Here is a 115,343-nt window from a genome sequence, read left to right as displayed (position 1 = left end):
TGTGGACAAGTTCTCACCTGCACATCAGCGCACCATTCAGAGAGTCTCCGCCGCCTTATGTGCTGCACTTTCTTTAGCGATCGCGTGGTCATGCATCGAGTTATGTAAAGACCAATGGGATGAAAAAATGGCAACGATTGATATCAGTGTGGCCTACTTTTTTGTCGCAGTCGGACTAGGCATGCTGTGCACGGGTTTGCATATGGTACGCATCACAATCACTGGTGAAATGCACAAACAATCAGGTGACGCTGAATGAGTACCTTAGTCGTTGTCGGCTTTATGCTCATCGCTTTAATGGGTCTCCCCATCGCTTTTGCAATGGGTTTGAGCGCAATCGTCGCGATCTGGCTGTCTGGGATCGATATTTCCATTATTCCGCAGCGCATGATGTATTCGGTCAACTCATTTCCTTTAATGGCGATTCCATTTTTTATGTTGTCGGGCGAGTTGATGATCAAAGCCGGGATCATTGAGCGTCTTATTTCTTTTGCAAACGCTTTAGTGGGACGTGTTCGTGGCGGTTTAGCCCATGTCACGATGTTGTCGGGTGCAGGCCTGGCGACTGTGTCAGGCACCGCAGTCTCAGATGCCAGCGCCTTGTCGGCTATTTTGGTGCCCTCGCTTTCTAAAATCTATGACAAAGGCTTTGCAACAGCCATCGTCGCGGCAGCCGCCAACCTCGGCCCCATCATTCCACCCTCGGCAGCCATGATTGTCTATGCCTTTATGGCAGGCCCCTCTGTTTCGGTCGGTGGCATGTTTATGGCAGGAGTCGTGCCAGGTATTCTGATCACGATCGGCTTTATGCTGCTGTGTTCTTGGATTGCCAAAAAACGCGGCTGGGAAACCACTGGCGAACCGTTTCAGTTCAAAAGACTCTTTATAGAACTACGCCGCTCTGCAATCGTATTGCTCATGCCTCTCATCATTATTGGCGGCATCATCGGAGGCGCCTTTACTGCAACCGAGGGGTCGGCTATTTCAGTGATCTATGCGTTGATTCTTGGCTTCTTCATCACACGCACCCTCAAAATTTCTGACTTACCGCGCATTTTAGTAAGAGCCGCCATCACAACAGCAGTTGTGGGTGCCCTCATCGCGTTTGCCTCTGTCATTACTTATCTAATGACTGTGGATTTGATGCCTCAAAAACTTTCAGCGCTGCTGTTTGCGCTCACAAAGGATCCGCTTGTTTACCTGATTCTTGTCGCCCTGCTGCTGTTTGTGGTTGGCATGTTCCTAGAGTCCAACTCCGCCTACATTATGCTGGTGCCATTACTTCATCCAATCGCACTTCAATACGGTATTGATCCTCTTCACTTTGGATTTTTATTCGTGTTGAATCTTGTCATCGGAATGTTAACGCCGCCAGTCGGCGTAGTGCTGTTTGTTGTCTGTGGGGTCACGGGTATCCGTATGCGTGAACTCGTTGCCAATATCTGGCCCTTTGTCGCATTGATGTATGCAGTCCTATTTCTTTGTATGTTTTTCCCCGCCATTGTCACAACCCTTCCTCGATCCATGGGTTACTGACAATCATTTCTATTCTCTCCGGAGCACATGATGTCTTTAATTAAGCGCTATCTCGCCCCTTATCTTGCACCTTTGGCACTCGGTGCCCTGATGCTATCCGCACCTGTCGTCCAGGCGCAAAACATTACGCTTAAAGTGATTGGCCAGCCTTTAGCAACAGGCAATATTCAAAAGAATCGTGAACAACCTTTTTTTGAACAACTTGCAGCTAAAACAGGTCTGCCGATTACTATTGAATACAAACCTCTCGACACACTTGGCATCAAAGACACTGAACAACTGCGCATCATGAAAGCCGGTTTGTTCGATATGGTTTCTCTGCGTTTTTCACAAAACTCACGCGACGAGCCCGCCCTGATCGGCATGGACTTGGTAGGTGGCAGTCCTGACTACGAAAAGAGTCGTAAAGTGGTCGAGGCTTGGTTACCTACGCTGGATGCCCGTCTGCAAAAACAGTTTGGCATCAAGTTGCTTGGTCATTGGCCCTTTGGCCCGCAAATGATTTTCTGCAAAAAGCCCATTACTCAATTGTCCGATGTAAAAGGGATGAAAATCCGAGTCGCTGATCAAAGCATGGCCAAGTTTTTAGAATTAGTCGGCGCGACTCCCGTTCCAATGGCGTTTAGCGAAGTGCATCAGGCCTTGTCGCTTGGCGTTCTGGACTGCGCAGTGACCGGACCGAGTTCGGCCAACTCTGCCGCTTGGACAGAGATCGTGACACATCAGTTGCCACTTGGCTTTCAGATGAGCATGAACGGCTATGCGATTTCACTCAAGACCTGGAATCGCATGACACCTGACCAGCAAGTCAAACTTCAAGCGGCCTTTACAGAGCTGACCAATGACATCTGGAAATACTCCAAAGAACTATCCGATGACGCCTTGCGTTGTAACGAAGGCTCAGATCCCTGCACCACTGGCAAGAAATTCAAAGTCAAAACCGTACCAGTCTCCGAAGCCGACTTGAAACTTGTCGCAACAGCCATCGACAAAGTGTCCTTTCCTGCTTGGGCACCAGTATGCGACAAAACCAATCCAACCTGCTCTGCTGATTGGAAAAAAACAGTTGGACCGATTGTCGGTGTGAAATAAGTTAAGGCATCATGATGAAAACACGGTTTGAAAATATTCTGGGCATTTTGTTCGGAACCATCTTTATGACACTCGTTGCGCTTGTCACCGTCGAGACAATCGCACGAAAGTTATTTAATGTTTCTCTACAGGGCGTAGATGAACTAGGAGGCTATGCGTTGGCCATCGGGTCAACCATCTCTTTTAGTCTAGCCGTGCTTGGACGCAATCACATCCGCGTGGATGTGTTGCATCAACATTATCCAGACTGGCTGAAAGCCTTGATGAACTGGCTTTCAGCCTTCAGTCTGGCTGCGTTTGCTGTATTTCTATGTTGGGTCACCATACAAGTTTTGCTCGACTCCGTGACCTATGGTAGTACGGCTCAAACCCCTTGGGCCACACCACTTATTTATCCACAATCGCTTTGGTATGCCGGCTTAGTCATTTTCGCCATTGTTTCTTCTTGCTTTGCGGCATGGGCAACTTATCTGTTGTTTACAGGAAAACAACAAGAACTCATTCTTGAGTTTCAACCAAAAAGTGCAAAAGAGGAGCTCAAAGAAGAGCTCGATGACTTAGCGCAACGTTCTAACCTTGACGAGATCGTGAAAAAAGCATGAATCCCACCCTCATCATCATCGCGTTTTTAGTCATGGTTTTCATGATGATTGCTGGCATTCCCATTGCAGTTTCAATGGCACTTGTCGGCATTATCGGCGGTATTGCCGTGTACGGCATGCCTTTTATGAATTCGATCGCCCCAGTTCTTTGGGGCGTCCAGAATGAAAATCTACTGACATCCATTCCTCTTTTTGTCCTCCTAGGCGAGTTACTCCTGCGCTCCGGTATCGCTGACCGCATGTATCTCGCACTCTCTGCATGGTTTGGTCGCCTGCCCGGTGGTCTGCTGCATACCAATATTGGGAGTTGTGCATTGTTTGCGGCAACATCCGGCTCATCGGTCGCGACGGCCGCGACGATTTCTACCGTCGCACTCCCCTCCTTGATGAAACGTGGCTATCCGATTCGCCCCTCACTAGGGTCGATTGCCGCAGGTGGCACACTCGGCATTTTGATTCCACCGAGCGTCAACATGATTATCTATGGCTCGTTGACCAACAACTCCATCGGTAAACTTTTTGTTGCAGGCATTATCCCTGGACTGTTATTGACAGCGTCCTTCATGCTGTACATCGCGATCACGAGCATTCTGAGTGGTAACACCCTGCGCGAAGAAAAAGTCAGCTTTAAAGATAAACTCATCATTTCTCAACATCTCATTGCACCACTGATCGTCTTTGGTGTCGTGATGGGTAGCTTGTACTTTGGTATTGCGACAGCCACCGAAAGCGCCGCACTTGGCGTGACGACTGTTCTCTTTTTTGTTTTGAAATCTGGTCGCTTTAGTTGGACTCTTTTACGTAGCTGCTTTATTTCCACAGCCCGTGTCTCCGGCATGATCCTGTTGATCATCGCTGCGGCTTTTATCTTAAATCTCACTATCAGTTTGACCGGTGTCGCTGAAGTCATGACAAAGTGGGTCACTAGCCTCGGCCTTTCATCTACTGGACTGATTCTTGGTTTAATTTTGTTTTATTTACTTCTGGGCATGTTCATGGATGTGTTATCCATGATGGTGGCAACTATTCCTGTGACGTATCCAATTGCGATCGCACTAGGGATTGATCCAATCTGGTTTGGAATATTTATTATCCTGATGTGCGAGCTTGGGCTCATCACACCTCCTGTCGGCATGAATTTATTTGTTGTTCACGGGATTCGTTCAGACTCAGGCACGATCAGCGATGTCATGTGGGGGGCATTGCCTTATGCCATCATCATTATTCTGTTCACCCTCTTATTGATGGTGTTTCCCCAACTCGTGACTTGGTTACCTGGAAAAATGTAGAACAGGTACAGGATGAAAATATTATTTTGTTAGGGTTACGAAGCGCGCGTCACATCAACGGCACCTGCCTCAGCCAGAGCAAGTCGCGCGTCTTCTCCACTAAATAAAAGCTCTATTTGCATGCCCTCGGGATCTCTAATAAAAATCTGATGCAACTCGCGATCAGGGACACTAAACTCTTTAAACGCGACGCCACACTGCTTGAGATGCGCGCGCGTCGAGAGCAAGTCATTCGCTTTAAAGGCAATATGATCGAAGGCATCGCTACTTTGACTGGTAGGCGTTCGTCCGGTTGAAATATGAACCATCGCGCGATCACCCAAATACATCCATGCACCGGGGCGGCTAAACGGCGGGCGAACCCCCTCTCTCATCCCAAGCACTTCTGTATAGAATCGTCTCGTTTTCTCAAGATCACTAGTCGTAACATTGATATGCTCAACTTCCAAGATTGCCATTCCGATCCCCTCGTAAAAACACCTAGTTGTTTGGGTGCTTGGTCTAGTATAAGATCGACAGGAGTTCGTGAATAGACACCCCTTCAACGCTGCATCGCAACAATAAAATGGCCACAGACAACCCTATACTTGACAAACCACTTCCCTACGGACGTCCGATCACTCTCGCTCAAGCGAAAAAAATGATGCAAGCGGCAGAAATGGAGGCCAACGCAAACCATTGGCCTGTGGCAATCGTCATTGCTGATTCAAGCGGTAGCCTTGTGCTCGCCCAAAGGCTCGATCACACGCAACATTCCAGTATGTCGATTGCGACTGGCAAAGCAATGACCGCTGTTAATTTCCGGCGCCCAACAAAAATGTTTCAAGATGGTATTGCCGCTGGCGGCGAAGGCTTGCGCTTCATGGCCGTACCAGGAGTCACACCTCTTGAGGGTGGTTTCCCCATTATTGAAAACGGCGAAGTCATCGGTGGGATCGGCGTATCAGGCGTGATGTCACATCAAGATGCACAGGTCGCTCAGGCAGGGATGGCTGCGATACGTTAAAAATACTACAGAAGGGTCGGAAACATCGACGGGACGAATCAGTTGCAATCGTTGTGCTTATGTAAAACCATAACAATCAGGAGACCATAATCATGCTTTCAACAGTCATAAAAACCGTAGGTATCGCAGTATTAGGATCAGTCCTTGCGGGAGGGGCCGTCGCTCAGACTAACTTTCCAACGAAACCAGTCAAAATCATCGTGCCCTTCACGGCCGGCAGCCAGGTTGATATCGTTGCCCGCGAACTCGGACGTGGCCTGCAAGAAAAATGGGGCCAACCCGTGATTGTGGACAACCGTCCCGGCGCTGGCGGTACGATCGGTAGCCGCATGGTCGCGGCAGCTGAACCCGACGGTACAACGCTCATGTTTACCTCGGCCTCACATGCCATTAACCCCACTCTTTACAAATCCTTACCTTACGACACACTCAAAGACTTCACCGGTGTGACCTTTGGCACAAGCGTACCAAACGTTCTCGTGGTCTCGCCCTCTCTTGGTGTCAAGAGTGTTCAAGACCTGATCAAACTCATTAATGCGCAGCCCGGGAAATTAAACTTTGCCTCTGCAGGGGTTGGCAGCGGCACGCACTTTAATGGCGAGATGTTCAAAGGAATGGGCAAGCTCGACATCGTGCATGTGCCCTACAAAGGAACGGGCGAAGCGCTGGTGGACACAACTGCAGGGCGCGCTGCATTTTACTGGTCACCCTTGGGTCTGACACTTCCCTTTATTAAAGATGGCAAGCTGATACCTTTGGCCGTCAGTACAGACAAGCGCGCAGCGCTAATGCCCGATATTCCCGCTGTCTCAGAAATCATCCCTGGCATGATCTACGACCACTGGTATGGTTTGATGGCACCCAGTAAAACGCCATCGGCCGTTGTCGCCAAAATATCCAAAGATGCAGGCGAGGTGCTGAACTCTCCGGCTGTCGTGAAGTCGCTCAATGCTCAAGGTGTCATTCCAGCCCCAACGACACCAGAGCAATTCAATGCCTTCATTGCTGCGGAAATTAAGCGACTCGGTGATGTGGTGATTAGCGCCAATATTCCTCGCCAATAAATCTAAACACTTTTTCAACATCAGCTTCTCGACAGGATTCGTATGAGTGAGTCTAATCACAAAACAAACAAGACCGCCTTTACGCGTCACATTGTCGAAGTGCTTTGGCAGGAATTTCCCGGTCACCACGGGGGTGCCCTGTCCAAAGCACTGGTTTCAGAGGAAAACTCGGGTAGCAAGCGCATTGACTACCGGATTTCCTCTTATGAGCCTATGGCTTTTGTTGAGGATCATGTTCATCAGGTTCAAGAGCAGATCTATCATGTCCTTAAGGGTGAGGGAATCTTGACTCTGAACGATGAGAGAAAACTGATGCGTGAGCATGACTATGTCTACATTCCTCCAGGGGTTAGACATAGTTTTTCTAATACGGGTCTCGATACCCTGGTGTTTCTCGTGATCACGACCCCCGCCCACGACAGCGAAACGCCTGTTTGATTTTTTTGTTTCAACCCCCACCCAGCGGATAATAAAATGGCGATGATGAAGGGCGGTCAGCTGATCGCCGAGACCTTGGTGCAAGAGCGTGTGCCTTACATCTTTGGTATTTGTGGACACGGCAACGTCGGTATTTTGGATGCTTTGTACGATGTCCGAGACAAAATTCAGCTGATCTCGCCTCGGCATGAGCAATGTGCCGGACATATGGCAGATGCATACTACCGCGTCAAACACCGCCCAGTCGCGACACTCACCTCCACAGGTCCTGGCTCAGCCAATATGGTGATGTCCTTAGCGACCGCGCTTTCAGACTCATCGGCGTTTATGGCGATTACCGCCAACGTACCCACCTCACAACACAATCGCGCACCTTTTCAAGAGCTCTACAAACACAATCAGGCTGACTTTGCGCAGGTCTTGCGCCCTGTGGTCAAGCGCGCATTCCAACCCACGCGCGTCGATATGTTGCCACTGGCCTTGCGTCAAGCCATGGACACGATGGTCACAGGCCGTCCAGGTCCGGTCAATCTTGATATTCCGTACAACGTTTTTCAAGAAGAGGCGGACGTAGAGTTACCCGCACTCTCGCAACTCGATCGCCCTCACCGTCCAGGCGCCAGTGACTACGATATCAAAGCTGTGTTAGATATGCTTGAGCAAGCCCGACAACCGGTATTGTTTATCGGTCATGGTGCAACGCTTGCCGAGGCCGGACCTGAGATCACTGAGTTCGTCAACCATTACGGTATCCCCGTCATCACCTCGCCTAATGGTATGGGCTGTATCGATGGTAACAACCCCCTTGCCCTTGGCTTTATCGGTCGCAATGGCGCATATCCCGCCAATCAAGCTGGCCGCTTTGCCGATCTGGTACTGACGATTGGGACACGCTTTGACGATCGCTCCTCCTCGACGTGGATTCCTGGGTATTCCTGGAATTTCCCAACGACTAAGCTGATCCATATTGATATCGACCCGCAAGAACTGGGTCGTAACTATCCCCCCACACTCGGCATCATTGCTGACGCCAAAACGTTCATGGGTCAGTTGCTGGCAGGCGCCTCGAGCAGAACCAGTATTAATGAAAAAAATTGGGCACCCTGGCGCGAACAAGTCCAAGGCTGGCAAAGTGAATGGAATACGTTTGTCGCACCGCACTTTACCGACTCGACCAGCCCCTTGCGGCCTGAGTTTGTAGTCAGTGCTGTTCAGCAAATGCTTCCCGACGATGCCATCCTATGTCTCGACTCAGGTGTACATCACAACTGGTTTATGCAATTTTGGCGTGCCAAGCGACCACAAAGCATGCTCAATAGCTGGGGCTACTCTTCGATGGGCTTTGGTGTGTGTGGCGTCCTGGGCGCGCAGCTTGCTGCGCCTGACCGGCCCTGCGTGGCCGTGGTCGGAGATGGCGGTTTCACCATGGCGCCTTATGTCCTCTGTACAGCTGTTGAATACAACCTGCCTGTTGTCTGGATCGTTTGGAATAACTTTGCCTGGGGCGCGATTCGCGATCTCCAATATGGTTTGTTCGATGGTCGCGAAATCGGCACTGCGTTTTACAAAGGCCAAACCGGTGAACAGTACAACCCTGACTTCGCTGCGTGGGCGAGAGCCTGTGGCGCAGATGGCATGACCGTCACCAAGCCCCAAGATCTTAAAGGTGCGATAGAACGCGCAATCAAGAACAAACGGCCTTGTTTGATCGATGTCCATGTTGATGCGAATATACGTCCACCCTCAACAGGAACGTGGCAGTTGCCACCGATTCCTTACAAGGAGCCGATTTACGGCAAGCCACACGCCCGCTAACGCTAGACGAGCCTTAGTTTATAAGCGTCGCGCAGCATGTTTTGCAGCGATATAGGCAAACGTCAATGCGGGGCCGAGCGTAATGCCCGGTCCCGGATAGGCACCATTCATCACTGATGCCATATCATTGCCGCACGCATACAGTCCCGTGATCGGTCTGTTGTCAGCGCCAAGAACACGTGCATGCACGTCTGTTTGCATTCCTGCGGACATGCCGAGATCAGAGGGAATCACTTCGACGGCATAAAACGGTGCACGGGCAATGACCGCCACACAGGGGTTAGGCTGCTGATCGGCGTCACCCAAATGGCGCTGATACGCATTCGCACCGCGACCAAACTCGGGATCTTCACCCGAGGCTGCATATTGATTAAATGTATTGACCGTACTGGCTAAGGCATTAATCGGCAACCCGAGTTTTCCACCCAAATCCTCCAGAGTCTCGGCGCGTTTTAAGTAGCCCGAGGCAATATCTGCATCAAGACGATAGGTAAAAGGCTTAATTTTGCCGAGACCATATTTCCAGAGAAAGCGACTGTCACAAATCAGGTATGCAGGCACGGCATGGTTTTGAGGATCTACCTGCGCTTTGACAAATTCATGATAAGAAACGGCTTCGTTTACAAAACGCCGCCCCTGTTGATTGACTGCAATCAGGCCAGGCTTGGCTCGATCTGTCACGGTGTGTGGATAGACACCAAGAGAGTGGTCTGCGCGTTGAAAAACGGAGGCGGGCACCCAGAATCCACCCTGCTGAGTCGGCGCGGACAACAGCACATCCGTGGCATCCAGCGCCAACTCCGCACCTCGATTGAGCGACTCAGACTCTGCACAAGCTGTGACATCACTCACCCCCTCAGGGATGTAATGACGTCTGAGAGCCGTGCTGTGAGACAGACCTCCCGTTGCAAGAATCACCGCCTTATTAGCAAAGAATTGACGTAGCTGACCATTATCACGCACCTCTACACCCGTCACGCTACAGCGGTCGCTCGTACTCAACAACCTCACAACAGAGGTATCAACCCGCACTTCGACACCCAAGTCTAAAACAGATTTATATAGTCGTCCTGCTAATGCATTACCAAGGTAAAGCGTGGTGCCGCGCAGATGCCTCATGCGTTGTTTGGCATATTGTGCGACTAATTTAAACGTATGCATCGTTGACTGAAGTGACTGACCCACACGACGCAGGTGAGGAATATCCTCACGGCTAATCATCATTGCGCCAAACAACATAAACTCAGGCAAAGGCCAGCGTAGATGAGCAAAATGCGCCCCAAGTTCACTGCCATCAAAGGGCACGGGTTCTAAGACACGCCCACCCAAGGTTGCTCCCGGGAGGTCGGGATAGTAATCAGGATATCGTTTAACAGGCCGCAGTTTGAGTGAAGTGTGTTGCTCGAGATAACGAATAGCCTCGTCCGAGGTCGCTAAAAACGCTTCCATTTTCTCGTCAGAACCCGTCACCGTATGCTGCAGATAACGCTTGGTGTTCTCGAGGCTGTCATCAAGCCCGATCTCTTGCATTTTGTGATTGGCCGGCACCCAGACCATCCCACCAGAAATGGCGGTCGTGCCGCCGATCAGAGAGGCAGACTCGAGGAGCAACACGGTTTGACTTTGCTTGGCTGCAACAGCGGCGGCACACAGTCCAGCTGCGCCGCTGCCAACAACAATCACATCGTATTGATCGCGCATAAGCGTCTGACTTAGATCAAGCCACCGTTTGGCTGAATAATCTGACCATGAATCCAGGATGCGCGATTCGAGGCAAGATAAGCAACCACATCCGCGACTTCGTTAGGCTTGCCGATCCGGTTGAAGGGGCTCATAGAGGCAGCGCGCTGTTTGGCTTCGTCTGTTTTTCCAGCATTAAACAAATCCGTATCGACTGCGCCTGGCGCCACGCCATTCACACGCACTCCACGCGGACCCAGTTCCTTGCCCATCGAGCGGAGCAAAGACTCGACTGCAGCTTTTGTTGCTGTATAGGGCCCGCCACCTGGTACGGCATTACGCACCATAGAGGTCGTGATACCAATGATCGAACCACCATCCAATACCTCTTTTGCAGCCTCCGTCAATACGTTGAACGCACCAAAAACATTGACCTCCATCAGTCTGCGGAAGTTGTCGTGCGTAAACTGTCCCATTGGGATGTAAGGTTGATTGATCCCGGCATTGACCACGACCACCTGAGGACGTGTACCAAAATCTTTAATCGCGTGAGCAAAAGCGCTCTGCACTGCTGCAGCGTCACAGACATCTGCGGCATACGCTTTAATCTGTCCCGCTTTCTCTAAGGCCTTAGCTTCGTCAGGCTTACTCACATAAGTAAATGCCACACGGAAACCGTCTTGTGCCAAAGCTTGCACGCAGGCTGCGCCAATTCCGCGCGAGCCACCAAAAACCAAAGCTAAAGGCTGAGTCATTTCTTGTCCCTTGTTATGTTGCTATTCGTAGTAATGCTATGAATCTAGATTATCAACGAATTCACAGCAACAACAAGAGTTTTTAGACGTTTTTAGGGTTTTTCAGGGTGAGCTCTAGAGCGTTCTTGACTCCAAACCCACTTTCGAATAAATGTCATTGACATGCTTTTTCACATCCTCCGGCATGTCATCATCAACAGGTTTGTGAGCCCAACCAACTTTAGCCCGCGCATATTGAGCCATCACTTCGTCTTGGTCAGAGGTGCCACCGCTGATTCCATACGCACCAACCATCTCGTTACCCTTAAAAATAGGTGCACAGCCTCCTGACACAACGATTTTTCCCCCTGTAAATACCGAAGCATTCATCAGCATTTGTGGATTCCTTTCTTTAAACCATTGTTGAATGATCAAACCGTCTTGAAAGCGTGGACTCATGGAGCGAAAAGCGGCAACCGTAAAGGCTTTACTTTTTGCTGTCTCAGGAGTGATGAATCCAGCATTATCCATACGCTCAAGCGCGAGCAGATTACCCTCAGGACTCACAATTGCAGTTGAAATTGGCACGCCCATTTCGAGTGCTTTTTCCTCAACAACCTTCATAAATTCGCGGCACTCAGCCAGAGTAAGTTTTGTCATGATTTTTTCCGTAAATTCCTAATAAATTAAATTGAATATCTATAAATCAAATTCAAAATTGAACTGAAAATCTTAAAGAAACTCACATCTGAACGTTTGCTTCCTTAATCACAGCAGTCCATTTTTTAGTTTCTGTTTGTATAAAGCCTGCGAACACTTTAGGGTCTCCTTCAATCGGCACCACACCTTGTTTTGCAAGCTGATCCTGAACTTGAGCATTCGCAAGCGCGCGACTAACCCCGCTAGATAGAGCCGAAATAGCGTTCAGCGGAGTGCCTGCCGGTGCGACTAACCCGAACCACACCGAGCTTTCAAAATCTTTTAACCCGGACTCAGAAAGCGTTGGCAAATCAGGGGCAGAGGGAATACGGCTTGGACTTGCCACACCTAGACCATACAATTTCCCGGACTTGGTATGAGGCAAGACTGTCGAAGCAGGAGCAAACATAATATTGACCCTTCCAGCCAGTAAATCTGTCACAGCCTGGGAGCTACCCTTGTATGGCACATGCAAAATATCAACTCCTGCTACTTTCGCAAATAACTCACCGGATAAATGAGGTGCCGTACCATTTCCTGAAGACGCATAAGAAATCGCTTTAGGTTTGGCCTTGGCAGCAGTGACTAAATCTTTTACAGATCTCAAATTAAGTTCTGCATTCGCGACCAACATGATTGGGACACTACCAATCATCGCAACAGGAGAAAAACTTTTTTCTATATTTGCGAAGTCTGACTTACCAGAACTTGCATTGATGACGTTGGCAATGGTGAGAACAAACAGGGTATAACCATCCGCAGGAGAGCCAGCGACGGCTTTGGCAGCAATATCGCTACTCGCACCAGGTCTATTCTCCACAATGAACGACTGCCCCATTTCCTGACTCAATTGGTTCGCCACGATACGGGTCGCTACGTCGGTAGCGCTACCTGCCGGAAATCCAACGACCACACGCACCTGTTTAGCGGGAAACTTATCTTGCGCCTGCGTGGTGATATGAGGGCTAGTCAACAACATCGCCACGCTCAGGACTTTTAATAGCAAGCTCAATTTTTTCATTTTTTATCACGCATACTTAAAGATGCGCGTCTCCTTCAAAAGCTGTTAACAGACCGGACATAGACCACGTCTTCTGAACGCTTTGATATTAGGATCCGAAGACTTACAATTCAAACAAATATTTCTAATTGATTAATTAATATTTCTTATGAATATAACAATTAGGCAATTGCAAGCTTTTTCCCTCACCGCAAAGCTTGAAAGCTTTACTAAGGCAGCTAAAGCAATGCATTTGACACAATCTGCTCTCAGTCAGCTTGTCCGTGAACTTGAGAAATCTATGGGGGTCAAACTGTTCGATCGAACAACGCGTCAACTTGCGCTGACACAAGTCGGGATAGAGTTTCTCGCAAGCTCCAACCGAATATTGACCGATCTGGATCATGCGCGCACCAATGTAAACAAATGGCTTGCCCACAGAACTGGCAAGGTTGTTATTGCTGCCCCGCTCGTTTTATCGAGTACATACCTTGCAAAAGTCATTGCTGGCTTTAAAAGAGAATTTCCCGATATCGAACTCGTCCTAAAAGACTCTCTCCCCGATGAAGTGATCAATCAAATCCGCAATGGAACTGCAGACCTCGGAGTGGGCACGCTGAGGCGGACAGAGTCTGGTCTTCATACGCAAGATCTATTCGATGAGTCGATGGTCGCAATTTTTTCTTCTGATCATGCACTGAGCCGTATTAAAAAACTGGATTGGAAACACCTAGAAGGAGAAAGCTTGTTATTGCCGAAATTTGGCAGTGTTTTTAGAGAACTTTCAGAGAAAGGATTTGCGAAGGCAGGTATTTCACCTGAACCCTTTTTTGAAGCAAACTATGTGGGAACACTCATAGGCCTCGCAGCAGAAGGTTTGGGTATCGCGATTGTTCCCAAATATGCCACATCTCTTGCGGACGCCACCAAAACAAAGTGGCGTCAACTTAACAAACCACTCATTAAGAGAAGAGTCTGCTTGATGCGCAGACTCGACACAACCATGTCCCCCGCAGTTGAAGCATTCGCCAACTTTCTATTGAAGTACAAATGATCTTGCACTATCACTAACTCCGAGCAAACTCGATGAGATCCCTGTACTCAGATTGATCTGCTGCGCGAAGAGCAGCTAAATACCTCGCCCTCGTAGAGCCAATGGTTTCGAGTGACGCTGAACCCCATGACAATCTAGGTCGACCCAATCGAATAATCAAGTGATCTGCCATCATTCGCGCATGCCGACCATTTCCATTGGGAAAAGGATGGATCCAGACCAACTGATGATGAAACCTAACAACCGTTTCATCCGTTTCGTAGACGTGGTGATCAATCCAGTAACGCGTGTTGTCGAGTAAAATGCGGAGTTTGACTGAAATTTGAGTCCAATCCACACCAATGTTTTTATTACTCTGACGAAATGTTCCCGCCCATTGCCATGTTCGATCAAACATCTTTCGATGAAGGTCGCGAACGAACCCCTCTTGCAATAAATCTCTCTTTTTTTGGCGAGAGGCCCACTCCTCACCCTGACTAATATTTGTTTTTTCCCAACCGTTCAAATCAACTTGTAATGAAATATGCGAAGGTAATAAACCTGCAGCCTCATCAGGGTCTAGGGGCGTTACCCCATTTGGATAAATAAACAGCATGCTTAACTTTCTCACCATAATTCACGACGTGAACCCTCAATCAAATCCTTGACTGACGACTCGAACTGGAATTTGTTTACTGAACTCTGAACCGCCTGATCTTCGAGAGCCATTGTGTGCAGTATCGGACGCATTCGCTCCGTAACCACCACTTCAGCTCGCGCCTGAAGTTGCTGCGCCAAACTTGTTCTGGGTATGAGCGCATAGTGCAGCTCGCAATCCAATGCCTCCGCCATCTTGCGCAAACTGGCGAGGCTAATAGCATCATTCGCCTCTGCTAACTCCAGTTTGCGAACACCCGCATGCGACATACCAAGACGACGGGCAAAAGCTGAGGCGGACATACCAAGCGCTTCACGTATGCTTTTCACCCAGCCTGACCTTGGACGCGGACTCATGCACAAAGAAGTCATTCGAGCAAGAAGTTCATCTGTCTGGTGAAGTTGCAAATCTCTAAATTGATTTTTCATATAACTTAAAGGTTTCATTTTAATGAACTAAATATAACCTATAAGATTCAATAAATCAATAAATATGAAACCTATGGAAATCAAAAATTAAAAAACTCCCTTCCAGATCACCAGAAGGGAGTTTGCCAAAATTCCATAAGGAATTGTGCCTGTTAAGCGTCTTTTTAGTAACGGAATTGTTACCGTTTAAACCTCACGCAAATGGCACGCCACCATTCGCCCAGAAGGCAGAATGGTTTGCTTAGGCTCTTGGGTCTTGCAGATATCTATCGCCTCGGGGCAGCGCGTATGAAAGTGGCAGCCCGTGGGACGTTTGACGGGGCTCGGCACATCGCCTTGCAACACAGTACGGACGGTCTTTTTTTCAGGATCGGGAACTGGAACGGCCGAGAGCAAGGCCGACGTATATGGATGCTTGGGATCAGAAAACAGCTCCGTGCGCGTCGCGAGCTCGACTATGCGGCCGAGATACATCACCGCCACACGATGCGTCATGTGTTCGACGATAGCCAAGTCATGGCTAATAAAGAGCAAAGCCAGACCGAGTTCTTTTTGTAGATCCTGCAACAGGTTGACGATCTGGGCTTTGACTGACACGTCGAGCGCCGAGACGGCCTCGTCGCAAATAATCAGATCAGGCTCGGCCGCCAATGCGCGCGCGATACAAATACGCTGACGCTGGCCACCTGAAAACTCGTGCGGCCAACGCTCACCGGCATCTTTGGACAAACGCACTTTATCTAATAAATACGCCACGCGCTCTTTGATTTTGGCTTCGTCAGTCTCAAGACCAAAGTTACGGATCGGCTCGGCGATGATGTCGTACACACGCATGCGTGGGTTCAGGCTGGAAAACGGATCCTGAAAAATCACCGCGATACGCTTGCGCAATGGGCGCAAAGCGCTGGCAGACAAATTATCGATGCGGGTCCCGTCGAGAATCACTTCTCCAGACGTCAGATCGAACAAACGCAAGATCGAGCGACCGACCGTGGACTTGCCACACCCGGACTCACCCACCAACGCAAGTGTCTCGCCCTTTTCGATTGAAAAAGATACACCATCGACGGCGTGCACGTGACCCGTGACCCTGCTAAACAAACCGGTTTTAATCGGAAAGAATTTTTGAATCTGACGGACTTCGAGCAAGGGCACTATAGCGGACTTAGACATTCGGATAACCTAATTCGTGTGAGTCATGAGCAAACTTAGTCATTGGCAAACGCCACTTCGCCAGCAAAATGGCAGGCGACTTGATGCCCGCCTTCTCTAATTTGCATGGCGGGCGCAATCTCATGACAAGGCCCTTTTGCCAAGGGGCATCGTGAAGCGAACACGCAACCTTGAATCTTATTTTTTAAGCTCGGAACCAAACCGGGGATTTCTTTTAATCGGGTCGAATGACCTTCGATCGAAGCGCCCAGCTTAGGCACCGCACCGAGCAAACCTTGGGTATACGGATGCAAAGGATTGGCGAACAATTCTTTGACTGGCGCTTCTTCGACTTTGCGACCGGCGTACATCACCATGACGCGTTCGGCGACTTCAGCCACCACGCCCAGATCGTGCGTGATCAGGACAATCGCAGCACCGATCTTGTGTTTAAGATCGGCCATCAGATCCAAAATCTGCGCCTGAATCGTCACGTCCAAGGCGGTTGTGGGCTCATCAGCGATTAAGAGCTTGGGATCACAAGCAAGCGCCATTGCAATCATCACGCGCTGACGCATCCCACCAGAGAGTTGGTGCGGATATTCGTCCAGACGACGCTCGGGCTCGGCAATCCCGACGAGATTCATCAACTCCAACGAACGCGCACTCGCCTGTTCCTTGGTGATGTTCTGATGCAAACGCAAGGTCTCGCTAAGCTGACGACGAATCTTTAAAACAGGATTCAAACTGGTCATCGGCTCCTGGAAAATCATCGAAATCGCATCGCCACGGATGGCGCGCATTTCTTTATCCGACATGTTGAGCAATTCCTTGCCCATAAATTTAATCGAACCAGCAATTTTTCCTGGAGGCTCGGGAATCAAACGCAAAATCGACATGGCGGTCACGGACTTGCCGCAACCGGATTCACCCACAATGGCGAGCGTCTCGCCTTCGTTTACAACAAAGCTCACGCCATCTACAGCGCGGTTAATACCGTCTGGTGTACGAAAGTGCGTCTGAAGGTTTTCAACTTCTAATAAGGCCAAGAGAATTCTCCAATCAGCTTGTTTTCGACTTGCGAGGATCGAGCACGTCACGGAAACCGTCACCCATCAGGTTGACAGCCAGCACGGTGAACGACAAGAAAACCGCTGGGAAAAAGATGATGTAAGGCAGGATCTGGAACAGTGTTCGACCATCGGCCATGATGTTGCCCCACGAAGGAATGATCGGAGGTACACCCGCGCCGATAAACGACAGAATGGACTCGGTGATCATCGCAGAAGCGCAAATATAGGTCGCCTGCACGGTCAGTGGCGCCAAGGTATTGGGCAAAATGTGCCGCCAGATCAGCATCGGCATACGGCAACCGCAAGAAATCGCGGCATCGACATATGCTTGCTCTCTGAGGGACAACACCACCCCTCGCACCAGTCGCGATACCCTTGGAATCTCTGCGATCGTAATCGCGATCACCACGTTTTCCACACTCGCACGGGTCAAGGCCATTAAGGCAATCGCCAAGAGGATCGGAGGAATAGACATCAAGCCATCCATCACGCGCATGATGATGGCGTCGGCGCGGCGGAAAGTCCCTGAGATCAAACCGATCACCAGACCAATCGTAGAGGCCAAAATGGCGACAGCAAAACCAATCGTCAGAGACACCCTTGCGCCATACATCACGCGCGAATAAATATCTCGTCCAAAGGCATCGGTTCCAAACCAGTTTTTAGCGGAAGGCGCGAGGTTGCGATTACGCGGAGCCAGCTCGGTCGGATCAACCGTACCAAGCCAAGGCGCGAACACTGCGATAAAGAGCATCGCAAGCAACAGGCCTGCACCGAAAGCGATCGTCGGATTATTGAGCAGGAAACCAAAGAAGCCTTTGCGTTGGCGACGTGGTTTGAGCAAATCCGGTAATGGGGGGGCAGCAGCAAATTGAGTCATTAGTAACGAATCCTGGGATCAACGATGGTGTAGATCACGTCAACGGCGAGGTTGACCAACACGTAAACAAAGCTGAACACGACAACCAGTCCCTGAATCAGCGGATAGTCGCGGCGCACAATCGCATCGATAGTCAAACGTCCCAAACCGGGAATCGCAAACACACTTTCTGTCACCACCGCACCGCCAATCAGCAAAGCAACACCAATACCAATCACCGTGACAACAGGAACAGCCGCATTTTTCAGCGCATGAATAAACAAGATACCCGCCTGCCCCATGCCCTTGGCCTTGGCAGTACGGATGTAATCTTGTGACAACACTTCGAGCATCGTGGCACGCGTGATACGCGCAATCAGCGCGATATACACAAAGCCTAAGGCAATCGCGGGCAGAATCAAGTGTTCAAACCAAACACCGAAGCCCTTTTTATAGGACACATAGCCTTGCACAGGCAGCCAATCAAGCTCTAGCGAAAAGAAAAAGCTCAGCAAATAGCCAACCACGAACACCGGAACGGAAAAGCCAACGACCGAAATCGCCATCACGCCACGATCGATCCATGTCCCGGCCTTCCAAGCGGCCAAGACACCGATCGGCACAGCGATACCGATTGCGAGTACAAGGGTCAACGCCATCAACGACAAAGTGGGCTCGATCCGTTGACCGATCAACTCGCTGACAGGAATATTGGTGAACATGGAGACACCAAGGTCACCACGTAAAAGATTAAAAAACCATTCAGAGAAGCGGACGAGGAAAGGCCTATCCAAACCTAAACCTGCTCTGATTTTTTCGACGTCTGCCGGACTAGCTTGGTCGCCCGCAATCACGACAGCCGGATCGCCCGGTGCGATATAGAGCAAGCTGAACACAAACAGGGCGACGATCAGCATGACCGGTATGGTCGCAAATACCCTGCGAACAATGTAACTAAACATAATGTTGGAGTTTCCGTGCGACTAGGTTGAATCCGAAACTACAGCAGATCAGGTGAAAGGTTGCGCGCACCAAAAGATGCGCGCAACCTAAACTTAAAACCTCATCGACTCAAACCAGCGTTAGGTTTTCTTTACACCGTTGAACCAAGGCAATGGACCACCGACGATGCCGGTGATGTTCTTGCGCCAAGCTTGATAGGTATAAAAGAAGCCAGTAGGAATATAGACCACTTCTTCCATCGCAGACTTATTGATTTTGGCGAAAGCTGCTTTCTCAGCATCTAGATTAGATGCATCGAACCATTCGTCAATACCCTTTTCAACCGCAGGCACGTTCGGCCAGCCAAACCAGGCCTTGTCGCCATTCGCACGCACGCCGACGTTTCCGGCGATGGTGGCAGTATCTGCACCAGCATGCCAAGTGTGGAACATGCCCCAACCGCCTTTGCCTGGCTCATTTTTAGAAGCGCGCCGCTGACCCACAGTACCCCAGTCAGTGGCGACGAAGTCGACGTTCATACCCAGACGCTTGAGCAAGTCGGCTGTGATTTCGCCTTGAGCTTTAGTAATGGCATTGTCTTGAGCAACCAGACACACCACGGGCTCGCCTTTGTAGCCTGACTCGGCCAACATTTTTTTCGCGAGCTCCATTTTTGGGCCACTCTTGAGCACGTCACCACCGTTCTCTGAATAGAGAGCTGTGCCTGGAGTAAAGAAGCTGGCAGAATTTTTCCAAAGTTTGGTGTCCGAACCCACCACTGCACGCATGTAATCTTCTTGGCTCACTGCCATCTGAACAGCGCGACGCACTTTTGGATTGTTGAAAGGCGCATGCATATGGTTCATGCGGAACGAGCCGATGTTACCTAACGGATCGGCGATATCAACAGAAATATTGCGATTGCGACGCAGCAATGGTACCAAATCTGGCAGAGGTGTTTCCCACCAATCCACTTCACCACTCTGCAAAGCCGCAGACGCTGTAGCAGGGTCAGGCATGATGATCCATTCGATACGGTCGAAATTGATCTGTTTACCGCCAGCCATCCAGTTGCCTGGCTCTTTACGTGAGTTGTAGCCATCAAAGCGCTCGAACACAGCCAAGGCGCCGGGCTTGAACTCTTTGCGCGAGAACTTCATTGGGCCCGAACCGATGTAATCCTCAATCTGCTTGAAAGGATCGGTCTTAGCAAAGCGCTCAGGCATGATGAAGCAAATCGGCGTACCGACCTTGCCCAGTGCCAATAGCATTTTTGGATACGGTTTTGACAGGACCCACTTAAAGGTCGAGTCGTTGACGACGGACAGTTCTTTTTGAACCGCGCGAATCATCAGACCCATAGGATCGCGTTGCGACCAACGGTTGATACTGGCGACCGCGTCGACGGCGCGAACGGGCTCACCATCGTGGAACTTCATACCGGGACGCAACTTGAAGGTCCAGGTCAACCCATCGCTGGAGACCTCTTCGCTCTCAATCATCTGACGCTTAGGAACCAGCTTGTCGTCCATACCGTAGAGTGTGTCCCAAACCAGCTGGGCGCCGTTACGCACCACGTACTGCGTGCCCCAAATTGGGTCAAAGTTCGCCAAGTTGGACTGGGGAACAAATTTCAGAATGCGGGAGGAGGATTGCGAAAAAGCGGGAGCACCAACCATGCCAGTTGCCGCCAAACCCAAACCAGCTGCGCCCTTCAGTAAATCACGTCGATTTAATTTCATAAAAGACTCCAGATAAATAGGAACGTGCAATATTTATGAAAGCAATTACCGTGCCACAGTGGGTAATTAGCTTTAGACCAAATTTGGAACAACAAAAAAGAATGTTTTTCCACGAAGAACTTAATGAATAACAGCCGAAGTTGTACCATAATGGTGCGACTTACAACACTCAAGTTATCCCTATGAAATGTGATCTCCTTCTCAAAAACGGCGTCGTCATTGATGGTTCGGGTAATCCCCGATACCGCGCGGATGTGGCCATTAGCAACGGCAAGATCAGCGCGGTCGGACCGAACCTCCAAACTGAGGCCGCAACCACCGTGGACGTGGGCGGTTTCACCATTTCACCGGGATTTATTGACGTCCACACTCACGACGATCGTTTGGTGCTGGCCGACCCCTCGATGAAACCCAAGATCAGTCAGGGAGCGACAACTGTCATTACCGGCAACTGTGGCATCAGTTTGGCGCCACTTGGACGCACCAATCCGGTGCCTCCATTAAATCTGGTGGCCGATGAGTCCGAGCAACGCTATGGATCTTTCAAGGAATATTTCGAAGCTCTGGAGAAAACACCCTCGGCGATCAACGTCGCCTCCTTAGCGGGTCACACCACCTTGCGCGCGGTGACCATGCAGGACTTAGAGCGCCCGGCCAACAATGCCGAAATCGCAAAAATGCAACAACTCGTACAAGAGGCGCTCGATGCAGGCGTCGTAGGTGTCTCGACCGGGTTGTATTACATCCCCGCACAAGCCGCGACCGCTCAGGAAATTCAGGCCGTGTTCGAACCCTTACGCGGCACCAATGCCCTGATCGCCTCGCACATCCGCAACGAAGCGGAGCATGTGCTCGAAGCCATGACCGAAGCCATGTCGATCGCCAATGCACTCGGTGTGCGTCAGGTCATCTCTCATCACAAGGTCAATGGGCGCGCCAACCACGGCCGCTCGACTGAAACACTGGCACTCATCGACAATGCTCTCGCAAATAGCGACGTGTGCATGGATTGCTATCCCTATATCGCCTCTTCCACCGTCTTGCGCCAAGATGCCGTCGAGCAAGCCGCACGCACCTTGATCGCCTGGTCAAAAGCCAAACCAGAAACTGCCGGTTGTTATGTGGATGAGTTGATGAAAGAGCAGAGCCTGGAGCTCACCGAGTTTCTCGCGACGCTACAGCCCGCAGGCGCGATTTATTTTTCCATGGATGAAGGCGATGTCGAGCGCATCATGGCACACCCCGAGACCATGATCGGCTCGGACGGCTTGCCGCATGACACGTTCCCGCATCCCCGTCTGTGGGGCGCCTTTCCTCGCGTGCTGGGTCACTACTCACGCGATCGCAAGATCTTTTCTCTAGAGACTGCGATCTACAAAATGACGGGCATGCCTGCCGCGAAATTTGGCCTCAAAGACCGCGGACTGATCGCGCCAGGCTTCGCAGCGGACCTCGTCGTTTTTGATCCACAAGAGATCCGCGACCTTGCAACGTTTTCAGACCCCATGCGCCCCGCCGCCGGTATCCAGCGCGTCTACGTGAACGGCGTGGCAAGCTGGAGAAATGGGGCATCGACAGGCGCTCGTGCGGGTCAGGTGTTACGTCGCGCCACGCCATAAAAAAACCCGTGTTCGTCTGACTGAACACGGGCATTGATATCACCCTAGCGATAGAGTGGGACTCAGGCCAGTAAAACTTCCTGTGTCATGCGCTCGCGCAGACGATCCATAAAGCCCAGACATTCTTCGAGTTGACTGATCTCAATAAATTCGTTGGGCTTGTGGGCGACATCGATGTCACCAGGACCAATCACCACACATGGTATGCCGGCGCGGTTTAACCAGCCTGCATCGGTGGCAAACGACACACGACCCAGCATATTGTTGCGAGCGAGGCTTGTCCCTAAATACGTAATCGCCGCGTCCTGATCAGTTGCCAAAGGCGCTGAGTTGGAAATCGTCTCAAACGTAATATCCGCCTCGGCTGAAATCTTGCGCATTTCGACTTTGAGGGTTTCGGCATACTCCTGCACCTGACGAATCAACTCGTCTGAGTTTCCTTGTGGCAAGGTACGACAATCGAAAATGAACTCGCAATCCTTGGCCACGATGTTGGGAGCCGTACCGCCGTGGATCACGCCAGTCTGCATCGTGCCGTGCGGAGTCTTAAACATGGGGTCAAAAGGGCCTTCTTTCTGAATCTGCAGCGCCATACCGCGGATTTTTTCTACTAGACGGGCCGCATATTCGATGGCGCTCACGGCATCCGGGGCCATCGAGGAATGCGCCTCTAGACCACGCACGCGGCAACGCGTCACACGCATCCCCTTGTGTCCTGTCATCACCTGCATCCGTGTGGGTTCGCCCACAAAACAACCGGCAGGATGGATACCCGCCGCGGCTAAATCTTTAATCAATGTCTGCACACCGATACAGCCGACTTCTTCATCGTAGGTCAAGCCAATATGCAAGGGTTGTTTTAAGTCACTATTCATAAAGGCAGGCAACATCGCGACGGAGGCCGCAATATAGCCCTTCATGTCCACCGCGCCGCGACCGTAGATCTTGCCATCAGCGATGTGGGCTTTAAAAGGGTTGGTATTCCATGCCTGACCATCCACGGGCACCACATCAGTATGGCCGCAGAGCACGATACCGCGTGCTTTTGGATCGCCGAACGTGGCAAACAAGTTGGCCTTGCGCTTGTCAGCGTCGTAGGACAGTCGTACCGCCAGACCCAGTGATTGCAAATGATCGCGTACGTATTCGATCAACCCCAGGTTGGACTCGCGGCTCGTCGTATCGAAACCGACGAGGGTTTCTAACAAGCTAATGGTTTTCTGGACAGTAGGTGCGTAGGTCATAAGAGGCTCAGTGTGAGTGATCGGCTACAAAGTGTTCGGAGGCAATGCTTAAAAATATAAGGCTTTTTATACCATTGTCTGGGTCATGACCGAGATACTGCTCTGCACAATAAATAAAAGTCGTCAGATCGACTATCCTAAACACATTGAATGCCACAATATTGGCGAGCTTTTAAAGGTTTTTTACAGGTTTTTTATGAATCCCCAGATTTTGCAAGGTTATGGCGTCGCGCTCTATACCAACCCCGTTGCGAGCGCTGCCGACGACGATTATGGGCAATTCAGAGCGACCATCCTCCATACTTTAGGGTTTGACGCTGCTGAAAAAGAAATCTCGGGCTGGCCAGGTTATGCCAGTACCGCACTTCATGCCCTGCCTCAGTTGGCAAAAAAACTCGGCATTGCGGCCCTTTATTACAAAGACGAGAGCACGCGCTTTGGTTTGAAAAGCTTCAAAGCGCTCGGCGGCGCCTACGCAGTCTTTCGCCTGATTCAGAAAAACATCGCAGCGCAACACGAAGGTCACCTGGCTACCCCGGAGGAAATTCTCTCCGGCAAGTATGCCGATATCATCTCCAACATGACCGTGACCTGTGCGACGGATGGCAATCATGGCCGCTCAGTCGCCTGGGGCGCCCAGCTGTTTGGCTGTCGCTGTGTCATTTACATTCACGCGACTGTCAGTGAAGGTCGTCGCGCCGCCATCGCGTTTTATGGTGCGGAGGTCCTTCGCATACAAGGCAACTACGACGACTCCGTACATCATGCGGCACAACAAGCTGCAGAGCACGGCTGGACTGTGGTCTCCGATACGACATACGAAGGCTATCGTGATATTCCGATCGACGTCATGCACGGTTATGGCGTGATGTCGCGGGAAATCGTGAACGAACTCTATAGCAACCCACCCACCCATGTGTTGGTTCAAGCCGGTGTCGGCGCGCTCGCAGCCTCGGTCTGTGCCACATTTTGGCAAGCCTGGGGGGCCAAACGCCCTCAGTTCGTCATCATCGAACCCGAACGTGCGGATTGTTTTTTTCAAAGTGGTCAGGTGGGTCATCCTGTTGTAGTGACCGGCGATCTTGATACCGTCATGGCAGGCTTGGCTTGTGGTGAGGTCTCACCTGTCGCGTGGGATATTTTGAAAAACGGTATTAATTGCTATGCCACGATCGCGGACGAGTTCGCACTCGAAGGCATGCGCGTCTTTGCCAATCCACATGCAGACGATCCCAAAATTGTCTCGGGTGAAACAGGTAGCACAGGCCTGGGATTATTGATGGCAGCCCAAGGTCATCCCTTGCTCTGGAACACCCTCGGGCTCAATGCCAATTCTCGCGTCTTATTAATTGGTAGCGAAGGCGATACCGATCCTACGATTTACAAAGAAGTCGTCGGCAAGACCGCGCAAGAAGTACTGGCTTAGTGGCGGGCACACAATATGCACACCTTGCAAATTAATGGCCCACGCCTATTGGCTCAACTTCAAACACTTGCGGATATCGGTCGCACCGAAACCAATGCCTGTTGCCGGCTCGCTCTCACCGACGAAGACAAGGCAGGACGAGATCTCGTCGTAGGCTGGATGAAAGAGCTCGGCATGTCAATTTCTGTCGATCCCATTGGTAATGTTTTTGGCGTGCGTGCGGGTACGCGTCCCGAGCTCGCACCCATCATGACAGGCTCTCACACCGATACCGTACGTACCGGTGGTGCTTACGATGGTAACTACGGCGTACTTGCAGGACTTGAAGTCGTTGCAACGCTTAACGAAGCCAAGCTCAATACCGACCGCTCCATCGTCGTCGGGATTTTTACCAACGAAGAAGGCGCGCGCTTTGCGCCCGACATGCTGGGCTCGCTCGTCTACGTGGGCGGCATGCCACTCGACGAAGCCTTGGCCGTCAAAGCGTTTGATGGTGCAGTCTTGGGTGATGAACTCAAACGCATCGGTTATCAAGGATCCGCGCCACTTGGCGTGCACAAGCCTCATGCATTTGTCGAGCTGCATATCGAACAAGGTCCTCTGCTTGATGCAGATGGCATCAAAATCGGCGCTGTTGAAAATCTGCAAGGGATCTCCTGGCAAGAACTCACCATCGTCGGTCAGTCCAACCATGCTGGCACCACACCCATGCGTCTGCGCCATGATGCAGGCTACGCCGCAAGTGCCGTGTCCACCTTTGTGCGTGAGCTCACACGCAAGATGGGCGGCAATCAGGTCGGTACCGTCGGTCATGTCGTGCTCACCCCCAACCTCATCAACGTGATCGCCGCGCGTGCCACCATCACCGTTGATTTACGCAATACCGATGAGCTGTTGTTGCAACAAGCCGAACAAGCATTCAAGGACTTCCTGAAGTCACTCTCTGAGTCTGAGGGCGTCACCATCACCTCGAGACGCCTCGCACGTTTTGAACCAGTTGTCTTTGATGCAGCACTGACCGACCGAATTGCACATCACGCACAGGCCCTAGGGCTCTCGCATCAACGGATGACCTCAGGCGCTGGACACGATGCGCAAATGATGGCGCGTATTTGTCCAACCTCTATGATTTTTGTGCCAAGCGTTGGCGGCATCAGCCACAACCCCGCCGAGCATACCGAACCTAACGATCTCATCGCTGGCGCCAATGTCCTGCTCGCCACACTGACCGAACTTGCCACTCAGGAGTCCACCCCATGACCCGTATCATCACCGTAGGCGCTGCTCAACTCGGCCCCATCCAACGCGCCCACTCACGCAAAGACGTCGTCGCGCGCCTAATCACCCTGCTCGAACAAGGTGCGCACCACGGCTGCGATCTCGTGGTGTTTCCAGAACTCGCACTGACGACATTTTTCCCGCGCTGGTATATGGAATCGCAAGCCGAGCTTGATGCGTTCTTTGAAGCGCAGATGCCCGGTCCCGAAACACAGGCTCTGTTCGATGTCGCGCGCAAACTTAAGGTCGGCTTTTATCTCGGCTATGCGGAACTCACCGTGGAGGATGGTCGCACAAGACGTTTCAATACTTCGATCCTGGTCGACCAAACGGGCAGCATCGTCGGCAAATACCGCAAAATCCATTTGCCTGGTCACGCCGAACACGAACCCTGGCGACAGTTTCAACACCTCGAAAAACGCTATTTCGAAACAGGCAATCTCGGCTTTCCAGTATTTCGCGCTTTTGGCGGCATTATTGGTATGGCGATCTGCAACGATCGCCGCTGGCCCGAAACATACCGCGTGATGGGTCTGCAAGGTGTCGAGATAATTTTGATCGGCTACAACACACCTGTCCATAATCCTCCTGCCCCGGAACACGACAACCTCTCGCATTTTCACAATGAGCTTGTGATGCAGGCGGGCGCCTATCAAAACGCCTCATGGATTATTGGTGTGGGCAAAGGCGGCTGCGAAGAGGGGGTGGATCAAATCTGTAACTCCATCATCGTCGCCCCCTCTGGCGAGATTGTCGGTGCCTGCAGCACGCTGGGTGACGAGTTGGCGATTGCCCGCTGCGATCTAGACCTGACTTTGTCGTATAAAAACTCGGTGTTTAATTTTGCCAAGCACAGAGAACCTCACGCGTACGGCATGATCGTTGAACGCAAAGGCGCGATCATTGAAGTGTAAAGAAACACAAGGTTAAATTTTTTAATGTTCAACACTGGCGCCCTGCGCCATCGCAATTTTCGGATGCTCTGGATCGCGACGTTGCTGTCTTCGACAGCACGTTGGGCCGATCTTGTCGTCGTGGGTTGGCTCACGCTTGTGTTGACGGACTCTGCCTTGATGGTCGGTATCGTCACAGGCTGCAAGATGGCGGGCTATCTGCTCGCCCCCATGATGGGCGTGCTGGCCGACCGTATGGATCGACGCAAGCTCTTGATCATGGCCTCGCTCATCAGCAGTTGCGTGACGTTCACCATGCTTGTGCTCTTACTGACCGATACTTTAAAGATCGGTCATCTCATTATTCTGTCACTGATCAGCAGTCTCACGTGGGCACTCGACCATCCGACACGCCAAGCTTTTACCCCCGATCTTGTCGGCAAAGATGATCTCACAAACGCCGTGGCGATGAATGCCGTCGCCACTGAAATGACCGTGGTGATCGGCCCCGCCTTTGGGGGTCTACTCATCCCCGCTTTTGGGATGAGCGGTGCCTATGCCCTGATCGCTCTGATCTATCTCTTTGATCTCGGTGCGCTGCTACGTCTTAAAAATGCCAAATATCCGATCGAGCAAGCACCGCCCCGCAAACACGAACCTCCTCTCAAAAGTCTGGTCGCTGGGTTTCATTACGCCTGGAGCCATCAAACTGTCTTTGTGCTGCTGCTGATTGCGTTCATACTCAACTTTTTTGTCGCACCCTATCGCTATTCGTTTTTACCGCTCTTTTCACGCTACGTCTTGGATGTAGGCCCCACCGGCTATGGCATGCTCACTGCCACCGCTGGGCTCGGTGCCTTAACGGCGGGCTTATTGGTCGTCTCACTGGGCAACTTTAAACGCCGAGGCTTGTTTGTCGTGGTGGGTGGCTTACTCTGGCCCGCCACGCTGTTTATGTTTTCACTCTCAGATTCCTACTACCTGTCGCTTGGCATTGTCTTTTTTGCGGGTCTCGCCCAAGCCATCACCTGGACGTTGATCGCAACTCTAATTTTGAGCAACACCGCTCCGGAGATGCGCGGTCGCGTCATGGGGCTAAGAACAGGTGTCGTCATTAGCCTCCCCTTTGGTAATTTGTTTGCAGGTGCGGTCGCTGAAAGCTTCGGCGTCCAGATTGCACTCGGTGCCTACGGTATCTGCGCCGCTGCGCTGATGCTGCTTATTATTGTGAAAGTGCCCACGTTAAGGAAGTTGCAGTAGCTTAAGGGTTATAACATTTGTTATAATTTCTGCTTGCAAAGGAATGATGATGGCAAACACCCTCAAACTGACCAATATTGGCAATTCCGTTGGAGTCATCCTACCCAAAGAAATACTCAATAAATTAAGGGTAGAAAAAGGCGATAGCTTATACGTCGTTGAAACGCCCACAGGTATTGAGCTGACCTCCTATCGTCCGGATTTTGCCACGCAGATGGATATGGCCGAGCAAATCATGCGCGACAACCGCGATGTATTGAGAAAGCTCGCTAAATAATGATCGCCCCAATTTGGATTTTGCCTGAGGTCGTTCAAGCCATACATAAAAGACAATTAGCCGAACACGGTGGTTCTGAGGGAATCAGAGACCTGGGACTGTTGGATTCGGCTTTAGCGCGTCCGCAAAACCTATTCTTTTACTCAAGTGACGAGATGCGCTTATCTCGATTCGCGGCGGCTTATGCATTTGGCATTGCTCGAAACCACCCCTTCGTTGACGGTAACAAACGAACCGCTTTTGTTGTCTGCATGCTGTTTTTGAAGCTCAATGGTTGCGTTGTTCATGCATCGCAAGAGAAACTGTACGATGTATTTAACGCACTCGCCGACGGCAGCCTTTCTGAGGAAAGTCTATGGCATTGGTTAGAGAGCGTAGTCACACACATAAACAAGTTCGTTCTCCATGAACCAAATGGATGAAATGTAGTTGTATGCTTCTGTTCAATTAAAACAATTAAGGTCACAAAAATGAAGTCATATTGGATGCAAACCGTTGGTAACAAGACTGTGCTCGAGATGCGTGACATTGAGCGCCCCACACCGGCCCCAACACAGGTGCTCGTACGTCTACACGCAGCCAGCCTGAATCGCGGCGAGTTCGTCATCGGTCATGGCCTGCACAAAGGTGGTCAAGCAAGTGCCATCGGCATGGAAGGCGCTGGCGTCATCGAGGCGCTCGGCTCTGAGGTCAAAAACCTCAAAGTAGGTGATCAGGTCATGGGCCGATGCCGCGGCGCCTTTGCTGAGTATGCCCTCATGGATTCGGTCGAAGCCATGCACGTCCCTGCGACACTTAGTTTTGAACAAGCCGCAAGCGTTCCACTGACGTTTCTCGTCGTTCACGATATGGTGTCTCTACAAGGCAAACTGCAGCCCAACGAATGGCTCCTGATTCACGGTGTGTCCTCGGGTGTCGGTGTCGCCGCGTTGCAAACTGCCAAGGCCATGGGTGCCAAGGTGATCGGCACCTCAGGCTCACCAGAAAAACTCGCACGACTCAAAGAGTTTGGTCTGGATGTACCCCTCTGTCTGCGCGGCTCGGGTTTCGAAGAAACCGTCATGAAGGTCACCGACGGCAAAGGAGCGAATCTTGTCATCGACACAGTCGGTGGCTCAGTCTTTGCCGAGAGCATTCGCTGCATGGCCTTTGAGGGTCGTTTCGCCATGGTGGGCTATGTCGATGGCGTGCTCTCTGCCGAGCTTGATTTGCTTGCGCTCCATTCCAAACGTTTAAGACTGTTTGGTGTGTCAAACAAACTTCGCTCAGCGACTCAGCGCGCGGAGTTTCTGCCTGAATTTAAAGCTGAAGTCATTCCTGCTATTGCAGACGGCCGTATCAAGCCACTCATCGATCAAGTGTTTGCCTTTGAACAGCTTGAGCAAGCCAAAGAAATGATGGAAACAAACAAGCATGTTGGCAAAATCGTGCTTCGCATGCCTGTTTAATGCTCGATAAAAGTCTCCACGCTCGTTGACTTAAGTGCAGTAAAGGCTTACAACGAGCGTGACACCATCGGCATTAGACCGAGGGGCAACATATCCAAGTTGGAGACATCATGCATTTTCAATTTATCTATCAAATTCCTCGATTTTTGGCCGGCACTCTGTGTGGCTTAGCACTTCTCATCATTTCTGGCTGTGCGACACACGAAGGATCCTACGGTCCGAAAATCTCTGTCGCAGCAAACGAACAAATCATCACTGAAGAATTTATGGTCCCGAGCGGGGATCCTGGCATCAATCTATACGTCCGCAATAAACGATTGAAATCCACGACACAATTCAACAAAGATAACGTCGTACTCTTCGTTCATGGCGCAACCTACCCTTCTGAAACTGGCTTCGATCTTCGTCTTGATGGTCTATCTTGGATGGATGTGATGGCCCAGCAAGGGTATGACGTATACATGGTCGATATCCGCGGCTATGGTAAGTCCACCCGCCCAGCGATCATGGATCTGCCTGCCTCGCAAAATAAACCTTTTGCAGACTCAGATACAGCCGCGCGGGATTACGCCGCGGCAGCAGATTGGATTCGCAATCGGCGCTCAATCGAGAAACTCAATGTCATCGGTCACTCATGGGGAACAGTCATCACAGCCCTTTATACGACTCGTCATGCCGACAAAGTTGAACGATTAGTTCTCTTTGCACCAGTGTGGATTCGCAAAACAGCTTCATTGACGGATTCAGGAGGTGCTTTAGGTGCTTACCGCACAGTCACCATCGATGCCGCCCGCAAACGTAAAGCGACAGGACTCAAGCCTGGTCAAAATCCTCAGCCACAAGCATGGTTTGAAGCGTGGGCAAAAGAAACATTTGAAAGTGATCCGGTTGGCAAAAATGCTAATCCGAAATTTGTGAGAGCGCCTAACGGAAGCGTTCAAGATAGTCGTTTATTCTGGAGTGCTGGAAAGGCCGTATACGATCCTGAACGCATCACTGTCCCAACCTTACTTATTCTTGCCGAATGGGATGCAGACACGCCACCTTACATGGCACAAACTCTGTTTCCTCTGCTCACAAAATCAAAGAATAAAAAACTCGTGATTTTAGGGGAAGGCACGCATGGAATCATGAACGAAATCGAACGCTTCAGTTTGTTCAATGAAGTAGATCGTTTTTACAAAGACAGCCGTTCTTCAAAGTGAGGAAAAAATGACAATCTGCTTACGGAAAATTTCACTTAGCTTGAGTTTAGGATTGGTTTTAGCCGGAGCTTCCTTGACTGCGGCTGCACAAACCACCACCAACTATCCAACAAAGACTGTTCGACTGATCGTCCCCTTCCCTGCAGGTCAAGCAACAGACATTATTGCGCGATTACTCGCTGAACGACTCACCCAAAAATGGGGACAACCAGTATTTGTTGATAATCGAGGCGGTGGCGCCAGTATCCCCGGCATGACTGCAGGAAAAGATGCTGCGCCGGATGGTTACACCATTACCTTTGCAAGCAGCACCACTACAGCCGTCAACGAGGCACTCTATCCAAAACTCCCCTACAACATGAAACGGGATTTTGTGCCAGTTGGAGGAGTTTTTACTCAACCATGGCTGATCTTAGCTAACCCTGCGGCGCCTTATAACAATCTTAAAGAGCTCGTCGATGCTGCGAAACAAGCCCCGGGTAAGCTGACATGGGGCTATGGCGCCAACGCGCTTGAACTCGCAGCAGAGCTTTTTAAGCAGCGTGCGCAAATAGACATTAATGGCGTAGCCTACAAAGGAAGTGGCCCAGCCATGAACGATTTAATTGGCGGTCACATCATGTTAGCGGTCGATACGATGGCATCGTCACTTCCACATATCCAATCAGGTAAGCTCAAGGCCATCGCTTCCTTATCAAGCGAGCGTGCGCCGCAACTTCCTGACGTCCCGACAATTGCCGAGCAAGGTTATCCTGGTTTTGTTGGTGTGGGCTGGGCCGGACTCTTCATGCCTGCAGGTACTCCACCCGCGATCGTCAAAAAAGTTTCGGATGATGTGCATGCAATTATGAAAGAGCCTGCGATGCAAAACGTGCTTGTTCAGCGAGGCTCAACACCTGACCTGCGCGCTTTTCCTGAGTGGTCCGCGTTTGTGGCTGCTGAAACACAAAAATGGGCCGATGTTATTAAGAAAGGAAATATAAAGATCGCTCAATAACATCGGAAATTGTGACAGTTTTTTAACGCAACCTTACTCCAATACTATCTTTGCATCAGCAATCACTTTGGCCCAGGCCGCGGTATCTTCAGCCATAAGTTTCACAAAATCGGCTGGCGTACCGCCTATTGCGTCAATGCCCATCCCTGCAAGTTGATCGCGGATCTTAGGATTCTTGACCGCGGCGTTAAAAGCTGCATTGAGCTTATCAACGATCGGCGCGGGCAATCCTGCAGGTCCGAGCACGCCAAACCATGTCAGGGATACAAACCCTGGCAGCTGCTCTGAAATCGCAGGCAGATCGGGAACGAGTGGTGAACGCTCCGCTGACGAAACGCCCAAGGCGCGTACCTTACCGTCACGCACGTGTGGATAGCCTGCTGAGAAGCTATCGAAAAGAACGTCAAGACGACCAGCCATCAAGTCAGGCATCGCCAAGGCGGTTCCTTTGTAAGGAACATGCGTCATTTTCGTACCAGACAATGCCTGGAAACGCTCACCGGACAAATGAGGAATACCGCCAATGCCCGCAGAACCAAAGTTCAGCTTGCCTGGATTGGCCTTGGCTATTGCGATGAACTCCGAGACTGTTTTTGCCTTGGATGTCAACGGCACAACCATGATGGATGGCGATTGCACGAGATAAATAATTGGGGTGAAGCTCTTCACGGGTGAATAAGGCGTCTTAGGATTGAGCAAGGGTCCGATGACATGCGTACTATTTGTCGTCATCAACAGCGTATAGCCGTCCGGCTCAGCTTTTGAGGCCAGGTCAGCACCAATCATGCCGGCGGCACCCGAACGGTTTTCAATCACAATCGGCTGACCAAGTTGCTGAGAAACTTCCTGAACAAAAACCCGTGCCACGTTGTCTGTTCCTCCAGCCGCAGGAAAAGGAACAATCAATTTAATAGGACGGTTAGGATAGCCTTGCGCAAAGGACACGGAAGTCAAAGCCGAAAGTGCCGCAAGAATAGAAATTAAAAGGTGTTTCATGAGCATCTCTTTAAAGTTTAGGATTCGAAGGGAGCGCCCAAATGGAATAAACAATCTCCACGCTCTGTCAGGCACATCATTCGCTTGCATAAAACGATACCAGAGCGTTTAAAAAAGGCTTGGATCGGCTCACGCCATGGAGTATCGTGAAAATGAATCAAACCTGCAAGTTGTCCCGCCTCAACGGTCTCACCTAGTTCAACAGTCGGTTCAAATAATCCTGAATCAGGGGCATACACAAAATAATCAGGCCCTCGAACTTGCAAAATCTGAGTAGGATTAGGCTCAGAAATATTCACAGAGTCTTTCAAGATACCGAGATGCTTAAGAGCTCTCCGCATGCCATCAATCACCACTCGTAACGCCGACGGAGTTAGGGTACCACCGCCTCCAAGTTCCGCACCATAGTGGATCACCCCTTGTCTTGCCGCAGCGGCAGCGAGAGTACATGAGTCACTAGACTGAGAATCTAAAACATAAGCAGCAGGCGCACCAAACAGACGCATCATCTCGAGTGCGTCATTCATTTTTTTTGGATCTTCGCTACGTCTACATCCTGCACTAGGTATGTACATGAGCGAGCTTCCACCAGAGTGCAAATCAAAGACATAATCAGACATTTCAAGCAAGACATGCTCTATGTACCATGCCATTTGTTCCGTTACTGAACCATTAACATTTCCAGGAAATAGACGATTTAAATTACCTTCGTCAATAGGCGATGTTCGGGTACCAGCCATCGCCGCAGGAAAATTTGCAGAAGGCAAAAAAATGATGCGGCCTTGCACATCACTGACATCAATCATACGAATCAAAGCACTGAGTCCGATTTGTCCTTCATACTCATCGCCGTGATTACCGGCCATGAGCAAAACAGTAGGACCAGCGCCATTTTTTATGCAAGCAATTGGAATGGGAATCCAACCGTAGGCCGAACGATGCACTGAATGAGGCAATCGCAAAAATCCAAGCTGCTTACCATTTTGATCAAATGAAATTTCCGAACTTATGCGACTTGTGGGCTTAGACATAACAATCCCTATTGAATATTTACTCAGATTTTATTTTTGCTTCTTTAATGATCGCGGCATTTGAAGCATATTCTTTCTGAATCATCTTAGTAAAATCTTCAGGCGTTCCAGTCACTACTAAATTCTGACCTGCGCGAATTCTTTCTTTTATTTCGGGCTCAGCTAAAATTTTGTTTAGCTCTGAATTCAAGCGCGCAATCACACTTGTCGGGGTTCCAGCCGGAGCAAAGAAACCGAAAAATGATGTTTGATTTGCCTCTGGGTAACCCAGTTCAGCTAAAGTTGGGATATCTGGAAAGCTGTCAACACGCGTAGGGGCTCCTACCGCAACGACTCTCAACTTCCCTTCCGAAATCAAACCGTTTAGGCTACCGAAAGGATTTGAAAACATCAGATCAAATTGCCCACCTACAGCGTCGGTGACAACCTGTCCACCACCTTTGTAGGGAACATGAGTAATATCCACCCCTGCTTTTTTACGCAATTGCTCAAGCATAATGTGTCCCACGGTACCGTAGCCGTTAGTTGCTACGGAAACAGAACCAGGCTTAGCCTTTGATGCAGTAATGATCTCAGCAAATGATTTACCTGCGAACTTCGGTGTTGCGACAAGATATATTGGAGAGTACATGGCAGTTCCGATAGGTGCCACGTCTTTAATCGGATCATACGACACCTTCATCACATGAGGGCCGAGCGTCATTGCGCTGGCACCTGCAAGTCCTATCGTATAGCCGTCAGCAGGCGACTGGAGGACGGCAGCGGTTCCAAGAGTCCCTCCAGCACCAGCTCTATTTTCTACAAGTACCGGTTGTCCCAGTACCTTGGTTAACCGCTCCGCAACTAAACGGGCAACGTTATCGCTAATCCCGCCTGTTGGATAGGGCACAATGAGTTTTACAGCTTTTCGTGGCCATTGATTTGTATCGCTCGATTGAGCATTTGCTGTTGGCACAGCTAAAAAATTTAATGCTACCAATAGCAATGAAGCCATTAAAGTCTGGGAGTATCTTAAATTTGTTTGACATCTAATCATATGTCCTCCAATAATCGTTTAATTTTTTATTTTGGAAAATGTCTTTCAACATGAACAAGACTTTTGTTAACACACAGTTTATTCAAACCCGCGCCAAATCGCCTTCTCCCAATATTACACGCCAATCGATTTTAAATAATCCGGGATTTGGTAAATACTATTCGGATCACATGGTGGCAATTGATTGGGATACGCACCAAGGGTGGTATGACCAAAGGGTGATTCCCTATGCCCCTCTGACGCTAGACCCCGCCTCGCTCGTTTTGCATTATGCCCAAGCCGTCTTCGAGGGCTTAAAAGCCTACCGCCACCCTGACGGCTCGATCTGTACCTTCAGGCCCGAGGTCAATGCCCAACGATTTATCAATAGTGCCGAGCGACTGGGACTACCAGAACTACCGCTTGAATTGTTTGTTCAGTCCTTAAAAGAACTCGTACAACTCGATCATGACTGGGTCCCAAGTACACCTGAAAGTAGCCTTTACTTGCGTCCCTTCATGATCGCCAACGAAAGTTTTCTCGGCGTGAGGGGCGCGGACAAAGTCGCGTATTACGTCATCGGTAGCCCCGCAGGTCCTTACTTCTCCACAGGTGTCACTCCAGTACCGATTTGGGTCTCTACGCAGCGGACTCGTGCAGCAAGAGGCGGTACGGGCTATGCAAAATGTGCCGGCAATTATGCTGGCTCACTGGCTCCTTTGAACGAAGCACGCCGCAATGGCTGTCCTCAGGTTCTTTTTCTGGACTCCGAGCACGGCGAATACCTCGAGGAGCTCGGTGGCATGAACATCTTTGTCGTGCAAAAGAACGGGACGCTTGTGACCCCTGCGCTTTCCGACAGCATCTTGCCTGGCGTGACCAGGGCAAGCGTGATTGAACTCGCAAGATCAGCCGGCCGTCTCGTCGAAGAACGTCCGATCAGCATTAACGAAGTGCGCGATGGACTCGCGTCAGGACAGATCACAGAAATCTTCGCTTGCGGTACTGCCGCGCTTATTTTTCCGATCAGCGTGTTGAAATGCGAACACTTCGCCTATGGCAACGAAAGTCAGGCTGCAGGCCCCGTGACCTTGAGTCTGCGCAAACAACTCACCGACATCCAGTATGGATTGGCGCCCGACCTAAACAAATGGATGGTCAGGCTCGCTTAGACCACACTATTCTTGAGAAAATGCTGCAATGCAATGTTCATAGGCAGGATCGCTTGAAATAAAGCCACCATTTCTCATGCTGAGTTTGAGGCGATCAAAACCTACCCGCGTGACGGTTTTCTTGCAAAACCAAAGTCCCGCTTTTTTATAACGATCCATCGCCTGAATCAAAATCTCTTGTGCGACATGGGGATAAAAAGGTGCGATCAGCGCCGCGAGTTCTTGCCCGCTATGCGCGGCGACCCAAGGCCCCATCTTTTCAATGGCACGAATCATCGCTTCAAAGGCTTGCTGCTTTTGAGCAATGATTTTTCGTGTCGAAATAAAAGTCGTATACGCAGTCGGCCCACGACTGTTGGCCGCATGCAGCACTTGACCAGCTCCCGACGCAATTGTCTGAGAAACAAACGGCTCAAAAAATTGTGCGTAATCAAGCTCGCCCGCTTTAAGGGCTTCAAGATTTTGACCCATCGAATTTTTCTCGTTCACAATGAGAGCACCGATTGAAATACCCTCATCGCGCAAGTCCTGCTGTAAGCACAGCCAAGGTGTTGGAACCTCAGTCACGACTCCAATTTTTTTACCCACGAGATCACTCAGTCGAAATGCCGACGCCCCCTGACGACCAACGATAAAGAATGGGTCCTTGCCGACAACCTCGCAAAAAGCAAGAAGAGCATTTTCTGAATCGGGCTCTTGATCACGCTGCTTGATGACCCGTAACGGACCGCCCCACACCACATCGATGTTGCCTGCGAGCATGTCTGCGATCCCGCTTCCCGGTGACGGAGAGTCGATCAACTCGATTTCTATACCTTCCTGCTTAAAGAGCCCCAAAGCATACGTTGCATAAAAAGGGGCATAAAAAACAGCCCTGAAATTTTCAGCTAATTTGATTTTCATGGATATTCCGTAAGATTTGAGGATATTATCAATCGGATTACATCACTTTTTAGTGTTCTTGGGAGACTTGCTCAGATGTTGAAATCTCATAATCGTTACGAATACTCCGCGATCACGGACAGGCCTGACTATAGCTGGCCAGGCGGCAAACGACTCGCCATTCACTTTAGTTTAAATGTCGAGCATTTTGCCTTTGGCGAAGGTCTTGGTAATGATTATGCCGTCCCCCATCCACAACCCAACTCGCGTAGCTTTGCTTGGCGTGATTACGGCAACAGAGTGGGAGCCTGGCGCCTCCTAGAACTCGCCAACGATCTTAACTTTCCTTATGCATTGTTGGTCAACACTGAGCTCTACGACTATTGCCCGAAGATGATCGAGGCCTTTAGCAAGCGTGGCGATGAAATTGTGGGTCACGGTCGTACGAATGCGGAACGACAAGTCGACATGAACGTGGAGCAAGAACGCGCCTGTATCCGCGAAGCGGCTCAAACGATCCTAAAATATGAGGGCGTTTCACCCAAAGGTTGGCTTGCACCTTATATTTCCCAAACCTACGATTCACCAGATTTACTAAAGGAGCAAGGCTTTAAATACATGATGGACTGGCCGCTCGATGATCAGCCTGTCTGGTTTCGCACCAAGCATGGTCGTATCTTAGCGATCCCCTATTCGCATGATCTGAATGATTCGATCGAATGTATCTCTAGGCGCACACCCGCACAAACATTTTGCGATAATTTGATTGATCAGTTTGATGAAATGCTCGAAGAATCGACCAAACGGCCCCTAGTCATGAGCGTCGTTCTGCATAGCTTTATCTTGGGCCAGCCTTATCGCCTCAGACAGTTTCGTCGCGTCATGCAACATATTTTGTCGCACCGTGATCAGATCTGGCTCGCTCGCCCTGGCGATATCTATGAGCACATCAATAGCTTGCCTGATGGGGTTGTCCCAGGTAGCGCGGTCTAGTAATCTTTTCACATGTTCATATTTCACAGGGTTTTCATGATGCACAATCGCTCAATTTTCAAGACAGTCGCAGGCATTGCTTGCGCGGCGATCGTACCTTTCGCCTCTTTTTCTGCGCATGCGCAATCCAACTTTCCTGACAAACCGATCAATTATGTGGTGACTGTCCCTCCCGGTGGCGCTGCTGACTTTGCGGGTCGTGTGATGGCCGAAGCCTTATCCAAGCAAATCGGTCAACCCGTCGTCATTGAAAACAAGGCTGGCGCAAGCGGCACAATCGCGACCGCCTATGTCGCCAAAGCACCCGCAGATGGCTACACCTTGCTGCAGGGCGCCATTTCAACCCATGGCATCGGACCTCATTTCTATACCAAAACACCCTACGATCCTTTTAAAGACTTTATGTCATTAGGTGTCGTGGCTGAGTTTCCGCTGGTGCTTGCTGTCAATGCCAACCTTCCCGTTAAAAATCTCGAGGAACTGATTGCCTTAGCTAAAAAACAAAATGGCAAAATGAGTTTTGCTTCGGCGGGTCCAGGAAGCGCACCGCACTTGACCGGTGAACTCTTCATGACCGAAGCCGGTATCAAAATGCTGCATGTCCCTTATAAGGGCTCTGCTCCCGCCGTCGTGGACGTCGCGAGTGGTCAAGTAGACATCATGTTCGACGGTTTTCCTTCAATGATGCCGCATATCAAGAGTGGCAAGCTTCGCGCGATCGCTGCGGTCAGCCCAAAGCGTAACGCGTTGGCACCCGACCTACCTACATTCGCAGAACTTGGCTACCCAAAAATGATTTCTTCACTTTGGTATATGCCCATGGTGCCAGCCAAAACGCCGCAGGCTGTCATTGACCGTTTAAGCCAAGCGTTGACCAAAGGCTTAAACGGCACCGATGCTCAGAAAAGACTTGAAAATGGTGGCGCAAACTTAGTGTTCGGAAGTCCGACTGACACGCAAACCTATGTCAAAAATGAATATGATCGCTGGGGTGTAGTGATCAAAAACGCTGGTATCTCAACAGCGCAATAACCAAGTCTACAGACCGAACACTAAATATGAAAATCAAATTCCCCTTCCTCATTCTGTGTTCCGTCTGGTTGCTGGCATTTTTTATTTTTCCAACTGCGCAAGCCCAATCGGGCAATTGCGGTTTTATTCAAAATCCCGATCAGCAAGCCTATTGCCGCGCCATCAACGGTGGTGGTTCTGGGCAATGCGGCTTTATTCGCGATAATGACCTTCAAGCCCGCTGTCGCGCAGAAACAGGTGGCGGCTCCGGACAATGCGGCTTTATTAGAAATCCCGATATGCAAGCTGCCTGTCGCGCCAGTACACAACAACGCAGTAGTTCGTCATCAAGTGGCGCCTCGGGACAATGCGGGTTTATTCAGGATCCTGATAGACAGGCTTACTGTCGGGCCACGACAGGTGGAGGGCAAGGCCAGTGCGGCTTTATCCGCAACGATGACCTTCAGGCGATGTGTCGCGCAGAAACGGGCGGCGGCAGAGGCCAATGCGGCTTTATTCGAGACCCGGACATGCAGGCTGCTTGCCGTGCTAAAACAAGATAAAAAGATCATTGAATATTCGTTTTAAATCGGAGACAAAAAGTTGAAACACCTTTTCAAACAAATACCAATTCTTACCGCACTTGCGATGGCAACGTGTATGCCTCTCACCTCAGTCGCGCAGTCGAGCACCTACCCGAATAAACCTATAAAGATTATTGTTGGTTTCACCCCAGGCGGGAGCACTGATTCGGTCGGTCGGCAAATCGCGAACTCTTTCAGTAAGATCCTCGGCCAATCCGTCATCGTAGAAAACAAGCCTGGCGCAAATGCGAACTTGGCCACGGACTTCGTTCGTCGTTCTGCTCCGGACGGCTATACGCTGTTCTACACGTCCATCGGACATGTGACGAATCCTCTGATTTACAAAGACGCGAAATACGATCCAGTCAAAGATTTCACACCGATTGGACAAGTGTTAGCAGGTCCGAATGTATTGGTGGTTCCCGCTAACTCGAAATTTAAAACACTCCAAGATTTGATCGATTATGGAAAAGCTAATCCCGGAAAAATCAACTTTGCATCGTCAGGGGTTGGTTCATCGCTGCATCTCTCTGGAGAGCTTTTTAAACAACTCTCCGGTATAGACATGGTGCATATTCCTTATAAAGGAGCAGGTGCTTTAATGCCACACCTGATGTCTGGCACCGTTGATTTGGCTTACCCTAATCTGCCAACGGCCATCCCGCTGATCGAGCAAGGACAACTCAGAGCGCTTGGCGTCACCACCAGCACGCGTTCTAACGCTGCACCTAATATCCCGACGATTGCCGAAGCAGGTTTACCAAATTACGACATGTCAACCTGGTATGGCCTTGTTGCACCTGCAAACCTACCCCCCGACATACAAAAGAAACTCAGCGATGCCTTGATGACCACCCTAAAGGATCCAGAATTCAGGGGACGTCTGATAGCCTTGGGCATGGACCCAAGGCCCTCTTCACCTCAAGACTTCGCTAAGTTTATCGAGGGTGAGTCAAACAAATGGAGCACGATTTTAAAAGACATGAAATTTAGCGCTAATTAATTCTTTTTTAATTAAGCTTTACACCAGACTCTTTAATAATGCGGCCCCAATTGGCGTAGTCTTTTGCCACGAAAGAGGCAAACTCCGCCGAAGTACCACCACCTGGATCAACGCCGCCCGCCTTCATCCTCGCAATCACATCAGGTGAAGCCAGTACACGATTGAGCTCTTTGTTCAACAAAGCAATCGTGGCTGGTGGTGTGCCAACTGGCGCAAACAAACCTGTCCAAATACTAAAGTCCATCCCTTTAGCCACGGTCTCGTCGAGTGTGGGCACATTTGGAAACTCGGAAGAACGCTTCGCAGAAGAGACCGCTACGGCGACGAGCTTGCCACTCTTAGCGTGGGGTGCAAGAGATGCGAGCGTACCAATATAAATGTCAACTTGACCGCCCATCACATCGATGATGGCTGGGCCTGCGCCTTTATAAGGCACTTGTAGCAAGTTGATATTGGCGCGTTTCTTGAAGTCTTCGCCAATGATGTGGCCCAGCGTACCTAAGCCCGCCGTCCCCCAACGCAAGCCCTCGGTCGTTTTGCCTTTTGTGACGAGATCTTGGGGAGTTTTGATGCCTGAATTCGGTGCAGTGCCGATACCAGCAGGGGTCACTGAGACCTGAATAATCGGTGCAAAACTTTTGACACTGTCATAGGTCAGCGTGTTGTAGAGCCAAGGGCCCAACATCATGTTATCGGTCTGACCCATCACCAAGGTATACCCATCAGCGGGCGCTTTCGAAGCCGCCTCAATCGCCAAGTTTCCACCTGCGCCAGGTCTGTTTTCAACCACAACCTGCCACCCCGTCAACTCGCCCAATTTGGTACCTACAATTCGGGAAACAAAGTCGGTGCCACCGCCAGGAGGAAAAGGCACAAGAATTCTGATCGGTTTATCGGGAAACTTTTGAGCCGAAGCCACAAAAGGAATCGCTGATAAGGACAGTGCCACCACAAGAGCCGATTTGATTAATCGATTCATTACTTTCATCGTCTTCTCCGAATGTTTTATAAGCTCACTTTTTAAAGCAAGTGGCTTAGATCAACCATAGGGCAGACCCTTAGATGCGTCAAGTTTTATAGGCTGTATAGACTTAAAACGTCCTGACTTATGAACAAAAAGGGAGCGCATTGTTGAACAAGTCATTACCTACAATCGGTGTGATTAGCGCTGGGGGCGAATATCGTTCCAATACAGTTCGACACACTCCCCTCCACAGCCGTTTCTTTTCCTCATTGGAAAAAACTCGTGCTGATGATTGAAGCGTTTTTAGCCAAGACGCCACAACCCTGTGGCATTGTGATTTTGCACGGCAAAGCCACAATCGAAGAAACCGCATACGCCTTAAGCCTGCGCCTGCATACTGATTGCCAGTCGTGATAACGGGTGCTCAACGTCCAGCAAGTGCATGATCCTCCGATGCCGGGATGAATATCTACAATGACGTCCGACTCTGCAAGTATGATATCGTCAAGGTCGATTTATTTAAGAGATCGGCCTCTAAGTGATCGACCTCAGCCACCTGAACTTTCCTCAAATAAAAACAAATGAAATATAACCTTCGCCTGACATTCCATTACGGTTTGACCATTTTCCTGAGCGCTTTTCTTTTATTTCAAGTTCAACCCCTCATTGGCAAAATGATTCTGCCTTGGTTTGGCGGCTCGGCGTCCGTCTGGACGACTTGCATGTTGTTTTTTCAAGCAATCTTGCTGTTTGGTTATGTCTATTCGCACTGGATCGTCAAAGCCTTAAGCCCCTTCAAGCAAAGCATTCTTCACATTACCTTGCTCATTATTAGCTTGTCGCTTCTCCCGCTGGCAGCGAGTGAGCAATGGAAACCTGACGGCAGCGAAGATCCTACGCTTCAGATTCTAGGCTTATTGCTCGTTTCAATTGGCCTGCCTTATTTTGTTTTGTCGACAACAGGCCCCCTCATTCAAGCTTGGTTTGCGCGCGAAAGAACCGGCGGCATTCCTTATCGATTATTCGCACTCTCCAATTTTGGTTCGATGCTCGCCTTGCTGGCCTATCCGATTGCCTTTGAGCCTGCGCTTCCCACCAAATGGCAGTCGTATAGTTGGTCGGGTTTGTATCTGATTTTCGTCATCGCTTGCGGTGTCTTAGCTTGGCGCAATCGCAACAGCGAGGCCTTGGTTCAATCCGAATCAGACCCTTCACGTCCTCCCAAAGCATCACAATTACTCATCTGGATCTTGCTCGCGGCATGCCCCTCTATCTTGATGGTCGCGGATACGAGTTTTCTAACGGAAAACATCGCACCTATCCCGATGATCTGGGTCGCCCCCCTTGCCTTGTATCTTTTGTCATTCATCATTTGCTTTGAAAATAGTAGCTGGTATCAACGCAAAATCTTTCTACCCCTGTTTGTCGTCTCGCTGTTTGTGCTGACATATTTACCCACGATGGGCTTAAATGAATTGCCAGTGCTTGTGTCAATGGGCATTAACCTCTTTTCATTCTTTATCATTTGCATGGTGTGTCATGGCGAACTCGCTCGGCAACAACCAAACTCAAGATACCTAACCACCTATTACCTGATGCTGGCGGTGGGCGGCGTGATGGGAGGGTTCTTTGTCGGTATTATTGCGCCCTCTTTGTTCACCGAAAACTACGAACTATCGATCGGTATCATCTTGTCCGGTCTGATAGTCGCCTTTATATTTTTACCAAAAAGCAACTTTAAAACGTCGGGTTTAAGAACCTTGACTGCGGTGGGTATGCTCGGATTTTTTGTGCTGATCAGTGCGATCCGTATCAATGATCATACGCGGGACTCGACCGGTCTCGAATTCACCGACAGAAACTTTTATGGCACCTTAAAAGTCTATACCGACGAAAAGATTGGATACAAGACTATGCAGCACGGCCAAATCAGCCATGGCAGCCAGTTCATCGACCCCAAGAAAGCACTCGAACCCACGACCTATTATGTGCGTGAGAGTGGTGTTGGCAAAGCCATTCTGATTAAGTCAGACTCACCCTCTCCCATTAAAGTGGGCGTGGTGGGCTTAGGTGTCGGGACACTCGCGGGCTACGGTAAAAAAGACGATATTTATCGTTTTTATGAAATCAATCCTACCGTCATTGATGTCGCCAAAAAACACTTCACTTTCCTATCAAAGAGTCCTTCGATCATGGAGTATGTGCTCGGTGACGCACGTCTCAGGCTCGAACAAGAGCCAGATCAAAAATTTGACGTCTTGGTGATCGACGCCTTCTCAGGTGATTCAGTACCCGTTCACTTGTTGACCAAGGAGGCCTTCAGCCATTATTTCAGACACCTCAAGCCTGATGGTGTTCTGGCTCTCCACATTACGAATCGATTTTTGAATTTGAAACCCGTGGTGAAATCCGCCGCGGATGCGTTTGGTCAAGATGTCAAAGTGATCACCCACGAAGGCACGGCAGGCAACGACGGTTATCGCTCTGAATGGGCCTTAATTAGCAAGGATAAAAACTTCTTTAAGCACGTTCAACTCGTCAATGCCAAAGATATCGAAGCACCTAAAAACTTCAAACTATGGAAAGACGACTACAGCAGTTTAATTTCGATTTTGAATTAAGTCGTTCACCAAATCGTTTACGTGTATCTTCCTCGAAATGCTGTCCAACAGTGTTAGACCACATCTGAATGCGATAGTGCTGCGACATAACATATTTTAATGCTGCATTGCAGCGTATTTATTTATGAAAGAGCAGGATCAACGCCAGCATGTTTGGGGCTCGATAGCTATTTTAATTTACTAAATTCTTTCCTGAAGAACTAAGTTTTTTTATGTTGCTGAAATTACTACAAAATTAAAAATTAATTCTCAGGAAGTGTTGCCTTCAAAGTAAATAACGGTGTATGTTTCACAAGCGAATATCGTTTCGTTATCCAGAAATCTAATTAGAAGGCTCATTATGAAAATAAATTCAATTTGGTCTCGTGGGAAAGCAACCTTGGCCAGCAGTGTGTTGTTAGGGTTGATAAGCACTCCAACTTGGGCTTCTTCATCAGTATTGAAGCAAGACGATTTTGTTGGTATTTCGTTTTGGCTCATCTCGATGGCGTTGATCGCGTCTACTGCGTTTTTCTTTTTAGAAAGAGACCGCGTCTCTGCTAAATGGAAAACCTCATTGACAGTGTCAGGCTTGGTGACTTTGATCGCCGCTGTGCATTACTTCTACATGCGCGACGTGTGGGTTGAAACAGGTTCAACGCCAACGGTATTTCGTTATATCGACTGGTTGATCACTGTGCCGCTGTTGATGATCGAGTTTTACCTGATTTTGGCAGCAATCGCCAAAGTACCAGGCGGTGTGTTCTGGCGCCTAATGATCGGTACGCTGGTCATGTTGGTTGGCGGTTATGTTGGCGAAGCTGGATATGCACCTGTATGGCCAGCTTTTATTGTTGGTATGATCGGTTGGGGTTACATTCTGTATGAAATTTTTGCTGGTGAAGCAAGTAAAATTAATGCTGCCAGCGCTCCACCATCAGTTCAATCAGCGTTTAGCTTGATGCGCTGGATCGTAACAATTGGTTGGGCAATTTACCCTGTTGGTTATTTCTTTGGTTACTTAACTGGTTCAAGTCCTTCCGACAGCGCTGCAGCATTAAACATCATCTATAACCTGGCTGACGTTCTAAATAAGATTGCTTTCGGACTTATAATCTGGAAAGTTGCAGTCACTGAATCTGAATATTCAAAGCACTAAGATAGTTGCGTTTGCTAGAAGAAAAATCCCGGCTGCTGCCGGGGTTTTTTTTAAAAATAATATAAAAAGTTTGATGAGGCGTAAATGGGCATGGGGACGGCTCTTTCAGCAAAGCACGCACACCCGCGTTATTTAGTTAGCGAACCTACCGTCTTGCTGAAGCAAGTTGAAACATACATGCGCGCGGAGTTACAAATCGCACCGCAAACATCTGTTTCAAACTCTACCAGAATACAAGAGGCTGTATCGCACCATTTGCAGTCTGGGGGGCAGCGCTTGCGCGCGCGCTTAGCTCTCAGCGCTGGCAAAGCGGTTGGCCTGAAAGAAAACGACTGCATCATCATTGCTGCAGTGGTTGAGCTTTTACACAACGCGTCATTAATCCACGACGACCTGCAAGACCGGGATGAGTTTCGCCGCGGACACCAAGCGGTCTGGAGCAAGTTTGGCAGTGATATCGCTATTTGTTGCGGCGATCTTTTTTTATCAGCGTCTTATGCCGCACTTGCAAATGTCAGCAAAGTAAGCGCCTTAGGCAAAATGTATCAGACGATGCACCGTCGTTCTAGTGAAGCAATCTTTGGCCAGTGCGCCGATTTATCGATCACCGCTGAGCAGATGCATCTAGGCGCCTACATCGCCATTGTTATGCAGAAATCAGGTGCTTTACTTAGCCTACCCTTAGAGCTTGTATTTCTGCTCAGTGGTCAAAATAGCACTCTGCCTTGCGCCGAACAGGCCTGCAAGGATTTTGCTGTAGGCTTTCAAATTTATGATGACCTTCTAGATATTGACGCAGATCAGCCTCAAGTAAATGGTTCAGGCAAAGAGCGTAATGCGCTGAACATCGTTTCAGTATTCGAACACATGTATGTAGGCCTCAACACTGCCTTTGATCCCAAGCGCTTAGCCAAAGACACGGCGAGCGAATACTTACTTAGGGCTGAGAAGGCACTGACGCAATTACCTTTTCAATCTGGCGCAATGTTGAGTGAATGCTCTCAAAATATTCGCCGTCTTTTAAATAGCTTTTCCTATTAACAAGCCCAAACTATGCATACTCTGATCATCGGTGGTGGATTCGGAGGCATCGCGGCTGCGCTGCGCGCGCGCAAAAAAGGATATGAGGTCACCCTAGTCGACCGCTGCCCTCGCTTAGGTGGTCGTGCACAAGTTTTTGAACGCGCAGGATTCAGGCACGATGCTGGACCAACGGTATTAACGGCACCGTTTCTCTTTGAAGAACTCTTTGAGCTTTTTGGTCAGTCACTGCATGACCACGTCAAACTCGTTCCACTCAAACCTTGGTATCGGTTCGAGTTCTCTGACGGCAATCATTTTGATTATGGCGGCTCGCTCGAAGACACGTTAGCGGAAATCAGGCGACTGAGTCCTGAGGATGTCGACGGTTACAAACGTCTTTTAGAGCAATCTCAAAAGCTGTACGACATTGGCTTCACCAAGCTATCGGATCGTCCCTTTCACAGCATGGCTTTCATGTTTGCCCAAATTCCCCATCTTGCGAGACTGGGAGCCTGGCGCACCGTCTACCAAATGGTCTGTCGATATCTTAAAAGTGATTATTTACGCCAAGCGTTTTCAATCCAGCCTTTGCTCGTCGGGGGCAATCCCTTTGACACCACATCCATCTACGGTTTGATTCATTTTCTAGAACAGGCACATGGTGTGCACTTTGCGATGGGTGGTACCGGTGCCTTAGTCGATGCACTAGAGAAACTGATGATCGAGCAAGGCATCGAGATCAAGTTAAACACGACTGTGACTGCATTAAAAAGTCAGCATAAAAAGATCGAAAGTGTCGAAATTGAATACGCAGACGGCCAGCGGGAAAGCCTTGCGAGTGACTATGTCATCTCCAATACGGATCCCGCCCACCTCTACAAAGACCTCTTACCCAAAAAGAATGTCTCTTGGTTGGCACAATTCAAAACAAAGCATTGGCGCAAATCAATGGGTTTGTTTGTACTGTTTTTTGGTACTAAAACCCAGTATCCCACGGTTGCGCACCATACGATCTGGATGGGGCCGCGCTATAAAGAATTGCTTGATGATATTTTCAATCGCAAAGTGTTATCGGATGATTTTTCAATCTATCTTCATCGTCCTACCGCGACCGATCCAAGCTTTGCGCCTGCAGGAGGAGATAGTTTTTATGCTTTAGTCCCTGTGCCAAACCTACAGGCAAACATTGATTGGGAAAAAGTAGGTCCTGATCTTGCAAATCGCGTGATCGATGCTCTCGGACAACGTACCTTACCTGGCCTGAGAGAAAACATCGTTGATCAGTTTTTCATGACGCCCGTTGACTTTAAGGATCGCTACTTGTCGCCTGATGGTGCAGGATTTTCCATCTCTCCGATTTTTAGCCAGTCCGCATGGTTTCGGTTTCATAATCGCGGTGAAGGAGCCAGCAATTTATTTTTAGTCGGTGCCGGTACGCACCCTGGCGCAGGCCTCCCCGGCGTTGTCTCCTCCGCAAAGGTGGTGGACAGACTGCTGCCTGACGCTGAACTTGGCCATCACTGATGTCAGCGGCCCGGGATCAAGCTTTCGCTATTCTTAAATCGCATGGGCGTAGCTTTTACTTTGGCAGTCATTTATTAGCACCAACCTATCGCAGCCGTGCCGCCCGTCTCTACGCCTTTTGTCGTTACGTCGATGATATCGCCGACGAGTCCAGCGATCAGACCCAAGCCAATCACGATCTAGAGCAAATTAAAACGGCCTTGAAACACGGTCACTCTCCCCAGTCTTGCGTCGCGGACATGATTGCTTTAATGCAGGAAACCAACATGCCGATTGCGCCTGTTTGCTCGCTGATCGATGGCATGCAGTCTGATTTGAGCCATGTTCGTATTGAAGATGAAGCCGCACTCCTGCACTATGCCTATCAAGTCGCAGGAACGGTTGGTCTAATGATGTGCTTTGTTTTAGATGTCCGCGATCAACATGCGTGGCCCTTCGCGATCGACCTAGGCATTGGGATGCAGCTCACCAACATCGCCCGAGATGTGGGTCAAGATGCAAAAAACGAGAGAGTTTACCTGCCAGCGACATGGCAAAACCAACTCAGCGCATCGGATATCGTTCATCCTAGCGAAGAACAAAAAAAATATTTGCAAACTGCAACTGAAAGAATACTTGCTCTTGCAGAGCTCTATTATCGTAGCGGACTGCGTGGTGTGACCTACCTCCCTCCCGCCGCCCGCTACGGCATTATTGTCGCAGCGCGTGTCTATCGTGAGATTGGCCAGAAAGTCGCCCAAGCAGATTATCAGTCTTGGGATCGGCGCGCGGTTGTTTCGCAGCCGCGCAAAGTCTTCTGTGCAGCCTCCGCACTCTTGCGTTACGCTATGATGCCTCGTCTGCGCCACTCTCATCCACATCATGAGCGCTCCTTACATCGACATTTACAAGACTGCTTTGGTTGCGACCAAGCGCCTTGACCTTGCCATTATCGGAGGTGGATGCGCTGGCCTTTCGCTTGCGCGTGAGCTGGCTGAGAGACAGACCTCTCACTCTGTCATGATCCTTGAACCCCGCACGCATTACCAAGATGATCGAAGCTGGTGTTTCTGGGCACCACAACAACACGCGCTATCGCATCTCGTCAGCCACACTTGGACAGCTTGGCTTTTTGGTCAACAAGACCAGCCAAATGAAAAAAGAGCGAGCTCAAACAATCCTTATCAATACATTCGTTCCTCTGATTTTTACCAAGACTGTTGGGAAAAAATCGGACAATGTCCATCGATCGAGGCTCGCCTTGGAACCTCCGTCCTAAAGCTTGAGCGTCTCCTTGAGGGCTGGAGTATTGAAACCAATAGTGAATGTCTGTTTGCCAAGCAAGTCATTGACACGCGACCCCCTAGCCCTCAGCAGTTTGCACAAGCTACTTTATATCAATGCTTTTTAGGCGTTGAAATTGAACTGAGCAATGAATCAACAATAGATCCCTCTACCCTCGAACTCATGACCGACATGCGTGTCATGAACAATGACTTTTACTTTACCTATCTATTGCCGCTGTCTCACGATCGCTTGCTGATCGAATTGACTGTTTTTTCAACCAAACCTCAAGCTGCTGAACATCTCCAGAGTGCCTTTGATCAATTGCTCAAAGAGAGAGGCTATTCCAGCTCAACGACCCTAAGGACAGAATACGGCATTCTTCCTATGGGATTACCTTTGGATAAGACTGACTTTCCCCGCGCAGGTATGAGCGCAGGGGCCTTGCGTCCCTCTTCTGGCTATGGCTTTATGAGGATTCAGCGCTGGGCTAAGCAGTGTGCAGACCATTACTACGCGCATGATGCCGTACTTGAGCAAACAACCTCCCATTTTCTTTTACAACAGATGGATCAGCTGTTTTTAAAAGTCCTCCACGATCAACCCTTACTCGCGCCCACACTCTTTCAACAACTCCTTAATCGAACTGACGCTGAACGTTTTATCCGTTTTATGAACGATCGCGCTAAAGGACTAGACTATCTCCACATTGTGGCCAGTTTGCCCAAACCCCCCTTCATCAAGGCACTCTTATCGAGCATCTTTCAAAGAGCATGATATTGCAGAGACCATCATCCCCCCTGATTTTTCTCTTAAAAGGTGCAAGACTGTTTTTTCCTCTCGCAGTGCTGCTGAGTCTTGTATTGACCCAACAATTTCCAGACTTGCTGACACCGATTGCACAAATCGCCGTCTTGGGCATTATCATTACCTTGTTTGGTTTGCCCCACGGCGCTCTGGATCCCTTGATTGCTCAGCAAATTGGGCTCAGCCATACGCGCACTGAAGCTTTTATCTTTACCACTGTCTACCTTGCGATCTCGGTATTTGTTGTGCTTATTTGGCTCTGGCTTCCCGCGCTAAGCTTAGGTGTATTTTTATTCATCAGTGCCTGGCACTTTGCCGGTGATTGGTCTAAATCGCTCAACACTCCGCTGTGCCTGTCTGCAGGGGCACTATTGCTATTAATGCCTATCGGCTTTCAGACAGAAGCTGTTTACAGCATTTTCGAACAGCTCTCGGGACAGACGGGAGGTTCACTCGCCGCCTCACTCGCGCTGCCAACATGGTTTCTAACGATCGCGATGATCATCCTTGTGGGCGGCGCGCTTTGGAAACAACAATGGCAGAGCGCCCTAGAGTTCATATCGCTCTTTTTATTGGCTTACTTTACCCCTCCCCTGCTCTATTTCACCCTTTACTTTTGCCTCTTGCATAGCCCACGCCACTTATCACAGTTATTTATCGCGGCGCCAACTACAGAACATTCACGTATGTTACGGATGATGTTGATCTACACCCTTGCCACCTTGGTACTCTTGGGAGGACTTGGGTGGTATTGGGCGACCTTGCCAACCAGCACACTCATCCTAAGGTTAATTTTTATTGGTTTGGCTGCTGTCACCGTCCCCCATATGCTGTTGATTGGTGCGGCTTATCTTAAAAATCGCACAAAACTGTCATCATTTTGAAATGCAATCTCCCTATTCTTCGTGAATGAAACAAACAATTTCCCAATGTTTTCAATCGACGGAGAATAGATATGATGAAACGTTTAGCAACCCTTGCCGCAGCGCTGGCAATGACAATGGGGCCTCAATTTGCAGTTCAAGCCCAAGCCAAGAATGAAATCATCTGGTGGCACGCGATGTCGGGCGCACTCAATGACTGGGTCAATGACGTTGCAGCAGACTTCAACAAAAGGCAATCAGAGTATGTCGTCGTGCCTGTTTTCAAAGGGACCTATCCCGAGGCGCTGACCGCGGCCATTGCAGCCTTTAGAGCCGGACAAGCGCCCCACATTCTCCAAGTATTTGAAGTTGGCACCGCCACCATGATGGCGTCCAAAGGCGTGGTTATTCCTGTTTCAAAGGTCATGACCGACAACGGCTATAAATTTAATCCTGACTCTTATATCCCCGCGGTGTCTGGCTACTACACTGCGCCAACGGGTGAAATGATGTCATTTCCCTTCAACAGCTCAACGACGGTCACTTGGTTGAACTTAGATGCGCTGAAAGCTGCGGGTGTATCGACAGAGAAATTGCCTACAACATGGCCAGAAATCCAAGCCATCGCTCAGAAACTTAAAGATTCAGGACACAAATGCCCGATGACGACGGCCTGGCAAGGTTGGACGCAACTCGAGAGCTTCTCCACATGGCACAACACCGAGCTCGCGACACAAGGTAACGGTATGTCGGGTCCTAACGCCCGCTTGGTTGCAAACTCCCCCTTACATGTGCGTCACATCGACAATCTGGCCAAGATGGCAAAAGATGGGCTTTTTGTCTATAAAGGCCGAGGTGCTGCACCCTCACCCTCCTTTGAGTCTGGTGAGTGCGCAATCTCCTTTAACTCCTCAGCCGCCTATGCAGGCATTGCAAAGAACGCAAAATTCAAGTTTGCGGTCTCAACATTACCTTACTATCCCGATGTCGCGGGTGCACCACAAAACACCATCATTGGTGGCGCGAGCCTTTGGGTGATGTCTGGTAAGCCTGCTGCTGAATACAAAGGTGTAGGAGCCTTTTTCAACTATTTGTCTGATGCAAAAGTTCAGTCGGATAACCATATGCGCACAGGTTATCTGCCCGTCACCCTCGAATCGTTCAAGATGACCGAAGACTCTGGTTTTTACAAGAATAATCCTGGTACGGATGTATCGGTCAATCAAATGATCCGCAAGACAACCGACAAGTCACGCGGCATTCGTCTCGGTAACTATGTTCAGATTCGCGGCATTATCGACGAAGAACTTGAGCAAGTTTGGGCTGGAAAGAAAACAGCTCAGCAAGCACTAGACGATGTCACCAAGCGCGGTAACGCCTTGCTTGAAAAATTTGATGCGGCTAACAAGTAAAGTTCAATATGTGCCCGTTTGCATGACTCAATATCACTCAAACAGGCACATTTAATATGTCTCAGAAAACAGAAATATTTTTCAAGTCTCGATGGTTGCCTTGGGCGCTTGTTGCGCCTCAAGGCTTAATCGTATTAATTTTCTTTTTTTGGCCTGCGGGTCAGGCGTTGATTAATTCGTTTCAAGAATCCGATCCCTTTGGTATGTCAGTGCAGTGGGTAGGATTTAAAAACTTTACCGCGCTATTCGCAGACCCCGCTTATTGGTATTCTTTCAAAATTACCGGAATCTTTTCAGTGTTGGTGGCCGTCATTGGTCTGGGCCTTGCTCTGCTTCTTGCCGTATTTGCCGACCGCGTTGTCAGGGCGACGCTCATTTATCGCAGCTTGATCATTTGGCCCTATGCAGTCGCTCCGGCAGTCGCCGGGATTCTTTGGTTATTTCTATTTTCTCCCAGCGTAGGGGTTGTCGCAAGATCGCTTGAAGCGATCGGCGTGCAATGGAACTCACTTCTGAACAGCGATCATGCGATGGCTTTGATTGTGATCGCCTCGGTATGGAAACAGATTTCATACAATTTTTTATTTTTTCTAGCAGGTTTACAAAGCATCCCAAAATCACTCATCGAAGCTTCCATGCTCGATGGCGCAGGCCCATGGCGGCGATTTTGGTCAATTCAAATACCTCTGCTCTCACCCGTCTTTTTCTTTTTACTTGTCATTAATATTGTGTATGCCTTTTTTGACACGTTTGGCATTATCGATGCCACCACGCAGGGCGGCCCTGGAAAAGAGACTGAAATCCTCGTCTATAAAGTATATTTTGATGGCTTCAAAGCCCTGGATCTGGGGAGTTCCGCAGCACAATCTGTAATCCTCATGACGATCGTCATCCTTTTAACAGCTTTGCAATTTAAGTTCATCGATAAAAAGGTGAACTACTGATGTCTATTGAAAAAAGACCTTGGGTTGATGCGATCGCTCATACAACGCTCATCATCGGTGTGATGGTGATCGCGTTTCCCATTTACATGGCTTGGGTCGCCTCCACGCACACTGCGCAAGCCATGGCTCAATGGCCGATCCCGCTCTTGCCGGGCGATCAGATGTTTGAAAATTACGCAGCGGCTCTTTCGGGCTCTGAAAACTCGGGGACACGTGGCATGAGCGTATACCGTATGTTGTTGGTCAGTCTCATTTCCGCACTGACGATCGCATTCGGAAAAATCATCATTTCCCTCATCTCAGCCTTCGCCCTTGTTTACTTTAGATTTCCTTTTAGAGGTTTAGTTTTCTGGTGCATCTTCATCACGTTGATGCTACCTGTCGAGGTCCGTATCGTACCGACCTTCAAAGTGATCGCTGACCTAGGTATGCTTAACTCTTATGCTGGGCTGACAATTCCACTGATTGCCTCAGCAACAGCCACATTTCTATTTAGGCAGTTTTTTAAATCGGTCCCCAATGAATTAGTCGAAGCAGCAAAAGTCGACGGCGCGGGTCCCATGCGCTTCTTTATCGACATACTCCTACCTCTTTCAGCGACGAGTATCGCCGCGCTCTTCGTCATACAGTTTATATATGGATGGAACCAATACTTATGGCCTTTGCTGATTAGCACCAAGGAGGACATGTATCCAATCGTTGTAGGAATTCGGAGAATGATTCCCGCCGGTGATGCACAAACAGAATGGAACGTGATTATGGCTACGGCTGTATTAGCAATGGCTCCCCCACTCATGGTGGTCCTACTGATGCAAAAGTGGTTCGTTAAAGGTTTGGTTGAAACCGAGAAGTAATCAAGAGTCGAGATGCATAATGACTACGCTTCACTTTAAAAATATTCAAAAATATTATGGTCGCGATGCTTCCAGATATCACGCCGTAAGGGGTTTCGATGCCGAAATTTCCTCAGGCGAATTTGTCGTGATCGTCGGGCCTTCAGGATGCGGAAAATCGACGCTTTTACGCATGGTGGCAGGTCTTGAAGAAATCAGCGATGGACAAATTGTCATTGGCGACAGAGTCGTCAACGAGATTGATCCTGCGCGTCGTGATATTGCGATGGTTTTCCAAAACTATGCACTTTATCCCCATATGACGGTTAGAGCAAATATGGCTTATGCGCTCAAAATCGCTGGGCTTCGATCTGAGGAAATCAATACTCGAGTAGAAAATGCGGCACAAATTTTAGGTATCACTGAGCTTTTATCCCGTAAACCCCGTGAGTTGTCCGGAGGTCAACGACAGCGTGTGGCCATGGGTCGCGCCATCGTTCGACAACCAAAGGTATTTTTATTTGACGAACCCCTCTCAAATCTTGATGCAAAACTGAGGGTGCACACACGTCTTGAAATTCAAAAACTCCATCGCAGACTGGGTGTCACTACGTTGTTTGTGACACATGATCAAGTTGAAGCAATGACGTTAGCGCATCGTGTCATTGTGATGAATGCAGGTGAAATCGAGCAATTTGATACCCCCGAAAATATTTATAACAAACCCGCCTCAATATTTGTTGCAGGCTTCATTGGTTCTCCACCGATGAACTTATTTAAGTTTGCTCCAAATGTCTCGAATGGCAATATTCTTGGTGTCAGGCCAGAACACTTTGAAATACACTCGGAGGGTTGGCCGGTTTCTGTCGATACGGTAGAGCTTCTGGGTGCAGAACGACTCATCCATGGCAGCCTGGGACAAGAATCTATTGTGATTCGAATTGATTCGCAAGAGGCTGTGCCTGAGATCGGTCAAACGATCCATGTCAAACCGCTCGCAAACCGTCTACATTGGTTCGACGCGCATTCAACGAAACGTGTGGAGTGATCGATGCAAAACTTAGACTGGCCCTATCACCGCCTTGTCGCGCATCGGGGAGCCGGCCTATCCGCACCTGAAAACACCTTAGCCGCATTTCATCATGGCTATGATATGGGCTATCGGATGTTTGAGTGCGATGCAAAAGTGAGTGCAGACGGTATTGTTTATCTACTTCATGACACCACGCTAGATCGAACAACTAACTCTCAAGGGTTGGCGCACCACTATGTCTGGGATGAAATCAGTCAGTTAGATGCAGGAAGTTGGCATAGTGAATGGTTTGCAGGGGCAGGAATTCCAAGCTTAGAGCAGGTTGCAACATTCTGCATCGAGCGAAATTGCCTTTTAAATATTGAAATTAAACCCTCTCCAGGGTTTGAATCACTCACGGGGACATGTGTAGCGCAAAAGGCTAAGGAATACTGGTCTGGTAAAAATGAACCGGCTTTACTCACATCCTTTAAGCGAGAGGCACTGCAGAGTGCACTGATTGCAGCACCCGAGCTTCCAAGAGGCTTGCTGATGCATGAGCTCTCAACGGACTGGCGTGATGCCGTTCAGACTTTGCAATGTAGGGCGATCGCATGTCATTATCCAATTTATACCCAATCACTCATTCAAGAGTGCCATGGTCTGGGCCTGCGGTGCATGGCCTATACGGTCAATGATCTAGACAAAGCGATAGACTTATTAGAAATGGGTCTAGATACCATCATTACAGATGATATGACTTTCATTCGTACACTCTCAACGCCTACCTAGTGGCGAGATCAGCGAAACACCAAAGATCTGGTCTTTATCTTTAGATAGATCTACCTTGACGTTGACAGCACGCACATCAGAAGCTCCAGGAACCTCAAGCCGAGTGATATTCGACATCACTTGGCCTTTGAGCTTAAAGGGTTGATCGAAATGAAACTGATGACCATCACCGTGAATGATTAAAATAGGTTTGTTCCATTCCTTTGCTAAGGGCAAAAGTGTCTGACCAATGCTATTTCTGAATCCAGACCAGGCAGGAAAATCCTCCCACATTGAACGACTAATGAATACATTCGCCTGAAAGGCGAAAACAATCGCCCGATATTGATTCTTTTCAGCTAGCTTGAATGCCTCGCGGACCCAGGCAATATTGGCAGCATCACGCGCAAAAAACTCATTTGTAGCCTGTGTATCGCGTGTTTCAAAATTGTTATTACTACCCACGATGTGCAGCGTTACAAATAACACCTCGTCTACGACCCAACGTTGATTTTCAACATACAACGCATTTTTTTGATCTACTTCTGGTTGACTGACTAGAGGGAATGGTTTTGCGCCTAGTGATTCCTTGGGCTTAAAAAAATCTTGTCTCAATTTTGCTAAACGCTCTTGCGGGTCATACGAACCATTACTTCGGCGGTAACAGTCTGTCCAGTCGTTATCTCCGGGAGTAAAAACAACACCCGCCTCAAACATTGCGAAATGCTTGAGTTGTTCCGCAAATTCCTGATCGGAACATTCGGTAGCGCCACTTTTAAAATCACCTACATGGATTGAAAAGAGCGGCTTAGATTGATTGACCGCAGCGATCAATCCCCGGTAGGGAGGATACGATGTATCTGGCTTGCCATAAGGCATGTCACCTAAAGCGATGAATGAAAAGCCCTGAGCGATAGATGCATTCATCGCAAATGACAATGACAATGACAACAAAACAATGACGTTCAATATTTTTTGAAAAAATAAGGCTATACAGTTCAACATCTTTATTACTCTTCGAAATTTATGTCAGTTTCATTTTTAATCATTAAGGCCCACTCATTTGGGGCGAGACGTTTTACCTATAAACATAGGTCAATCATACCGAATCGGTCTACACCCTCATAGTAAAGAATGAGATTTTGGATGAATAATCCGATCTAATGCCTCGACCACTTCGAAGACAGCACGATTATGCGTCGCTGCAACATGGGCCTTGAAAACAGATAACTCCGCAATCATTTTCTCAACCGCTCCGGGTAACTCTCGCATCGTGGAAATCACAAGCCCATATTGATGATCAATCACCCATTGTGTATTGAAACGCTCCTGCGGCATCGTTGAAGCATTTTTAAAGGTAATAACAGGTAGCCCCATATGGATCGACTCACTCAAACTCCCCGGCCCAGGCTTGCCAATAAAATAATCACTGAGTTGCATGAGGAGACTGATCTCTGAGGTAAAGCCGTACACAACATGCTTGACTGACGGTTTAAGTGCTTTTATTTTTTGAGCCAACAACTCGTTATGACCACATACAAAGATCATCTGTCTATGGCTGAGATCTTTGGCAATCTTGACCATTTGAGTTGATCCATGTCCTCCAAACATGACTAAACCTGTGGGAAGATGCGGAGCTAAACCTAACTCTTCATATCGTGCCTTTCGATCAATCTTTTCAGTCTGATAAAAGGAGGGCCGCATAATCATGCCTGATACTTGCGTGATCTGAGTTTCTCGATAGCCCGCTTCAACGGCTTGAAATGCGGCACGATCCGTTCCGCAGATCAAGGACTGTTCTTGATTGGGCTCAATCCAAAAATTAGGGGGGTAGTCAGCCAAATCCGTCAATACAGTGACGTAAGGCACTCCAGGACAAGCGTCTCTGAGTGACTCGTACATCACTTTATTAAAATTTGGTATTAAGGAAACAACCAAATCTGGTTGACGCTCTTTCCAGTATTTTTCAATTTTATTTTTTAGTTTGACATGCGTCAGACGAATCATGGCCTGAAAAATCTTAAGCTCTGTCGCAAGCCCTCGGGTCCAGCCCTTTTTGAGTCGGAGGTTATATAAATCCTCCGGAGCAAATCCCGTCAGCTTCTGAAAATATCTTTCAGAATCAATCACCTCAAAAAGATTGACGAGTGAAACATCCCATTTAGGATGTTTCTGCTCAATGACTTCCCGAAGGGCAAGCGCGGCAGCGCGATGTCCGCCGCCCGCGTTGAAATAGACAAGCTCGATGTTCTTTCTCATAGCTTGTCAACATGACAGAGAAATATTGCAAAAAGATGAAACCGAGTATTTATTGCCCATAAAACTTCTTAACAGTATCCCAAGCCACTTGTTGCAACAACAAGCGAGTTTTAGGATCAACCTCACCGAAGGCGTCAAAGGTATTACCGACAGGTGAGCGACCATACACCGCCGCATAGACTGTTGCAGCAGCTAAGTAGGTTCCTGCCCTTGAAGGGTGGCTGCCATCATAAGATTTATGCAGCTTGAGTTGAGGGTCTCTTTTATAAGCCTCTGCAAAAGCCATCCCAACAGGAATCACGAGCGCATTGAGTTCATTACCTAGCTTGACGTAATAATCACGATTTTTTTGATCATTTTCAGGTGCGGTCTGCTTGTGAGGTGCGACATAGGAATGCGGCATATACAGGGCCACCTTGCCACCACGCTCAGTAATAAGCGTAGCCGCTTTTTTAGCGGCCTCAATATGCACCGCACCCTGATTATCATTAATCGCTGCTTCGCTATGGCCTTGTAAGATCACCAATTCGAATGGTTCTTTGACACCGATCTGTCCGGGCTTTGTGAGCCAGTCAATGTTGTGGTGGTCAAGACTCGCGCCACCAATCGTGGCGGATTTATATTGAAGAGCCTTGGTGATCGCAGGGTTGTCGGCGATCACGATGTTTCGCAGCACATTGTGAAGACTGTCGCCATAGTAAAGATAACTATTTCCAATGAGTAATAGTCTCTTGGGTGTGTCGACCTGTGGAGTTTTCACTACGGGTTCTATCGCCCATGCCATAGAGCTCACTAATATTGCGCTCAATAACAGCAAAGATTTCCGAAGGAAATTTAAGTTTTTATACATTTTTATATCTCCAAGTTACTTTTAAAAGCCAGGTTGATAATTAGATTAACATTGATAGAAAAATCACATAAAAAACAGGAGATAAGCCATGATTTCAAGACATCACCTTACTAAACTAACTTTGAGTGTCAGCTTATCAATTGCTGCTTTTTTCTATACGTTCGGCATTCATTCAGCATACGCACAAGAGTATCCGACACGACCCATTACTTTACTTGTGGGCTTTTCTGCTGGTGGACCCACTGATAGCGCCGCAAGAGCTGTCGCCGAACAAATGAGCAAACAGCTCGGGCAGCAAGTCGTCATTTCCAACAAACCAGGCGTGGGAGGATTGCTCGCCGCTCGGGAAATGATGGCTTCCAAGCCTGATGGTTACACGCTCTTTTTAGCTTCAAATTCATTTTTTAGTCATGGCCCAGCTCGCTACGAATCCGTCAGCTATGACTACGATAGGGACTTTACACCTGTAGGAGGTGTTTCAGGTTATCCGCACGTCCTCATCGTCGCTGCCGATAGCAAGTTCAATAACGCCCAAGAGCTGTTCGCATATGCAAAAAATAATCCTGGAAAACTGAATGCTGCAAGCGTTGGATTTGGTAACGAAATTGCTTTGACCTGGATGAGTAGCTTGGGAAAAATGAACTTGACGCAAATCCCCTATAAAGGTGCGGCAGCAGTGATTAATGATTTGAGCGCAGGCAGAGTCGATCTCGCTTTAGTCGCGCCCTCTGTCGCCTATCCTTTGATCGATAGCGGTCGAGCGAAGGGGTTGGCGACGACGCGTAAAACACCCATCACCGAAGCACGTAAGCTTGTCAGTGTCAACGAGGCAGGTCTCACTGGCTTTGATTTTTACGTTTGGAACGGTATTGTTGCGCCCGCCAATACGCCAAAACCTATCTTGGAAAAATTAGGGTCAGCCTTGCAAGTTGCCTTAAAACAAGAGCCGCTTCTTCGTCAGTTTGCAACAGCTTTTCTGAATGCAGAACCCATGACAGACAAACAACTCACAGAAGCCTTTCGCACTGAACTGGCGACATCAAAAAAAGTTCTCAAAGACGCCAATATTCCTATGCTTAAACAACCATAAAGAATGATCCATTCAAACACTCTTGCACAATCAGCGTAATCGCCATGCTTGAGTTTTTCGACGCAACTGATACGTCAGCAGACTATGTATGACTTTCACCGCAGCTGAGGTGGCTACGATGACGACCGCCATTGCAGCTGCAGCTGCGTCGAAACCCGCTTCATCCATATGTACGATAGAGACTGCAGCCAACTTTGTATGAGAACCATACAAAAAGATCACCGCTGAAACAGTTGTCATCGCATTCACAAAAAAATAAATACTGATATCCAAGATCGCAGGCAAGCAAACCGGTACTGTGACGCGTTTGAACATGCGACCGACAGAGATTTTGAGTGACGCTGACACTGATTCAAACTCACTATCTAATTGCTTGAGCGCTGTCGTCGCCGTAATGTGGCTGACAGTGTAGAAATGCGCGACCGAGTTCAGTACCAATATCGCCATCGTGCCGTAAATGAAACCCAGTGGATGGCCAGGCGCATTAAAAAAGAATATGTAGGACAAACCTAGTACCAACCCTGGCACTGCCATAGAAAGCATTGCCATCAACTGCGTAGCGTGGCGAATCAAAACAAACCCACGTGTTTTTTCCAATACAAAAGCACCTGTAAATACGACCAAAGTACCTACCACCGCTGTCCAAGCGGCCATACGTAAAGAATTGAAATAAGCATTCCAACCCTCACTATCAAAGTTTTCAAATTGATAATTTGCCCAGGTTAAATTGAGGTTATAAGGCCAACGCGTGACGAAGGAAGCCCAAACCGCCATGCCCATCATCACCAAAAGAGCACCTGCAACGAGTGCACAAAAAATCAACAAACTGAGATCGCGCGGTATGTGTCGGGAAGGAATTAACGGCACCGAGCGACCACTCAGCAAAGCGACTTGACGGTGCTGCACCCAGCGATCTGCGACGAAAGCTAATACGGCAGGCAAAAGCAGTACGAAACCAACGACTGCACCCATTGAAAAGTTTTGTTGACCAATCACCTGCTTAAAAATATCGGTGGCCAACACATTGAACATCCCGCCAATAACCTTGGGAATCCCAAAATCGGTAATGGCCAACGTAAACACCACAAAGCCCGCACTTATCAGGCCGTATTTACTGCCCGGCAAAGTCACTGTCATGAAGGTACGAAAAGACGAGGCACCCAGCACTCGGGCAGCTTCGTAATGTCTGGCATCGGCCATGCTCAGCGCGACTACCAAGATCATTAAGGCGTGTGGGAAACAATAAAATACCTGAGAAATCACGATACCCAGCGGTCCATAAATCGACGCGCCAGCAAGCAAATCTTTTAAAAGCCCTTGATTTCCGAACAAATATATCAATGAGATCGCTGGTAATAAAGAAGGAGCCAGAATTGGGATTAAGGCCAAGGCCTTAAAAACCCCTTTGCCTGGCATAGCGCTGCGCGTTAAGGCGAATGCATAGACGTAAGCTAAGGTGAGCGTAATGACCGCCACCAACGTTGAGACCCACACACTGTTCCACAAGGAGTGCGTCAATGAAGGGGTCTCAAAATAGCGGACATAGTTGTTGAGTCCCACCCAAGTGCTATTTGCGTCTTCGAAACTCTTGCCCAGCAAAGTACCCAAGGGTAAGACTAAAGTCACTAACAGCCATAGACCAAGCAGTAACACGCCCACACGCATCCAAGCACTGTCGGAGTCAAGTTGTCGCCAATAGGTCAACATCACGCCACGCTAGCGTTCGGGCCAAAGACCTGCATACGCTCGGCAGACAGGTCAACAAAAACTTGACGGGAGTGCTTCAAACCCATGTGTGACGCCTGTGCACTGGGCACATCGGCCACCAAACTTTGACCATTGATGGGAAGATGCACTCGAACCCGACAAAAGGCGCCTAAAAATTCTAGGTCTTGTACTTGTGCTGCGTAACAGTTACTTGTCTGTAGATGAGGACGGTCGTGATCGTGTAACACGATGTCCTCTGGCCTTAAAGCCAAAGTAAACATTTCACCCATAGACTGTGGTGAAGTGTGTTCGCAGCTTAATTCGACCCCGTGCCAGTTGAAACGTCCAGGCGAGAGACACTGTACTTGCAGGGGATTTGTTTTACCGACAAAATCTGCGACAAAGGCACTGCGGGGTTGTTGGTAAATTTCTTGAGGTGTACCGACTTGTTCGATGCAGCCCTGGTTTATCACCACGATCCGATCAGCCAAACTCAGTGCCTCTTCTTGGTCGTGCGTGACCATGATCGTCGTCACCCCAAGACGTTGATGCAATTGTCGTAACTCGGTGCGTAAATGTGCACGCACTCTGGCATCCAAGGCACTCAGTGGTTCATCGAGTAATAACAAACCAGGAGATGTCGCGAGGGCACGCGCTAACGCGACTCGCTGCTGCATGCCTCCCGATAATTGTGCAGGATATTGGCTCGCTGAGGCGGATAAACCGACCAAGCTTAATAATTCATCCACGCGCACTTGGCGTTTTTCACGAGACCATGCCTTACCTTGTAAGCCATAGCCGACGTTGTCGCGCACATTTAAATTGGGAAACAAAGCGTAAGACTGAAATACGATGCCAAAATCACGTTGCGAAGGGGGTAAGCCCGAGATGTCGCGTCCCATTTGCAAAATTGAGCCACTGTCTTGCTTCTCTAAGCCGGCAATGATGCGCAGCAACGTTGTCTTGCCGCAGCCAGAGGGTCCTAAAAAACAAACAAACTCTCCGGGGCTGATGTGAAGTGACACATCACGTAGTGCCCAGAAATGACCGAAGCGTTTGTTGAGATTGTTCACATCAAGGTAGGGGACGGTCATCGCGCTCACACAAACACATTAAATAAGACAAGGGCGCATGCAGCGCCCCTGTAACTCACACTGGATGGCGCGAGACGCTACCCGATATCTATAGATTTACTTGGCTGCTGGCTTGGGTGCTGACTTAGCGTCGTAACGCTTGGTCCACTCGGCCAAAATACGGGCACGCTCTTCACCCATTTTGACTAAATCGATCTTAACCATGGAGCTTTCAGCATTGGCAGGATAGTTTGGGGGTGCAGGGTTTAAACCTGGGTAACCCACAATGGCGTAGAACTTACCGTACAGCTCATAGGCGTTCTTCGTCACCGCGAAATCTGCCAATTTTTGTGCAGCGGCTAAATTTTTCGTGCCTTTGACAATGGCAGTCGCTTCCATATCCCAAGGTGAACCTTCCTTGGCCAAAATCACGTCAAGCGGTGCGCCTGCTGTTTTCTCTCTCGCACCGCGCATGTCGGCACCAATACCGACCACACGCTCACCCTTAGCGGCTTGTACACAGGGTGCGGAGCCAGAGTGCGTATAGACAGCGACGTTTTGATGCAGCTTATCCATAAACTCCCAGCCACCTTTTTCGCCCATCAACTGCAACCAGGCGTAAACAGCCTGATAACCCGTGCCTGAGGAGGCTGGGTTAGGCATCACGATGGAGTCTTTGTAAATTGGCTTGGTCAAGTCGGCCCATGACTCAGGCTTTGGCATGGACTTTTTACCACCTTCAATGGTGTTGAAACACATGACGGCCAGCCAGGCATCCAGGCCAGTCCAGGTGGTAGGGCTCTTGGCGCTGCGAAACACGGGTTTAAGCTGATCAACACCCTTTGGGCTATAAGGCAACAACAAACCCATGCTATCAAACAGCGCGACACTCGATGCACCCAGACCCCAAATCACGTCTGCGCGAGGGTTATCTTTTTCGGCCAAGATGCGGGCAGTGATGATGCCCGTAGAGTCACGTACCCACGCGATTTCGATGTCAGGATGGGCTGCCTCAAAGGCTTTTTTGTAGGGACCAAGTTGATCGTTTTCAAGGGCGGAATAAACCGATAAGACGGTCTTTTGCGCAACAGCAGGCATCGCCAACAGTGCAACGAAAGCACCTGACAAAGCAGTTTTAACCAAGTAGCTCAGTTTCATAGGAATACTCCGCAAAATGTGACGATGTAGTGGTCAATAAAAATGAGCAGATTGATAAAAGCTGTTCAATTTTTATTACATATTATTTGCGGTGTATTGCAATTTAATGACAGGTGATTTTGCGTTGAGTCGCACCGACTAGTGCCCCCAAACCAAGACAATAGGACTGTTTTGTCATATTGCACCTCTCGCATCTCAACATGCAGAATTTGAGCTAAGCCAGTATTAATAGGCTGACACACTATATTTAATGGGGGTACAATAAATAAGTGGAAATTCAATTTGACAGAGAAAAGAGAGAGAATACTTTTCTGGAGCGTGGTTTAGATTTTGCGCGAGCCATTGAGATATTTAGGGCTTACATTTCACGGCTCAAGATATGAGATTTGCATACAAAGAAGTCCGATTCATCACAGTAGGTTTATTAGATTGCCGATTAGTGGTGTTGGTCTGGACACCTCGCGGCGAGGCCCTCCGTATTATTAGCATGAGGAGAGGAAATGACCGCGAAAAAGCGCTCTACAACCGCCACCTGGAAAGATCCTGACGATGCACCCGAGTTGACAGAGGTATTTTTCAAGTCAGCCGACCTGTACAAAGGCACCAAGTTAAAAGCGCGTGGCAGACCTAAGTCCGCCGCACCTAAAGAATCCGTAAAACTTCGCTTGGATGCGGACGTACTTGCAGCACTTCGCGACAGTGGCGAGGGATGGCAAACACGTATCAATGACGCATTGCGAGCATCACTAAAATTAGCGGGGCAGCTAAAGGCAAACTAAACAAATAGACTTCCCAAAAAAAAAGCAGCCAATGGCTGCTATTTTCATATCGCACGCATCTATCCCGCCTTACTTAGGCGCCCTGACCATCGCGCAGATTTTGTTCCCAATCGGGTCGCGCAAATAAGCCAGATACATTTTTCCAGCAGGACCTTCACGATAGCCTGGAGGATCTTCACAGGTAACGCCACCATTGGCAACGCCGGCCGCATGAAAAGCGTCAACTTGCTCAATCGATTTTGTCATAAAGCCGATCGTGCCGCCATTGGCAGGTGTAGCAGGCTTGTTATCCAAAGGCAAAGTAAACGCAAAGACACCAGTAGGACTTCTGTAAAAATAACGAATATCGCGATTCAGCACACCTGGGCTGATACCCAAGGCACCCAGAGCCGCATCATAAAACTTTCTTGATGCTTCGAGATCATTTGCACCAACCATCACATGACTAAACATAATATCTCCAGAGTCATTATTTGAATAAAACTTGTCATCCTTTCTACTAGGATATTACCGCCGAAACGCGAAAACATGCGTCTAAACTAAACGCTTAATCAACCATTTAATTCCTTACTCTCAAAGTGATCAGTCTGATATGCAGTAGCAGTGAACATTAAGTTTTAAAGCTCTTTTTCTTAAAGTTAAACTTACCCATTCAAAACGTTTAAAATAAGATATATTTATTTGGGATAAATTTATGGGACAAGATATTCGCTGGAAACAGCGATTTTCTAACTATACAAGAGCGTTTCAGTCACTGACTGAGGCTGTGGAGCTTTCACAACAGAGAGCGCTCTCTTCGCTTGAACAACAGGGTCTCATACAAAGTTTTGAATTTACCCACGAATTAGCGTGGAAAATGCTCAAAGACTATCTCGAATACCAAGGCCTCACAAACCTTGTCGGGTCTCGTGATGCTAGTCGCTTCGCCTTCCAAAATGAACTCATCCAAGATGGTGAGGTGTGGATGCAAATGATCGCAGCACGGAATCAAACATCTCACACCTACAATATCAAGGTTGCTCAAGCCGTTGTTGAAAGTATTTTGATGCAGTTTTATCCTGCATTTAATCAACTCGCCAATAAATTCGGCGATTTAGCCCGCTAGCTTTAGATGATGGATACCGGTCTAAATATTGATACCACCTCAAAGATCTGTTCGATTTTTAAAAACTTTCCACAAGTTGAACAAGCAATCTTGTATGGTTCACGTGCCATGGGCACATTCAAGCCGGGCTCTGATATCGACATCACTTTGTTAGGCCAAGAGCTGACTCAAGACTTGATCTGGAAAATCGCGCAAGCGCTTGAAGATACTCTGTTACCTTATGTGATCGACCTGTCGCTGTTTGACACCTTAGACAATACCGAGCTCATTGAACATATTTCACGAGTAGGCATCGTTTTTTATCGAGCTGACTTTGAATAACTATAGCGGATCAGACGTTTTTAGCAGTATAGTGAAAGACGTGAAAGAAACTGCAACAAAAGAAATAAAGATTGGGATATTTTTTGGAAATTTCATGACTTCCTTTTTAAAAGTTATTTCGACTGCGTTGCTTGCAACTTGTTTAGTGAGCGCTCCCTTTGCACAAGGAATTTCAGCGAGCGTTGGTGCCGCTGAAAAAGAAAAGTCAGCAAACGCAGCGCCTTCCAAAGCGCCTCTCGACACGCAGGAAATTGCCAAGCAGCTCGCCAATCCGATCGCGAATATGGTTTCAGTTCCGATCCAGGTTCAATTCAATCGTGGTATTGGAGCGAATGAAAAAGGCAAAGATCAGACTTTTTTGCTGCAGCCTGTGGCGCCTATTAATTTGAGCGGTGGTGATCTATTTATCGTTCGACCCATTCTTTCGGCTGTTAATTTGAACGGTGTGAATGGCCAGAACGGCTTCGGCATATCCAATATTACGATTGAATCATTTTATGCACCCAAGACTGGATCTTCCTGGATCTGGGGTATTGGCCCTTACCTCTCTGCACCTTTGAACAACAACGGTTTTTACGGCTCGCAGCAAACGGGAGTGGGTGTGACAGGTGTTGTCTTGAACAGAGATGGACCTTGGACTTATGGTCTGTTAGGTTATCAGTCCTGGAGCGTGGGAGGAGATCCTTCTTATGGAACACAGAACAATCTGTATGGCCAACCTTTTCTCGCCTACACCAACAAAAATTCCTGGACTTTCTCTGCCAATATGCAGGCTCAGTACAACTATGATGCGCGTCGCACCTCAAACCCGCTCTATGCTGGCGTATCAAAGTTAGAAGTCTTCGGCGGATTGCCAGTGCAATTCAGTGCTGGCGGAATTTACTACTTGAGCTCAATACCAGGTGGCGCGACAGGTTGGGGAGCTCGTGCGACTGTCACTTTTGTGTTTCCTAAGTAATTAAAACTACCACTTCTCCACCCCTGGTCGCAGATCCAACTCAAAGGTCCAGGCATCAGGGGTTTGTTCGTGCAGCCAAAGGTACGCGCGGGCAATGCTGTCTGGTTCAAGCAAGCTCCGAGGTCCCAAGGCCGCAACACGCTCTGGTTGCGTGCTGCGAACACGCTCTGAATCAATCACACCATCCACCACGATATGGGCAATATGCAAGCCCTGTGGACCAAACTCTCGTGCCATGCTCTGCGCTAAAGCCCGCAACGCCGCTTTACCACCCGCAAAGGCACTGAAACCTATCCCGCCCCTTAAGCTGGCCGTTGCTCCTGTAAACAAAATCGTGCCACGCCCTTTAGGTAACAACAACCGCGCGGCTTCGCGTCCGACCAAGAAGCCGGCCAGCGCGCACATTTCCCAAGTTTTAAAATATTTTTCTGTGGTCATTTCGAGCAGCGGAAAGCGCACATTCCCACCCACATTAAAGACCACGACCTCCAGGGATCCCACTTCGCTTTCAATTTTTTTAAAGAGTGCAATGACCTCGTCCTCGCGGCGCGCATCGAGTTGATAGGCCAACGCACGACCACCCGCTGCTTGAATACTTTGCACCAATGTTGCGCTAGCCTCGGGTGTACGACGTGTCACACAAACCGTAAAGCCTGCTTGTGCAAAGCGTTTTGCTATGGCACTCCCCGTTGCATCCCCCGCCCCTACGATCAAGCAAACCTTTTGTTGCGTTGTGACCGCAGTGGAAGTGTTCATTGCTATGCCCTCGCGGTCGGACGTGCCACCACAGAGGTGTACCAGCGATTGAGTTCTTTGAGCTCAGGTGGGATACGTGTACCGGTCGCCTTGCCGACTAGAAAGCCGCATTGGGCAACAATATCTGCAATCGTGTAGTGATCCGCGGCGATAAACTCGCGACCGGCGAGTTCACGATCGAGCCAAGCAAATGCATCAAATGCCCGATTACGCGCATACTCGCCACAGACGGGCTCTTGCGTGAGGCGACCAATCCAGTATTCGCCTGTGTGCTGAAAGTGGCTGACAATCGGAGCAACGATTTCAAACTCGATCCGTCGGGTCCACATATCGACTTGGGCTTTTTCTAAATCAGTACGACCAAAAAGTGGTTTGTCTGGATGGAGTGCCTCAAGATAGCGACAGATCGCGACGGACTCGGTCAATAACGTACCGTCATCCAACTCAAGCACTGGAACCTTTCCCAGAGAGTTCATCGCGCGAAATTCTGGGGTGAGGTTTTCACGCTTGACGCCATCGACCTGACGCGTCGGAATCATAAGCCCCTTTTCGGCTAAAAAAATACGCACGCGGCGCGGGTTCATCCCTACAGTCATGTCATAAAGCAGCATATTCGTTCCGCCTACAAAAATAGTAAATTTTCTTAAGATTCAACAAGTGTATAAACAGTAAACTGAGTCAGGGTACTGTTTTGAATTCTACTTCCACCCGCCTCAAGGATTCCCCATGAAACAACAAATGATCAAAAAAATAGTTGCAGCATTCGTTGCAACGACCTTCGCTTTTACCCCCTTGATAGGCAATGCTTGTACAGCCGTGAATGTCGTCGCAAAAGATGGTGCTGTTGTTGCAGGTAGGACCATGGAGTGGGCGTTTGACATGAAGTGGGAGCTTGTTGCAAACCCAAAGGGAACAAACATTCCGATGACTGCACCAGCCTCGATGAAACTCCCTTCAACAAACCTCTCTAGCAAGTATGCGTTCGTTGGGATTGCCCCTGGGGTGTTAGAGGGTTCGCCTGCATTTTTAGAGGGGCAAAATGAAGCAGGCCTCGCCATGAGCGGTAATTTTTTACCTGGCTTTACTGAGTACCAAACCGTTACACCCCAAGATAAAAACTATGTTTCTGTGATTAACTTTGGCGGCTTTATCTTAGGAATGTTTGGCTCGGTCAAAGAACTACGCTCTGAAATTCCAAAATATAAAGTCTGGTATGACGCAAGCGAGGTCAAAGGTATTCCAACGCCGCCTTGGTTGCATTATGTATTAACCGATCGAACCGGTGACAGCATCATCGTAGAGTTTGTGAAAGGTCAAATGGTGATTCATGACAATGTAGCGGGCGTATTGACCAACGCACCAACCTATGAATGGCATCTCAATAATGTTAGAAACTATTTATCGCTTACTTCTACAGCAACACCCTCTATCTCAGTAAACGGTACAAACGTGACAGAGCTTGGACAGGGTGGCGGTTTGATGGGACTGTCTGCAGATTACACCCCACCTTCCCGTTTTGTCAGACAAGCGTATCTCAAGCAATTTGCTTATCAAGCATCAAATAGTACTGAAGCGGTTCAATTGGCTGGGCATTTCTTGAATAACGTGGACATGCCTGCTGGCGTTGCTCGGTCTACAGATGGTAAACGAGTTTTTTCCGACTACACACAATGGGTCAATCTGAAAGATTTGAACAATAACCGCATGAAGATTACAAACTATGCAAATCGTACAAACTTTATCGAGATTGATCTCAATCAGGTGTTTAAATCTGGAAAATCAAGAACCTGGGTGATTGATCAGTTACCGTTCCCGAAAAATGATTTAACCGCAGAAATATTGAAGTAACTTTTCCAAAAAAAGGCCTTAGGACGTTTTCGTCTTAAGGTCACAGCATTCGAAGACGAAAGTACAACGAGATAGAGACATGGCTAAACGTTCATGCATGAAAGTACTGTGCAGATTATGATTTAGTACAATTACATCTTGTTTATGCTTTATTGGAAAATCGATGTTTGGTGTAAATAAATTAGATATAAATAACCACCGCCAACTTGCTTTCATCACTCAGGCATATATCGCTTTTCATAGCATTCTATGGTTTGTTATTGCAGTTGTGAGTCAAACAGCTCCGCATAAAGACAGCATCGAAGAACTCAACTGGCTGCAATATTTTGACTGGGGATATCCAAAGTTCGGTCCTATTGGTACCTGGTGGGTACATTTATTTGTTGAATTATTTGAGCGTGCGATGTGGGTCACCTACCTTGCTGGTATGGTCAATGTTGCACTGATGCTCTTGATTGTTTGGCGAATTGCTCTATTGATTTCAACACCTGCACGTGCGCTCATGGCTGTCGTTTTAACGAGCTTGGTTGTGTATCACAGCATAAACGGACTGCAAGTCAGTTCTAATCTGATCCAACTTTTTCCGACTGCTCTGTTTTTGTTGGCTGTTTTATTGGCTGTTCAACAACAACAATGGTGGAGATGGGTGTTACTAGGATTAGTAGGCGCAGTCTGTTTATTGACGAAATACGCTGCAGGCATTTGGATTGCTGTCATGGGCATTTGGCTGTTATGTGATCAACGCGCACATAACAAACGCGTACTCACTGGAGTGGGTATTGCCCTTATCGCTGGTGCACTCGCCATAGTCCCACACATAGAATGGTTGATACGAACAGACGCACCACCCATCCGCTATATGCAACATCAATTTCAAGCAGATACGAATCATTTTTTTGAAGTCGGAAAATTTATTCTGAGTCAACTAGGTAAACTTTCACCTCTCATCGTGGCTATATGTGTCGTAAATCTCTTATTTAAACGCGACAAGGATTCCAATTTCTCCTTCGGGTATCACACCGACAATACAGCTGAGAGCCGCTATGTTTCTTTTACAGCATACGGACCGATGCTTGTCACTTGTGTACTAGGTGCTTTTTGGATTAATTTGAATGCAAACTGGGCGACCGCATATTTTGTATTGATCGGTTTATATGCGCTGCGTTTCCTACCTAAACTCGACTCTTCACTCTTATTGCAGCGTGTCGTCCGTATCGGCCTCACGATCAATATCGCGATTGCCTGTGGATACGGCCTGTATTATGGCATCCTCATTGACGTATTTAATAAGGTCGGTCGAGCAAATTATCCGGCTGCTGCGCAAGGAGTGTTAACAGATCAAGTTTGGAATGCTAACAAGCGTGGGCCACTCAAGGTGGTCATTGGTGAAACATGGGTCGCAGGGATTTCTTCAGTGATGTCTCGCGATCAACCATTGGTGATGCCTTACGGCGTTTCCAGTCTAGCGCCTGCCATTACTCCAGACTTAATAAAAAAATGTGGTGCGTTGATTCTTCTTGACCTATCACAAGCACAATATCAGCTCACAGATCATCTCAATCAATACATACAGCAAGCAACCGAAACTGGAACGATTGATTTGTACTGGAACAGATATAAACAAGTCAGGCCATTTCAAATTCAGTGGTCAATTATCGAACCCGAGTCGCCTGGCGCTTGTCGATAATGACTGTCATCGATCCTATCCTCAGCGACCATCGCGCTGTTGAAGATGAACTACGTCATGTGCGTGCACTGATGCAACTTGAGCAAAGGGAAGACCAAGCTCAATTCAAACTCAGAAATGCCAGCGCCAGTATTAAGGAGCGTCGGCGACGCGGCTTTACTTGGTACCCCGTCACCATTACCAAAGAGGACATTGGTTTTGGTGGCAAAATGATCTTGGAGATCGTGCGTCCTGCTAGCCGACAGGAACTCCACTTGTTTCAGGTGGGTAAAAATGCGTCTCTGTTCAGTGATGTGCCAGCCCATTCTTCATCCGAGCGGCCTACACTCAACGGCGTCATTACGAGTGTTCGGCGCAATAATTTGTTGCTGGCAACCACCAAAGAAGAACTTCCAGACTGGGTCTATGACGCAGGAAAACTGGGCATTGACCTCACCTTCGATGAGGTGAGTTACCGCGAAATGAACAACGCCCTAGGTGAAGTCTTGGGCGCATATGGAAATCGCTTAGCCGAATTACGCGACATATTGCTAGGAGCCCGACAAGCTCGCTTTCGCGCTCAAAAAGCCGACGACCTTTTGTACCCCAACCTGCTCAACGACTCGCAGCTTAAAGCCCTTCGCCATGTGATCACGGCTCAGGACGTTGCCATCATCCATGGACCGCCCGGCACGGGCAAAACCACAACACTGGTGCATGCCATCCTAGAAACCATTCGGCGCGAGCGACGTGTGCTGGTGTGCGCGCCTTCGAATACGGCAGTAGATCTGCTCACCGAAAAATTAGCGGAACGTGGCGTCAACGTCATCCGAATGGGCAACCCAAGCCGCGTGTCTGACTTGCTGCTTGAGCACACGCTAGATGCCCGCTTGGTAGCACATCCAAGCTACAGTAAGATGCGTGCGATGCGCCTAACCGCGGACCAGTATCGTGAAACCGCCACTCAGCGAACTCGGCGTTTTGGCTATGAGGAGCAGCAGCAGCGCCAGCTGCTTAAGGAAGAAGCGCGAATGCTGTTTCAAGCAGCCGACGATTTAGAGCGCGTGATGACCGAGGACATCATCGAATCGGTGCAGATCGTCACCTGCACGCTAGTGGGTGCCAGCAACCGCAACCTTCGACACCTTAGCTTTGAAACCGTTTTTATCGACGAAGCCGCGCAAGCCTTGGAGCCGGGTTGTTGGATTCCGATTGCCAAAGGCCAGCGGATTATTCTGACAGGTGATCACCACCAGCTGCCACCTACAGTGAAAAGCGAACAAGCTGCCCGCGAAGGCCTACGCGAAACCCTGTTCGAAAAGTGTATCAAACGCCAGCCTGATACGGCTCGCATGCTGACTGTGCAGTACCGCATGCACGAGCAAATCATGGGTTTCAGTTCGGAGAGGTTCTACAAAGGCCAATTGGTAGCACACCAAAGTGTCCGTCACGCCGGCTTGGATGCTTATGATCCGCGTTTTGTGCCCGATCTACCCGTGGAGTTTGTCGACACGGCCGGTTGCGACTTTCTTGAAGTGACTCTTTCTGAGGGCCGTTCAACGGCAAACCCCGAAGAAGCGAACTTACTGCTCGTGCGTCTCACTCAACTCCTTGCGCCCTATGACCCAACTGAGCACGATCACGAACAACTCACTATTGGCGTGATTGCACCCTATCGCGCCCAAATTAACTATTTGATGGATGCCATCGAGGAAAACGACAAGCTCAACGCGTTGCTCCTGTCCCGTATGCTGAGCGTGGGTACCGTTGATTCGTTTCAGGGTCAGGAGCGCGACATTATTGCTATGTCATTAACGCGTAGTAACTCACATGGTGACATCGGCTTTCTCTCCGACATCCGCCGCATGAACGTTGGTATGACTCGCGCCCGCCGCAAGTTGTTACTTGTCGGCGACGTCTCTACGCTCAGTTTCAATCCTTTTTTCGTGGATTTGCTGAACTATATCAAGCGTATTGGTGGCTACCGCAAAGCTCAGGAAATCACTGACTCATCGAGCAAATTGTCACGATTGCGGACTGTCATGCAGAAATAGACATACCCAAGGACCATGAAGGATAGGAAAATACCAAAGATCAAGGGGTTGTAATAAATCATGGTGACTAAGCAGACAAAGGCGGCCACCAAGGCAAACGCAGGAAAGTAAGGGTAGATCGGCGCCCGAAACGGGCGGATCATTGAGGGTTCGGTACGGCGCAATTTGAACAGGCTTAACATGCTGATGATGTACATCAGGATCGCGCCAAAAACAGACATGGTCACAATATTGGCGGTCAAGGGCAAGCCACCAATCTGGATCCACTCATCGCTAAAGATCGCTGCGATACCGATTACGCCACCGGCCAAAATGGCGCGATGCGGAGTCTTGAAACGTGGGTGTACCTTGGCAAAGTAGGCGGGCAGGTAGGCTTCTCGGGACAAGGCGAAAATTTGACGCGAATAACCCATGATGATGCCGTGAAACGACGCCACCAAACCGAACAGGCCAAGCCAGACCAACATGTGCAGCCAACCGCTGCTCTCACCGACAATCATCTTCATGGCCTGAGGCAACGGGTCGTTGATATTGGCGAGCTGCGTCCAGTCCCCCGAGCCGCCAGCAAAAAACATCACGCCCATGGCCAATACCACCAAGGTCAGGATGCCCGCTATGTAAGCAGTCGGGATCGAACGCTTGGGATCTTTGGCCTCTTCAGCGGCCATGGCCACGCCTTCGATCGCCAGGAAAAACCAGATGGCAAACGGTATGGCGGCAAACATCCCGGGGATCGTTGCCAGGCTGAAGCTGTCCTGGCCAGACCAGCCCCCTTTGACAAAATTTTCCATCAAGAATCCAGGCGCAACCACCCCCATGAATACCAACAATTCGAAAATAGCCACTAACGTGATGACCAACCCGAAAGTGGCTGCAATCTGAACGCCAAGGATATTGAGGGTCATGAAAATGATATAAGCACCCAACGCCGCCATCTTGGGATCGAGCCCAGAAAACTGTACGTTCAGGTATGCACCAATGGCCAGCGCAATAGCTGGAGGCGCAAATACAAATTCAATCAGTGTGGCGGCACCAGCTAAATAACCACCGGTCGGTCCAAAAGCGCGTTTGCTATATGCAAAGGGTCCGCCAGCTTGTGGGATGGCAGTGGTCAACTCTGTGAAGCTAAAGATAAAGGTGGTGTACATGGCGGCGATGAACAGCGCCGTGATCGTGAAACCTAGTGTCCCGGCCGTAGCCCAGCCAAAGCTCCAACCAAAATAGATCCCGGAAATAACCAAGCCCACAGCCATGCCCCAGAGCTGCAAGGTATTCAATACCGGCTTGAGGACGTCTGGTTTTTCTATTGGATGTGAGATGTTCATCTTTGTTGAGCTTTATTTATTTTATGAACTAACCTTAAGCAACTAGAACCTATAACCTAACCCAAACAAAAAGTTATACGCATTGACGTTTGGACTTGAGGAAACCGTTCCCCCGGGACCATCCGAATAGTTCGATGATAAATTAGGACGTCCATAAGCGTAGTAGTTTGCTTCTACAAATCCATACAATGCTTTAGTTAAGAACTGCTTGTAGCCTAGCCCAACAACATAGCCACTCACTTGAGCTTGATTCGATGGAGAGGAGCAACAATTGGTCTGGCTATATTGCACAGATTGCATTGAATAGCCCAACTTAGCGTAAACCAATTTATCCTGATCTATGGCATACCCAGGTGCAATGAATGCATTAAAACGATTTGAGATTGAAAATTTATAATTATAGGTATTGCTACGATCTCCAAAATAGTAAAAACCACCTGACTGAGTATTTTGGGTGAACGCAGAATAGTCGACCCCTATACCCATTGTGAAATTATTTTTCAAATTGAATGTGTAGCCCAACCCTAAGACAAGAGGTGCTGACGCTGAAGTTGTCGACAGAGTATTCGTCTTGTTAGGCACATCACCATAATCAGTCCCAGTCAATTGGGCTGAGCTCACGGTATTGTTTTCATAACCAGTTGAAATCTGACCATACGCTCCGACAAATTGATTTTGAGCAAAGGCCGAACAGCTCAGGACAAAGACAAAAGAGCCAACTAAGAAATTAATTTTCATTGCTGTTCCTATATATATGGGCTAATTTGATATGTTGTAGCTTATTTAATCTTCTTTGTGGTGGATTTTTTTAGTGGGCAATTGATTTATAAAATCAGCAAACACTGTCCGATCAGCAAAAGCCTCCGCCCCGCAAACACAACACACCTGTCGAGTTAAGCAAAGTTCCGCTTTATTAAATCCGTTGTACTGCTTTTGGAGGGGCACTCATGGTTTCTTACAAAAAAGCTGGTGTCAGCCTTGCTTTGTTTACAGCGGCAACTATTGCAAATAGTCAAACAACACCTTCCATTTTCTACACCCCAGAATACTTCGCAAACTGGGGGCTTCAATACACATATGCCGCTGATGCTTGGGCACTAGGCTTTACCGGTAAAGGCGTACGAATCGGAATCGCAGACGACCAGGCTCAATTGAGTCATCCAGAGTTTGTGGGTCGTATTTTGGGGTCATCACAGCAGGCCCCCTTTCCGAATCCAGAATTTCCTAATTTCCCAGAACATGGTACCCATGTCATGGGAGTTGCTGCGGCTGCACGCGATGGCCTAGGAATGGTGGGTGTAGCACATGACGCTTCGATTGCTCACGTAGTGGTAGTTGCTAAAACAGGTTATCCCTTGACGAATAACTGGACACAACAATTAATAGATGCAAAGGTTTCTGTCATGAACGGAAGCTTTGGACCGCCCGCAACACCTTGGCCTTTAACTCCCCTTGGGAGTAGTGATGGTAGTCTTAATCCAAACTACCAAATTGTTAATTTTCAGTTCTTGTCTGGGAGCCAAGTAGGTAGTTACGTATCAGAAATAAAAAAACTCGCTGATGCTGACGTAGTCATGGTCTTTTCAGCGGGTAATCAACGTAGCTCTTTTTTACAGCCATTGGCTGCAAAAGTACCCGCGGGTCATTCCATCATCCCCCTTATTAAACCTGCCAACACCGCGCTTGGCTATACGAGTAATCCGGCAGATGCTGTTTATCGTATTTATACAGATGCAGCTGATCGTAATAATCCCTCTACTTGGGACAGTAACCAGCTTCCATTCAGTGATATTGATGCAACGGATTTCTCAAGCGCCGCCGGTACGCTGATTGCGGTGACCGCTGCGGATATCGATCCAAATACCGGTGCGGTCATACTCGCTAATTTTAGTAATCAGTGCGGTCTTGCTGCAGACTGGTGTATCACTGCACCAGGTGTAGCGATCTATTCGACAGTCCCGATGGATACATATGCTGGCGGAGAAAAATGGAGCGGCACATCGATGGCAGCCCCCTTTGTTGCGGGTGCAGCGGCTGTGTTACGACAGGCCTTTCCATACATGACAGCAAGGCAAATCATTGAAGTGCTTTTAACAACGGCTACAGAAATTAATAACCAAAATTCTGAGTCCATTCGGGATTTTGGTCACGGGTTGATCAATATCGGTCGCGCTGTAAAAGGGCCGATCGAATTCGGGCATCCATCTCTGATCCCAGGAAATTCATCGATATTTGCACCGATCTTTGCTGTGGACACCAAGGGATATGACTCGGTGTGGAGCAATGACATTTCCGGAATTGGCGGATTTAGCAAGGCTGGCAAGGGGATCCTTGTATTAACGGGTCTCAATACCTACACAGGAGATACGACGATCACGGGTGGTGTGTTGCGAGTAGATGGCTCGATTGCGAGCTCTAATCTGTCAGTGACCTCTGGCGCTACTTTGCAGGGGATTGGTACCGTTGGCAATACCTCAATGGCTGGCATCTTGTCGCCAGGAAATTCAGTCGGTACGCTCACGGTCAGCGGTGATCTTGATCTCTTAGCGGGCTCGGTCTATCAATATGAAATTGACGCAAACCAAAAAAGTGACTTCGTCAGCGTCACGGGTCGCGCTGTGATTGACAGCGGTGCTATTTTCAAACTATCCGCCGAAGACGGTGTGTATTTAAATAGGCTGTATCCTGTCCTGCAAGCGAACTCGCTCATAGGTACGAAATTTCTGACCAACTATACATTTATTAATCTGGACTTTATGCCAAGCAGTGACAATCTCGGCTTGGTGGTGCAGAGAAATAGCGTACCCATGGCTAGCTTTGCTCAGACGAACAATCAGCGGGCAGTCGCCAAAGCGATTGATGCGCAAAGCTCAGGCGATGAGCCTTTTAACGATGTGCTGTTAAACGATAACCCAAGCCAATTACCTAATTTGTATCAAGGCTGGTCAGGCGAAATCTACAGTGCCAACCAAGCCGCGCTCATTTATAACAGCCGTTTATTGGCGCAGGTGATGAACTGGAGGTTGCAAGACAGTTGGCTGAGTAATAGTTCGACGACGCGACTGCAGCGAGTGGGTCAGACCAATGCAGACACGACTGTCTGGGCGCAGGCCTACGGCAACTGGGACACCTTCAGTGCTAATGCTGATGCTAAGAAAGCGACCTCAAATAGTGGTGGACTAATTCTAGGGGTAGATCATGCTCTGACGACAAATTTTCGTCTTGGCGGTGGATTCTCAGCTAGTACAACCAATACCTCAGTGGCCTCTAGCAGCGCCAATACCAACGGCTATCACGTGATGCTTTATAGCACCTATGATAAAAATAGGCTGCGTCTTAACAGTGGCGTAGTGCAGTCATGGTACTCGGCCAATATGAGACGTACTCTGCCCCTCGATGACCGAGGCAATGCCAAAGGAACAGTGGACTCAAGATCCACACAACTCTTTGCAGATCTTAGCAGCCCGATCACACTCAGCCAGCTGCAAGATCATCACACCACGATTGCACCCTTTGGTCAGGTCAGCCAAATCTGGCTGCAGACCTCGAAGTTTAGCGAGTCAGGGGCAGAAGCCGGGTTGACGGGATTTGTGACCAACGCAAATACGGGATTTGGCACGCTAGGCGCCAGACTCAGCCACCAATGGAAGACTGACAAAAACAATTGGCAAGTGGGCCTATCAGCAGGCTGGCAACGGGCGTGGGGAGACTTGTCTCCAACAACGACTCTCGCGTTTGCGACAGGACCTGGCTTCACTGTAAATGCGGCACCCATTGCGAGAAACTCAGCTGTCGTTGAAGTAGGTATCGGAGCCAGTCTGGGTCAGTCGAGTCGTTTTAATTTGGTTTACTCAGCTACCTTGTCAGGTCAATCCAGAGGACAGTTGCTGCAGGCACAATTGCAGCAGTCATTTTGATGCGTTGAAGCACGGTTGCGCGACCCGTCGCTTTGTTGCAAAAAATAATCGTTGGCGAGCTTTAGGCCGTCGGTCTTCGTTGCTCCAGCAGATCATGCAGGGCCTGAGCAGCGAACGACAACTCACGTCCAATAGGCCGAACAATGTATATACGTCGTTCGAGCCCTCGAAATGCCAGCTCGCGCCGAACAAGGTCGTCGTGGTGGAAGTCATACAAATTGAACTGCGGAATCGCCGCAATCCCGATGCCAGCCCGCACCATGCCAATGACCGTCGCCAACTGTTCCACCTCCATAAAACGCTGCAGGTCTTGCCGGGGCACGACATCGGTCAAATAGCGCCCGACGATGCCGTGCCGCACTTGGTAGATGAGGCGCTCACCTACTAGGTCCTTCACTCCCACGCGTTTAACATTTGCCAGCCGATGATCATGCCGACAAACCAGCTCGAACCGGTCGGTGCACAGTGGGGTAACGCTCAGCGAAGGGTCGTCGGAGGTAGTCGCCACAATGGCAAAGTCAGCCCGGCCACTGCGCACCTGATCGATGCTGCGTTCGGACAGCATGTCGGCCACCTGTACCTCCACCCCGGGGTACTGCTCGCAATAATCAGCCAGCAACGGGGGCAACCAGCCAGCGGCTAGCGAAGGCAGCAGCGCGATTGAGACCTTGCCGCGCCGCCGCTCGATCAGATCACGCACGCCCCCGATCGCGCCCTCGATTTCACCGATGGCGCGGCGCGCAGCCCCCTCAAAAATCAAACCCTCTGTCGTGAGTTCGACATTTCGGGTGTCACGATGGAATAGCCGCGCACCCACAGCATCCTCCAGACCCTGGATCATGGCGCTAAAGGCCGGCTGTGACAGGTGGATGGTTTTGGCCGCACGAGTGAAATTGCGGATCTGCGCAAGAACCAGGAAGGCGCGCATTTGTCTGACCGTGATATTCATTTGTTTTTCCGATCATATTATCTGATAAAAGAATTTTACAGATTAATAGTCGACCTCTAAACTAAATTGCGAATCCCGCCGAAAGCACGCTCTGCGTCTCACAGGAGATTTGGGTGACTGATCACAGGCCCTTGGTTCCCCCCCTGCCACATCCAGCTTCGCCTGCGGGCCCGCTTGCTGGGCTACGGGTAGTAGAAATCTGCAACACCATCGCAGGGCCTGCTTGCGCCCGCTACCTCGCGGACTTTGGCGCTGAAGTCATCAAGATTGAGCCGCTAGAGGGTGACGGCGTGCGACAGATGGGCAAGCATTTTCAGGATGTATCGCTATACGCAGCCACAATCCTGCGCAACAAGCAGTCGGTGGCGCTGGATCTGAAGAACCCCCAGGGTCGCGACATCGCCCTCGAGTTGATCCGTCGGGCCGATATTCTGGTCGAGAACAACCGCCCGGGCGTGATGGAACGCCTCGGCCTCGGCTACGAAGCACTGTCGGCAACGAACCCGGGGCTGGTGATGGTGCGTATCAGCGGCTACGGTCAGGATGGACCCTATGCAGAACGCCCAGGCTATGGCGCGATCTGCGAGGCCTTTGGCGGCGTTCGCCACATGACAGGCGATCCTGATCGCCCCCCCGCCCGTGTGGCCCTGGCCACTACCGACTATCTCACCGCGGTGTATGGCGCCTTCGGTGCCATGACGGCGATCCACGAACGGGCGCGCAGCGGGCGAGGTCAGGTGGTGGATGTTGCCTTGTACGAGACGGCCTTCACACAGATGGAATCTTACGTACCCACGTTCGAGAAGACAGGATTCATTCCGACCCGGGTGGGTCCGAACTTGCCGACCATGGCGCCTAACAGCCTGTACCCTGCGGCGGGCGGCGCCTGGATCCTCATCGCAGCCAACAGCAACGCTATCTATAAGCGGCTGGTCACTCTCATGGAACAGCCCAGCCTGTTCACCGACCCCCGCTTTGCCACGATCAAAGCCCGCGGCCTACCTGAGAACATGCAGGCCCTGAATGTCCTGATCGGTCAATGGACATCGCGCTTCGAGGCCACGGAGCTCGAGCGAATGCTGCGCGACGCTGAGGTGCCAAATTCGCGCGTCTACACGATCGCCGACATCTATCAGGATCCGCACTATGCTGCCCGCGACATGATAGTGAAAGTGCCACACCCGCAACTTGGGCATACGCTGCAAGTGGGCGTGGTGCCCAAATTTTCCCGCACGCCAGGGCATATCCACCACACTGGCCCCGACTTGGGCTCTGATACCCACCAGGTGCTGCTTAACCTGGGATTCGACAAACAACAGATCGCCACATTACGTGCCGCCGGCATCGTGATGGAAGCAAAGGCCAGCACATGAACGAAGAAACAAAGTTGACACACGGACAAAATGACGGCGAATGGGCTCAAGAGCTGGACGAACTGTCTCGCCGACGCGAGCAGGCCGCGGCCATGGGCGGTCCCGAGTCTCTGGCCAAAATGAAGGGACTGGGCCGGCTCAATGCCCGCGAGCGCATTTCGATGCTGCTCGACCCCGGCAGTTTTCGAGAACTGGGCCGCATCGCTGGCAAGGGCCGCTACAGTGCACAGGGACAGTTTATTGACCAGAGCCCAGTCAACGCGATCATCGGCACCGGCCTGATAGAGGGACGCAAGCTCGTGGTCTCTGCCGATGATTATTCGCTGCGCGCCGGTTCGTCAGAGGCCACCATCTCCGACAAATGGGTGTACTCCGACCGCATGGCGTTGACTCTGAAGATGCCCCTGGTTCGCTTGGTAGACACTGCAGGTGGAAGCGTGAAGCTGCTTGAGCAGCAAGGCAGCAGCAAGATACCGGGTTACCCCAACTGGCCGGTGGTAGAACTTCTGCGCAATGTGCCCGTAGTGGGCGTAGCGCTAGGCTCATGCGCGGGCCTGGGTGCAATCAAGGTACTGATGTCGCACTTTTCGGTGATGGTGCGTGACCAGGCCCAGGTCTTTGCAGCCGGGCCGCCTGTAGTCAAGCAGGCTTATGGCATCGACATCGACAAGAATGCTCTCGGTGGTTACAAGGTGCATCGCCGCAGCGCCATGGTGCATAACGAGGCGACCTCCGAGGCCGATGCATTCGAGCAAGTACGGCGGTTCCTTTCCTACCTGCCCAGGAATTCGGCCAACCTGCCAACACGCACTTCCTGTAGCGACGCGCCAGATCGCGCCGACGACTGGTTAAAGAACGCGATCCCGAAAGACCGGCGCAAGATCTATGACCCCCGCAAGATTATCACCTCGGTCTTCGACGAAGGCTCGGTGTTCGAGATTGGCCGATATCAAGGTGGCTCAATCATCACCGCGCTGGCCCGGCTTAATGGCTACCCGGTTGGGGTGTTGTCCGGCGACCCAAAGGTGGCAGGCGGTGCCATGACCGTTCCCGCGGCCTGGAAGACCGAGCGCCATGCCAAGCTATGCGACACCTTCGGTCTGCCGATGGTGAACCTGGTCGACCAGCCTGGCAACGCCACCGGTCTCGAGGCTGAGCTAGCCGGTACGCTGTTAGGCGCTGTGCGGGTGATGAGCACCATCGAGACTGTGCGCATTCCCTGGGTATCGATCATCATGCGGCGCGCCTTCGGCTTGGCCGGAGGGCTGCATGCGCCCAAGTATTTTCCGCAGCTCAACCACCGCTTCGCATGGCCCTCGGCGCGCTGGGGTTCAATCCCCATTGAAGGCGGCGTCGCCGCCGCCTACCGACGTGATATCGCCGAGTCTGAGGACCCACAAGCCAGACAGGCCGAACTCGAAGCCTATTACCACCATTTGGGCTCGCCCTTCCGCACAGCAGAACGATTTGGCATCCTAGATGTGATCGACCCGCGCGAGACCAGAGCCATCCTGTGTGATTGGGTGGAGGACGCTTACGAGGTGCTCTATGCCAACCGACCCACCAACCGTCCTACCCAGACCTAAAAGGAACACCCCATGACATTAATCATGAGACGAATTCTGACTTTGGCCACGTGGTGCTTGGTCCTGTCTGCTCCCGCCCATTCACAGGAAAGGCCGATCGAAATCATTGTGCCCTTTCCACCAGGTGGTAGCGTGGATCCGATCGCGCGCGCACTGCAGGCAAACATGAGGGACAGCCTCGGCGTACCGCTGGTGATCGTTAACCAAGCGGGGGCAGGTGGCACGCTTGGTACTGCCCGCGTGGCGCGGGCACCTGCCGATGGTCGCTTGATTGGCCTGACGACCGTAGGGCCGTTGACCACGCAGCCTCACATGGCCACGCTGGCCTACGGCATAGACAGCTTCGAGTACGTGTGCCGTACCCACGTGACGCCGCAGATCCTGGCAGTACCAGAAAATTCGCCCTTCAAGACACTGGGCGAGTTTGTCGACTATGCGCGCAAGAACCCTGGCAAGGTCTCCCTGTCTTCCACCGGTATCGGCTCACTTCCCCATCTGGCTGCAGTCGAGTTCGGGCAGATGGCCGGGTTCGATTGGCTGCATGTCCCCTCCAAGGGTGACTCTGACGCCGCTCGGCTAGCGCTCGGCGGCGAGATCACAGGCTGGGTGGCCGGAGTGCAGACGTACGTGCAACTCGCACCGCGTCTGCGCGCTCTTGGTCTCTTGGAGGCGGTACGCAACCCGACGCTTTCGGACGTGCCAACCTTCACTGAGCAGGGTTTTGCCCTAGTCTCGACGGGATGGGGTGGCATCGTAGTCCCCAAGGGAACATCGGCTGACGCAGTGACAAGGCTATCGAAGGCCTGTGCCCAAGCCACGCAGAGCTCTGAGTTCCAACAAATTCTCGCCAATATGAGGGTGCCGCAAGGATACTTGCCGGCTGATTCTTTTACAGACTTCGTACGCAGCGAGTACCAACGCTACGGTCGGCTGATCAAATCGATCGGCGTCACCAAGGCAAACTGAACATGCTTGACGCAACTCCCGTCGTTGTCCGTCAGGCTGGTGCCTGTGATGCCCACGTGCACCTGTTCGGGCCGTTAACGCAATATCCCATTCACGGTTCTACACCCTATGCAGTGCCCGATGCAACCCCAGCGCAATTGATCGCGCAAATGGATGCGGCCGGCGTGGCGCATGCCGTGGTGGTGCATGCTGCCGTTAGTGGCCGCGACAACCGTCGTACACTGGATGCGCTGCGTGCGCACCCGGATCGGTTTCGCGGCGTGCTGACACCACCCCTCACTCTACCTGATGATGGCCAGCTGGCCGATTGGCATGACCTTGGCGTGCGCGGCATCCGATTCTCATACACCCGCACCGCACAGCCCGGGATGGCCATTGACCCCGCACTGGTCAGCCGCCTAGCTGAACGGGGTTGGCACGCACAGGTTCACCTCGAACCCGAGCATCTGCTCGAACTCGAGGGCACGCTGAGCTCGCTGCCCTGCACCGTAGTGATCGACCATATGGCCAGAATCCCGGGCTCGGCAGGCCCAAACAACCCCGCCCTTTCGGCGCTGCGTCGGCTACTCGACCGTGGCCATGTGTGGGTCAAGCTCTCGGCGCCAATGCGGATGTCGGACCACCAGCAACCGCCATATGACGACGTCACTCCGATCGCTCGAATACTGGTTGAGCAAGCGCCAAATCGCTTGGTGTGGGGTTCAGACTGGCCCAACGTCAACCTGGCGACACCAGCCCCGGCCTACCCTGTACTTCTTGACCTATTGAGTCACTGGGTACCGGATGCCAACCAGCATAGGCAGATTCTGGTTGACAACCCACGCGCCTTGTACGACCTAGCAGCGCGACCAGAACGCACGATGAGCTCGCCTTCTACTCAACCCTAAGATGAAGATTCCAGTGAACGCTCATTGCGCCGGGCGGGTTGTGTCGATTCTAGTTGCCGAAGGTGATGACGTGACCGAGGGTCAGGAAGTGGTCACAGTAGAGATCTGAAACGTGAAACGCAGATCGCTCACTTTGTTCCAAAGATTCGATCACCTGCATCGCCTAGACCAGGCAGAATATATGCGTTGTCGTCCAAATGACGATCAACGGCAGCGGTATAAATGACGACATCAGGAAATCGATCATGTACCGTCTGAATTCCCTGATGACAACTCACTAAGCATACAAATTTTAAAGAGCGCGGGTTGAGCTGTTTGATTCGTGCAATCGCGGCAACAGCAGTATGACCTGTCGCAAGCATCGGATCAACGAGAATCACATCGCGATGACTGAGATCTTCTGGAAGCTTAAAGTAATACTCGACCGCCGCTAAGGTATTTGGATCTCTGTATAAACCTATGTGACCAACACGCGCGCTAGGAACCACGTTGAGCATGCCTTGTAATATGCCGTTTCCCGCGCGCAAAATACTGACAAAAACAAGTTTTTTTCCATCGATCATCTTGCTTGTCATTTTTTCCAGAGGCGTTTCAATTTCAACCTCTTGTGTCACAAGGTCGGCAGTCACTTCATAAGCCATGAGCGTTGAAATTTCATTGAGTAACGCACGGAAAGAGCTTGTCGAAGTATTCTTGTCACGCATTAAAGTGAGCTTGTGTTGCACCATAGGGTGGTCAACAACATAAATATTTCGATCAGATTTTTGATTCATATTGCATCCTCTTTATCTGCACCTCATCGCATAAATAATAATATTCATGCGCCGATTTAAACTGAGAGACCCAAGCGTTTTTGTAATACCCGCGCTGCGAGCACAACAATGGAAACCAAGGCCAAGTAGACAAGTGCAGCAAAAAAATATGCCTTGAAAAACTGAAAGTTTGACGAGGCCAGTTCTTGCACTCTGGCAAAAAACTCGGTGTACTGAATCAAAAAAGCGATCGAACTGTCTTTAATATTGGAAATAACCTGATTGGTCAGGGCTGGGATCGAGGTTCGCAACACCTGAGGCAGTGTAATCAAACGAAAAAGCTGTATTTCATTAAAGCCCTGTGCACGTGCAGCCTCGAGCTCCGTATGGTCGAGTCCATTGTAAGCAGTCGTCATATAGGCAGCGTTATAGGCCGCTACATTTAAAGTAAAACCAATAACGGCAACAAAAAACGGTGAGATTTTGATGCCAAATTGCGGAGCGCCGTAGTACATCAAAAATAACAACACAATCAAGGGCATCCCGATAAAAAACGAGATGTATGCCTTGGTCACACGACGCACCCATTGATGGCGACTCACGCTCAAATACAAAACGAAAATGCCCAGCAAAAGACCCGTCACACTGATCACAGAAGCCAATAGCAGCGTATTTGCCAGACCGAGCCCTATCAATGGCATCTGTGCGAGTAGGTCCTGCGAAAAGGTCAACCAAGTATTCATTTGATCACTTCATCCCTTCGTCGCGCCCAAAAAAACGATGGATGATCGGGTCTTCAGTGCACGCGGCGAGAGCTTGCACTGAGTCTTGCGCGTAAATTAAGCCCTCGTGAATAAATGTAATGTTGTTCGATAAACTTGTCGCCAAGGTTAAATCGTGTGTGACACAGATGATTGTGACGTCCTGTTCATTCAAACGCATCAACATATGACTCACCTCGCGTGATTTCAAAGGATCCAAGGCGGAGGTCGGCTCGTCCATGAGCAAGACTTTTGGATCCATCGCGAGCACCCGTGCGATCGCAACACGTTGCTTCTGTCCGCCCGAAAGCTCCGAGGGGTATTTGCCAGCATGGTCGACCATGTCGAATTTGGCCAACTCTAGCATCGCCTTTTGTTCAGCCTCTTGCCGGCTCATTCGGCGAATTTTTCTAAGAGCAAGGGTTACATTTTCCAGCGCAGTCAAATGACGAAACAATGCGAACTGCTGAAAAACAAAACCTATTTGCTGCCTAAGCCAGCGCAGGTCAGTTCCAGCAAGGGCAACATCCTGACCATTTAAAAAAATTGCTCCGCTTGTCGGGTCAACCAGGCGATTGATGCAACGCAAGAGCGTGGTCTTGCCACATCCAGAAGACCCCATAATGACCTTGATTTCTCCAGGCTGAACTTCCAGGCTCACCCCACGCAGGACCTGTTGAGTACCGAAACTTTTGGTGAGATCGCGAATGCTAAGAATGCTCATAGCGCTGAAACCCCAGGAATTTGAAAACGTCTCTCGACTAAACGGGCAAGTGCCAATAACACCCTGTAGATTAGAAAATAAAGAATACCTACCGCGAGATAGATCTCTGCGCCCTTTAACGTTTGACTCGCAAGCACAGTCGCTTGCTTTGTGATCTCAGGGATCCCCACTGTGTAAGCAAAAGGAGAGTATTTCAAAATTGAGGTGAATTCATTCAACACACCAGGCGCTGAGAACCTCAGCATTTGGGGCGTCTGCACATAGCAGAATATTTGCAGGCGAGACATTCCCATCGACTCGGCAGCCATCAACTCGACAGCCTCGACCGAATCCAAAGCGCCACGAAAAACCTCTGTGACATACGCGCCACCAATCAACCCCAGACTGAGTGCCATGGCGGCTAGCGGCACAACTTTTAGCCCAACAAGTGGCAGACCAAAATAGACAAGAAATAAAAGCACCAGTACAGGAATGCCTCGCAGGCAGTAGACCGCAGCGTCTACCAGCAATTTCGAGGGCCGCCCGCCGATGGTACGTATAGAGATCATAACGAGCGCAAAGACCAAGGCTGTCGCGCTACATACCAACGTTACAAGCAATGTTTGGCCAATGCCCTGCGATAATAGACTTAGAATTTCAAAAAAGTTCATTTGAACTATTTGGAGCCGTTGTCGATCATCTCTTTGAGTTTTTCAGGGCCAAGCTTGATCAAAAATCTATCAAAGTCCTGTCTTAGGGCTGAGCCTTTGGGAAACGCGAATCCCAGCACGTCTTGACCACGAAACGCATACACACTTTCAATTGGCAGATTCATTTTATTTTTAAAATTTTCCAGCACTGGCTGTTCTATAAAGGCTAAGTCAAGATTGCCATTTTGCAGGTCAGTAATGACCTCGTTATAGGAGGGATAGAGTTGCACTTGCGAAAGTGAGTAATACCCTTTCGGTTCCAAATCCTTTTTAATCAAATCCTCATAGGCCATTCCCCTTGGATAGCCAATACGCAGCTTTTTGAGTGCAGAAAGATCCGTAATGGGCTTGGCATTTTTCTTTGTAGCGACCAAGTGCCAGGTGTTGTCGTAATAAGGAGCCGAGAAGTCCATCACTTGCTTGCGCTTATCCGTAATAGAGATGCCTGAAAACGCCACATCAGCTTGTCCGGTTGAGACCGCACCTAACATACCCTGCCAATCATATGACGTGACTTTCATCGTACATTCACGTGTTTTACAAAAAGCATTAAAAATATCGTAATCGACCCCCATCAGCTTGCCATTTTTCTCGTAGAGCATCGGCGGTGAGGCGGGTGACACCGCAACCTTAATCACATTCGCAACTTTTTCCTCTGAGCAACCCGTCAGGATGAATCCGAGGGTAACGATCGAGACGAGCAAGAGTTTTCGCAGCATGTTGAATCCTATTTTTGTCTTGAATTGTGTTCTTGAGATATTAAGCTTAAACACAATTTATTATTTTGGTGGAAACCGAGAGGCCCAATTCATAATGTAGGAATTTATCTGATTTGCCGGTTGAGAAAATATTATAGATTGAGTATTATTTTTACTATTAAATTTAAAGTTTTATGCGGTATTTTACTTTTTTACGCTTATTAAACTCGGTTTTATAAAAGCTATGATTAGAAATAAATTTTTAACCCTATCCTTGGGATTAACTTGCCTTGTTTTAGTTGGCTGCGGGGGTGACAGTAGCAATACGACCAGCCCAACAACACAAAGCTTCACGCAATTAGTTGCTTTTGGGGATAGCCTCAGCGACAGCGGAGCTTATCAAGTAGGCACTGTTAATACGGTTGGCGGTGGTAAATTTACAGTGAACTCCTCTACTTCAAAAGTTTGGGTTGAAAATGTTGCTGCCTCTTTAGGCTTCGCGAATGCTTGTACCGCTGAAACGGGCTTACCGAATGTATTGCCGGCAGCACAAAATCAGGGCTTTCAAGGTGCGCCCCTAGTAGAATTTTTATCATGCACTAATTATGCGCAAGGCGCAGCAAGAGTAAACAATCCAATTAGTTTTGATAGCTATGGTATGCAACAGGCACTCATTTTAGCGAGCCAGCCTAGCTTAGCCTATGGTATGGCGCCATTGGGAAAAATGGCTACACCGGTTTATTTGCAGATGGCAAAGCATTTGACTCGAAATCCAGGTGGATACACAGGAAAAGAATTAGTCACTGTTTTTGTAGGTGCCAACGATCTACTGCTTAATCTGACAGCTATAGGGGCAGCCGCCACAGGTGAAGCCGCTGGAACTCTTTTATACGCGCAATTTATAGGTTGGCCGGAAGACGTTCAGGCTGCGCTATATGCTTTAGGTGCTAGCCCTACGCCTGAGCAACTCCTTGCGATCGCATTACCAGCGGCTAATAGTTATATGACCGCTATCGCGGCAACTTTGGTGGAAAATATAAAAATCCAAATTGCTGGCAAAGGCGCAAAAAATATTGCTGTTCTAAATCTACCTGATGTAGGACTTACGCCATCGATGCTTTCTCTTGGACAATTTATGTCATCAACTGCTACAGAGTTGACTAGGGTTTTTAATAACAAGTTAACCGCTGATCTTGTAGGTTTACCCGGGGTATTGCAGCTGGACTCTTTCAGCCAAAGTCGCACTCAAATAGCCAATCCTGGTCAATTTGGTTTAAGTAACGTCACCGATATGGCATGCGTCATTGGCATTCCCCCTAATAATGAATTCTTAAATAAGTCGTCTTTAGGGTGTTCTAATTCAACACTCATTCCAAATCCGACCGGGGATATAACCCGCTATTTTTATGCCGATAGTGTTCACCCAACTCCATATGGGCATCAGCTTTTGTCAAATTACTTTATGACAAAATTGAACGAATCCAGTCTAGGTAGATAAGCCGACCTTGACCTGTCTGGTTTTATCGGACCATTGTCGCTTCACATACATCGAAGACAAAGTCATCGCTCCACACTTCATCAAGTCTGGTGGGTGATTGCACTAGTAGAACCCCTAATGCACTTTATGTTGACAAAACAAACGACAATTATTAAATTTGAACAATCGTTTGTTCAAATGTTCGTTTTGCCTTTGTTTTAAAACCTGAAATGTCAACCCTAAAGAAGGTGAGAGTCATGATGAGATACAGAATCGAGACTTTTTTTGCAGCAATGCTGACGGTACTGTGTGTCGCTTGGTCCTCTAATTCGTTCTCTGCCCCATGGCCTGAACGACCTATTTCACTTATCGTTCCGTTCGCTGCAGGAGGCGCAACAGATGTTGCAGTTCGTGAAATAGCAAGAAAAATGTCAGAAGACCTCGGTCAGCCGATCGTGATTGAAAACAAACCCGGGGCAGGATCCATGCTGGGAGCACAAATTGTTGCGCGTGCCAAACCAGATGGCTACACGCTACTGACAGCCACGGGCGCCAACATGATTACTGGGCCGTTGTTGACAAAAAATCCTATTTTTAATCCAGAAAAAGATATCCGGCCTATCGCTCTGCTTAGTGTCAATCCTTTAATACTTGTGGCGTCAAAAGATTCGGGCATCAAATCACTGGCAGACTTGATTAAATTGGCTCGCGCAAAACCAGGTCAAATAGCCATTGGCTCATATGGCGTTGGGACCCCTCCTCATTTAGCAATCGAGTTATTAAAAATGCGTATGGGAATCGATGTCATACATATTCCCTACAACGGCTCAGCGCCAGCAATGATTGATTTAAGAGGCGGAAGGATACCTGTCTTAATGGATTTTTTACCGAGCCAAGTCAAAACGATTAATGACCAAGAAGTCGTTGGCCTAGCAATCGGAAGAGATAAACGATCTGACCTCGTTCCAGGCGTCCCTACTTTTGATCAGGCGGGACTGGCGGGATTAGAAATCACCACCTTTTTCGGATTAGCCGGACCTGTGGGCATACCTAAAGAAATCGTGATGCGTATCAACGAGGCCGCAGCCCGAGCCTTAAGCGATCCTGCACTGCAAAAATCCATGACTGCGAGAGGATTAACTCTTTCTCACTCTACTGCAGAAGGCTTTGAAAATGCACTTATAAAAGAAACGGCTCAAGCCAAGCAAATTATTCAATCAGCTGGTATCAAGAGTCTGGACTAATTGGCGCCCAAAAGAAAAAGAGGGATTTAATAATGAGTATAAATCTGCCTGCTGAAGAATTCAAAGGGACGATCGGTGCAACGTATAGAAGCTCAAAACCATATTGGCCGCCACGTATCCAACCGCCCAAAAACGCTCCTAATATCGTATTACTAGTTCTGGATGACGTTGGGTTTGCTCACCTTGGATGTTACGGCTCGGATATCAACACACCAAATATCGATGCCCTTGCCGCTAAGGGTTTACGTTTTACAAATTTCCATACTGCCTCGATGTGCTCCCCCACTCGCGCCGCTTTGTTAACCGGTCGTCAACATCATGCAGCAGGTATGGGAACGATTGTCGAATGGTCAACGGGATATCCAGGATATCAGGGACAAGTCACGAAGCGGGCAGCTACTCTTGCTGAAATGTTGAGGCCTCATGGCTACAACACTCACGCAATCGGAAAATGGCATTTGATGCGCATGACTGACGCCACTGCTGCTGGGCCATTCGACTACTGGCCTCTCGCGAGGGGTTTTGATAGGTACTATGGTTTTTTAAGCTCTCTAACAGATCACTGGAATCCAGAGTTATTTTGTGACAACCATCCAATTTCGAAACCAGTTACTGAGCATTACCATTTAACCGAGGACCTGATAGATAAAACAATTGATTTCATTAGAGATCAACAATGTGCATCACCTGGAAAACCTTTTTTCACTTATGTCGCACTGGGTGCTTGTCACTCACCTCACCATGTCGAACAAAAATATATAGATAAATATAAAGGAAAGTTCGATCAAGGATGGGATGTCACTCGCCAGAAATGGTTCAAACGCCAGCTTGAACTTGGTGTGATTCCACCTGATACAACCCTGACTGAAAGAAATGAAGAAGTCAGGGCTTGGGATGATTTAAGTAGTGATGAAAAGCGAGTCTGCGCAAGAATGCAGGAGGTATTCGCAGGATTTTTAGAGCACACAGATGAACAAGTCGGTCGTGTGGTTGATTACCTGAAAAGCATCAATCAGCTGGACAACACAGTGTTCGTTGTCATGTCAGATAATGGCGCAAGCGATGAGGGCGGAGATTTAGGAAATATCAATATAAGAAAGCACTATGCCTTTGTTGAGGAAACGATAGAAGAACTCGTTCAAAATATTGATCAGCTTGGAAGTGATTACACCTATAACCATTACCCCAAAGGCTGGGGGTTTGCTGGCAATACACCTCTCAAGTGGTTCAAGATGGATACCTTCGGCGGTGGCATTCGTGACCCGTTGATTATTCAATGGCCTGCAAAAATCAAGGATGCGGGTGGACTCAGAAATCAATATCACCACTGTGTTGACTTCGTACCAACAATACTTGAATTACTCGACATAGAAGCACCCGATGAATACCAGGGCATACCACAGCTACCTATTCACGGTACAAGTATGGTTTACGCATTCGATCAGCCCAATGTGAAAACAGCCAAGCATGTACAGTATTACGAAATGCTCGGAGACCGTGGCATATGGTGTGATGGATGGAAAGCAGTGACGCGTCACCAGAAGGGTGCTCCTTTTGAACAAGATACTTGGGAGCTCTATCATATTGATCATGATTTTTCTGAAAATACCAATCTTGCCCTGATGCATCCTGAAAAACTAAGAGAGCTGGTCGACCTATGGTGGGCAGAAGCAGGCCGCTATGATGTTCTTCCCTTAGACGATCGCGATAGAGAACGCACAGCCGCGAGTCTCAGAGCAACAAGTCGTCAGCTATACGTTTATCGTGCAGGCATGGCTCGCGTAGATCGTCTCTCCGCACCTAATATTTCAAATCGATCATATCGCATCACCGCAGAGATCAATCTTTCAAACGCATCTGAACAAGGTGTACTGTTTGCAGCAGGCGGTCGCTTTGGTGGTTACGTACTTTTTATGAAAAACGGACGCTTAGTCCATGAATATAACTGCGGTGGAGAAAGACGCTTCATTCTAGAGTCGCCAAATATATTGCCGGCGGGATCTCACTGCGTAGAATTTTCATTTAAAAAAACTGGCTCTTTGAAAGGTACAGGGTCACTGATCATCGACGGACAGACTTTGAATACGCAAGAGATGGATCAGCTGTGGCCTTTATTACCGAATGCCACTGGTGTTCATTGTGGACGTGATGATGGAAGCCCAGTCAGCGAAAGCTATGCGTGTCCAAATACATTTACAGGAAGAATTTCATATGTTCATGTTGAAGTCTACGATGATCAGGAAATCGATTTTCTAAAGGAATATCACGCGGCCTTATCAGATGATTAATGTCATGAATCATCTTATTTTTTGGACGTATTGAGCACATGAAAAAATCACCCAATATACTTTTTATCATGGTCGATGAACTCGCTCCACAGGTGTTGCCCACATACGGACATCAAGTTGTTCAGGCTCCTAACATTACAAAACTGGCTGAAAGAGGTGTAGTTTTTGATGCAGCCTATACAAACTCACCTCTCTGTGCGCCCGCACGTGCTGCAATGCTGACTGGACGACTGGCACCTGAAATTCAAGCTTGGGATAACGGTGCAGAGCTATCATCAGAACTTCCAACTATCGCTCATTACTTGCGAGCCGCAGGTTATGACACCGCATTATCCGGAAAAATGCACTTCATCGGACCAGATCAGCTTCATGGTTATCAAGAGCGTCTGACCACTGATATTTACCCCGCAGACTTTAGTTGGACCGCGAATTGGAGCCGCCCACCTACCGATCCGAATCCCGCTGGCGTCAGTATGCGTCCCGTACTCGAGGCAGGTTCTTGTTTAAAAAACCTTCAAATTGACTACGATGAGGAGGTTCAGTTCGAAGCTAAAAAGTGGTTATGGAATCGTGCCCGTCAACAGAAAGACAGCAAGCCTTTTTTTCTGACAGTTTCATATACACACCCTCACCCTCCTTTCGTTGCTCAACAAGAATATTGGGATATGTATCGTGCTGAGGATATTGATTTACCGCATGTAGGTGCTTTACCTCCAGACAAGCTGGATCCAGCCAGTCTAGGAATTTATTACAATCATCGTCGTGACAAAATGCCGATCAGTCGGCAGAACATTATCGATGCAAGACGTGCATATTATGCAATGGTGACCTGGGTTGATCACCAGATCGGTGACCTACTTGCAACGCTCAAGTCTTGTGGGCTTGATGAAAACACCATCATTGTGTTGACTTCAGACCATGGCGAAATGCTGGGTGAACGCGGGATGTGGTTCAAAATGAGTATGTATGAGTGGTCTGTAAGAGTGCCACTTATTGTTGCTTGGCCTGAAAAATACCATCACCATCGCGTGTCCAAAAACGTGTCTCTGATTGACTTACTGCCAACATTTGTGGATATCTGCCATCAAAAAGAAAAGTATCCTATTGATGCAATAGAAACATTATCTGGTCACTCACTTCTTCCGTTTTTAACTGGACAGGATGATCCCGCATGGCCTGATGTCGCAATATCTGACTTCACAGCTGGAGGGGTGCCTGGTCCCTTGCGCATGGTTAAAAAGGGGCACTGGAAACTGATTTGCGTGGGTAGCCACCCACCACAACTTTTTGATCTGGAGACTGATCCAGATGAGCTCCTTGATCTAAGTACGGATCCTGCAGCAGCAGAAATTCTTAATCAACTTCTAGCCATTGCATGCGATGGCTATGACAGTGCCTTAGTTGATCAACAAGTACGTAAAAGTCAGCGTCGCCGCCTGCTGATTAAAGAAGTTGACAGTCTTTCAGGTGCTCCGGAAACATGGAATTGGAAAGTGCAGCCAGAAGACGATATTAGATTCGTCAGGGGTGGAGGTCTTCAACACGGCGAGCATGCCACAAAAGCAAGGGCCAGATTCCCATTCATTCCTGAATCGCATTAGCAAACCTAATAAGAACAAAACTTTAGCTGACAATTTTTACCTTTAGCAGCAGAATATCAACCAGATGAACAAACGATTGTCCATTCTAAGTAAATAAGTTGATAAACCTTACTGAATATTTTGGCAGATACCTATTATGAACACAGCAGTCAGCAAAGTAGTCGACCTGCAAGCTACCAGCCTTTTAGATAAGACTGACAAACAGCAGGCTCAACTTAGTAGCATTGCAAAACTACTAGGCGCGGAAAACGTACTGATCGGTCAGGCTGATCGTTACGCTTACTGTCGTGACAGATTACCCTTTGCGCTCTACAAACTCAGAGCACAGCAACTACCAGCCACCTTACCAATGGCCATTGCCATGCCAGGTACGCCTCAGGAAGTTCAGCAACTCGTAAAATTTACTCGAGCAGAGAAAATTTGCACGATTCCTTTTGGCGCTGGGTCAGGCGTTCTGGGAGGGACAATCCCTCTGGTTGGAGAACTCGTGATTGACCTTAAACGGCTCAATAAATTGATCGCGATTAATGTAATCGACTCAACTGCGACTGTACAAGCTGGCATGAATGGCTGGCAGTTTGAGGAGGCTCTTCGGGCACAAGGCTTCACAGCAGGACACCTCCCACAATCCATCACAATGTCTACCGTAGGTGGCTGGGCCGCATGTCGTGGAGCTGGACAAGCTTCATCGCGATACGGAAAAATCGAAGATATTGTTGTAGGATTAAAAGCAGTCTTACCAGATGGACAGCTCCTTGAAGTTCGTCCGCTTTCGCGTCGAGCCGTCGGCCCGAGTATTAAGGATATGCTTGTTGGGTCAGAAGGCGTCCTGGGTCTGATGACTGAGTTGACAGTCCGCATCTGGCGCTTACCTGAATTCAGCTCTGCCGTTGTGCTGGCCTTCCCAAATATTGAAACTGGCTTCGCCGCTTGTCGCGAAATTATGCAAGCAGAATTACGGCCAGAAGTCGTACGGCTCTACGATTCCAAAGAGAGTGCACAACGAACGGATGGGATACCGGAGTTCTCAAAAAGACCAATTCTGTGCATTATGAAGTTCTCGGGCAAGAAGGCACTGGCTCAGGTTGAGCGTCAACTAGCGCTCGAGATATGCGCTCAGCACGATGCAGTCACGACGGATGATGCACCATATCAGCACTGGGAAGAAACAAGATTTCACTCGTATTCAACGCAGTGGCAAACAGACGGCTATTTTATGGATACGGTTGAAATCACAGGAAACTGGAGCAAACTAGCCGATATGTACGAGGCCATGCACCAAGCAGTTCATGCCATTCATCCTGAGATTCATTTCGGAGCGCACTGGTCTCATGTCTACCCAGAAGGGGCGTGTCAATATATGACGATCCGTTTACCGCCAATGGATCAGGATCGGGCACTCAAACTACACCAGAAGGCCTGGGACACCATTGAAAGTATTTGTCTGGATATGCAGGGCTCCATTGCCCATCATCACGGAGCGGGGCTTTTCCGTGGACCGTGGATGCAGCAAGAGCTTAATGCTGGCCTAGATATGATTCAAATACTCAAAGACGGTTTGGATCCTGACAACCTGATGAACCCGGGAAAACTCGGCTTACGTCAACCGAGTGGATCAACCTGGAAAACGGATATTTAATCATGATGAAGCAAACGATAAAAGATCTGACAATTTGCGCATTCTGCCCAAATACATGTCGACCCAGTTACCAGACGACAGGGCCACAAATCGAAACCCAAACGCCGTCGGCGCTATCTTTAATTACCTTGGCTGTATTGCAAGGACGACTCAGTCTAGATGCGCAGACGCGTGAAGCACTTGCTCGGCGGGACGCGGTGAATGCCAGTGTCAACCATTGCACCTATAGCCTGAATATGCCAAAAGTACTTGATGTTGCCCTACAAAACCTGCAGAGTTAACTCTACTTTCCCGCTATGTTGTAAATAAGGAAATGCTGATATGAAATGGCTGATGGGTATTGATATTGGAGCTGGTAGTCTTAAAACCATGATCATAGATTCCACAGGAAAAGTGTGTGGAAGCGCCAGTATGGACATCACGACCCACTCGCCATTTCCGCGGTGGAGCGAACAAGATCCGATGGACTGGTGGCGCGCTGTATGCGATACAGTTCCCAGAGCAATCCAGGAAGCCGGTATTGGGGCGTCACAGATCGCTGCCATTTCTTTCAGCGCAGGCGCTCATACACCTGTTCTTGAGGATCAGGCAGGAAATCTTATTAGGCCAGCTATCCTCTGGAATGATCAACGAAGCGGTGAAGAATCACGCGAGCTATTCGAACAAAACGGGGCAAGGATTCTTGAACTTGGTTTTAATCGCCCTGCTCCGACCTGGACCCTTCCACAGTTTTTATGGTTAACACGACACGAACCAGATGCAGTCAAGAAGACGGCACGTGTGTATGTTGCAAAAGACTGGCTCAGATCTCGCCTGACAGGGACTTGGGAAACTGACCGAACCGAGGCTGTTGGAACGCTGCTCTTTGATCCAAAAAAGGATACCTGGTCAAACGAATTATGTCAGTTAGCAAACTGGGATATTTCCACTCTCCCACCGCTTGTTCATCCGACGTCTATTGTCGGAAGCGTGACAGAAGCAGCAGCGCGTGCAACAGGTTTATGTGAAGGCACGCCCGTCGTATGTGGCACTTCGGATACCTCTATCGAAACATTTGGCGCAGGTTCAATTGCACCTGGAGATGGAACGATCAAACTTGCAACAGCAGGTACCGTGAGTGTGGTGATCGACAGACCGCACATACACGAGACACTCATCAACTATCCACTCGCTATCCCAGGACTCTGGTATGCAATCTCTGGAACAAATAGCTGTGCCTCTGCACATCGCTGGTTGCGTGATAAATTTTTCATGACAGATGGATTAAGTGGTAGTCAAGCATTTGCTGAAATGGACCGCCTGGCCGGAACAATTAAACCTGGGTCTGAAGGCTTACTTTTTCACCCGTACCTACAAGGAGAAAGAGCACCATATTGGGATCCGCTATTAAAAGCAGATTTTGTCGGAATCGGATTTCGTCATGATAAAGGTCACTTCGCACGGGCACTGTATGAAGGAATCGCATTTTCCTTACGCGATGTACTCGAACAATTTAGAGCACGGGGGATGGATATCAAACGCGCTCGAATTATTGGAGGCGGTTCAAAAAGTACGATTTGGCGACAGATTGTTGCCAACATTCTAAATATTGAAATCTTATTACCTGAAACAACTGACGCTTCCTTTGGTGCTGCACTCATTGCTGGCGTAGGAATTGGTGTCTTTGAAAGTGAGCAGCGTGCAGCATTGGATTGCGCAAAAATTATTGATCGTGCATTACCAGAACCAGAGTTAGTTGTGTTTTATGACAAGTTGTTTGAGATTTATAAAGACGCTCAAAAAGGTCTAGAGCAAGTTAACCATGCTTTATCCAAGCTCACAGGCTGATCGAGATGGGAACCATCACACTTAAAAACGTCAGCAAACGATATGGTCAACAAGCTGTTGTAGAAAACTTTGATCTCGAAATGGCTGATGGAGAATTTATCGTTCTCGTTGGACCCTCAGGATGTGGGAAATCTACGACTTTAAGAATGATCGCTGGACTCGAAGAAGTTTCAGACGGTCAGATTTTTATTGCAGAAAAAGAAGTCACGGATCTCCAGCCTGGAGAAAGAAATATTGCAATGGTTTTCCAGAATTATGCGCTCTATCCTCATAAATCAGTCTATGAAAATCTGGCTTTTGGATTACGAATGCGCAAAACACCCGCTGCCGAAATACAAAAAAAAGTACAGTGGGCTGCAGAAATGTTAAATATTGAAAATCTTCTTGAACGAAAACCACGCCAACTGTCTGGTGGACAGATGCAACGCGTTTCGCTTGGCCGAGCCTTAGTCAGGTCTCCTGAAGCCTTTCTTCTTGACGAACCACTTTCTAATCTTGATGCAAAATTACGTGTCCGAATGCGTGAAGAACTCGCCCAGCTTCATAAACGTGTCGGTACTAACATGATTTATGTCACGCATGATCAAGTTGAGGCAATGACACTTGGTGATCGCATTGTCATTATGAATCAAGGAAAGATTCAACAGGTTGGAAAGCCGCTGGATGTCTATGACAACCCCGCAAATATCTTTGTTGCGGGCTTTATTGGTGCGCCAGAGATGAATCAGATACCTGGTGAACTGATGTATTCAGATGGTGCTTTAAGGTTTATTTATCAAGGCATCAACCTTGAGATTGAGACGAAAAAGGCACCAAAAGTACTTAATCACAAAAAAGTAATTTTGGGAATTAGACCGGAGCATGTCAGCCTGACAGATAACGGGAGTCCTGCCGTAAATGCATCGGTCTTACTGGTTGAACAAATGGGAGCAAATACTCTCACTGTTTATAAGCTTGTGGATAATGTCAAGGACATCAAGTTACGTGTTCTTTCAGGTAGACAAACCCATACTCACGAAGAAGCAGTCGACCGCCTTTATTTAGATCTTAGACATATTCATATTTTCGATGCTGAAACTGGCATCAATCTAGCGTAGTTCATAAAAAGACCATCACAGGAGACATAAATGAAAAACTCAGTATTTAATCGTCGTACTGTATTAAAGACGGCAGTTGCAGGGGCAACTCTAGCACTGACTGGCGCACCTGCGGTACACGCACAGCAAAAATCGATTCGATTTTTAAATGCCGAACCAGGTCGAGATTCAGTCAGAGTGCTTCGTGTTGCAGCGGCCGAATATGAAAAGCAGACTGGTATCAAAGTCATCATTGATACGGTTCCACCAGATGACGCATTTAGCAAGACACAAGCTTCGATCGCTGCAGGAACACCTTACGACATCAGTACGCTTGCATTTGCCGGGCACGTTCTTTTGCTCGCGGAGGCTGGCAAGCTCGTTCCGATCACAAAACTAGTCAGTAAATATGAATGGGGTCCCAGAATCCTATTTCCGATTAAAGGTGAAAATTATTGGTACCCCTATGACTATAACTTCTGCTGGATGTATTACCGCAAGGATTTATATCAACAGAAGGGTCTAAAGGTTCCAACGACTTGGGATCAAATGCAAGAAAATGCAAAAGTCCTGACTGGCGATGGAAAATTCGGCATCAGTATGCCGCTTGGTGCGAACTCTGCAACTCAGTGGATGTCGCTGGGCAACATGTGGGCGGAAGGCGTCAGTATGCTTGATGATAATTTCAAGCTGATCTTGGATAACGCGCAAATGAAACCCAAGGTGATTGCCTACCTCGAATACATGAAAAAGCTATCACCAAGTATGCCTCAAGGCATGACGCAGGCACTTTTTGGAACGGTACTGGGTCAGTATTCAGGTGGACAAATTGCACATGCACCTTATGCAGGAAGGTTAATGGAAGTACTAGAAGACAAAGCGCCCGCCTTAGTCGCTAATACTGGATTTTTTATGTATCCAGATAGCGCGGGCAAGGCACAGGCTGTTAATCACGGCTACGACGGATGGGTAATTTTGAATACGCCCATGAAGGATGAATCTGTGAAATTCATGGAGTGGTTCACAGAGCGTCACTATATTAATTTCTTGCATTCCGCCCCACTTCATTTTCAACCACCACGTATGGATATTTATGATGATCCACGCTGGAGAGCACATCCTTTGATTGAAAAACATGCCGATCTGATTGCCTTCATGAAAAGCTTACTCACCAGAAAAGACATCATTATTAAATCGATTGATACTGAGGGTCCTTCAATTGATTTGCGCCCACCGAAAATGTTCGAGACATTTGCAATCTGTGATGCGTTACAAAACGTGATGGTAAAGGGGTTGCCGGCATCGGAAGCTCTTGAAATCATGGCTAAAAAATACAGAACTGTTCTTGGCTAAGATGAACTCATTTCGTACTTCTAGCGACAAATGGCTGCTTGCAGCCTTTGTCGCATGCATTGCGTTAACTCTGCTACTGATTCTTGTGCCAGTTTTGCATGCCATGCACTTGAGTCTGTATAAATCCGAGTCCTTCGTTTCAGAAAGCAAATGGGTCGGGCTTGCTAACTATGCACAGGTTCTCTCAGAGTTTGCCTTCTGGCGTGCTTTTGGTGTGGGGATTGTCTTCGCCCTGCTTACAATTTCTTTACAGCTCGTGCTAGGAATTGCCTGTGCACTTCTACTTGACCAACCCTTCTGGGGTAGACCTGTCATTCGGGGTTTGGCGATTCTTCCTTACTTACTTCCTACCGTAGTCGTTGCTGTTGCTTTTCAATGGCTGCTGGATGGAAGTCTTGGTTTACTGACCATTTGGGCAGAACAAATAGGAATAGGACGTCCTGCCTGGTTTGAAAATCCTGTGATCGCAATGGGTGTCGTTGTGGTCGCAAGCGTATGGACGTGGACGCCCTTTGTTACCGTTTCTTTTTTGGCTGCCTTGCAAACAGTACCAAAGTCGCTTTATGAAGCCGCTCGGGTTGATTGTGCTGGCCCTTGGGCACGTTTCTGGCATATCACCATCCCTATGCTGATGCCCATGCTAGTTGTCATTATTTTGCTTCGCAGTATTTGGATGTTCAATAAGTTTGACATCATCTGGCTGCTGACAAAGGGGGGGCCACTTGGAGCGACAGAGCATCTCCCAATCATGGCGTATCGCCGAGCATTCGCGCAATATGACGTAGGAGGTGGTGCTGCCGTCGCCACGCTCTCTTTTGCAGTGCTATCGATACTGATTATCGTTTATTTTCATTTTTACCCTTTAGAAGAAAAGGATCAGCGCACATGAAAAAAAGTTTGGTTGCGCGTGCGGGAATCCTTATTGCAGCCGTATTGTTGGGATTGTGGTCTTTCTTCCCAATCTATTGGATGATTGTCTCAAGCTTACGACCAGAGAAAGAACTATTTGGTAAGCCTGAACTTTTTCCTAAAAATATCGACTGGAATTTCACCTCATACCGCAACTTGCTAGAGTTAACCGACTACCCTCTGCAATTTGCCAATAGTATTTTCGTTGCATTGTCTGTAGTTGCAATCACACTTGTTGTGTCGGTGATTATTGCCTACGTCGTCACACGCTACCGTATCCCAGGTAAAACAGCGATGATTGGCAGCATGCTCTACGCTTATATGTTTCCTCCTTTGTTGTTGGCGATTCCCTTGTTATCTATTTTTGCCAAAATCGGATTTGCAGACCACCTCATCGCAGTTGTGCTTGCACACTGCACCCTATCTATTCCGCTAGGCGTGTGGATGCTCTGGGGGTTTTTCAAAGTCATGCCATTTGACCTTGAAGAAGCAGCGATGGTGGATGGTTGTTCGAGAGCCGGTGCCTTTGTACGGGTCGTGTTACCTCTTTCACTTCCTGGCATTGTGACTGTATCTATCTTTTCTTTTTTGCTCTCGTGGACCGACTATGTCTTTTCCTTTATCTTGGTCAATAGCGACGCAAATAAGACCCTTCCTGTTGGGCTTGCTTCAATTATCGGTTCGTTTGATGCTCGCTGGGGCGAGCTGATGGCCGGAGCCACAATGATTACCCTGCCTCTTTTTATTTTATTTATGTTCTTAAGCAAGTATTTCATCAAGGGTCTGGCCGCTGGTGCAGTCAAAGGATAAAAAATGGATTTCGGTTTAAAAGATAAAGTTGCCTTGATCACCGGTGGTGCGCGTGGGATTGGCTTTGCTGATGCACAGGCGCTGGGAGCTGAAGGCGTCAGAATCGCAATCAATGAAATCGATCGACATGCTTGTGAGCATGCAGTTAAAGTTTTGCGTGCTGACGGGGTTGATGCTTATGGATTTATTGGCGATGCAACCGATGAAGCAACCGTTGCAAGGATTACTCATGAGGTGGCAACTCAATTAGGTCAAATTGACATACTGGTCAACAATGCTGGAATCGGTGTCAAGCCCGCATATCAAGTAGCGGATATGCCCGTTGAAGCATGGGACTCGATGATTCATTCACATATGAAAAGTACTTTTTTATGGTCTCGCGCTGTGATTCCTCACATGGAGAAGAATCATTTCGGGAGAATCATCAATATGTCCTCTATGAACTTTACTGGAGGTGGTCGCCCGGGGGTGTCACACTATGCTGCGGCAAAAGCGGGGATTCAAGGCTTTACACAAACACTTGCAAAAGAAGTAGGACCTGCGGGAATCACCGCTAATGCCCTTGCACCAGGATATGTTGAGACAGAACTTATCGCTCAGTTTTCCCAGGAAATGCGTAATTTATTAGCCAAACAAAATCCAGTCGGAAGAACCTGTAAACCCAGTGAAGTTGCTGCTTTAGTTGTATTTCTCTGCTCTATGCAGGCGGCATTTATTAATGGCGAATTAATTTGCATGGATGGCGGAAGACGCGACTATTACTGGGGAAATTAAATGATTAAAACAATTGGCTTTCCAGGACGATATATTCAAGGCCCTCAGGCAATTTCACACCTTCCAGAGTTGCTTCAAGAATTTCAAGTTAAAAATCCAGTGATCCTTATGGACGATATCGTACGTGAGGCGGCAGGCGACGCGATCGTATCTCCTTTGCATGAAGTGGGCATCGTTCCAAAGATCTTGAGGTTTGAGGGAGAATGCTCTGCGCAAGCTATTTCAATGCTTGCTGTTGACATCGATCCAACTCGCGATGATGTCATCATAGGTTTTGGAGGCGGAAAAACAATTGATACAGCAAAGGGACTTTCTAAAGCTCACAACCTTAGATTAATCATTATTCCGACGATTGCCTCGAATGATTCTCCGACTAGCAGACTCATTGTGCTCTACGACAAACAGCATCGAGTCGCTGGGGTTGACATACTCACTAGAAATCCTGATGTAGTCCTTGTTGATAGCAGCATTATCTCGCGTGCACCTACTCGATTTTTTGCTGCAGGACTAGGCGATGCATTGAGCAAAAAATTTGAAGCTCAGCAGTGCTATCTGGCAGGCGGTAAAAACTTTTTTGGTACGCAATCATTGGCCACGGCAAGGTTACTTGCCGATCGTTGTTATGAAACCATTTTAGAGTTTGGTTTACCGGCTCTTTTACATCTCAAACAGCATGGCACATCAGACGAAAATGTTGAAAGAGCCATTGAAGCTACTGTGCTACTTAGCGGACTTGGTTTTGAGAGCGGTGGCTTGTCTATCTCACACGCACTCACCAGAGGGTTCACTGCGCATCCTGGCATGAGTAAATTCCTGCATGGTGAGCTTGTTGCCTTTGGCTCGATCGTACAGCTCTTTGCTGAAAACCGATCAATGGATGAAATCTATACTCATGCACGCTTTTGTCAATCAATCGACTTACCAGTCACACTGACTCAACTTGGCGCACCAAACGCCACACAAGAGGAAATCATGGAAATGGCTTCGTTGACAGTCGCTGCACCTTATATCGGAAATATTGATCCGCCTGCCGATGCGAACAGGATTGCAGTTTGCATTAAAAGTGCGGATGAATTAGGCAAAAAAATGAGAGGATGATCAATCAGCAGCCACAGCTGGACTGGTTGTTGAACCCCTAATGATTAACTGTTGGGGAGACATTTTTATATCTACACTTTTACGTCTCCCCTGAATGAGTTCAATCAGGCTCACAACGCCGTCATATCCCATCTGCTCAACAGGCATTTGTACTGTCGTCAAGGGCGGATACATGACTTGCGCGATCGGACCATCATGTACAGTTGCGAGGGACATATCTTCTGGTACGCGAATACCATGCTGATGCAATGCCATCAGCGCCCCTGTGGCAGCGGAAAGGGTAATTGGAAATACTGCCGTAGGTAGACGTGTATTTTTTCTGAGTATTTCATGCATCGCGTCTGCGCCACCTTTGATGGTGTAACCTGAAACAGCAACAAGATCTTGGTCATAGGGAATGCCAGCATCCAGTAAAGCATCGCGATAGCCGGCAAATCGACCAATCCCGGTTGAAGGATTAAGTTGACCGGAAAGATGTGCAATCCGACGATGGCCAAGCTTGATCAAATGCTCAACTGCCATTCTTGCAGCTGCTGCGCTATCAAAGTAAATGGAGTTACGAACTCCCTGTGCCGAGCGATTGAGTAGCACGAACGGGACTTTTGCTTTTTTAGCGGCTTTCAACACAACGCTATTATCATCTAATGTTGTGACCAAAAGTCCATCGACCCTATTCGTGCTTGCGAGACGTGCATACGCATCATCGTCAGCAGCGCCCTCTTCGATATGGGCGATTAGCAAGGAATAGCCGTACTCGCGTGCGCCACGCTCAGCCCCAATGATAATCTGTGAAAAAACGGGATTGTCCAACTGAGGCACGGCAATACCGAGAGAAAACGTGCGCGACACACGCAAACTTCGTGCCGTGATATTGGGCTGATAGTCCAACTGCTTGGCACACTGATGAATACGCTCTCTTGTTTCCTCTGCAACACGTTGATTCATATTGCCTGAAAGAACACGAGAAACTGTCGACACATCCACACCTGCAAGAGCGGCGACATCTATCAGGGTTGGTCTGGAAATTGAAGGAGTTCTTGGCATGTGTATCCAAAAATTTAAATCGGTCTTGCAAACCTATATTCGCAATGATGACTACGCTGAAAGGTTAATCTTATTTTTGACAATCACTTCTTTCAGCACATTCACTTCCTTGAGTATTTTCTGCTTGAACTCGTCAGAGTCAGTGTAACAACTTGAGCACCCGCTCATTAAACTTTGCTGTCATTGCAGGTTTGATCAGTATTTTAATGAAGTCAGCATTGATTTTGTTGACGATAGGAGCGGGAACCTTAGAGGATGCAAAAACACCATAATCATAGGCAACCTGAGAAGACTCTCAAAACTCAGAAAAAATTGGTTATTTAAAAATCAATTAAAACAGCAACTTATCTTCACTAGTCCCAACGTTTCAGAAGCAAAACGCTATAAATAATTGATATTCATAGATAAATCCCTATTTTTTGTTGTCCACGATTTGAATCCGATTTCAAACTTAAGTCATCATTTGCAGATGTTATCTACCTGGGATGATCATGCACACTGGTCAATTGGTATTCGCGCAAGTCATGGCTTATCTGCCGCTCAAAGCATTCAGTCTAATGGTTGCAGCTCATCGAGCGCAACGCAAACATTTTTATCACATAGGATTGCGCTGAAAACGGTTTCTCGCTGTACCTTGGCCAACGCAAACCGAGTCAGACCGTGGGAAGTTTTTGCGGACTTGGCCGATCACTTGATCATAACGGCCCGTACGCTTTACGCCAACGAACCGACGAACTCGGAGTTTGCGTCGCTGATGGGCGCGACCGTTTATGTTCTGGACTCGACGATGATCGACTTGTGTTTGAGCATCTTCAATGGGGCACCGTTTCGAACTACGAAGGCCGCGATCAAGCTTCATACCCTGATAGATTTGAAGGGATCGATCCCGAGTTTTATTCACATCAGCGATGGAAAAAATACATGATGTAAAAGTACTTGATATCCTTTGCGAGCAAGGCTATATCGAGGCTGCTGCGTTTTACGTGATAGATAAAGCGTATGTCGACTTCGCGCGACTTTACACATTGCACATGGCTAAAGCGTTCTTCGACTGCGAAACAGGCAATACCTTCGAGTTTCTGACAAACAATCTCACCCTCCTGCCAGCCAACACTATTTGCGCAATTTACAAACAGCGCTGGCAAGTCGAATTGTTCTTCTAATGGATCAAACAGCACCTTCGAATCAAAGCCTTTTATGGCAACACGGAAAATGCCGTGAAGACGCAAATATGGATCGCGATTGCGACCTACGTCTCGATTGCAATTATGAAGAAGCGATTGAATTTGAAACATTCGCTTTACGAAATCCTAAGAGTATTGGACTTAAACATGTTTGAAATGACGCCCATAGAAACTTTACTCGGCAAGCCCGTTGAACCTACCGAGTTATCGGATTATCCTGTTCAACAAGATCTGTTCCAAACGTTGAGACACTAGTGAACTACTATTTTGTTTATTTTGTTCGAATTTAAGGATTTCAACAATATGCCCAACCAACTCCCTTCTCAGGCAGATATCGTCATCATTGGAGGCGGCGTTGTGGGCTGCTCAATCGCTTACCACCTAACAAAGCTCGGTATTCGAGATGTGGTGTTGCTTGAACGCAAACAATTATCGTGCGGTACAACTTGGCATGCTGCAGGACTCGTTGGTCAATTACGTGCCACGCGCAACCTGACAGAACTCGCAAAGTACACCACCGATCTACTTTTTTGCTTAGAAAAGGAGACAGGACAGTCAACGGGTTTCAAGCAAAACGGCTCGATTTCGGTTGCACTTAACATTGAACGCATGGAAGAGCTCGAACGTGGTGCTTCGATGGCCAATAATTTTGGTTTATCCGTTGATATTCTGTCAGCGCAAGACATACTCGCAAAATATCCGTACCTCAGTCTTGAAAGCGTAGTCGGTGGCGTTTTTCTACCAAAGGATGGGCAATGCAACCCAGTCGATGTGACCCAAGCCTACGCCAAGGGAGCACGCATGGGCGGTGCGAAGGTGATTGAAAACATCAAAGTACAGCGAATACTGACAGAGAATAGGCGTGCAGTTGGTGTGGTGACAGATCAGGGCGATATACGTACGTCAACAGTAGTGATTGCCGCGGGGATGTGGTCACATGAATTGGGTCGCCAAACCGGGGTTAACTTACCGCTGCATGCTGCTGAGCACTTCTACGTAGTCACCGAGCCAATCAAAGGCTTGCCGAAAAATCTGCCTGTGCTGCGTATCCCTGACGAATGGGCATACTACAAAGAGGATGCTGGCAAGATCTTGCTTGGATGCTTTGAGCCCAGGGCCAAACCTTGGGGAATGCAAGGCATTCGCGAGGACTTCAGTTTTGATTCATTACCAGAGGATATGGATCACTTCATGCCCGTTTTAGAGAAAGCAGCGAGTCGCATGCCTATACTAGAAAACACTGGGATTCAGACTTGGTTCAATGGTCCAGAAAGTTTTACGCCTGACGACCGATATTTGCTTGGCGAGGCGGCAGAGATCAAAGATCTATTTGTGGCTTGCGGATTCAACTCCATCGGCATCCAGAGCTCTGGCGGAGCCGGCAAGGTATTAGCCGAATGGATCCGCGACCGAAGACCGCCCATGGATTTAGTCGATATCGATGTGCGACGCATGAGTCCTTTCCAAGGTACACGCCAATACCTGCATGACAGAACAGTCGAAACTCTTGGGCTTCTCTATAAGATGCACTGGCCTTATTACCAGTTCACGACCGCACGTGGTGCTCGTCGGACACATTTTTACGATGCGCTAAAACAAGCCGGTGCAGTTTACGGAGAACTTGCCGGTTGGGAGCGACCAAATTGGTTCGCACTACCAGGCATCAAACCGGAATATGAATACAGCTATTACCAACAAAACTGGTTTAGCTGCACCGCTGCTGAGTGTAGGGCGACGCGAGACGCAGTCGCGTTATACGATCAGAGCTCCATGACAAAGTTTATGGTGGAAGGCCGCGACGCATTACGCGTCTTGGAAACGATCTCATGTAACAGGATAGATGTTCCGATCGGCAAACTGGTGTATACCCAATGGCTCAACGCTCAAGGCGGAATTGAAGCTGATCTGACCATTACACGTACGGGCGAGCAACAGTTCATGGTAGTTTCTGCAGCGTTGACTCACTTTCGCGATCTATCCTATTTGCGCAACCATGCCGAGCAGGCTGATCACTGCTTCGTTTTTGACCACACGGCGGGGATGCCTATGCTTGGTGTGATGGGGCCTCATTCACGCGCGCTGATGCAACAGATTGCACCACACACTGATTTTTCCCATCAGGCCTTCCCCTTCTCGACATCGCAAATCATCGAGATTGGCTATGCTCAGGTTCGCGCTAGCCGGATCACCTATGTTGGCGAGCTTGGATGGGAGCTTTATATTCCTGGCGAATTTGCCATGCATGTTTATGAGCGCATCTGCCAGGCCGGGGCAGAGTATGGCCTCACCATGGCAGGAATGCACGCCATGAACTCATGCCGAATGGAAAAAGGCTACCGCCATTGGGGTGATGATGTGAGCATTGAGGACAATAATATTGAGGCAGGTTTAGGATTTACAGTTGCGTACGATAAACCAGTTGCATTTATAGGACGCGAGGCGCTGCTCGCACAGCGTGAATTAGGCGCACCAAAGAGACGTTTGCTCCAGTTTCGTTTAGAAGGCACAGACCGACTCCTTTATCGGGAAGAGCCGATCTGGGTAAATGGCAAACGAGCTGGTGCAATGAGTTCTGGCATGTATGGTCACCGAGTCGGAGCGTCTCTTGGCATGGGGTACGTGCGAGCAGATGAGCCGATTACCGCTGATTGGATTGCATCGCAGAGATTTGAAATAGAGATTGGCTGGAAGCGCTATGAAGCTCGCGCTCAACTCGCACCGTTTTATGACCCAAAATCAGAACGAATAAAGAAGTGAGCGAGCCACTCGTGACTATAAATCTATAAAGGCAAATCAACAAAACACTCGTTTTCACCACCGAGTGCAAATTCCAGTAAAGGAGGACGACCATGCGGCACTTGAGCAAAATGGTCGGCATCAGTCCCTGCGATCGAAATACGCAAACGACTGCCCGCTTGAAATTTCCAGGAAATCGGCAGCAAGGCTAATCTGACATTGTCAAATTCTCCAGGCCGCATGTGCTTGGCATGTTCCCTGTGAAATGTTCTGAACACCCAGTTCACGTTGTAGCTTAGGGGTGGACTAGCCTCGGCGCGATGGAGCAAACGCAAACAACCTTCTGTCACGAACCAAGACCGTCCCTTTGCATCGACCTCTGAAAGATAAATAAAAATGCTGGCATCGTGTTCAGACGAAGACATTCGTAAACGAACCGTAATGTGACCAGACAACTCGATGGCCTCGACCATTGGTTCAGACGTAAAACTAAGCATGCGGGACTCTCGCCCATCCCAGTCTTTATAATAATCCTCTATCGCTAGCGCGCCCAGTCGCTCAAAACGACTGTTCTGCCCAGTGCTAGTTGCAAAACTGACCTTGTACGAAGCCTTTGATGTTGTCTTTGCTTCATTTGGGAGAAGTTGCCCATGATCAGCAAAATAAAGTCGGGTACTATTATTTTGTGGAGGCCAAGTTTGCGATGCATTCCATTTTTCGGCGTGTAGCGTGTGGAAATGAACGGGTAACTCATTGCTCAGATCGGTATTCATACCCGCTAAATGTTCGTCAAAAAAACGAAGCACTTCACCTAGTATTGGAAACTCAGGCTTTGTTTCACCCTGACTACGCCAAGGCGAACCATTCGTGCGCGCACCATGATCCCAGGGACCCAGTAGCAAACGATTATCTGCGCCAGGATTACTTAAAAACCGGGCGATTGCGCCATTTGCGAAAGCGCTACCGTCATACCACCCAGAGACAGAAAGAATATTCACTTGCCCTGGTACCTGAGACAAATACCAATACGGGCTAAAAGATCCGCTATGCATATTTGGATCATGCGAAGCAGCTTCCTCGCGGTAGGCAAACTCAGGAGCTAGATCTCGCATGCGAAAACTGTCCTTGTGCTGCTCAATAGCCTCTTCAAGCAACTGACCGTCCGTGTCCTCATCAACCGGTTGCGGACCGGCATAGCGTGGATCACTGAAATAAGGATATTTCGCAAGAAGATCGCGCCTGTCGAGATCCAAAGCGGAAACCAGTGCATCATAATTCTCCGTCACGGTGGTGCACTTGATCCCCCCTGGAAAAACGTGATCCGTATACGTATCATGAACCGAGAAAAGAGGCGCAACCGCTTTGACAGCGGGATGCCCAGTACTAGCAAGAAAACATGCCGCAGCCCCAAGATACGAAATTCCTGTGGAGCCGATCGTACCGCTCGACCAAGGCTGCGCAACAACCCAATTGGCGATTTCACGATAGTCTTCACGCTCGCGTGGAGAACGAAAACAATCTCGTGCACCAAAACTAGCGCCACTGCCACGTACATCGACAACGACAAGTGCATAGCCACGAGGAACAAAAAAATCTCTGTATATGGCGATATTAGGAGAAGGTTCTGCTCCCGGGGCCGTGACTTTAAAGCGTCGATAGTAAGGCGTCAAAATTAAGATAGTTGGAAAGTGGGTTGCCTCTTGATCAACTGCGCTCACAGGAAGATAAACATCGATCGCTAAACGAACACCATCAGGCATGGTGAGGTACTGTGAAGTTGGCTCTCCAATCCGGCAGGTTGCAGGTCTGGTTTTTAAATATTCCGATGGCGTTATCTGCCAGGCATCGCCGAGATTATCTTTATCAGGCATTATTTATTTCCGAATTTTTAAACTTCATATAATATATTCATAAAATCAGTAGTGTCCGGTTAATTTCCGAATAAATTCAATTGGTTAGCGGAGTCGAGTAAATCAGATGTGAGTGCATCGCCCTGAAAGGCGCTTGAAAGCTCAGTTTTCTCAAATACCGACACCGATAATATCTGTAGCAATGTGTATAACGAGGCATTAATTTGAAGTTCCTTCTTGACGATGGCAATCAGCACGTAAGTCGACACGGCGCACCAAATTTGCGTCTTGACGGCATTCTCGCTGTTGCCCAGGAACTTCTTGATTCTCAGGTGCTGCTTGATCCATTTGAAGAACAATTCGACTTGCCAACGGTTCTTGTAGAGTGCTGCGATGGTCAGCGGGGGCAAGACAAAGTTGTTGGTCAGGAATATGAGCGTCTTGCCACTCTCGACATCCTTGAATCGAATGCGCCGCAAGTTTTCGGGGTAATGTTGCGTGGCGTAAAACCCGTTGAGCAAGATCGTTTGATCGCAAATAACTCCGGTCGATCGATCGACGGATGCCGAATAAATTCTCCGAGCATTCATATTGGCTTTGGCGCGGGTCACGAAGAATCCGCCCGCTTGATGCAAGGCATAAAGACGTGTGAAATCCAGGTAGCCGCGATCCATGACATAAAACGCACCAGCTTCGATCGGCATGAAGTCCAACACATTGACTTCGTGCATCTTGCCGTCGCTGATGTGGATAAACGCTGGGATTGCGCCACGCAGGTCCAACAAGGTGTGCAGCTTGACTGCACCCTTGGCTTTGCGAAACGGAGCCCAATCGAAGAGACTCAAACACAGATCGATCGTGGTTGCGTCCAGTGCGTAGACGGTGTTCTTCAAGTCGAGTCCGACCAAATCCGTGTCGCTGTAGAGCTTGCGCGCGCGACGAATAAGCAGTGCAGCGATATCCGCCCAAATGCGCCAATCGCGCGCTTCGTTCGCATCGGCCAACGTCGACCGATGAATGCTGTGACGCAGCCCCATCGCATAGAGTTTGTTCGCGTTGGCGCCAAGAGTCACCTCGATGTCGCGCAGACTCTCTCGCCACGTCAGCTGAGCAAAAGCCATCACGCGAAACTGTTCCGCGCAAGTCATGCGACGAACGCCCGCGTTGCCGCCGTAGCGATCGACGATGCGACCAAAGCTCGTCCACGGCACGAACTCCATAATCTGCGCAAAAAGCGTCTTGCCGACGTTCATGAGATATCCCCCAGAGGCTAACCCCTAGGAAAATACCCAAAAATGATGAATTTGAATTCAAATCGGCACCAAATAAAATCGACCGCTAGGCCACGCCAGTATTGGCTTTCACTGAAAATCAATCCGGTTTAACCGGACACTACTGATAAAAATTTTTATTTTAATAATAGGGACTCTTTCGACGGTCAACACCTCGCGCTTGAGGATTGCCTCAATGACCGGCATCTGGATTTGACTAACGATATGATTGCTTGGATCGACCAGTTTTCACCCCAAATTGATTTTTGATTGATTTTGGTGCGGGTGACTGTGAAGCTGAGTCACTTACTGCAAAAGGGCAGGTGTGCGTCTAGTACATATTATTGATCCCTCTATGCGAGCTGATGCCCTTGGTGCCAAATATGGTTTTGGGATACCCAGAAAATGTAGACAAGACCTCCTTTGTTGATCTTGTTTATTCGGCGCATTCCTCATATCAAGTATCTGATTTGCTTGAGAGACTCGGTAAACTATTTACAAAAGTGCGGATCGGTGGCTTTTTTTTTGAAACACCGAATATTGGCGATCTGAAGATATTTGAGGCGCCATACCATACGCCACACACTTTCTTGCTGTCTGTAAATTCGTTCCAGTTTCTAAAAAGCCGCTTTTCCGTCAAGATCATCGGAGATGAGTGTTGTGACTCGGCTTGGAAACAAAGCAGTCACATAATAAGTAGGCCAAAAAGGCAGACTTACGTGGGTGGTTTTAAGTATGAAGTGCAACACGTTTTAAAGACAGGTGAAACACTTCGAACGGAGTTTTAAAGCCTAATCGTTTACGTGGTCGGTGGTTAATACGATCTTGGATCATTTTAAGTTCATCCGCGGTCACGCTCGATAAGGGTCTTTTTTTAGGAATGTATTGCCGCAGTAAGCTATTAAAGTTTTCATTTGATCCGCTTTGCCAGCTGGCAAACGGGTCAGTTAAGTAAGACGTCGATTTTAACGCCTCATCCACAACAGCATGATCCGCAAACTCTTTTCCATTTTCGTAAGTCACTGTTCTGACGCGCTGCGCCAGAGGGGCATGGCATGTAATGATGGTCTGGCTGACCAAGTCGAAAGTTTTGCGGGTGACATGCGAGAGGACTGCAAACCCGCTTTTGCGCTCCACGAGCGTCACGATCGCTTGTTTGTGGCCCGCACCAATCACGGTATCGCCTTCCCAATGACCGACTTGACAGCGTGTTTCAACAGAAGCAGGACGTTCGGCAATGGGGCGCCTACCAATGATCTGCCCGCGGCGACTCTTTCCGCTGTCATAGCGCTTACGCCTCTTTTTCTGACAACGAAGGTGTTTCCAAAGCGATCCGCCTTGTGCCTTATCAGCGTATACGTGTCGGTAGATCGTTTCATTGCTCACTGGCAACGAAGCTGCAATCTGCTCAGGACTCCACTGCAGACTCAGCCGCTCGGCGACCAATTGTCGCGTCAATGGATCAATTTGCAGAGCGTTACGGCTCGCTATGGCTCGTTGCTGACAAAGAATCTCAGCCTGTCGGGGTCGATAACCTCTCAAGCCAGAGTTGCGCAGAAACTCTCGACTGACTGTCGACTGACGTCGACCCAGTATCTGGGCAATCGTCTTGAGGTTCTGTCCTGCTTTCATAAGTACATATATCTGATTACATTCAGATTGGCTGAGATGTTTACAGCTCATAAGGTGACTTTGACTTGGCGGTCGAGAAATCTGAGATGTTAGAATACTCTCAGCCAACCCGCCTAATTAATCAAAGTTGCACTTCGTACTTGAAACCGCCGTGTGTTTTTGCAAAAAATGAGCAATGTATGAATAAGGCGCTCCAAATAAATATTCTTGCTGTTATCGTTACACACAACCGATGCTCACTGCTCTCACGATGCATTGATTTTCTTCTCAATCAAACAAGGCAAGTGCAAGAAATTCTGGTAATAAATAATGCGAGCTCGGACGGTACTGTTGAGATGTTGGAGCGGCGGTGCGTGCCCTTCGTCACGCAGGATAACTTTGGTTCGGCAGGCGGATGGCACCGTGGCATTCAGCATGCTTTAGATCAGGGTTTTGACGCTGTATGGTTAATGGACGATGACGGCTTTCCGGACTCCACTGCGCTGGAAGCGCTGTCAAACCGATTGACCCCCGAAGTGGCTGCTGTCTCGGCCGTTGTGGTTCGGGAGGACGATCCTGCGCAATTTGTTTTTCCATTTCCTCTGCTTGATGTAGCTGGCCTGCCGGTTCTGATGGGGTCACCTCGCAAGCTCGGTACCTTGGCCGAGCTTAAGTCAATTGCAATAGATGGAACCTATCCCTTCGCGCACTTTTTCAACGGCGCGCTCATTTCATTGGATGCTGTGCGCAAGATAGGGAATGTTAATCGTGACTTTTTCATCTTCGGAGATGAGGTAGATTACTTCTTTCGTCTTCGGCGGTCGGGTGCAGTGCTCTCGGTCATCGATGCGCTGCACTACCATCCAGATGTGAGTCAACGGCCTTACAGCCCTGCTAAGGTCTACTACTACCTGAAAAACACGCTGATCCTTAACCGACGGTATTTCAA

Annotated in this window: 107 protein-coding genes and 1 pseudogene (2 of these 108 running past the window's edge); 69 read left to right on the top strand and 39 right to left on the bottom strand. The window is 48.9% G+C overall.

Going from position 1 to position 115,343, the window contains the following annotated elements; genetic code table 11:
* The 5 genes in view from AC8GE9_RS02415 to AC8GE9_RS02395 are tightly spaced (at most 30 nt apart) and all read left to right on the top strand, a layout consistent with a single transcriptional unit that may run on beyond the window.
* Positions 1-259: the end of a TRAP transporter small permease gene (locus AC8GE9_RS02415; RefSeq protein ID WP_506675514.1), read on the top strand. It extends 266 nt beyond the left edge of the window; 259 of the gene's 525 nt are visible here — the last part of the coding sequence; its start codon lies beyond the left edge, outside the window; it ends in the stop codon at positions 257-259.
* Positions 256-1,536, top strand: coding sequence for a TRAP transporter large permease (locus AC8GE9_RS02410; RefSeq protein WP_506675513.1), 1,281 nt, complete (start codon positions 256-258; stop codon positions 1,534-1,536). Before AC8GE9_RS02415 ends, AC8GE9_RS02410 begins: the two co-directional genes overlap by 4 nt.
* 30 nt (positions 1,537-1,566) lie before the next feature.
* Positions 1,567-2,628 carry a TRAP transporter substrate-binding protein gene (locus AC8GE9_RS02405; protein WP_506675512.1) on the top strand — a complete coding sequence of 354 codons (1,062 nt, stop codon included), beginning with the start codon at positions 1,567-1,569 and terminating at the stop codon, positions 2,626-2,628.
* An 11-nt stretch (positions 2,629-2,639) separates the two neighbouring features.
* Complete coding sequence (locus tag AC8GE9_RS02400) at positions 2,640-3,230, top strand: TRAP transporter small permease subunit (RefSeq protein WP_506675511.1); 591 nt, start codon at positions 2,640-2,642, stop codon at positions 3,228-3,230.
* Complete coding sequence (locus AC8GE9_RS02395) at positions 3,227-4,519, top strand: TRAP transporter large permease (protein ID WP_506675510.1); 1,293 nt, start codon at positions 3,227-3,229, stop codon at positions 4,517-4,519. The genes AC8GE9_RS02400 and AC8GE9_RS02395 overlap by 4 nt, the downstream gene beginning before the upstream one ends.
* 35 nt (positions 4,520-4,554) lie before the next feature.
* On the opposite strand, the gene AC8GE9_RS02390 is transcribed toward AC8GE9_RS02395, so the two are convergent.
* On the bottom strand, positions 4,555-4,977 hold the full coding sequence (locus AC8GE9_RS02390; RefSeq protein ID WP_506675509.1) for a VOC family protein: 423 nt from the start codon (positions 4,975-4,977) through the stop codon (positions 4,555-4,557).
* Positions 4,978-5,084: 107 nt separating this feature from the next.
* Between AC8GE9_RS02390 and AC8GE9_RS02385 the strand changes: the two genes are divergently transcribed.
* From AC8GE9_RS02385 to AC8GE9_RS02370, 4 genes are all read left to right on the top strand, one after another.
* Positions 5,085-5,525, top strand: a complete 441-nt coding sequence (locus tag AC8GE9_RS02385) for a GlcG/HbpS family heme-binding protein (protein WP_506675508.1) — start codon at positions 5,085-5,087, stop codon at positions 5,523-5,525.
* A 92-nt stretch (positions 5,526-5,617) separates the two neighbouring features.
* Positions 5,618-6,589 (top strand): tripartite tricarboxylate transporter substrate binding protein, encoded by a 972-nt coding sequence (locus AC8GE9_RS02380; protein WP_506675507.1) that lies wholly within the window; start codon positions 5,618-5,620, stop codon positions 6,587-6,589.
* Positions 6,590-6,631: 42 nt separating this feature from the next.
* Complete coding sequence (locus tag AC8GE9_RS02375) at positions 6,632-7,027, top strand: cupin domain-containing protein (protein ID WP_506675506.1); 396 nt, start codon at positions 6,632-6,634, stop codon at positions 7,025-7,027.
* Positions 7,028-7,063: 36 nt separating this feature from the next.
* Positions 7,064-8,842, top strand: coding sequence for a thiamine pyrophosphate-binding protein (locus tag AC8GE9_RS02370; protein WP_506675505.1), 1,779 nt, complete (start codon positions 7,064-7,066; stop codon positions 8,840-8,842).
* Positions 8,843-8,860: 18 nt separating this feature from the next.
* Here the strand turns inward: AC8GE9_RS02370 and AC8GE9_RS02365 are convergent, their stop codons facing one another.
* From AC8GE9_RS02365 to AC8GE9_RS02350, 4 genes are all read right to left on the bottom strand, one after another.
* A complete protein-coding gene (locus tag AC8GE9_RS02365; protein ID WP_506675504.1) occupies positions 8,861-10,543 on the bottom strand; it encodes an FAD-dependent oxidoreductase in 1,683 nt (560 codons plus the stop codon).
* Between the two features lie 11 nt (positions 10,544-10,554).
* Positions 10,555-11,277, bottom strand: coding sequence for an SDR family oxidoreductase (locus tag AC8GE9_RS02360; protein ID WP_506675503.1), 723 nt, complete (start codon positions 11,275-11,277; stop codon positions 10,555-10,557).
* 114 nt (positions 11,278-11,391) lie between these two features.
* Complete coding sequence (locus AC8GE9_RS02355; protein ID WP_506675502.1) at positions 11,392-11,916, bottom strand: GlcG/HbpS family heme-binding protein; 525 nt, start codon at positions 11,914-11,916, stop codon at positions 11,392-11,394.
* A gap of 82 nt (positions 11,917-11,998) precedes the next feature.
* Positions 11,999-12,976: a tripartite tricarboxylate transporter substrate binding protein gene (locus tag AC8GE9_RS02350; protein WP_506675501.1), complete on the bottom strand. Its 978-nt coding sequence runs from the start codon at positions 12,974-12,976 to the stop codon at positions 11,999-12,001.
* Between the two features lie 148 nt (positions 12,977-13,124).
* Here AC8GE9_RS02350 and AC8GE9_RS02345 point away from each other — a divergent pair, with 148 nt between their 5' ends.
* The gene (locus AC8GE9_RS02345; RefSeq protein WP_506675500.1) at positions 13,125-14,009 is read left to right on the top strand and encodes a LysR family transcriptional regulator; all 885 of its coding nucleotides are present in this window, start codon (positions 13,125-13,127) and stop codon (positions 14,007-14,009) included.
* Positions 14,010-14,022: 13 nt separating this feature from the next.
* Here AC8GE9_RS02345 and AC8GE9_RS02340 read toward each other — a convergent pair whose 3' ends face one another.
* The 7 genes from AC8GE9_RS02340 to AC8GE9_RS02310 form a co-directional block, all read right to left on the bottom strand.
* Complete coding sequence (locus AC8GE9_RS02340; RefSeq protein WP_506675499.1) at positions 14,023-14,604, bottom strand: mobile mystery protein B; 582 nt, start codon at positions 14,602-14,604, stop codon at positions 14,023-14,025.
* A gap of 11 nt (positions 14,605-14,615) precedes the next feature.
* Positions 14,616-15,074: a mobile mystery protein A gene (locus tag AC8GE9_RS02335; RefSeq protein ID WP_506675498.1), complete on the bottom strand. Its 459-nt coding sequence runs from the start codon at positions 15,072-15,074 to the stop codon at positions 14,616-14,618.
* A 186-nt stretch (positions 15,075-15,260) separates the two neighbouring features.
* Positions 15,261-16,247 carry an ABC transporter ATP-binding protein gene (locus tag AC8GE9_RS02330; protein WP_506675497.1) on the bottom strand — a complete coding sequence of 329 codons (987 nt, stop codon included), beginning with the start codon at positions 16,245-16,247 and terminating at the stop codon, positions 15,261-15,263.
* Positions 16,248-16,282: 35 nt separating this feature from the next.
* Complete coding sequence (locus AC8GE9_RS02325) at positions 16,283-17,275, bottom strand: ABC transporter ATP-binding protein (RefSeq protein WP_506675496.1); 993 nt, start codon at positions 17,273-17,275, stop codon at positions 16,283-16,285.
* 13 nt (positions 17,276-17,288) lie between these two features.
* Positions 17,289-18,179, bottom strand: coding sequence for an ABC transporter permease (locus AC8GE9_RS02320; protein ID WP_506675495.1), 891 nt, complete (start codon positions 18,177-18,179; stop codon positions 17,289-17,291).
* Positions 18,179-19,120: an ABC transporter permease gene (locus tag AC8GE9_RS02315; protein ID WP_506675494.1), complete on the bottom strand. Its 942-nt coding sequence runs from the start codon at positions 19,118-19,120 to the stop codon at positions 18,179-18,181. Before AC8GE9_RS02315 ends, AC8GE9_RS02320 begins: the two co-directional genes overlap by 1 nt.
* A gap of 120 nt (positions 19,121-19,240) precedes the next feature.
* Entirely contained in the window at positions 19,241-20,842 is a 1,602-nt protein-coding gene (locus tag AC8GE9_RS02310; RefSeq protein ID WP_506675493.1) for an ABC transporter substrate-binding protein, read from the bottom strand.
* 182 nt (positions 20,843-21,024) lie between these two features.
* Between AC8GE9_RS02310 and AC8GE9_RS02305 the strand changes: the two genes are divergently transcribed.
* A complete protein-coding gene (locus AC8GE9_RS02305; RefSeq protein WP_506675492.1) occupies positions 21,025-22,461 on the top strand; it encodes an N-acyl-D-amino-acid deacylase family protein in 1,437 nt (478 codons plus the stop codon).
* Between the two features lie 62 nt (positions 22,462-22,523).
* On the opposite strand, the gene argE is transcribed toward AC8GE9_RS02305, so the two are convergent.
* Positions 22,524-23,705, bottom strand: a complete 1,182-nt coding sequence (argE, locus tag AC8GE9_RS02300; RefSeq protein WP_506675491.1) for an acetylornithine deacetylase — start codon at positions 23,703-23,705, stop codon at positions 22,524-22,526.
* Positions 23,706-23,901: 196 nt separating this feature from the next.
* Here argE and AC8GE9_RS02295 point away from each other — a divergent pair, with 196 nt between their 5' ends.
* From AC8GE9_RS02295 to AC8GE9_RS02255, 9 genes are all read left to right on the top strand, one after another.
* A complete protein-coding gene (locus AC8GE9_RS02295; protein ID WP_506675490.1) occupies positions 23,902-25,131 on the top strand; it encodes a diaminopropionate ammonia-lyase in 1,230 nt (409 codons plus the stop codon).
* A gap of 15 nt (positions 25,132-25,146) precedes the next feature.
* Entirely contained in the window at positions 25,147-26,391 is a 1,245-nt protein-coding gene (locus AC8GE9_RS02290) for a Zn-dependent hydrolase (protein WP_506675489.1), read from the top strand.
* Positions 26,388-27,323 (top strand): N-carbamoyl-D-amino-acid hydrolase, encoded by a 936-nt coding sequence (locus AC8GE9_RS02285; RefSeq protein ID WP_506675488.1) that lies wholly within the window; start codon positions 26,388-26,390, stop codon positions 27,321-27,323. The genes AC8GE9_RS02290 and AC8GE9_RS02285 overlap by 4 nt, the downstream gene beginning before the upstream one ends.
* A gap of 24 nt (positions 27,324-27,347) precedes the next feature.
* A complete protein-coding gene (locus AC8GE9_RS02280) occupies positions 27,348-28,562 on the top strand; it encodes an MFS transporter (protein ID WP_506675487.1) in 1,215 nt (404 codons plus the stop codon).
* A gap of 49 nt (positions 28,563-28,611) precedes the next feature.
* The gene (locus AC8GE9_RS02275) at positions 28,612-28,839 is read left to right on the top strand and encodes an AbrB/MazE/SpoVT family DNA-binding domain-containing protein (RefSeq protein WP_506675486.1); all 228 of its coding nucleotides are present in this window, start codon (positions 28,612-28,614) and stop codon (positions 28,837-28,839) included.
* The gene (locus AC8GE9_RS02270) at positions 28,839-29,261 is read left to right on the top strand and encodes a type II toxin-antitoxin system death-on-curing family toxin (RefSeq protein ID WP_506675485.1); all 423 of its coding nucleotides are present in this window, start codon (positions 28,839-28,841) and stop codon (positions 29,259-29,261) included. The genes AC8GE9_RS02275 and AC8GE9_RS02270 overlap by 1 nt, the downstream gene beginning before the upstream one ends.
* 48 nt (positions 29,262-29,309) lie before the next feature.
* Positions 29,310-30,287 carry a quinone oxidoreductase family protein gene (locus AC8GE9_RS02265; RefSeq protein ID WP_506675484.1) on the top strand — a complete coding sequence of 326 codons (978 nt, stop codon included), beginning with the start codon at positions 29,310-29,312 and terminating at the stop codon, positions 30,285-30,287.
* Positions 30,288-30,397: 110 nt separating this feature from the next.
* Entirely contained in the window at positions 30,398-31,492 is a 1,095-nt protein-coding gene (locus AC8GE9_RS02260) for an alpha/beta hydrolase (RefSeq protein WP_506675483.1), read from the top strand.
* A 73-nt stretch (positions 31,493-31,565) separates the two neighbouring features.
* A complete protein-coding gene (locus AC8GE9_RS02255) occupies positions 31,566-32,489 on the top strand; it encodes a Bug family tripartite tricarboxylate transporter substrate binding protein (RefSeq protein ID WP_506675482.1) in 924 nt (307 codons plus the stop codon).
* Positions 32,490-32,522: 33 nt separating this feature from the next.
* Here the strand turns inward: AC8GE9_RS02255 and AC8GE9_RS02250 are convergent, their stop codons facing one another.
* The 3 genes from AC8GE9_RS02250 to AC8GE9_RS02240 are packed head-to-tail and all read right to left on the bottom strand — an operon-like array spanning position 32,523 to position 35,510.
* Positions 32,523-33,485 carry a Bug family tripartite tricarboxylate transporter substrate binding protein gene (locus AC8GE9_RS02250; RefSeq protein ID WP_506675481.1) on the bottom strand — a complete coding sequence of 321 codons (963 nt, stop codon included), beginning with the start codon at positions 33,483-33,485 and terminating at the stop codon, positions 32,523-32,525.
* Between the two features lie 17 nt (positions 33,486-33,502).
* A complete protein-coding gene (locus tag AC8GE9_RS02245; protein WP_506675480.1) occupies positions 33,503-34,516 on the bottom strand; it encodes a succinylglutamate desuccinylase/aspartoacylase family protein in 1,014 nt (337 codons plus the stop codon).
* 19 nt (positions 34,517-34,535) lie between these two features.
* The gene (locus AC8GE9_RS02240) at positions 34,536-35,510 is read right to left on the bottom strand and encodes a Bug family tripartite tricarboxylate transporter substrate binding protein (RefSeq protein ID WP_506675479.1); all 975 of its coding nucleotides are present in this window, start codon (positions 35,508-35,510) and stop codon (positions 34,536-34,538) included.
* Positions 35,511-35,602: 92 nt separating this feature from the next.
* On the opposite strand from AC8GE9_RS02240, the gene AC8GE9_RS02235 reads away from it, so the two are divergent.
* Positions 35,603-36,703, top strand: coding sequence for a branched-chain amino acid aminotransferase (locus AC8GE9_RS02235; protein ID WP_506675478.1), 1,101 nt, complete (start codon positions 35,603-35,605; stop codon positions 36,701-36,703).
* A 6-nt stretch (positions 36,704-36,709) separates the two neighbouring features.
* On the opposite strand, the gene AC8GE9_RS02230 is transcribed toward AC8GE9_RS02235, so the two are convergent.
* Positions 36,710-37,606, bottom strand: coding sequence for an ABC transporter substrate-binding protein (locus AC8GE9_RS02230; protein WP_506675477.1), 897 nt, complete (start codon positions 37,604-37,606; stop codon positions 36,710-36,712).
* Between the two features lie 75 nt (positions 37,607-37,681).
* Here AC8GE9_RS02230 and AC8GE9_RS02225 point away from each other — a divergent pair, with 75 nt between their 5' ends.
* From AC8GE9_RS02225 to AC8GE9_RS02210, 4 genes are all read left to right on the top strand, one after another.
* On the top strand, positions 37,682-38,578 hold the full coding sequence (locus tag AC8GE9_RS02225) for a polysaccharide deacetylase family protein (RefSeq protein WP_506675476.1): 897 nt from the start codon (positions 37,682-37,684) through the stop codon (positions 38,576-38,578).
* A gap of 36 nt (positions 38,579-38,614) precedes the next feature.
* Entirely contained in the window at positions 38,615-39,610 is a 996-nt protein-coding gene (locus tag AC8GE9_RS02220) for a Bug family tripartite tricarboxylate transporter substrate binding protein (RefSeq protein WP_506675475.1), read from the top strand.
* A 26-nt stretch (positions 39,611-39,636) separates the two neighbouring features.
* Entirely contained in the window at positions 39,637-40,152 is a 516-nt protein-coding gene (locus AC8GE9_RS02215; protein WP_506675474.1) for a hypothetical protein, read from the top strand.
* A gap of 97 nt (positions 40,153-40,249) precedes the next feature.
* The gene (locus AC8GE9_RS02210) at positions 40,250-41,176 is read left to right on the top strand and encodes a Bug family tripartite tricarboxylate transporter substrate binding protein (protein ID WP_506675473.1); all 927 of its coding nucleotides are present in this window, start codon (positions 40,250-40,252) and stop codon (positions 41,174-41,176) included.
* Positions 41,177-41,183: 7 nt separating this feature from the next.
* Here AC8GE9_RS02210 and AC8GE9_RS02205 read toward each other — a convergent pair whose 3' ends face one another.
* Positions 41,184-42,164: a Bug family tripartite tricarboxylate transporter substrate binding protein gene (locus AC8GE9_RS02205; RefSeq protein ID WP_506675472.1), complete on the bottom strand. Its 981-nt coding sequence runs from the start codon at positions 42,162-42,164 to the stop codon at positions 41,184-41,186.
* Positions 42,165-42,344: 180 nt separating this feature from the next.
* Here AC8GE9_RS02205 and AC8GE9_RS02200 point away from each other — a divergent pair, with 180 nt between their 5' ends.
* From AC8GE9_RS02200 to ugpQ, 13 genes are all read left to right on the top strand, one after another.
* Complete coding sequence (locus AC8GE9_RS02200) at positions 42,345-42,554, top strand: asparaginase domain-containing protein (RefSeq protein ID WP_506676305.1); 210 nt, start codon at positions 42,345-42,347, stop codon at positions 42,552-42,554.
* A gap of 167 nt (positions 42,555-42,721) precedes the next feature.
* Positions 42,722-44,761 carry a spermidine synthase gene (locus tag AC8GE9_RS02195; protein ID WP_506675471.1) on the top strand — a complete coding sequence of 680 codons (2,040 nt, stop codon included), beginning with the start codon at positions 42,722-42,724 and terminating at the stop codon, positions 44,759-44,761.
* A 340-nt stretch (positions 44,762-45,101) separates the two neighbouring features.
* Positions 45,102-45,899 carry a bacteriorhodopsin-like gene (locus AC8GE9_RS02190; protein WP_506675470.1) on the top strand — a complete coding sequence of 266 codons (798 nt, stop codon included), beginning with the start codon at positions 45,102-45,104 and terminating at the stop codon, positions 45,897-45,899.
* A gap of 84 nt (positions 45,900-45,983) precedes the next feature.
* On the top strand, positions 45,984-46,940 hold the full coding sequence (locus AC8GE9_RS02185) for a polyprenyl synthetase family protein (RefSeq protein WP_506675469.1): 957 nt from the start codon (positions 45,984-45,986) through the stop codon (positions 46,938-46,940).
* Positions 46,941-46,952: 12 nt separating this feature from the next.
* Positions 46,953-48,446, top strand: coding sequence for a phytoene desaturase family protein (crtI, locus tag AC8GE9_RS02180; protein WP_506675468.1), 1,494 nt, complete (start codon positions 46,953-46,955; stop codon positions 48,444-48,446).
* Positions 48,446-49,366 carry a phytoene/squalene synthase family protein gene (locus AC8GE9_RS02175; protein WP_506675467.1) on the top strand — a complete coding sequence of 307 codons (921 nt, stop codon included), beginning with the start codon at positions 48,446-48,448 and terminating at the stop codon, positions 49,364-49,366. The genes crtI and AC8GE9_RS02175 overlap by 1 nt, the downstream gene beginning before the upstream one ends.
* On the top strand, positions 49,308-50,486 hold the full coding sequence (locus AC8GE9_RS02170) for a lycopene cyclase family protein (RefSeq protein WP_506675466.1): 1,179 nt from the start codon (positions 49,308-49,310) through the stop codon (positions 50,484-50,486). The genes AC8GE9_RS02175 and AC8GE9_RS02170 overlap by 59 nt, the downstream gene beginning before the upstream one ends.
* Positions 50,487-50,488: 2 nt before the next feature.
* A complete protein-coding gene (locus AC8GE9_RS02165) occupies positions 50,489-51,400 on the top strand; it encodes a Brp/Blh family beta-carotene 15,15'-dioxygenase (protein ID WP_506675465.1) in 912 nt (303 codons plus the stop codon).
* Between the two features lie 74 nt (positions 51,401-51,474).
* Positions 51,475-52,791, top strand: coding sequence for a sn-glycerol-3-phosphate ABC transporter substrate-binding protein UgpB (gene ugpB / locus AC8GE9_RS02160; protein ID WP_506676304.1), 1,317 nt, complete (start codon positions 51,475-51,477; stop codon positions 52,789-52,791).
* 56 nt (positions 52,792-52,847) lie between these two features.
* Positions 52,848-53,735, top strand: a complete 888-nt coding sequence (gene ugpA / locus AC8GE9_RS02155) for a sn-glycerol-3-phosphate ABC transporter permease UgpA (RefSeq protein WP_506675464.1) — start codon at positions 52,848-52,850, stop codon at positions 53,733-53,735.
* On the top strand, positions 53,735-54,589 hold the full coding sequence (ugpE, locus tag AC8GE9_RS02150; protein WP_506675463.1) for a sn-glycerol-3-phosphate ABC transporter permease UgpE: 855 nt from the start codon (positions 53,735-53,737) through the stop codon (positions 54,587-54,589). The genes ugpA and ugpE overlap by 1 nt, the downstream gene beginning before the upstream one ends.
* A 19-nt stretch (positions 54,590-54,608) precedes the next feature.
* Positions 54,609-55,616 (top strand): sn-glycerol-3-phosphate ABC transporter ATP-binding protein UgpC, encoded by a 1,008-nt coding sequence (gene ugpC, locus AC8GE9_RS02145; RefSeq protein ID WP_506675462.1) that lies wholly within the window; start codon positions 54,609-54,611, stop codon positions 55,614-55,616.
* Positions 55,617-55,619: 3 nt separating this feature from the next.
* Positions 55,620-56,372, top strand: coding sequence for a glycerophosphodiester phosphodiesterase (gene ugpQ, locus AC8GE9_RS02140; RefSeq protein WP_506675461.1), 753 nt, complete (start codon positions 55,620-55,622; stop codon positions 56,370-56,372).
* On the opposite strand, the gene AC8GE9_RS02135 is transcribed toward ugpQ, so the two are convergent.
* The 3 genes from AC8GE9_RS02135 to AC8GE9_RS02125 all read right to left on the bottom strand — a co-directional run bounded on the left by AC8GE9_RS02135 (position 56,358) and on the right by AC8GE9_RS02125 (position 59,370).
* Positions 56,358-57,278, bottom strand: a complete 921-nt coding sequence (locus AC8GE9_RS02135; RefSeq protein ID WP_506675460.1) for a hypothetical protein — start codon at positions 57,276-57,278, stop codon at positions 56,358-56,360. The genes ugpQ and AC8GE9_RS02135 overlap by 15 nt on opposite strands.
* A 195-nt stretch (positions 57,279-57,473) precedes the next feature.
* Positions 57,474-58,610, bottom strand: coding sequence for a glycosyltransferase (locus AC8GE9_RS02130; protein WP_506675459.1), 1,137 nt, complete (start codon positions 58,608-58,610; stop codon positions 57,474-57,476).
* A 49-nt stretch (positions 58,611-58,659) separates the two neighbouring features.
* Positions 58,660-59,370 (bottom strand): hypothetical protein, encoded by a 711-nt coding sequence (locus AC8GE9_RS02125; RefSeq protein ID WP_506675458.1) that lies wholly within the window; start codon positions 59,368-59,370, stop codon positions 58,660-58,662.
* Between the two features lie 178 nt (positions 59,371-59,548).
* Between AC8GE9_RS02125 and AC8GE9_RS02120 the strand changes: the two genes are divergently transcribed.
* Complete coding sequence (locus AC8GE9_RS02120) at positions 59,549-60,550, top strand: Bug family tripartite tricarboxylate transporter substrate binding protein (RefSeq protein WP_506675457.1); 1,002 nt, start codon at positions 59,549-59,551, stop codon at positions 60,548-60,550.
* Between the two features lie 30 nt (positions 60,551-60,580).
* On the opposite strand, the gene AC8GE9_RS02115 is transcribed toward AC8GE9_RS02120, so the two are convergent.
* The 3 genes from AC8GE9_RS02115 to AC8GE9_RS02105 form a co-directional block, all read right to left on the bottom strand.
* Positions 60,581-62,257 carry a putative 2-aminoethylphosphonate ABC transporter permease subunit gene (locus tag AC8GE9_RS02115; RefSeq protein WP_506675456.1) on the bottom strand — a complete coding sequence of 559 codons (1,677 nt, stop codon included), beginning with the start codon at positions 62,255-62,257 and terminating at the stop codon, positions 60,581-60,583.
* Positions 62,257-63,351: a putative 2-aminoethylphosphonate ABC transporter ATP-binding protein gene (locus AC8GE9_RS02110; protein WP_506676303.1), complete on the bottom strand. Its 1,095-nt coding sequence runs from the start codon at positions 63,349-63,351 to the stop codon at positions 62,257-62,259. Before AC8GE9_RS02110 ends, AC8GE9_RS02115 begins: the two co-directional genes overlap by 1 nt.
* 96 nt (positions 63,352-63,447) lie before the next feature.
* Positions 63,448-64,488 carry a putative 2-aminoethylphosphonate ABC transporter substrate-binding protein gene (locus AC8GE9_RS02105; protein ID WP_506675455.1) on the bottom strand — a complete coding sequence of 347 codons (1,041 nt, stop codon included), beginning with the start codon at positions 64,486-64,488 and terminating at the stop codon, positions 63,448-63,450.
* A 379-nt stretch (positions 64,489-64,867) separates the two neighbouring features.
* Between AC8GE9_RS02105 and AC8GE9_RS02100 the strand changes: the two genes are divergently transcribed.
* The gene (locus AC8GE9_RS02100; RefSeq protein ID WP_506675454.1) at positions 64,868-65,035 is read left to right on the top strand and encodes a BrnT family toxin; all 168 of its coding nucleotides are present in this window, start codon (positions 64,868-64,870) and stop codon (positions 65,033-65,035) included.
* A complete protein-coding gene (locus AC8GE9_RS02095; protein ID WP_506675453.1) occupies positions 64,989-65,267 on the top strand; it encodes a BrnA antitoxin family protein in 279 nt (92 codons plus the stop codon). Before AC8GE9_RS02100 ends, AC8GE9_RS02095 begins: the two co-directional genes overlap by 47 nt.
* 69 nt (positions 65,268-65,336) lie before the next feature.
* On the opposite strand, the gene AC8GE9_RS02090 is transcribed toward AC8GE9_RS02095, so the two are convergent.
* On the bottom strand, positions 65,337-65,720 hold the full coding sequence (locus AC8GE9_RS02090; RefSeq protein WP_506675452.1) for a VOC family protein: 384 nt from the start codon (positions 65,718-65,720) through the stop codon (positions 65,337-65,339).
* A 241-nt stretch (positions 65,721-65,961) separates the two neighbouring features.
* Between AC8GE9_RS02090 and AC8GE9_RS02085 the strand changes: the two genes are divergently transcribed.
* The 3 genes from AC8GE9_RS02085 to AC8GE9_RS02075 all read left to right on the top strand — a co-directional run bounded on the left by AC8GE9_RS02085 (position 65,962) and on the right by AC8GE9_RS02075 (position 67,651).
* Positions 65,962-66,372 (top strand): nucleotidyltransferase substrate binding protein, encoded by a 411-nt coding sequence (locus tag AC8GE9_RS02085; protein ID WP_506675451.1) that lies wholly within the window; start codon positions 65,962-65,964, stop codon positions 66,370-66,372.
* Positions 66,373-66,381: 9 nt separating this feature from the next.
* Entirely contained in the window at positions 66,382-66,693 is a 312-nt protein-coding gene (locus AC8GE9_RS02080; protein ID WP_506675450.1) for a nucleotidyltransferase domain-containing protein, read from the top strand.
* Positions 66,694-66,787: 94 nt separating this feature from the next.
* Entirely contained in the window at positions 66,788-67,651 is an 864-nt protein-coding gene (locus AC8GE9_RS02075; RefSeq protein WP_506675449.1) for a hypothetical protein, read from the top strand.
* A 6-nt stretch (positions 67,652-67,657) separates the two neighbouring features.
* On the opposite strand, the gene AC8GE9_RS02070 is transcribed toward AC8GE9_RS02075, so the two are convergent.
* Both AC8GE9_RS02070 and AC8GE9_RS02065 read right to left on the bottom strand, forming a co-directional pair.
* Positions 67,658-68,407 carry an SDR family NAD(P)-dependent oxidoreductase gene (locus AC8GE9_RS02070; RefSeq protein WP_506675448.1) on the bottom strand — a complete coding sequence of 250 codons (750 nt, stop codon included), beginning with the start codon at positions 68,405-68,407 and terminating at the stop codon, positions 67,658-67,660.
* Between the two features lie 2 nt (positions 68,408-68,409).
* Positions 68,410-69,018, bottom strand: a complete 609-nt coding sequence (locus AC8GE9_RS02065; RefSeq protein ID WP_506675447.1) for a glutathione S-transferase family protein — start codon at positions 69,016-69,018, stop codon at positions 68,410-68,412.
* A 115-nt stretch (positions 69,019-69,133) separates the two neighbouring features.
* Between AC8GE9_RS02065 and AC8GE9_RS02060 the strand changes: the two genes are divergently transcribed.
* The 3 genes from AC8GE9_RS02060 (at position 69,134) to AC8GE9_RS02050 (ending at position 73,975) form a co-directional block, all read left to right on the top strand.
* On the top strand, positions 69,134-70,255 hold the full coding sequence (locus tag AC8GE9_RS02060) for a choloylglycine hydrolase family protein (protein ID WP_506675446.1): 1,122 nt from the start codon (positions 69,134-69,136) through the stop codon (positions 70,253-70,255).
* A gap of 268 nt (positions 70,256-70,523) precedes the next feature.
* Positions 70,524-71,942 carry a glycosyltransferase family 39 protein gene (locus AC8GE9_RS02055; protein ID WP_506675445.1) on the top strand — a complete coding sequence of 473 codons (1,419 nt, stop codon included), beginning with the start codon at positions 70,524-70,526 and terminating at the stop codon, positions 71,940-71,942.
* Positions 71,942-73,975, top strand: coding sequence for an AAA domain-containing protein (locus AC8GE9_RS02050; protein WP_506675444.1), 2,034 nt, complete (start codon positions 71,942-71,944; stop codon positions 73,973-73,975). Before AC8GE9_RS02055 ends, AC8GE9_RS02050 begins: the two co-directional genes overlap by 1 nt.
* On the opposite strand, the gene eat is transcribed toward AC8GE9_RS02050, so the two are convergent.
* Both eat and AC8GE9_RS02040 read right to left on the bottom strand, forming a co-directional pair.
* On the bottom strand, positions 73,915-75,300 hold the full coding sequence (eat, locus tag AC8GE9_RS02045) for an ethanolamine permease (RefSeq protein WP_506675443.1): 1,386 nt from the start codon (positions 75,298-75,300) through the stop codon (positions 73,915-73,917). The genes AC8GE9_RS02050 and eat overlap by 61 nt on opposite strands.
* Before the next feature lie 42 nt (positions 75,301-75,342).
* A complete protein-coding gene (locus tag AC8GE9_RS02040) occupies positions 75,343-76,038 on the bottom strand; it encodes an outer membrane protein (RefSeq protein ID WP_506675442.1) in 696 nt (231 codons plus the stop codon).
* Between the two features lie 209 nt (positions 76,039-76,247).
* Here AC8GE9_RS02040 and AC8GE9_RS02035 point away from each other — a divergent pair, with 209 nt between their 5' ends.
* A complete protein-coding gene (locus AC8GE9_RS02035) occupies positions 76,248-79,217 on the top strand; it encodes an autotransporter domain-containing protein (protein WP_506675441.1) in 2,970 nt (989 codons plus the stop codon).
* Between the two features lie 61 nt (positions 79,218-79,278).
* Here AC8GE9_RS02035 and AC8GE9_RS02030 read toward each other — a convergent pair whose 3' ends face one another.
* A complete protein-coding gene (locus AC8GE9_RS02030) occupies positions 79,279-80,166 on the bottom strand; it encodes a LysR family transcriptional regulator (protein ID WP_506675440.1) in 888 nt (295 codons plus the stop codon).
* Positions 80,167-80,279: 113 nt separating this feature from the next.
* On the opposite strand from AC8GE9_RS02030, the gene AC8GE9_RS02025 reads away from it, so the two are divergent.
* From AC8GE9_RS02025 to AC8GE9_RS02005, 5 genes are read left to right on the top strand one after another with little or no spacing between them, the layout of a single operon-like run.
* The gene (locus AC8GE9_RS02025; RefSeq protein WP_506675439.1) at positions 80,280-81,539 is read left to right on the top strand and encodes a CaiB/BaiF CoA transferase family protein; all 1,260 of its coding nucleotides are present in this window, start codon (positions 80,280-80,282) and stop codon (positions 81,537-81,539) included.
* Positions 81,536-83,125 carry an acyl-CoA carboxylase subunit beta gene (locus AC8GE9_RS02020; protein ID WP_506675438.1) on the top strand — a complete coding sequence of 530 codons (1,590 nt, stop codon included), beginning with the start codon at positions 81,536-81,538 and terminating at the stop codon, positions 83,123-83,125. Before AC8GE9_RS02025 ends, AC8GE9_RS02020 begins: the two co-directional genes overlap by 4 nt.
* A gap of 12 nt (positions 83,126-83,137) precedes the next feature.
* Positions 83,138-84,091 carry a Bug family tripartite tricarboxylate transporter substrate binding protein gene (locus tag AC8GE9_RS02015; RefSeq protein WP_506675437.1) on the top strand — a complete coding sequence of 318 codons (954 nt, stop codon included), beginning with the start codon at positions 83,138-83,140 and terminating at the stop codon, positions 84,089-84,091.
* A gap of 2 nt (positions 84,092-84,093) precedes the next feature.
* Positions 84,094-84,978 carry an amidohydrolase family protein gene (locus AC8GE9_RS02010; protein WP_506675436.1) on the top strand — a complete coding sequence of 295 codons (885 nt, stop codon included), beginning with the start codon at positions 84,094-84,096 and terminating at the stop codon, positions 84,976-84,978.
* 1 nt (position 84,979) lies between these two features.
* Positions 84,980-85,087: a biotin/lipoyl-containing protein gene (locus AC8GE9_RS02005; protein WP_506675435.1), complete on the top strand. Its 108-nt coding sequence runs from the start codon at positions 84,980-84,982 to the stop codon at positions 85,085-85,087.
* A gap of 19 nt (positions 85,088-85,106) precedes the next feature.
* Here AC8GE9_RS02005 and upp read toward each other — a convergent pair whose 3' ends face one another.
* From upp to AC8GE9_RS01980, 5 genes are read right to left on the bottom strand one after another with little or no spacing between them, the layout of a single operon-like run.
* Complete coding sequence (upp, locus tag AC8GE9_RS02000) at positions 85,107-85,751, bottom strand: uracil phosphoribosyltransferase (protein ID WP_506675434.1); 645 nt, start codon at positions 85,749-85,751, stop codon at positions 85,107-85,109.
* 56 nt (positions 85,752-85,807) lie between these two features.
* The gene (locus AC8GE9_RS01995; RefSeq protein ID WP_506675433.1) at positions 85,808-86,473 is read right to left on the bottom strand and encodes an amino acid ABC transporter permease; all 666 of its coding nucleotides are present in this window, start codon (positions 86,471-86,473) and stop codon (positions 85,808-85,810) included.
* Between the two features lie 4 nt (positions 86,474-86,477).
* Positions 86,478-87,215: an amino acid ABC transporter ATP-binding protein gene (locus AC8GE9_RS01990; protein ID WP_506675432.1), complete on the bottom strand. Its 738-nt coding sequence runs from the start codon at positions 87,213-87,215 to the stop codon at positions 86,478-86,480.
* Entirely contained in the window at positions 87,212-87,865 is a 654-nt protein-coding gene (locus tag AC8GE9_RS01985; RefSeq protein WP_506675431.1) for an amino acid ABC transporter permease, read from the bottom strand. The genes AC8GE9_RS01990 and AC8GE9_RS01985 overlap by 4 nt, the downstream gene beginning before the upstream one ends.
* Positions 87,866-87,870: 5 nt before the next feature.
* Complete coding sequence (locus tag AC8GE9_RS01980) at positions 87,871-88,623, bottom strand: transporter substrate-binding domain-containing protein (RefSeq protein ID WP_506675430.1); 753 nt, start codon at positions 88,621-88,623, stop codon at positions 87,871-87,873.
* 223 nt (positions 88,624-88,846) lie between these two features.
* Between AC8GE9_RS01980 and AC8GE9_RS01975 the strand changes: the two genes are divergently transcribed.
* The 13 genes from AC8GE9_RS01975 to AC8GE9_RS01915 all read left to right on the top strand — a co-directional run bounded on the left by AC8GE9_RS01975 (position 88,847) and on the right by AC8GE9_RS01915 (position 104,698).
* Positions 88,847-90,100, top strand: a complete 1,254-nt coding sequence (locus tag AC8GE9_RS01975) for an SGNH/GDSL hydrolase family protein (RefSeq protein WP_506675429.1) — start codon at positions 88,847-88,849, stop codon at positions 90,098-90,100.
* Between the two features lie 236 nt (positions 90,101-90,336).
* Positions 90,337-91,323, top strand: a complete 987-nt coding sequence (locus AC8GE9_RS01970) for a Bug family tripartite tricarboxylate transporter substrate binding protein (protein ID WP_506675428.1) — start codon at positions 90,337-90,339, stop codon at positions 91,321-91,323.
* A 32-nt stretch (positions 91,324-91,355) separates the two neighbouring features.
* Complete coding sequence (locus AC8GE9_RS01965; RefSeq protein ID WP_506675427.1) at positions 91,356-93,611, top strand: sulfatase-like hydrolase/transferase; 2,256 nt, start codon at positions 91,356-91,358, stop codon at positions 93,609-93,611.
* Between the two features lie 38 nt (positions 93,612-93,649).
* Positions 93,650-95,212, top strand: a complete 1,563-nt coding sequence (betC, locus tag AC8GE9_RS01960; RefSeq protein WP_506675426.1) for a choline-sulfatase — start codon at positions 93,650-93,652, stop codon at positions 95,210-95,212.
* 136 nt (positions 95,213-95,348) lie between these two features.
* Positions 95,349-96,851, top strand: coding sequence for an FAD-binding oxidoreductase (locus AC8GE9_RS01955; RefSeq protein WP_506675425.1), 1,503 nt, complete (start codon positions 95,349-95,351; stop codon positions 96,849-96,851).
* 2 nt (positions 96,852-96,853) lie between these two features.
* Positions 96,854-97,132, top strand: a complete 279-nt coding sequence (locus tag AC8GE9_RS01950; RefSeq protein WP_506675424.1) for a hypothetical protein — start codon at positions 96,854-96,856, stop codon at positions 97,130-97,132.
* 40 nt (positions 97,133-97,172) lie between these two features.
* Positions 97,173-98,678 (top strand): xylulokinase, encoded by a 1,506-nt coding sequence (xylB, locus tag AC8GE9_RS01945; RefSeq protein WP_506675423.1) that lies wholly within the window; start codon positions 97,173-97,175, stop codon positions 98,676-98,678.
* 5 nt (positions 98,679-98,683) lie between these two features.
* Positions 98,684-99,775 (top strand): ABC transporter ATP-binding protein, encoded by a 1,092-nt coding sequence (locus AC8GE9_RS01940; RefSeq protein ID WP_506675422.1) that lies wholly within the window; start codon positions 98,684-98,686, stop codon positions 99,773-99,775.
* Positions 99,776-99,805: 30 nt separating this feature from the next.
* Positions 99,806-101,107 carry an ABC transporter substrate-binding protein gene (locus tag AC8GE9_RS01935; RefSeq protein WP_506675421.1) on the top strand — a complete coding sequence of 434 codons (1,302 nt, stop codon included), beginning with the start codon at positions 99,806-99,808 and terminating at the stop codon, positions 101,105-101,107.
* A gap of 1 nt (position 101,108) precedes the next feature.
* Positions 101,109-101,996 (top strand): carbohydrate ABC transporter permease, encoded by an 888-nt coding sequence (locus AC8GE9_RS01930; protein WP_506675420.1) that lies wholly within the window; start codon positions 101,109-101,111, stop codon positions 101,994-101,996.
* Positions 101,993-102,826, top strand: coding sequence for a carbohydrate ABC transporter permease (locus tag AC8GE9_RS01925; RefSeq protein WP_506675419.1), 834 nt, complete (start codon positions 101,993-101,995; stop codon positions 102,824-102,826). Before AC8GE9_RS01930 ends, AC8GE9_RS01925 begins: the two co-directional genes overlap by 4 nt.
* A gap of 3 nt (positions 102,827-102,829) precedes the next feature.
* Positions 102,830-103,600: an SDR family NAD(P)-dependent oxidoreductase gene (locus AC8GE9_RS01920; protein ID WP_506675418.1), complete on the top strand. Its 771-nt coding sequence runs from the start codon at positions 102,830-102,832 to the stop codon at positions 103,598-103,600.
* Entirely contained in the window at positions 103,601-104,698 is a 1,098-nt protein-coding gene (locus AC8GE9_RS01915; RefSeq protein ID WP_506675417.1) for a glycerol dehydrogenase, read from the top strand. It abuts the gene before it with no gap.
* Here AC8GE9_RS01915 and AC8GE9_RS01910 read toward each other — a convergent pair whose 3' ends face one another.
* A complete protein-coding gene (locus AC8GE9_RS01910; RefSeq protein WP_506675416.1) occupies positions 104,699-105,742 on the bottom strand; it encodes a LacI family DNA-binding transcriptional regulator in 1,044 nt (347 codons plus the stop codon). It abuts the gene before it with no gap.
* A 491-nt stretch (positions 105,743-106,233) separates the two neighbouring features.
* On the opposite strand from AC8GE9_RS01910, the pseudogene AC8GE9_RS01905 reads away from it, so the two are divergent.
* Positions 106,234-107,181: pseudogene (locus AC8GE9_RS01905) on the top strand (transposase).
* A 48-nt stretch (positions 107,182-107,229) separates the two neighbouring features.
* Complete coding sequence (locus tag AC8GE9_RS01900) at positions 107,230-109,683, top strand: GcvT family protein (protein WP_506675415.1); 2,454 nt, start codon at positions 107,230-107,232, stop codon at positions 109,681-109,683.
* 23 nt (positions 109,684-109,706) lie between these two features.
* On the opposite strand, the gene AC8GE9_RS01895 is transcribed toward AC8GE9_RS01900, so the two are convergent.
* The 3 genes from AC8GE9_RS01895 to AC8GE9_RS01885 form a co-directional block, all read right to left on the bottom strand.
* The gene (locus AC8GE9_RS01895; protein WP_506675414.1) at positions 109,707-111,533 is read right to left on the bottom strand and encodes a CocE/NonD family hydrolase; all 1,827 of its coding nucleotides are present in this window, start codon (positions 111,531-111,533) and stop codon (positions 109,707-109,709) included.
* 59 nt (positions 111,534-111,592) lie between these two features.
* Positions 111,593-112,765, bottom strand: coding sequence for an IS4 family transposase (locus AC8GE9_RS01890; protein WP_506675413.1), 1,173 nt, complete (start codon positions 112,763-112,765; stop codon positions 111,593-111,595).
* A gap of 747 nt (positions 112,766-113,512) precedes the next feature.
* The gene (locus tag AC8GE9_RS01885) at positions 113,513-114,466 is read right to left on the bottom strand and encodes an IS30 family transposase (protein WP_506675412.1); all 954 of its coding nucleotides are present in this window, start codon (positions 114,464-114,466) and stop codon (positions 113,513-113,515) included.
* A gap of 35 nt (positions 114,467-114,501) precedes the next feature.
* Between AC8GE9_RS01885 and AC8GE9_RS01880 the strand changes: the two genes are divergently transcribed.
* On the top strand, positions 114,502-115,343 hold the 5' portion of the coding sequence (locus AC8GE9_RS01880) for a glycosyltransferase (protein ID WP_506676302.1). Its footprint extends 172 nt past the window's final position; 842 of the gene's 1,014 nt are visible here — the first part of the coding sequence; its start codon is at positions 114,502-114,504; its stop codon lies beyond the right edge, outside the window.

This window comes from Zwartia lucis (assembly GCF_965234455.1).
Taxonomy (GTDB): Bacteria; Pseudomonadota; Gammaproteobacteria; order Burkholderiales; family Burkholderiaceae_B; genus Zwartia; species Zwartia lucis.
The sequence above is the reverse complement of the archived record's forward strand: the minus strand, read 5'-3'. Positions and strand labels throughout refer to the sequence as shown.

Excerpts from the sequence above, each read along its gene's own strand:
- AC8GE9_RS02355 (WP_506675502.1), bottom strand. The coding sequence starts at position 11,916 with ATGACAAAACTTACTCTGGCTGAGTGCCGCGAATTTATGAAGGTTGTT.
- AC8GE9_RS02190 (WP_506675470.1), top strand. The coding sequence starts at position 45,102 with ATGAAAATAAATTCAATTTGGTCTCGTGGGAAAGCAACCTTGGCCAGC.
- AC8GE9_RS02060 (WP_506675446.1), top strand. The coding sequence starts at position 69,134 with ATGAAACAACAAATGATCAAAAAAATAGTTGCAGCATTCGTTGCAACG.
- AC8GE9_RS01900 (WP_506675415.1), top strand. The coding sequence starts at position 107,230 with ATGCCCAACCAACTCCCTTCTCAGGCAGATATCGTCATCATTGGAGGC.
- AC8GE9_RS02070 (WP_506675448.1), bottom strand. The coding sequence starts at position 68,407 with ATGAACACTTCCACTGCGGTCACAACGCAACAAAAGGTTTGCTTGATC.
- AC8GE9_RS02235 (WP_506675478.1), top strand. The coding sequence starts at position 35,603 with ATGAACAAGACTTTTGTTAACACACAGTTTATTCAAACCCGCGCCAAA.
- AC8GE9_RS02410 (WP_506675513.1), top strand. The coding sequence starts at position 256 with ATGAGTACCTTAGTCGTTGTCGGCTTTATGCTCATCGCTTTAATGGGT.
- AC8GE9_RS02375 (WP_506675506.1), top strand. The coding sequence starts at position 6,632 with ATGAGTGAGTCTAATCACAAAACAAACAAGACCGCCTTTACGCGTCAC.
- AC8GE9_RS02265 (WP_506675484.1), top strand. The coding sequence starts at position 29,310 with ATGAAGTCATATTGGATGCAAACCGTTGGTAACAAGACTGTGCTCGAG.
- xylB (WP_506675423.1), top strand. The coding sequence starts at position 97,173 with ATGAAATGGCTGATGGGTATTGATATTGGAGCTGGTAGTCTTAAAACC.
- AC8GE9_RS02295 (WP_506675490.1), top strand. The coding sequence starts at position 23,902 with ATGAATCCCCAGATTTTGCAAGGTTATGGCGTCGCGCTCTATACCAAC.
- AC8GE9_RS02345 (WP_506675500.1), top strand. The coding sequence starts at position 13,125 with ATGAATATAACAATTAGGCAATTGCAAGCTTTTTCCCTCACCGCAAAG.
- AC8GE9_RS02335 (WP_506675498.1), bottom strand. The coding sequence starts at position 15,074 with ATGAAAAATCAATTTAGAGATTTGCAACTTCACCAGACAGATGAACTT.
- AC8GE9_RS02290 (WP_506675489.1), top strand. The coding sequence starts at position 25,147 with ATGCACACCTTGCAAATTAATGGCCCACGCCTATTGGCTCAACTTCAA.
- upp (WP_506675434.1), bottom strand. The coding sequence starts at position 85,751 with ATGAATCAAAAATCTGATCGAAATATTTATGTTGTTGACCACCCTATG.
- AC8GE9_RS02135 (WP_506675460.1), bottom strand. The coding sequence starts at position 57,278 with ATGAATGCATCTATCGCTCAGGGCTTTTCATTCATCGCTTTAGGTGAC.
- AC8GE9_RS02205 (WP_506675472.1), bottom strand. The coding sequence starts at position 42,164 with ATGAAAGTAATGAATCGATTAATCAAATCGGCTCTTGTGGTGGCACTG.
- AC8GE9_RS01885 (WP_506675412.1), bottom strand. The coding sequence starts at position 114,466 with ATGAGCTGTAAACATCTCAGCCAATCTGAATGTAATCAGATATATGTA.
- AC8GE9_RS01895 (WP_506675414.1), bottom strand. The coding sequence starts at position 111,533 with ATGCCTGATAAAGATAATCTCGGCGATGCCTGGCAGATAACGCCATCG.
- AC8GE9_RS01935 (WP_506675421.1), top strand. The coding sequence starts at position 99,806 with ATGAAAAACTCAGTATTTAATCGTCGTACTGTATTAAAGACGGCAGTT.
- AC8GE9_RS01995 (WP_506675433.1), bottom strand. The coding sequence starts at position 86,473 with ATGAATACTTGGTTGACCTTTTCGCAGGACCTACTCGCACAGATGCCA.
- AC8GE9_RS02080 (WP_506675450.1), top strand. The coding sequence starts at position 66,382 with ATGGATACCGGTCTAAATATTGATACCACCTCAAAGATCTGTTCGATT.
- AC8GE9_RS01970 (WP_506675428.1), top strand. The coding sequence starts at position 90,337 with ATGATGAGATACAGAATCGAGACTTTTTTTGCAGCAATGCTGACGGTA.
- AC8GE9_RS02340 (WP_506675499.1), bottom strand. The coding sequence starts at position 14,604 with ATGCTGTTTATTTATCCAAATGGGGTAACGCCCCTAGACCCTGATGAG.
- AC8GE9_RS02390 (WP_506675509.1), bottom strand. The coding sequence starts at position 4,977 with ATGGCAATCTTGGAAGTTGAGCATATCAATGTTACGACTAGTGATCTT.
- AC8GE9_RS02220 (WP_506675475.1), top strand. The coding sequence starts at position 38,615 with ATGATGCACAATCGCTCAATTTTCAAGACAGTCGCAGGCATTGCTTGC.
- AC8GE9_RS02230 (WP_506675477.1), bottom strand. The coding sequence starts at position 37,606 with ATGAAAATCAAATTAGCTGAAAATTTCAGGGCTGTTTTTTATGCCCCT.
- AC8GE9_RS01940 (WP_506675422.1), top strand. The coding sequence starts at position 98,684 with ATGGGAACCATCACACTTAAAAACGTCAGCAAACGATATGGTCAACAA.
- AC8GE9_RS02330 (WP_506675497.1), bottom strand. The coding sequence starts at position 16,247 with ATGTCTAAGTCCGCTATAGTGCCCTTGCTCGAAGTCCGTCAGATTCAA.
- ugpQ (WP_506675461.1), top strand. The coding sequence starts at position 55,620 with ATGCAAAACTTAGACTGGCCCTATCACCGCCTTGTCGCGCATCGGGGA.
- AC8GE9_RS01920 (WP_506675418.1), top strand. The coding sequence starts at position 102,830 with ATGGATTTCGGTTTAAAAGATAAAGTTGCCTTGATCACCGGTGGTGCG.
- AC8GE9_RS01955 (WP_506675425.1), top strand. The coding sequence starts at position 95,349 with ATGAACACAGCAGTCAGCAAAGTAGTCGACCTGCAAGCTACCAGCCTT.
- AC8GE9_RS02130 (WP_506675459.1), bottom strand. The coding sequence starts at position 58,610 with ATGAGAAAGAACATCGAGCTTGTCTATTTCAACGCGGGCGGCGGACAT.
- AC8GE9_RS01930 (WP_506675420.1), top strand. The coding sequence starts at position 101,109 with ATGAACTCATTTCGTACTTCTAGCGACAAATGGCTGCTTGCAGCCTTT.
- AC8GE9_RS01990 (WP_506675432.1), bottom strand. The coding sequence starts at position 87,215 with ATGAGCATTCTTAGCATTCGCGATCTCACCAAAAGTTTCGGTACTCAA.
- AC8GE9_RS02270 (WP_506675485.1), top strand. The coding sequence starts at position 28,839 with ATGATCGCCCCAATTTGGATTTTGCCTGAGGTCGTTCAAGCCATACAT.
- AC8GE9_RS02385 (WP_506675508.1), top strand. The coding sequence starts at position 5,085 with ATGGCCACAGACAACCCTATACTTGACAAACCACTTCCCTACGGACGT.
- AC8GE9_RS02240 (WP_506675479.1), bottom strand. The coding sequence starts at position 35,510 with ATGGCTTCATTGCTATTGGTAGCATTAAATTTTTTAGCTGTGCCAACA.
- AC8GE9_RS01950 (WP_506675424.1), top strand. The coding sequence starts at position 96,854 with ATGATGAAGCAAACGATAAAAGATCTGACAATTTGCGCATTCTGCCCA.
- AC8GE9_RS02110 (WP_506676303.1), bottom strand. The coding sequence starts at position 63,351 with ATGACCGTCCCCTACCTTGATGTGAACAATCTCAACAAACGCTTCGGT.
- AC8GE9_RS02050 (WP_506675444.1), top strand. The coding sequence starts at position 71,942 with ATGACTGTCATCGATCCTATCCTCAGCGACCATCGCGCTGTTGAAGAT.
- AC8GE9_RS02405 (WP_506675512.1), top strand. The coding sequence starts at position 1,567 with ATGTCTTTAATTAAGCGCTATCTCGCCCCTTATCTTGCACCTTTGGCA.
- AC8GE9_RS02260 (WP_506675483.1), top strand. The coding sequence starts at position 30,398 with ATGCATTTTCAATTTATCTATCAAATTCCTCGATTTTTGGCCGGCACT.
- AC8GE9_RS02020 (WP_506675438.1), top strand. The coding sequence starts at position 81,536 with ATGAACGAAGAAACAAAGTTGACACACGGACAAAATGACGGCGAATGG.
- AC8GE9_RS02075 (WP_506675449.1), top strand. The coding sequence starts at position 66,788 with ATGACTTCCTTTTTAAAAGTTATTTCGACTGCGTTGCTTGCAACTTGT.
- AC8GE9_RS02170 (WP_506675466.1), top strand. The coding sequence starts at position 49,308 with ATGAGCGCTCCTTACATCGACATTTACAAGACTGCTTTGGTTGCGACC.
- eat (WP_506675443.1), bottom strand. The coding sequence starts at position 75,300 with ATGAACATCTCACATCCAATAGAAAAACCAGACGTCCTCAAGCCGGTA.
- ugpA (WP_506675464.1), top strand. The coding sequence starts at position 52,848 with ATGTCTCAGAAAACAGAAATATTTTTCAAGTCTCGATGGTTGCCTTGG.
- AC8GE9_RS02195 (WP_506675471.1), top strand. The coding sequence starts at position 42,722 with ATGAAATATAACCTTCGCCTGACATTCCATTACGGTTTGACCATTTTC.
- AC8GE9_RS02245 (WP_506675480.1), bottom strand. The coding sequence starts at position 34,516 with ATGTCTAAGCCCACAAGTCGCATAAGTTCGGAAATTTCATTTGATCAA.
- AC8GE9_RS01925 (WP_506675419.1), top strand. The coding sequence starts at position 101,993 with ATGAAAAAAAGTTTGGTTGCGCGTGCGGGAATCCTTATTGCAGCCGTA.
- AC8GE9_RS02275 (WP_506675486.1), top strand. The coding sequence starts at position 28,612 with ATGGCAAACACCCTCAAACTGACCAATATTGGCAATTCCGTTGGAGTC.
- AC8GE9_RS01975 (WP_506675429.1), top strand. The coding sequence starts at position 88,847 with ATGATTAGAAATAAATTTTTAACCCTATCCTTGGGATTAACTTGCCTT.
- AC8GE9_RS02225 (WP_506675476.1), top strand. The coding sequence starts at position 37,682 with ATGTTGAAATCTCATAATCGTTACGAATACTCCGCGATCACGGACAGG.
- AC8GE9_RS02115 (WP_506675456.1), bottom strand. The coding sequence starts at position 62,257 with ATGTTGACCTATTGGCGACAACTTGACTCCGACAGTGCTTGGATGCGT.
- AC8GE9_RS01915 (WP_506675417.1), top strand. The coding sequence starts at position 103,601 with ATGATTAAAACAATTGGCTTTCCAGGACGATATATTCAAGGCCCTCAG.
- ugpE (WP_506675463.1), top strand. The coding sequence starts at position 53,735 with ATGTCTATTGAAAAAAGACCTTGGGTTGATGCGATCGCTCATACAACG.
- AC8GE9_RS02315 (WP_506675494.1), bottom strand. The coding sequence starts at position 19,120 with ATGTTTAGTTACATTGTTCGCAGGGTATTTGCGACCATACCGGTCATG.
- AC8GE9_RS02015 (WP_506675437.1), top strand. The coding sequence starts at position 83,138 with ATGACATTAATCATGAGACGAATTCTGACTTTGGCCACGTGGTGCTTG.
- AC8GE9_RS02005 (WP_506675435.1), top strand. The coding sequence starts at position 84,980 with ATGAAGATTCCAGTGAACGCTCATTGCGCCGGGCGGGTTGTGTCGATT.
- AC8GE9_RS02380 (WP_506675507.1), top strand. The coding sequence starts at position 5,618 with ATGCTTTCAACAGTCATAAAAACCGTAGGTATCGCAGTATTAGGATCA.
- AC8GE9_RS02120 (WP_506675457.1), top strand. The coding sequence starts at position 59,549 with ATGATTTCAAGACATCACCTTACTAAACTAACTTTGAGTGTCAGCTTA.
- betC (WP_506675426.1), top strand. The coding sequence starts at position 93,650 with ATGAAAAAATCACCCAATATACTTTTTATCATGGTCGATGAACTCGCT.
- AC8GE9_RS02360 (WP_506675503.1), bottom strand. The coding sequence starts at position 11,277 with ATGACTCAGCCTTTAGCTTTGGTTTTTGGTGGCTCGCGCGGAATTGGC.
- AC8GE9_RS02185 (WP_506675469.1), top strand. The coding sequence starts at position 45,984 with ATGGGCATGGGGACGGCTCTTTCAGCAAAGCACGCACACCCGCGTTAT.
- AC8GE9_RS02085 (WP_506675451.1), top strand. The coding sequence starts at position 65,962 with ATGGGACAAGATATTCGCTGGAAACAGCGATTTTCTAACTATACAAGA.
- ugpC (WP_506675462.1), top strand. The coding sequence starts at position 54,609 with ATGACTACGCTTCACTTTAAAAATATTCAAAAATATTATGGTCGCGAT.
- AC8GE9_RS01985 (WP_506675431.1), bottom strand. The coding sequence starts at position 87,865 with ATGAACTTTTTTGAAATTCTAAGTCTATTATCGCAGGGCATTGGCCAA.
- AC8GE9_RS02210 (WP_506675473.1), top strand. The coding sequence starts at position 40,250 with ATGCCTCTCACCTCAGTCGCGCAGTCGAGCACCTACCCGAATAAACCT.
- AC8GE9_RS02370 (WP_506675505.1), top strand. The coding sequence starts at position 7,064 with ATGGCGATGATGAAGGGCGGTCAGCTGATCGCCGAGACCTTGGTGCAA.
- AC8GE9_RS02310 (WP_506675493.1), bottom strand. The coding sequence starts at position 20,842 with ATGAAATTAAATCGACGTGATTTACTGAAGGGCGCAGCTGGTTTGGGT.
- AC8GE9_RS01910 (WP_506675416.1), bottom strand. The coding sequence starts at position 105,742 with ATGCCAAGAACTCCTTCAATTTCCAGACCAACCCTGATAGATGTCGCC.
- AC8GE9_RS02250 (WP_506675481.1), bottom strand. The coding sequence starts at position 33,485 with ATGAAACACCTTTTAATTTCTATTCTTGCGGCACTTTCGGCTTTGACT.
- AC8GE9_RS02215 (WP_506675474.1), top strand. The coding sequence starts at position 39,637 with ATGAAAATCAAATTCCCCTTCCTCATTCTGTGTTCCGTCTGGTTGCTG.
- AC8GE9_RS02040 (WP_506675442.1), bottom strand. The coding sequence starts at position 76,038 with ATGAAAATTAATTTCTTAGTTGGCTCTTTTGTCTTTGTCCTGAGCTGT.
- AC8GE9_RS02350 (WP_506675501.1), bottom strand. The coding sequence starts at position 12,976 with ATGAAAAAATTGAGCTTGCTATTAAAAGTCCTGAGCGTGGCGATGTTG.
- AC8GE9_RS02035 (WP_506675441.1), top strand. The coding sequence starts at position 76,248 with ATGGTTTCTTACAAAAAAGCTGGTGTCAGCCTTGCTTTGTTTACAGCG.
- argE (WP_506675491.1), bottom strand. The coding sequence starts at position 23,705 with ATGACCTACGCACCTACTGTCCAGAAAACCATTAGCTTGTTAGAAACC.
- AC8GE9_RS02400 (WP_506675511.1), top strand. The coding sequence starts at position 2,640 with ATGATGAAAACACGGTTTGAAAATATTCTGGGCATTTTGTTCGGAACC.
- ugpB (WP_506676304.1), top strand. The coding sequence starts at position 51,475 with ATGAAACGTTTAGCAACCCTTGCCGCAGCGCTGGCAATGACAATGGGG.
- AC8GE9_RS02030 (WP_506675440.1), bottom strand. The coding sequence starts at position 80,166 with ATGAATATCACGGTCAGACAAATGCGCGCCTTCCTGGTTCTTGCGCAG.
- crtI (WP_506675468.1), top strand. The coding sequence starts at position 46,953 with ATGCATACTCTGATCATCGGTGGTGGATTCGGAGGCATCGCGGCTGCG.
- AC8GE9_RS02305 (WP_506675492.1), top strand. The coding sequence starts at position 21,025 with ATGAAATGTGATCTCCTTCTCAAAAACGGCGTCGTCATTGATGGTTCG.
- AC8GE9_RS02105 (WP_506675455.1), bottom strand. The coding sequence starts at position 64,488 with ATGAAACTGAGCTACTTGGTTAAAACTGCTTTGTCAGGTGCTTTCGTT.
- AC8GE9_RS02365 (WP_506675504.1), bottom strand. The coding sequence starts at position 10,543 with ATGCGCGATCAATACGATGTGATTGTTGTTGGCAGCGGCGCAGCTGGA.
- AC8GE9_RS02095 (WP_506675453.1), top strand. The coding sequence starts at position 64,989 with ATGACCGCGAAAAAGCGCTCTACAACCGCCACCTGGAAAGATCCTGAC.
- AC8GE9_RS02280 (WP_506675487.1), top strand. The coding sequence starts at position 27,348 with ATGTTCAACACTGGCGCCCTGCGCCATCGCAATTTTCGGATGCTCTGG.
- AC8GE9_RS01980 (WP_506675430.1), bottom strand. The coding sequence starts at position 88,623 with ATGCTGCGAAAACTCTTGCTCGTCTCGATCGTTACCCTCGGATTCATC.
- AC8GE9_RS02100 (WP_506675454.1), top strand. The coding sequence starts at position 64,868 with ATGAGATTTGCATACAAAGAAGTCCGATTCATCACAGTAGGTTTATTA.
- AC8GE9_RS02395 (WP_506675510.1), top strand. The coding sequence starts at position 3,227 with ATGAATCCCACCCTCATCATCATCGCGTTTTTAGTCATGGTTTTCATG.
- AC8GE9_RS02175 (WP_506675467.1), top strand. The coding sequence starts at position 48,446 with ATGTCAGCGGCCCGGGATCAAGCTTTCGCTATTCTTAAATCGCATGGG.
- AC8GE9_RS02065 (WP_506675447.1), bottom strand. The coding sequence starts at position 69,018 with ATGCTGCTTTATGACATGACTGTAGGGATGAACCCGCGCCGCGTGCGT.
- AC8GE9_RS01890 (WP_506675413.1), bottom strand. The coding sequence starts at position 112,765 with ATGAACGTCGGCAAGACGCTTTTTGCGCAGATTATGGAGTTCGTGCCG.
- AC8GE9_RS02090 (WP_506675452.1), bottom strand. The coding sequence starts at position 65,720 with ATGTTTAGTCATGTGATGGTTGGTGCAAATGATCTCGAAGCATCAAGA.
- AC8GE9_RS02320 (WP_506675495.1), bottom strand. The coding sequence starts at position 18,179 with ATGACTCAATTTGCTGCTGCCCCCCCATTACCGGATTTGCTCAAACCA.
- AC8GE9_RS02285 (WP_506675488.1), top strand. The coding sequence starts at position 26,388 with ATGACCCGTATCATCACCGTAGGCGCTGCTCAACTCGGCCCCATCCAA.
- AC8GE9_RS01965 (WP_506675427.1), top strand. The coding sequence starts at position 91,356 with ATGAGTATAAATCTGCCTGCTGAAGAATTCAAAGGGACGATCGGTGCA.
- AC8GE9_RS02010 (WP_506675436.1), top strand. The coding sequence starts at position 84,094 with ATGCTTGACGCAACTCCCGTCGTTGTCCGTCAGGCTGGTGCCTGTGAT.